Annotated in this window: 111 protein-coding genes and 1 pseudogene (1 of these 112 only partly in view); 61 read left to right on the forward strand and 51 right to left on the reverse strand. The window is 66.6% G+C overall.

Annotation, left to right across the window (positions count from 1 at the left end):
• The 5 genes from VGV41_RS11645 to VGV41_RS11665 form a co-directional block, all read left to right on the forward strand.
• Positions 1-3,779: the 3' portion of a HAMP domain-containing protein gene (locus VGV41_RS11645; RefSeq protein ID WP_326864109.1), read on the forward strand. Its footprint begins 2,395 nt before the window's first position; 3,779 of the gene's 6,174 nt are visible here — the last part of the coding sequence; its start codon lies off the left edge, out of view; it ends in the stop codon at positions 3,777-3,779.
• A 9-nt stretch (positions 3,780-3,788) separates the two neighbouring features.
• A complete protein-coding gene (locus tag VGV41_RS11650) occupies positions 3,789-5,699 on the forward strand; it encodes a response regulator (protein ID WP_326864001.1) in 1,911 nt (636 codons plus the stop codon).
• Positions 5,700-5,786: 87 nt separating this feature from the next.
• Positions 5,787-6,155, forward strand: a complete 369-nt coding sequence (locus VGV41_RS11655; protein ID WP_326864002.1) for a hypothetical protein — start codon at positions 5,787-5,789, stop codon at positions 6,153-6,155.
• Positions 6,152-6,424: a DUF5985 family protein gene (locus tag VGV41_RS11660; protein WP_326864003.1), complete on the forward strand. Its 273-nt coding sequence runs from the start codon at positions 6,152-6,154 to the stop codon at positions 6,422-6,424. Before VGV41_RS11655 ends, VGV41_RS11660 begins: the two co-directional genes overlap by 4 nt.
• 1 nt (position 6,425) lies before the next feature.
• Positions 6,426-6,692 carry a DUF5985 family protein gene (locus VGV41_RS11665; RefSeq protein ID WP_326864004.1) on the forward strand — a complete coding sequence of 89 codons (267 nt, stop codon included), beginning with the start codon at positions 6,426-6,428 and terminating at the stop codon, positions 6,690-6,692.
• 5 nt (positions 6,693-6,697) lie between these two features.
• Here the strand turns inward: VGV41_RS11665 and VGV41_RS11670 are convergent, their stop codons facing one another.
• The 7 genes from VGV41_RS11670 to VGV41_RS11700 form a co-directional block, all read right to left on the reverse strand.
• The gene (locus VGV41_RS11670; protein WP_326864005.1) at positions 6,698-7,090 is read right to left on the reverse strand and encodes an SET domain-containing protein; all 393 of its coding nucleotides are present in this window, start codon (positions 7,088-7,090) and stop codon (positions 6,698-6,700) included.
• Positions 7,091-7,180: 90 nt separating this feature from the next.
• Positions 7,181-8,125: a DMT family transporter gene (locus VGV41_RS11675; RefSeq protein WP_326864006.1), complete on the reverse strand. Its 945-nt coding sequence runs from the start codon at positions 8,123-8,125 to the stop codon at positions 7,181-7,183.
• Positions 8,126-8,199: 74 nt separating this feature from the next.
• Complete coding sequence (locus VGV41_RS11680; RefSeq protein WP_326864007.1) at positions 8,200-9,000, reverse strand: SDR family NAD(P)-dependent oxidoreductase; 801 nt, start codon at positions 8,998-9,000, stop codon at positions 8,200-8,202.
• A gap of 5 nt (positions 9,001-9,005) precedes the next feature.
• Positions 9,006-9,887: an amidohydrolase family protein gene (locus tag VGV41_RS11685; protein WP_326864008.1), complete on the reverse strand. Its 882-nt coding sequence runs from the start codon at positions 9,885-9,887 to the stop codon at positions 9,006-9,008.
• A 1-nt stretch (position 9,888) separates the two neighbouring features.
• Positions 9,889-10,512, reverse strand: coding sequence for a glutathione S-transferase family protein (locus VGV41_RS11690; protein WP_326864009.1), 624 nt, complete (start codon positions 10,510-10,512; stop codon positions 9,889-9,891).
• A 12-nt stretch (positions 10,513-10,524) separates the two neighbouring features.
• Positions 10,525-11,493, reverse strand: a complete 969-nt coding sequence (locus tag VGV41_RS11695) for a tripartite tricarboxylate transporter substrate binding protein (protein ID WP_326864010.1) — start codon at positions 11,491-11,493, stop codon at positions 10,525-10,527.
• A 165-nt stretch (positions 11,494-11,658) separates the two neighbouring features.
• Positions 11,659-12,591: a LysR family transcriptional regulator gene (locus tag VGV41_RS11700; RefSeq protein WP_326864011.1), complete on the reverse strand. Its 933-nt coding sequence runs from the start codon at positions 12,589-12,591 to the stop codon at positions 11,659-11,661.
• Between the two features lie 155 nt (positions 12,592-12,746).
• Here VGV41_RS11700 and VGV41_RS11705 point away from each other — a divergent pair, with 155 nt between their 5' ends.
• Positions 12,747-13,826 carry an isocitrate/isopropylmalate dehydrogenase family protein gene (locus tag VGV41_RS11705; RefSeq protein WP_326864012.1) on the forward strand — a complete coding sequence of 360 codons (1,080 nt, stop codon included), beginning with the start codon at positions 12,747-12,749 and terminating at the stop codon, positions 13,824-13,826.
• On the opposite strand, the gene VGV41_RS11710 is transcribed toward VGV41_RS11705, so the two are convergent.
• Together VGV41_RS11710 and VGV41_RS11715 are read right to left on the reverse strand one after the other, a co-directional pair.
• A complete protein-coding gene (locus VGV41_RS11710) occupies positions 13,816-14,679 on the reverse strand; it encodes an amidohydrolase family protein (protein ID WP_326864013.1) in 864 nt (287 codons plus the stop codon). The genes VGV41_RS11705 and VGV41_RS11710 overlap by 11 nt on opposite strands.
• Positions 14,679-15,575 carry an alpha/beta hydrolase gene (locus tag VGV41_RS11715; protein ID WP_326864014.1) on the reverse strand — a complete coding sequence of 299 codons (897 nt, stop codon included), beginning with the start codon at positions 15,573-15,575 and terminating at the stop codon, positions 14,679-14,681. The genes VGV41_RS11710 and VGV41_RS11715 overlap by 1 nt, the downstream gene beginning before the upstream one ends.
• A 147-nt stretch (positions 15,576-15,722) precedes the next feature.
• Here VGV41_RS11715 and VGV41_RS11720 point away from each other — a divergent pair, with 147 nt between their 5' ends.
• Positions 15,723-16,910 carry an alpha/beta hydrolase family protein gene (locus VGV41_RS11720; RefSeq protein ID WP_326864015.1) on the forward strand — a complete coding sequence of 396 codons (1,188 nt, stop codon included), beginning with the start codon at positions 15,723-15,725 and terminating at the stop codon, positions 16,908-16,910.
• Between the two features lie 57 nt (positions 16,911-16,967).
• On the opposite strand, the gene VGV41_RS11725 is transcribed toward VGV41_RS11720, so the two are convergent.
• Positions 16,968-17,945: a tripartite tricarboxylate transporter substrate binding protein gene (locus VGV41_RS11725; protein WP_326864016.1), complete on the reverse strand. Its 978-nt coding sequence runs from the start codon at positions 17,943-17,945 to the stop codon at positions 16,968-16,970.
• 35 nt (positions 17,946-17,980) lie between these two features.
• Positions 17,981-19,723, reverse strand: coding sequence for a CocE/NonD family hydrolase (locus tag VGV41_RS11730; protein WP_326864017.1), 1,743 nt, complete (start codon positions 19,721-19,723; stop codon positions 17,981-17,983).
• A 57-nt stretch (positions 19,724-19,780) separates the two neighbouring features.
• On the opposite strand from VGV41_RS11730, the gene VGV41_RS11735 reads away from it, so the two are divergent.
• The 3 genes from VGV41_RS11735 to hpxZ are packed head-to-tail and all read left to right on the forward strand — an operon-like array spanning position 19,781 to position 21,373.
• Positions 19,781-19,966 (forward strand): hypothetical protein, encoded by a 186-nt coding sequence (locus tag VGV41_RS11735; RefSeq protein ID WP_326864018.1) that lies wholly within the window; start codon positions 19,781-19,783, stop codon positions 19,964-19,966.
• A 13-nt stretch (positions 19,967-19,979) separates the two neighbouring features.
• Complete coding sequence (locus tag VGV41_RS11740) at positions 19,980-20,969, forward strand: EamA family transporter (RefSeq protein ID WP_326864019.1); 990 nt, start codon at positions 19,980-19,982, stop codon at positions 20,967-20,969.
• Positions 20,970-20,986: 17 nt separating this feature from the next.
• Entirely contained in the window at positions 20,987-21,373 is a 387-nt protein-coding gene (gene hpxZ, locus VGV41_RS11745) for an oxalurate catabolism protein HpxZ (protein ID WP_326864020.1), read from the forward strand.
• 9 nt (positions 21,374-21,382) lie between these two features.
• On the opposite strand, the gene VGV41_RS11750 is transcribed toward hpxZ, so the two are convergent.
• From VGV41_RS11750 to VGV41_RS11760, 3 genes are read right to left on the reverse strand one after another with little or no spacing between them, the layout of a single operon-like run.
• On the reverse strand, positions 21,383-21,790 hold the full coding sequence (locus tag VGV41_RS11750) for a RidA family protein (protein ID WP_326864021.1): 408 nt from the start codon (positions 21,788-21,790) through the stop codon (positions 21,383-21,385).
• A gap of 22 nt (positions 21,791-21,812) precedes the next feature.
• The gene (locus VGV41_RS11755) at positions 21,813-23,009 is read right to left on the reverse strand and encodes a M24 family metallopeptidase (protein ID WP_326864022.1); all 1,197 of its coding nucleotides are present in this window, start codon (positions 23,007-23,009) and stop codon (positions 21,813-21,815) included.
• A 1-nt stretch (position 23,010) separates the two neighbouring features.
• The gene (locus tag VGV41_RS11760; protein ID WP_326864023.1) at positions 23,011-23,985 is read right to left on the reverse strand and encodes a D-2-hydroxyacid dehydrogenase; all 975 of its coding nucleotides are present in this window, start codon (positions 23,983-23,985) and stop codon (positions 23,011-23,013) included.
• A 121-nt stretch (positions 23,986-24,106) separates the two neighbouring features.
• Between VGV41_RS11760 and VGV41_RS11765 the strand changes: the two genes are divergently transcribed.
• The 4 genes from VGV41_RS11765 (at position 24,107) to VGV41_RS11780 (ending at position 26,185) form a co-directional block, all read left to right on the forward strand.
• Positions 24,107-24,415: a hypothetical protein gene (locus VGV41_RS11765; RefSeq protein WP_326864024.1), complete on the forward strand. Its 309-nt coding sequence runs from the start codon at positions 24,107-24,109 to the stop codon at positions 24,413-24,415.
• Between the two features lie 95 nt (positions 24,416-24,510).
• Positions 24,511-25,239 carry a CoA transferase subunit A gene (locus VGV41_RS11770; protein WP_326864025.1) on the forward strand — a complete coding sequence of 243 codons (729 nt, stop codon included), beginning with the start codon at positions 24,511-24,513 and terminating at the stop codon, positions 25,237-25,239.
• 2 nt (positions 25,240-25,241) lie between these two features.
• Entirely contained in the window at positions 25,242-25,892 is a 651-nt protein-coding gene (locus VGV41_RS11775; RefSeq protein WP_326864026.1) for a CoA transferase subunit B, read from the forward strand.
• A gap of 74 nt (positions 25,893-25,966) precedes the next feature.
• Positions 25,967-26,185 carry a SlyX family protein gene (locus VGV41_RS11780; protein ID WP_326864027.1) on the forward strand — a complete coding sequence of 73 codons (219 nt, stop codon included), beginning with the start codon at positions 25,967-25,969 and terminating at the stop codon, positions 26,183-26,185.
• On the opposite strand, the gene VGV41_RS11785 is transcribed toward VGV41_RS11780, so the two are convergent.
• Positions 26,179-27,138, reverse strand: a complete 960-nt coding sequence (locus VGV41_RS11785) for an alpha/beta hydrolase (protein WP_326864028.1) — start codon at positions 27,136-27,138, stop codon at positions 26,179-26,181. The genes VGV41_RS11780 and VGV41_RS11785 overlap by 7 nt on opposite strands.
• 219 nt (positions 27,139-27,357) lie before the next feature.
• Here VGV41_RS11785 and VGV41_RS11790 point away from each other — a divergent pair, with 219 nt between their 5' ends.
• The 16 genes from VGV41_RS11790 (at position 27,358) to VGV41_RS11865 (ending at position 41,834) form a co-directional block, all read left to right on the forward strand.
• Positions 27,358-27,642 carry a hypothetical protein gene (locus VGV41_RS11790; protein WP_326864029.1) on the forward strand — a complete coding sequence of 95 codons (285 nt, stop codon included), beginning with the start codon at positions 27,358-27,360 and terminating at the stop codon, positions 27,640-27,642.
• Between the two features lie 141 nt (positions 27,643-27,783).
• Positions 27,784-28,566, forward strand: a complete 783-nt coding sequence (gene hpaH, locus VGV41_RS11795) for a 2-oxo-hept-4-ene-1,7-dioate hydratase (protein WP_326864030.1) — start codon at positions 27,784-27,786, stop codon at positions 28,564-28,566.
• Positions 28,567-28,581: 15 nt separating this feature from the next.
• Positions 28,582-29,352, forward strand: a complete 771-nt coding sequence (locus VGV41_RS11800; RefSeq protein ID WP_326864031.1) for an HpcH/HpaI aldolase/citrate lyase family protein — start codon at positions 28,582-28,584, stop codon at positions 29,350-29,352.
• A gap of 618 nt (positions 29,353-29,970) precedes the next feature.
• Positions 29,971-30,987: a VOC family protein gene (locus VGV41_RS11805; protein ID WP_326864032.1), complete on the forward strand. Its 1,017-nt coding sequence runs from the start codon at positions 29,971-29,973 to the stop codon at positions 30,985-30,987.
• A gap of 144 nt (positions 30,988-31,131) precedes the next feature.
• Positions 31,132-31,581 carry a carboxymuconolactone decarboxylase family protein gene (locus VGV41_RS11810; protein ID WP_326864033.1) on the forward strand — a complete coding sequence of 150 codons (450 nt, stop codon included), beginning with the start codon at positions 31,132-31,134 and terminating at the stop codon, positions 31,579-31,581.
• 120 nt (positions 31,582-31,701) lie between these two features.
• Positions 31,702-32,457, forward strand: coding sequence for an ABC transporter ATP-binding protein (locus VGV41_RS11815; RefSeq protein WP_326864034.1), 756 nt, complete (start codon positions 31,702-31,704; stop codon positions 32,455-32,457).
• A complete protein-coding gene (locus VGV41_RS11820) occupies positions 32,450-33,166 on the forward strand; it encodes an ABC transporter ATP-binding protein (protein ID WP_326864035.1) in 717 nt (238 codons plus the stop codon). The genes VGV41_RS11815 and VGV41_RS11820 overlap by 8 nt, the downstream gene beginning before the upstream one ends.
• Before the next feature lie 43 nt (positions 33,167-33,209).
• Complete coding sequence (locus VGV41_RS11825) at positions 33,210-34,427, forward strand: ABC transporter substrate-binding protein (RefSeq protein WP_326864036.1); 1,218 nt, start codon at positions 33,210-33,212, stop codon at positions 34,425-34,427.
• A 156-nt stretch (positions 34,428-34,583) separates the two neighbouring features.
• Complete coding sequence (locus tag VGV41_RS11830) at positions 34,584-35,471, forward strand: branched-chain amino acid ABC transporter permease (RefSeq protein WP_326864037.1); 888 nt, start codon at positions 34,584-34,586, stop codon at positions 35,469-35,471.
• Positions 35,471-36,436: a branched-chain amino acid ABC transporter permease gene (locus VGV41_RS11835; protein WP_326864038.1), complete on the forward strand. Its 966-nt coding sequence runs from the start codon at positions 35,471-35,473 to the stop codon at positions 36,434-36,436. Before VGV41_RS11830 ends, VGV41_RS11835 begins: the two co-directional genes overlap by 1 nt.
• Positions 36,437-36,663: 227 nt before the next feature.
• Positions 36,664-38,277: a hypothetical protein gene (locus VGV41_RS11840; RefSeq protein WP_326864039.1), complete on the forward strand. Its 1,614-nt coding sequence runs from the start codon at positions 36,664-36,666 to the stop codon at positions 38,275-38,277.
• A gap of 184 nt (positions 38,278-38,461) precedes the next feature.
• A complete protein-coding gene (locus tag VGV41_RS11845) occupies positions 38,462-38,707 on the forward strand; it encodes a hypothetical protein (protein WP_326864114.1) in 246 nt (81 codons plus the stop codon).
• A 50-nt stretch (positions 38,708-38,757) separates the two neighbouring features.
• Positions 38,758-39,027 (forward strand): cytochrome c, encoded by a 270-nt coding sequence (locus VGV41_RS11850; RefSeq protein ID WP_326864110.1) that lies wholly within the window; start codon positions 38,758-38,760, stop codon positions 39,025-39,027.
• A gap of 34 nt (positions 39,028-39,061) precedes the next feature.
• Positions 39,062-40,159: an NADH:flavin oxidoreductase/NADH oxidase gene (locus VGV41_RS11855; RefSeq protein WP_326864040.1), complete on the forward strand. Its 1,098-nt coding sequence runs from the start codon at positions 39,062-39,064 to the stop codon at positions 40,157-40,159.
• Between the two features lie 221 nt (positions 40,160-40,380).
• Complete coding sequence (locus VGV41_RS11860) at positions 40,381-41,163, forward strand: class I SAM-dependent methyltransferase (RefSeq protein ID WP_326864041.1); 783 nt, start codon at positions 40,381-40,383, stop codon at positions 41,161-41,163.
• A 272-nt stretch (positions 41,164-41,435) separates the two neighbouring features.
• Complete coding sequence (locus tag VGV41_RS11865) at positions 41,436-41,834, forward strand: hypothetical protein (protein ID WP_326864042.1); 399 nt, start codon at positions 41,436-41,438, stop codon at positions 41,832-41,834.
• Between the two features lie 35 nt (positions 41,835-41,869).
• Here VGV41_RS11865 and VGV41_RS11870 read toward each other — a convergent pair whose 3' ends face one another.
• From VGV41_RS11870 to VGV41_RS11945, 16 genes are all read right to left on the reverse strand, one after another.
• Positions 41,870-42,463: a TIGR04282 family arsenosugar biosynthesis glycosyltransferase gene (locus VGV41_RS11870; RefSeq protein ID WP_326864043.1), complete on the reverse strand. Its 594-nt coding sequence runs from the start codon at positions 42,461-42,463 to the stop codon at positions 41,870-41,872.
• Positions 42,450-43,130 (reverse strand): TIGR04283 family arsenosugar biosynthesis glycosyltransferase, encoded by a 681-nt coding sequence (locus VGV41_RS11875; RefSeq protein ID WP_326864044.1) that lies wholly within the window; start codon positions 43,128-43,130, stop codon positions 42,450-42,452. The genes VGV41_RS11870 and VGV41_RS11875 overlap by 14 nt, the downstream gene beginning before the upstream one ends.
• Positions 43,127-44,098: an arsenosugar biosynthesis radical SAM (seleno)protein ArsS gene (gene arsS / locus VGV41_RS11880; protein WP_326864045.1), complete on the reverse strand. Its 972-nt coding sequence runs from the start codon at positions 44,096-44,098 to the stop codon at positions 43,127-43,129. Before arsS ends, VGV41_RS11875 begins: the two co-directional genes overlap by 4 nt.
• 65 nt (positions 44,099-44,163) lie before the next feature.
• On the reverse strand, positions 44,164-44,943 hold the full coding sequence (locus VGV41_RS11885; protein ID WP_326864046.1) for a DUF3750 domain-containing protein: 780 nt from the start codon (positions 44,941-44,943) through the stop codon (positions 44,164-44,166).
• A gap of 225 nt (positions 44,944-45,168) precedes the next feature.
• Positions 45,169-46,503, reverse strand: coding sequence for a TIGR03808 family TAT-translocated repetitive protein (locus VGV41_RS11890; RefSeq protein WP_326864047.1), 1,335 nt, complete (start codon positions 46,501-46,503; stop codon positions 45,169-45,171).
• A gap of 24 nt (positions 46,504-46,527) precedes the next feature.
• On the reverse strand, positions 46,528-47,151 hold the full coding sequence (locus VGV41_RS11895; RefSeq protein WP_326864048.1) for a pyroglutamyl-peptidase I: 624 nt from the start codon (positions 47,149-47,151) through the stop codon (positions 46,528-46,530).
• A gap of 4 nt (positions 47,152-47,155) precedes the next feature.
• Positions 47,156-48,157 carry a methylmalonyl Co-A mutase-associated GTPase MeaB gene (meaB, locus tag VGV41_RS11900; RefSeq protein WP_326864049.1) on the reverse strand — a complete coding sequence of 334 codons (1,002 nt, stop codon included), beginning with the start codon at positions 48,155-48,157 and terminating at the stop codon, positions 47,156-47,158.
• A 6-nt stretch (positions 48,158-48,163) separates the two neighbouring features.
• On the reverse strand, positions 48,164-48,529 hold the full coding sequence (locus VGV41_RS11905; RefSeq protein WP_326864050.1) for a DUF86 domain-containing protein: 366 nt from the start codon (positions 48,527-48,529) through the stop codon (positions 48,164-48,166).
• Positions 48,529-48,843 carry a nucleotidyltransferase family protein gene (locus tag VGV41_RS11910; protein WP_326864051.1) on the reverse strand — a complete coding sequence of 105 codons (315 nt, stop codon included), beginning with the start codon at positions 48,841-48,843 and terminating at the stop codon, positions 48,529-48,531. The genes VGV41_RS11905 and VGV41_RS11910 overlap by 1 nt, the downstream gene beginning before the upstream one ends.
• A gap of 32 nt (positions 48,844-48,875) precedes the next feature.
• Entirely contained in the window at positions 48,876-51,038 is a 2,163-nt protein-coding gene (gene scpA / locus VGV41_RS11915) for a methylmalonyl-CoA mutase (protein WP_326864052.1), read from the reverse strand.
• A complete protein-coding gene (locus tag VGV41_RS11920; RefSeq protein WP_326864053.1) occupies positions 51,035-52,906 on the reverse strand; it encodes a methylmalonyl-CoA mutase subunit beta in 1,872 nt (623 codons plus the stop codon). The genes scpA and VGV41_RS11920 overlap by 4 nt, the downstream gene beginning before the upstream one ends.
• A gap of 93 nt (positions 52,907-52,999) precedes the next feature.
• Entirely contained in the window at positions 53,000-53,488 is a 489-nt protein-coding gene (gene folK, locus VGV41_RS11925) for a 2-amino-4-hydroxy-6-hydroxymethyldihydropteridine diphosphokinase (protein ID WP_326864054.1), read from the reverse strand.
• Positions 53,485-53,862: a dihydroneopterin aldolase gene (gene folB / locus VGV41_RS11930; RefSeq protein WP_326864055.1), complete on the reverse strand. Its 378-nt coding sequence runs from the start codon at positions 53,860-53,862 to the stop codon at positions 53,485-53,487. The genes folK and folB overlap by 4 nt, the downstream gene beginning before the upstream one ends.
• Positions 53,859-54,704, reverse strand: a complete 846-nt coding sequence (gene folP, locus VGV41_RS11935; protein ID WP_414705088.1) for a dihydropteroate synthase — start codon at positions 54,702-54,704, stop codon at positions 53,859-53,861. Before folP ends, folB begins: the two co-directional genes overlap by 4 nt.
• Positions 54,705-54,760: 56 nt before the next feature.
• On the reverse strand, positions 54,761-55,168 hold the full coding sequence (locus tag VGV41_RS11940; RefSeq protein WP_326864056.1) for a DUF4332 domain-containing protein: 408 nt from the start codon (positions 55,166-55,168) through the stop codon (positions 54,761-54,763).
• Between the two features lie 41 nt (positions 55,169-55,209).
• Complete coding sequence (locus VGV41_RS11945; RefSeq protein WP_326864057.1) at positions 55,210-55,581, reverse strand: DUF2267 domain-containing protein; 372 nt, start codon at positions 55,579-55,581, stop codon at positions 55,210-55,212.
• A gap of 311 nt (positions 55,582-55,892) precedes the next feature.
• Between VGV41_RS11945 and VGV41_RS11950 the strand changes: the two genes are divergently transcribed.
• Positions 55,893-57,278 (forward strand): M20/M25/M40 family metallo-hydrolase, encoded by a 1,386-nt coding sequence (locus tag VGV41_RS11950; RefSeq protein ID WP_326864058.1) that lies wholly within the window; start codon positions 55,893-55,895, stop codon positions 57,276-57,278.
• A 67-nt stretch (positions 57,279-57,345) separates the two neighbouring features.
• Here the strand turns inward: VGV41_RS11950 and VGV41_RS11955 are convergent, their stop codons facing one another.
• From VGV41_RS11955 to VGV41_RS11975, 5 genes are all read right to left on the reverse strand, one after another.
• On the reverse strand, positions 57,346-57,735 hold the full coding sequence (locus tag VGV41_RS11955) for a DUF6481 family protein (RefSeq protein ID WP_326864059.1): 390 nt from the start codon (positions 57,733-57,735) through the stop codon (positions 57,346-57,348).
• A gap of 124 nt (positions 57,736-57,859) precedes the next feature.
• Positions 57,860-58,621 (reverse strand): ABC transporter permease, encoded by a 762-nt coding sequence (locus VGV41_RS11960; RefSeq protein ID WP_326864060.1) that lies wholly within the window; start codon positions 58,619-58,621, stop codon positions 57,860-57,862.
• On the reverse strand, positions 58,618-59,553 hold the full coding sequence (locus VGV41_RS11965; protein ID WP_326864112.1) for an ABC transporter ATP-binding protein: 936 nt from the start codon (positions 59,551-59,553) through the stop codon (positions 58,618-58,620). The genes VGV41_RS11960 and VGV41_RS11965 overlap by 4 nt, the downstream gene beginning before the upstream one ends.
• Positions 59,554-59,662: 109 nt before the next feature.
• Positions 59,663-60,319 carry a haloacid dehalogenase type II gene (locus tag VGV41_RS11970; protein ID WP_326864061.1) on the reverse strand — a complete coding sequence of 219 codons (657 nt, stop codon included), beginning with the start codon at positions 60,317-60,319 and terminating at the stop codon, positions 59,663-59,665.
• A gap of 150 nt (positions 60,320-60,469) precedes the next feature.
• Complete coding sequence (locus VGV41_RS11975; RefSeq protein ID WP_326864062.1) at positions 60,470-61,072, reverse strand: superoxide dismutase; 603 nt, start codon at positions 61,070-61,072, stop codon at positions 60,470-60,472.
• Between the two features lie 332 nt (positions 61,073-61,404).
• Between VGV41_RS11975 and VGV41_RS11980 the strand changes: the two genes are divergently transcribed.
• The 3 genes from VGV41_RS11980 to VGV41_RS11990 all read left to right on the forward strand — a co-directional run bounded on the left by VGV41_RS11980 (position 61,405) and on the right by VGV41_RS11990 (position 63,595).
• Positions 61,405-62,247, forward strand: a complete 843-nt coding sequence (locus VGV41_RS11980) for a hypothetical protein (protein ID WP_326864063.1) — start codon at positions 61,405-61,407, stop codon at positions 62,245-62,247.
• Between the two features lie 181 nt (positions 62,248-62,428).
• Positions 62,429-62,854 (forward strand): MucR family transcriptional regulator, encoded by a 426-nt coding sequence (locus VGV41_RS11985; protein ID WP_326864064.1) that lies wholly within the window; start codon positions 62,429-62,431, stop codon positions 62,852-62,854.
• Positions 62,855-63,028: 174 nt separating this feature from the next.
• Positions 63,029-63,595 (forward strand): DUF6456 domain-containing protein, encoded by a 567-nt coding sequence (locus VGV41_RS11990; RefSeq protein WP_326864065.1) that lies wholly within the window; start codon positions 63,029-63,031, stop codon positions 63,593-63,595.
• 4 nt (positions 63,596-63,599) lie between these two features.
• On the opposite strand, the gene VGV41_RS11995 is transcribed toward VGV41_RS11990, so the two are convergent.
• Together VGV41_RS11995 and VGV41_RS12000 are read right to left on the reverse strand one after the other, a co-directional pair.
• Positions 63,600-64,028: a SufE family protein gene (locus tag VGV41_RS11995; RefSeq protein ID WP_326864066.1), complete on the reverse strand. Its 429-nt coding sequence runs from the start codon at positions 64,026-64,028 to the stop codon at positions 63,600-63,602.
• 131 nt (positions 64,029-64,159) lie between these two features.
• On the reverse strand, positions 64,160-64,606 hold the full coding sequence (locus tag VGV41_RS12000; RefSeq protein ID WP_326864067.1) for a DUF5330 domain-containing protein: 447 nt from the start codon (positions 64,604-64,606) through the stop codon (positions 64,160-64,162).
• Between the two features lie 440 nt (positions 64,607-65,046).
• Here VGV41_RS12000 and VGV41_RS12005 point away from each other — a divergent pair, with 440 nt between their 5' ends.
• From VGV41_RS12005 to VGV41_RS12015, 3 genes are read left to right on the forward strand one after another with little or no spacing between them, the layout of a single operon-like run.
• Complete coding sequence (locus VGV41_RS12005) at positions 65,047-66,867, forward strand: PAS domain-containing sensor histidine kinase (RefSeq protein WP_326864068.1); 1,821 nt, start codon at positions 65,047-65,049, stop codon at positions 66,865-66,867.
• Entirely contained in the window at positions 66,860-67,666 is an 807-nt protein-coding gene (locus tag VGV41_RS12010) for a peptidoglycan-binding domain-containing protein (RefSeq protein WP_326864069.1), read from the forward strand. The genes VGV41_RS12005 and VGV41_RS12010 overlap by 8 nt, the downstream gene beginning before the upstream one ends.
• Positions 67,667-67,697: 31 nt before the next feature.
• The gene (locus VGV41_RS12015) at positions 67,698-68,048 is read left to right on the forward strand and encodes a DUF1491 family protein (RefSeq protein ID WP_326864070.1); all 351 of its coding nucleotides are present in this window, start codon (positions 67,698-67,700) and stop codon (positions 68,046-68,048) included.
• On the opposite strand, the gene VGV41_RS12020 is transcribed toward VGV41_RS12015, so the two are convergent.
• Positions 68,049-68,927, reverse strand: coding sequence for a DUF2336 domain-containing protein (locus VGV41_RS12020; RefSeq protein ID WP_326864071.1), 879 nt, complete (start codon positions 68,925-68,927; stop codon positions 68,049-68,051).
• A 422-nt stretch (positions 68,928-69,349) separates the two neighbouring features.
• Between VGV41_RS12020 and VGV41_RS12025 the strand changes: the two genes are divergently transcribed.
• Entirely contained in the window at positions 69,350-70,054 is a 705-nt protein-coding gene (locus VGV41_RS12025; RefSeq protein ID WP_326864072.1) for a hypothetical protein, read from the forward strand.
• Here VGV41_RS12025 and VGV41_RS12030 read toward each other — a convergent pair whose 3' ends face one another.
• From VGV41_RS12030 to VGV41_RS12040, 3 genes are all read right to left on the reverse strand, one after another.
• Positions 70,055-70,618 (reverse strand): DUF1254 domain-containing protein, encoded by a 564-nt coding sequence (locus tag VGV41_RS12030; protein WP_326864073.1) that lies wholly within the window; start codon positions 70,616-70,618, stop codon positions 70,055-70,057. It lies immediately after the preceding gene.
• A complete protein-coding gene (locus VGV41_RS12035) occupies positions 70,615-71,190 on the reverse strand; it encodes a DUF1214 domain-containing protein (protein WP_326864074.1) in 576 nt (191 codons plus the stop codon). The genes VGV41_RS12030 and VGV41_RS12035 overlap by 4 nt, the downstream gene beginning before the upstream one ends.
• A gap of 70 nt (positions 71,191-71,260) precedes the next feature.
• Positions 71,261-73,498 carry a penicillin-binding protein 1A gene (locus VGV41_RS12040; protein WP_326864075.1) on the reverse strand — a complete coding sequence of 746 codons (2,238 nt, stop codon included), beginning with the start codon at positions 73,496-73,498 and terminating at the stop codon, positions 71,261-71,263.
• Between the two features lie 235 nt (positions 73,499-73,733).
• Between VGV41_RS12040 and VGV41_RS12045 the strand changes: the two genes are divergently transcribed.
• Positions 73,734-74,273, forward strand: coding sequence for a YcgN family cysteine cluster protein (locus VGV41_RS12045; RefSeq protein ID WP_326864076.1), 540 nt, complete (start codon positions 73,734-73,736; stop codon positions 74,271-74,273).
• 29 nt (positions 74,274-74,302) lie between these two features.
• On the opposite strand, the gene VGV41_RS12050 is transcribed toward VGV41_RS12045, so the two are convergent.
• Complete coding sequence (locus VGV41_RS12050) at positions 74,303-74,665, reverse strand: hypothetical protein (protein ID WP_326864077.1); 363 nt, start codon at positions 74,663-74,665, stop codon at positions 74,303-74,305.
• A 206-nt stretch (positions 74,666-74,871) separates the two neighbouring features.
• On the opposite strand from VGV41_RS12050, the gene VGV41_RS12055 reads away from it, so the two are divergent.
• The 3 genes from VGV41_RS12055 to VGV41_RS12065 all read left to right on the forward strand — a co-directional run bounded on the left by VGV41_RS12055 (position 74,872) and on the right by VGV41_RS12065 (position 77,673).
• Positions 74,872-74,994 (forward strand): hypothetical protein, encoded by a 123-nt coding sequence (locus VGV41_RS12055; RefSeq protein ID WP_326864078.1) that lies wholly within the window; start codon positions 74,872-74,874, stop codon positions 74,992-74,994.
• 263 nt (positions 74,995-75,257) lie between these two features.
• Complete coding sequence (locus tag VGV41_RS12060) at positions 75,258-75,863, forward strand: TetR family transcriptional regulator (RefSeq protein WP_326864079.1); 606 nt, start codon at positions 75,258-75,260, stop codon at positions 75,861-75,863.
• Between the two features lie 196 nt (positions 75,864-76,059).
• Positions 76,060-77,673, forward strand: coding sequence for an MDR family MFS transporter (locus VGV41_RS12065; RefSeq protein ID WP_326864080.1), 1,614 nt, complete (start codon positions 76,060-76,062; stop codon positions 77,671-77,673).
• A 74-nt stretch (positions 77,674-77,747) separates the two neighbouring features.
• Here the strand turns inward: VGV41_RS12065 and VGV41_RS12070 are convergent, their stop codons facing one another.
• On the reverse strand, positions 77,748-77,987 hold the full coding sequence (locus VGV41_RS12070; RefSeq protein ID WP_326864081.1) for a hypothetical protein: 240 nt from the start codon (positions 77,985-77,987) through the stop codon (positions 77,748-77,750).
• 263 nt (positions 77,988-78,250) lie between these two features.
• On the opposite strand from VGV41_RS12070, the gene VGV41_RS12075 reads away from it, so the two are divergent.
• Positions 78,251-78,739, forward strand: a complete 489-nt coding sequence (locus VGV41_RS12075) for an AraC family transcriptional regulator (RefSeq protein ID WP_326864082.1) — start codon at positions 78,251-78,253, stop codon at positions 78,737-78,739.
• Positions 78,740-78,754: 15 nt separating this feature from the next.
• On the opposite strand, the gene VGV41_RS12080 is transcribed toward VGV41_RS12075, so the two are convergent.
• Positions 78,755-81,184 (reverse strand): PAS domain S-box protein, encoded by a 2,430-nt coding sequence (locus VGV41_RS12080; protein ID WP_326864083.1) that lies wholly within the window; start codon positions 81,182-81,184, stop codon positions 78,755-78,757.
• 63 nt (positions 81,185-81,247) lie between these two features.
• Between VGV41_RS12080 and VGV41_RS12085 the strand changes: the two genes are divergently transcribed.
• Genes VGV41_RS12085 through VGV41_RS12095 form a run of 3 tightly spaced genes read left to right on the forward strand, consistent with a single transcriptional unit; the run spans position 81,248 to position 84,522 of the window.
• The gene (locus VGV41_RS12085; protein ID WP_326864084.1) at positions 81,248-82,621 is read left to right on the forward strand and encodes an efflux RND transporter periplasmic adaptor subunit; all 1,374 of its coding nucleotides are present in this window, start codon (positions 81,248-81,250) and stop codon (positions 82,619-82,621) included.
• Entirely contained in the window at positions 82,618-83,763 is a 1,146-nt protein-coding gene (locus VGV41_RS12090; RefSeq protein WP_326864085.1) for an ABC transporter permease, read from the forward strand. The genes VGV41_RS12085 and VGV41_RS12090 overlap by 4 nt, the downstream gene beginning before the upstream one ends.
• Positions 83,764-83,766: 3 nt before the next feature.
• Entirely contained in the window at positions 83,767-84,522 is a 756-nt protein-coding gene (locus VGV41_RS12095) for an ABC transporter ATP-binding protein (protein WP_326864086.1), read from the forward strand.
• Here the strand turns inward: VGV41_RS12095 and VGV41_RS12100 are convergent.
• Together VGV41_RS12100 and VGV41_RS12105 are read right to left on the reverse strand one after the other, a co-directional pair.
• A complete protein-coding gene (locus tag VGV41_RS12100; RefSeq protein ID WP_326864087.1) occupies positions 84,515-85,417 on the reverse strand; it encodes a pirin family protein in 903 nt (300 codons plus the stop codon). The two genes, VGV41_RS12095 and VGV41_RS12100, sit on opposite strands and share 8 nt — an antisense overlap.
• Positions 85,418-85,490: 73 nt before the next feature.
• Positions 85,491-86,063 carry an NADPH-dependent FMN reductase gene (locus VGV41_RS12105; RefSeq protein ID WP_326864088.1) on the reverse strand — a complete coding sequence of 191 codons (573 nt, stop codon included), beginning with the start codon at positions 86,061-86,063 and terminating at the stop codon, positions 85,491-85,493.
• A 56-nt stretch (positions 86,064-86,119) separates the two neighbouring features.
• On the opposite strand from VGV41_RS12105, the gene VGV41_RS12110 reads away from it, so the two are divergent.
• Both VGV41_RS12110 and VGV41_RS23015 read left to right on the forward strand, forming a co-directional pair.
• Positions 86,120-86,527: a winged helix-turn-helix transcriptional regulator gene (locus VGV41_RS12110; protein WP_414705091.1), complete on the forward strand. Its 408-nt coding sequence runs from the start codon at positions 86,120-86,122 to the stop codon at positions 86,525-86,527.
• A 307-nt stretch (positions 86,528-86,834) separates the two neighbouring features.
• Positions 86,835-87,032 (forward strand): annotated as a pseudogene (locus VGV41_RS23015) (DUF6894 family protein); the annotation flags it as partial.
• 46 nt (positions 87,033-87,078) lie between these two features.
• Here the strand turns inward: VGV41_RS23015 and VGV41_RS12115 are convergent.
• Entirely contained in the window at positions 87,079-88,293 is a 1,215-nt protein-coding gene (locus VGV41_RS12115; RefSeq protein ID WP_326864089.1) for an APC family permease, read from the reverse strand.
• Between the two features lie 98 nt (positions 88,294-88,391).
• Between VGV41_RS12115 and VGV41_RS12120 the strand changes: the two genes are divergently transcribed.
• From VGV41_RS12120 to VGV41_RS12150, 7 genes are all read left to right on the forward strand, one after another.
• Positions 88,392-88,514: a peptidylprolyl isomerase gene (locus VGV41_RS12120; RefSeq protein WP_326864090.1), complete on the forward strand. Its 123-nt coding sequence runs from the start codon at positions 88,392-88,394 to the stop codon at positions 88,512-88,514.
• A gap of 273 nt (positions 88,515-88,787) precedes the next feature.
• Positions 88,788-88,937: a hypothetical protein gene (locus VGV41_RS12125; RefSeq protein WP_326864091.1), complete on the forward strand. Its 150-nt coding sequence runs from the start codon at positions 88,788-88,790 to the stop codon at positions 88,935-88,937.
• Positions 88,938-89,012: 75 nt separating this feature from the next.
• Positions 89,013-89,606: a hypothetical protein gene (locus tag VGV41_RS12130; protein WP_326864092.1), complete on the forward strand. Its 594-nt coding sequence runs from the start codon at positions 89,013-89,015 to the stop codon at positions 89,604-89,606.
• Complete coding sequence (locus VGV41_RS12135) at positions 89,584-90,843, forward strand: DNA-packaging protein (protein ID WP_414705095.1); 1,260 nt, start codon at positions 89,584-89,586, stop codon at positions 90,841-90,843. Before VGV41_RS12130 ends, VGV41_RS12135 begins: the two co-directional genes overlap by 23 nt.
• A 416-nt stretch (positions 90,844-91,259) precedes the next feature.
• A complete protein-coding gene (locus tag VGV41_RS12140; protein ID WP_326864094.1) occupies positions 91,260-91,595 on the forward strand; it encodes a DUF6968 family protein in 336 nt (111 codons plus the stop codon).
• 204 nt (positions 91,596-91,799) lie between these two features.
• Positions 91,800-92,984 (forward strand): phage portal protein, encoded by a 1,185-nt coding sequence (locus VGV41_RS12145; protein ID WP_326864095.1) that lies wholly within the window; start codon positions 91,800-91,802, stop codon positions 92,982-92,984.
• A gap of 85 nt (positions 92,985-93,069) precedes the next feature.
• Positions 93,070-93,720 (forward strand): DUF4142 domain-containing protein, encoded by a 651-nt coding sequence (locus tag VGV41_RS12150; protein ID WP_326864096.1) that lies wholly within the window; start codon positions 93,070-93,072, stop codon positions 93,718-93,720.
• A 96-nt stretch (positions 93,721-93,816) separates the two neighbouring features.
• Here VGV41_RS12150 and VGV41_RS12155 read toward each other — a convergent pair whose 3' ends face one another.
• Positions 93,817-94,143: a hypothetical protein gene (locus VGV41_RS12155; protein ID WP_326864097.1), complete on the reverse strand. Its 327-nt coding sequence runs from the start codon at positions 94,141-94,143 to the stop codon at positions 93,817-93,819.
• A gap of 62 nt (positions 94,144-94,205) precedes the next feature.
• Between VGV41_RS12155 and VGV41_RS12160 the strand changes: the two genes are divergently transcribed.
• From VGV41_RS12160 to VGV41_RS12180, 5 genes are all read left to right on the forward strand, one after another.
• Positions 94,206-94,391 carry a hypothetical protein gene (locus tag VGV41_RS12160; protein ID WP_326864098.1) on the forward strand — a complete coding sequence of 62 codons (186 nt, stop codon included), beginning with the start codon at positions 94,206-94,208 and terminating at the stop codon, positions 94,389-94,391.
• A complete protein-coding gene (locus VGV41_RS12165) occupies positions 94,391-94,570 on the forward strand; it encodes a hypothetical protein (RefSeq protein WP_326864099.1) in 180 nt (59 codons plus the stop codon). The genes VGV41_RS12160 and VGV41_RS12165 overlap by 1 nt, the downstream gene beginning before the upstream one ends.
• A 164-nt stretch (positions 94,571-94,734) precedes the next feature.
• On the forward strand, positions 94,735-95,379 hold the full coding sequence (locus VGV41_RS12170) for an HK97 family phage prohead protease (protein ID WP_326864100.1): 645 nt from the start codon (positions 94,735-94,737) through the stop codon (positions 95,377-95,379).
• A 4-nt stretch (positions 95,380-95,383) separates the two neighbouring features.
• Complete coding sequence (locus VGV41_RS12175; protein WP_326864101.1) at positions 95,384-96,112, forward strand: hypothetical protein; 729 nt, start codon at positions 95,384-95,386, stop codon at positions 96,110-96,112.
• The gene (locus tag VGV41_RS12180) at positions 96,109-96,480 is read left to right on the forward strand and encodes a DUF2019 domain-containing protein (protein WP_326864102.1); all 372 of its coding nucleotides are present in this window, start codon (positions 96,109-96,111) and stop codon (positions 96,478-96,480) included. Before VGV41_RS12175 ends, VGV41_RS12180 begins: the two co-directional genes overlap by 4 nt.
• Before the next feature lie 130 nt (positions 96,481-96,610).
• Here VGV41_RS12180 and VGV41_RS12185 read toward each other — a convergent pair whose 3' ends face one another.
• A complete protein-coding gene (locus VGV41_RS12185) occupies positions 96,611-97,582 on the reverse strand; it encodes a Bug family tripartite tricarboxylate transporter substrate binding protein (RefSeq protein WP_326864103.1) in 972 nt (323 codons plus the stop codon).
• Between the two features lie 169 nt (positions 97,583-97,751).
• Here VGV41_RS12185 and VGV41_RS12190 point away from each other — a divergent pair, with 169 nt between their 5' ends.
• Complete coding sequence (locus VGV41_RS12190; RefSeq protein ID WP_326864104.1) at positions 97,752-98,990, forward strand: phage major capsid protein; 1,239 nt, start codon at positions 97,752-97,754, stop codon at positions 98,988-98,990.
• 48 nt (positions 98,991-99,038) lie between these two features.
• Here VGV41_RS12190 and VGV41_RS12195 read toward each other — a convergent pair whose 3' ends face one another.
• Positions 99,039-99,590, reverse strand: a complete 552-nt coding sequence (locus VGV41_RS12195) for a hypothetical protein (RefSeq protein ID WP_326864105.1) — start codon at positions 99,588-99,590, stop codon at positions 99,039-99,041.
• Positions 99,591-99,782 lie beyond the last annotated feature (192 nt).

Here is a 99,782-nt window from a genome sequence, read left to right on the forward strand (position 1 = left end):
TGCCCGGCGTCGCCGGCACCTGGAAGGACCTGACCGACAACGTCAACTTCATGGCGTCGAACCTGACGGCGCAGGTGCGCAACATCGCCGAAGTGGCCACCGCCATCGCCGGCGGCGACCTGTCGAAGAAAATCACCGTCGACGTGCGCGGCGAGATTCTGCTGCTTAAGGAAACGCTCAACACGATGGTGGAGCAGCTCCGCTCCTTCGCCGCCGAAGTGACGCGCGTCGCGCGCGAAGTCGGCACCGAAGGCCGCCTCGGCGGTCAGGCGGTCGTGCCCGGCGTCGGCGGCACATGGAAGGACCTGACCGACAACGTCAACCTGCTCGCGGCGAACCTCACCACGCAGGTCCGCAACATCGCCGAAGTGACCACCGCCGTGGCGCGCGGCGACTTGAGCCGCAAGATCACGGTGGACGTGAAGGGCGAAATTCTCGAGCTCAAGAACACCATCAATACGATGGTGGACCAGCTCAACGCCTTCGCCTCGGAAGTCACGCGCGTCGCGCGCGAGGTCGGCACCGAAGGCAGGCTCGGCGGCCAGGCCGAAGTGCCCGGTGTCGCCGGCACCTGGAAGGATCTGACCGACACCGTGAACGTGATGGCGGCAAACCTGACCGAACAGGTGCGCGGCATCGTGAAGGTGGTGACGGCGGTCGCCGACGGCGACCTGAAGCAGAGCCTCACGGTGAAGTCGAAGGGCGAAGTCGCGGCGCTGGCCGAGACCATCAACAATATGACCGCCACGCTCGCCACTTTCGCCGATCAGGTGACGACGGTGGCCCGCGAAGTGGGCGTCGAAGGCCGTCTCGGCGGCCAGGCCAACGTGCCCGGCGCCGCCGGCACCTGGAAGGATTTGACCGGCAACGTGAACCTCTTGGCCGCCAACCTGACCACGCAGGTGCGCGCCATCGCCGAGGTGGCGACCGCGGTGACCAAGGGCGACCTGACGCGGTCGATCCAGGTCGATGCCCGCGGCGAGGTGGCCGAGCTCAAAGACAACATCAACACGATGATCGGCAACCTGCGTCTGACGACCGATCGTAACACCGAGCAGGACTGGCTGAAGACCAACCTCGCCAAGTTCACCAACATGCTGCAGGGGCAGCGCGACCTCGGCACCGTCGGCCGGCTGCTGCTCAGCGAACTCACGCCGCTCGTCAACGCGCAGCAGAGCGTGATCTACCAGATGGAGGCGGAGAACGAGCCGCGGCTGCAGCTCCTCTCGTCCTATGCCGGCTCCGAGCCGGGCGGGCACCCGAACGTGCTCAGGCTCGGCGAGAGTCTCGTCGGTCAGTGCGCGCTCGACAAGCGGCGCTTGCTGATCACCGACGTCCCGGACGAGGCGATCCCGATCACCTCGGCGCTGTTCAAGGCCGCGCCGCGCAACATCATCGTGCTGCCGGTGCTGTTCGAAAGCCAGGTGAAGGCGGTGATCGAGCTCGCCTCGATCGACGTCTTCACGCCGCTGCAGATTACCTTCCTCGAACAGCTGACCGCCTCGATCGGCATCGTGCTCAACTCGATCGAAGCGACGATGCAGACCGAGGGCTTCCTCAAGCAGTCGCAGCAGCTCGCCGCCGAGCTGCAGACGCAACAGCGCGAACTGCAGCAGACCAATGAGCAGCTCGAGCAGAAGGCGCAGCAGCTCGCCGAACGCAACGTCGAAGTCGAGCGCAAGAACCAGGAGATCGAGCAGGCGCGTCGCGAACTGGAAGAGAAAGCGGCCGAGCTCGCGCTCACCTCGAAGTACAAGTCCGAGTTCCTCGCCAACATGTCGCACGAGCTGCGCACGCCGTTGAACTCGATCCTCATTCTCGGTCAGCAGCTGGGCGACAACCCCGAAGGCAACCTAAGCCCGAAGCAGGTCGAATTCGCGCGCACCATCCACGGCGCCGGCACGGATCTGTTGAACCTCATTAGCGACATCCTCGACCTGTCGAAGATCGAATCCGGCACGGTCACTGTCGAGGCGGAGGAGCTGCTCTTCTCCAACCTGCTCGACGCGGTGGGGCGGCCGTTCCGGCACGAGGCGGAGTCGAAGCAGCTCGGCTTCGAGGTCTCGGTCGACAGCGAGCTCGGCCGCAGCCTGACCACCGACTCAAAGCGCCTGCAGCAGGTGCTCAAGAACCTGCTTTCGAACGCGTTCAAGTTCACCTCGAGCGGCGGCGTCAGGCTCAAGGTGATGCCGGCGCAGTCGGGCTGGACCACGAACCATCCGGTGCTCAGTCAGGCCTCTGGCGTAGTGGCCTTCGAGGTGTCCGATACCGGCATCGGCATTCCGACCGAGAAGCAGAAGATCATCTTCGAGGCCTTCCAGCAGGCCGACGCCTCGACCAGCCGCAAATACGGCGGCACCGGTCTCGGCCTCGCCATCAGCCGCGAACTGGCGAGCCTGCTCGGCGGCGAAATTCAGCTGCGCTCGACGCCAGGTGTCGGCAGCACCTTCGTGCTCTACCTGCCGCTGCAATATGTCGGCTCGACGGTGACGGCGCGCGCGGGTGGCAACGCGCCGTCGACACAGGCGCCGGCCGGCGCAATGCTGTTGCCGGAGCGGGTGGCCGCGGAGGTGATCCCTGACGATCGCAGCGAGCTGATGCCCGGCGATCAGATCCTGCTCATCGTCGAGGACGACCCCCACTACGGCCGCGTGCTCGTCGATCTGGCACGCGAAAAGGGCTTCAAGGTGCTGCTCGCTTCGACCGGCGCGCAGGCGCTTGAGCTCGCCAAGCAGTATCAGCCGACGGCGGTCTCGCTCGACGTGTTCCTGCCCGACATGCTCGGCTGGAGCGTGCTCAGCCAGCTCAAGCAGAATCCGCTGACGCGCCATATCCCGGTGCAGATCATCACGCTCGATGAAGACCGCCAGCACGGACTGGCGCGCGGCGCCTTCTCCTTCGTCACCAAGCCGACGACGATGGAGGGCGTCGAGGAGGCGCTCGACCGCATCAAGGCCTATGCCGGCCGTCGCCGCAAGCGGCTGCTGGTGGTCGAGGACAACGCTGCCGAGCGCATGAGCATCTCGGAGTTGCTCGGCCACGACGACATCGAGATCGAGGCTGCCGAAACCGGGCAGCAGGCGCTCGATGCGATGCGCCGCGAGCTGTTCGATTGCGTCGTGCTCGATCTGCGCCTGCCGGACATGAGCGGCTTCGAGGTGCTGCAGGAGCTGAAACAGGAGAGCGCTCTGTCGGACGTGCCGGTGATCGTCTTCACCGGCCGCGAGCTCACCCCCGAAGAGGATGCGCAACTGCACACGATGGCGCGCAGCATCGTGGTGAAGGGCGTCGAGTCGCCCGAACGTCTGCTCGACGAGACGGCGCTGTTCCTGCACCGCGTGGTCGTGGATTTGCCGATCGAGAAGCAGCGCATGCTCGAACGGCTCAACAGTTCCGACGAGGACCTCGTCGGCAAGACCGTGCTGCTGGTCGACGATGACGCGCGTAACATATTTGCGCTGTCGAGCGTGCTCGAGCGCCACGGCATGCGCGTGCTGACGGCGACCACCGGGCGCGAGGCGATCGAGCTGATCGAGTCGAGCCCTGAAATTGCGCTGGTGCTGATGGACATCATGATGCCGGAAATGGACGGCTATCAGACCATCGAGCAGATCCGCGGCAAGGGAACTTTCGGACGCCTGCCGATCGTGGCACTCACCGCCAAGGCGATGAAGGGCGACCGTGAAAAATGTCTGGAGGCCGGCGCCTCCGACTACCTCGCCAAGCCGGTCAACACGGAGCAACTGCTCACAGTGCTGCGTATGTGGCTGCACCGCTGAGGTCAGTGCATGGAACAGAACGACAAAGTCAATATTCTGCTCGTCGACGATCAGCCGGCGAAGCTCTTAAGCTACGAGGTCGTGCTGCGCGATCTCGATGAGAATCTCATCCAGGCGAGCTCGGCGACCGAGGCGCTGGAAATCCTGCTGAAGAACGACGTCGCCGTCGTCCTCGTCGACGTCTGCATGCCCGACCTCGACGGCTTCGAACTGGCGGCGATGATCCGCGATCATCCACGCTTTCAGCGCACTGCGATCATCTTCATCTCGGCCATCCATCTCACCGACACCGACTATCTGCGCGGCTACGAGATGGGCGGCGTCGACTACGTGCCGGTGCCGGTCGTACCGGAGCTGCTGCGCGCCAAGGTCAAGGTCTTTGCCGAGCTCTATCGCAAGACCCGGCAGCTCGAGCAGCTCAATCGCGAACTGGAAAAGCGCGTGGCGGAGCGTACTGCCGAACTCGAGGCGTCCTCCGTCCTACTGCAGGAGAGCGAGCAGCAGCTGCGGCTGGCGACGGAAGCGGCCGAGATCGGTCTGTGGGATGTCGACAACGTCACCGGCGTCTTGTTCTGGCCGCCGCGCGTCAAGGCGATGTTCGGCATATCGCCGGACGTCCCGGTGAGCATGGCCGATTTTTATGCCGGGCTGCATCCAGACGATAGAGCAGTGACCGTGGCGGCCTTCACCGCCGCCTGCGACCCGGAGCAGCGCGCCCTCTACGATGTCGAATACCGTGCCCTCGGCAAGGAAGACGGTGTGGTCCGCTGGGTCGCCGCCAAGGGCCGGGCCCTGTTCGACGGCGACGGTCGCTGCGTGCGCGTCGTCGGCACTGCCGTGGACATCACCGAGCGCAAGCAGGCGGAGGAGCGCCAGCTCCTGCTCGCGCGCGAGGTCGATCACCGCGCGCGCAACGCGCTTGCGGTGGTGCAGGCGATCGTGCGGCTGACGCGCGCCGGTACGCAGCAGGGCTATATCGAGGCCGTGGAAGGCCGCATCCATGCGCTCGCGCAGGCCCATACGCTGCTGTCAGAATCGCGCTGGGAGGGCGCCGACGTGCGGACGCTTGTCGGCGAGGAACTGGCCCCGTATCGCGGCGGCGATGCCGCGCGCGTGAAGCTCGACGGGCCGGCGGTGATCCTGTCGCCGGAGAAGGCGCAGAATCTCGCGCTGGCGCTGCATGAGCTGGCGACCAACTCAGCGAAATACGGCGCCTTGTCGGCGGCGAAGGGCACTTTGGCCGTCGGCTGGCGGACCGACCGCAATATTCTCACGCTGTCCTGGCGAGAGGCCGGAGGGCCGCCTGTGCAGGCCCCGTCGGCACAGGGCTTCGGCACCAAGATTCTCAACGCCAGCATCAAGCATCAGATCGGCGGCAACGTCATCTGGGACTGGCGGCCGGGCGGGCTGCATTGCACCGTGCAGATACCGATCGAGCGCGAAGGCCGCCCGGCGGAGCAAGCCTCGCTCCACGGTGACGAGAACCTGGTGCAGCTGCCGACCAACGCCATGAAGCGCGTGCTCATCGTCGAGGATGACGCGATCATCGGTATGATGATGCGCGAAATCCTGTCCGACCATGGCCTGTTCGTGGTCGGCCCCTGCTGCAGCGTCGCCGAGGCGTTGGCCGCCGCAAGCGGCGAATTCGACTGCGCCATCCTCGATCTCAATCTCGGTGGCGAGTCCGTTTATCCCGTCGCGGCACAGCTCGTGGGGCGAAGTATCCCGTTCGCCTTCGTCACCGGCTACGGTCGTGAGAGCATCGATACGAAATTCGCTCATGTTCCGGTTCTGCAGAAGCCCATCACGCGCGAGGGCCTCGAAACATATTTGCGCACGACGCTCGGTGCGCAGCCGCCCGCCGATGTCCCAATCGGTAGCGGCAATTCGCCCGGTGCGGCATCGGCCCTCAGCGCGTAGTGTGGCTCTGTTGTGGCTGAATAGGGCTCTTGTCGAGGGGAGAGCCATTTGGATTGATCCGGTAATGCGACTTTTGCTCTTTTCATTATGATCGCCGAAGACGATGTCCTGCGCTTTGCCGCCGGGCTCTTCAAATCCGTCTGGGCTTTGGAGTTGCTGCTGGCGCTTCGGCGCGGCGGCGACCGGTCGTGGCTTGCCGAGGAGCTCATCAAGGAGCTCCGCAGCAGCCGGGTGGTGGTCGTGGAAGCGCTGAGCAATCTCGTCGTGGCCGGTCTCGTCGTCCAGGAAGAGGACGGGCGCTTCCGCTATCATGTCGGCAGCCCGGGTATCGACGAGATGATTGGCGAGCTCGAGGCGCTCTACGCCACGAAGCCGACGGTGGTCATGCGAGAGATCGTGACGACACCCAACCTGAAACTGAGAATTCTGTCGGATGCATTCAGGATCAAAGAATGAGCAACCCGGTCGCAACGATCGTCTATTTCCTGTGCTTCGCCACCAGCGCCGGCTGCGGCTGGCTGCTCGTGCGCAGCTACCGGCGCACGCGGTCCGCGCTGCTGCTGTGGACGGCTTCGTGTTTCGTGCTTCTCGGGCTGAACAATTTGCTGTTGGTGCTCGATCTCGTGTTCCTGCCCGACACCATCGATCTGCGGCCGGCCCGCCTGGCGACGGCTCTGGCGGCGCTCGCGACACTGCTCTACGGGTTCATCTGGGAGCTCGACTGAGATGTATAATTTCCTGTCAGGAATGGTGACCGCCGGCTATCTCGTCGCCGCGCTGTTTTTCTTCCGGTTCTGGCGCCGGACCAAGGACTCCTTGTTCGCCAATTTCTCAATCGCGTTTCTGCTGTTCGCCTCCGGCCAGTTCGGGTCGATCTGGTTCGACGGGCAACATGACGACAACACGTGGATATTCCTGTTGCGGCTCGCAGGGTTCGTCCTGCTCCTCGTGGCCATCGTGCGCAAGAACTTCACGCCGGCGGCGCCGAAGTAGCGCCGCTAACTGCGCCGCTTTGCCGGTTTCGCCTTGAGGAAAGCGGCGCAGAGCGCCGGATCGAACTCGCGATAATCGTTGGTGATCTCGCGTCCCTTCGGGATGTCGACCTTGGCGATGGCGTAGCCGTTGTGCAGGTACGTGTTCGGGTCGTCCGAATGATTGATGTAATGGTCGTTGTCAACGGTGAACAGGATCTCGCCGTCCACCCGGTAGGCATATGACTTGAGGAAATCGCGCGCCTGCTTCGGCAGCCGCGCGAATTGCTTTGGCGTATAGCATCGGTCGAAGCCCTCGACGAAGCGCCAGATCTTTGTGCCCTTGCGGATGCGCTCGGCGGCATAGACGCCGAGGCCATGGATCGGGCTCCTGTCGAGATAGGTCTTAACCAGCAGCATGTCGCCTTCGTCGGGGAATCGCGGGCAGGGATCGTTCCGCCACCGAAGGTCGGCGGTCGGCGCGTGTCAAGGACAACGGCCGCTTCGCGGTCAACTCGCAGTGGACGGCCGCACGGAGGCCAGCCACACGCCGGCGAGGATGAGGCCGAAGCCGGCGACGTGGAAAACAGCGAGACGCTCGCCGAGCAACGTGGTGCCGAAGACTGCCGTATAGATCGGAACCAGGTGCAGGAACGGCCCCGCCCGGTTCGCGCCGATCAGTTCGACGCCGCGATTCCAAGCCATGAAGGCGACGACGCTCGGAAAGATCGAGACGTATGCGATCGCCGCGAGCATCGGCCAGTCGATCTCGAAACGGGCGCCGCGCCAGAATTCCACCGCCGCGAATGGCGCGGTGAGCAGCGTCGACAACACGGCAAAGACGAAGATGAAGCTGAGGGCGTGCATCGGCGGCCGCAGCCGCAGGCAGGCGGCATAGACGGCGAACACCAGCATGTTGAAGACGATGATGAGGTCGCCGCCGTTGAATTGCAGCTGAAGCAGCGCCTGCGCGCTGCCGTGGCCGATGATGATCAGCACCCCAAGTGACGACACGGCGATGCCGGCGAACTGCAGCGGCGAGATGCGGTCACGGAAAAGCGTGGCGCTGGTGCCGACGATCAGCACCGGCACCAGCGAGTTCAGCACCGACACGTTGAGCGCGCTGGTGTACTGCAGGCCGATGTATTGCAGCGCCGTGAACAGCGCGCCGCCGGTCAGGCCGAGCCACAGCATTGCCGGCCAGTGGCGGCGGATGGCGGGCCAGTCGCGCTTGAGATGAGGGCGCGCCCATGGCCACAGCAGCACCGCCGGGACCAGCCAGCGGATCGTCGAGACGCCGATCGGCGGCACATGGCCGCCGATGGCGCGGCCGACGATGTGGTTGCCGGACCAGAATAGAGCGGCGGCCGCGAGCAGCAAGTAGGGATTGGCGAAACGCGGCCTCGTGCGCTCGCCGGGTTCGGGGGCGACCTCCCGGTCGACGCTGGCGCTCATGGGGCTCACCCGGCAAGAGAGAGCGAGGATCGTAGCACGAGCCGTGCAGCCAGTACCGAGACGTTGTCGGGCCGTCAGTCGCAGCGCACGCTCATGCCGCCGTCGACGACGAGCTCGGTGCCGGTGACGAAGCGGGCCTCGTCGGAGGCGAGGAACAGCGCGGCGTTGGCGGTGTCGCGGCCGTCGCCCATGAAGCCGATCGGAATGCGCTTCTGCCGCTGCGCCAGCAGGGACTCGACGTCGCCGCCGGCGCGCTGCTTGGCGAGCCGCGCCTCGACCATCGGCGTGTGCAATTGCCCCGGCACCACGGTGTTCACGCGGATGCCCTTGGCGGCATATTGCACGGCGACCACGCGCGAGAGCTGGATGACGCCGGCCTTGGTTGCCGCGTAGCCGACCTGGAAGGCACCGGTGAAGCGGATGCCGGAGGTCGAGGCGAGATTGACGATGCTGCCGCTCTTCTGCCGCTCCATCACCGGCAGCACGTATTTGAGCGTGAGGAAGACGCTCTTCAGGTTTAAGTCGATCTGCGCGTCCCACACCTCTTCCGACATCTCGACCGGCCCGCCGTGCGCCGAGCCCCCGACGTTGTTCACCAGCACGTCGATGCGGCCGTAGCGCGCGAGGCAGGCCGACACCATCGCCGCGACCGATTTGCTGTCGGTGACGTCGCAGGCGTGCACGGCGATCTCGCCGCCGATCGCCTTCACGCGCTCGACCGTCTCGGCGGTGGCGTCGAGATTGCGATCGACTGCGAAGATTTTCGCCCCTTCCTCGGCGAAACGAACGGCGGTGGCGCGGCCGTTGCCCCAGCCCGGACCGACACTGCCGGCGCCGGTGACGATCGCGACCTTGTCCTGCAGGCGTCCGGCCATGGCGCTCACTCTCTGGTGCTGAATCGGTAAAGCCGCTGCGGATTGTCGACGAGCAGCGCCCGCCGGGCACCGTCGCTCGGCGCCATTTCGGCGATGAGGTCGACGAGTTGGCCGTCGTCAGGGATGGGCCCCCGATGGTTCGGGTGCGGCCAGTCGAGGCCCCAGAGGGCGCGATCGCCGGCCTCGGCGACGAGCTTGCGTGCGAACGGCACGGCGTCGGCATAAGGCGGACCCTGCCGGGTGGCGCGGTCGCAGCCGCTCACCTTGACCCAGACATTGCGGTCGTCGAGCAGGCGCAGCAACGCCTGGAAATTCGGCTGGTCGAGGCCGAGCGAGGCGTCGATGCGGCCCATGTGGTCGATGACGACCGGCACCGGCGCGCGGTGGATCGCCGGCGCCAGCTCCGCGATGCGGTCCGCGTGCATATGGATCTGCAAATGCCAGCCGAGCGGTGCGAGCTGCCGGCCGAAGGCGATCACATCCTCGATGGACGCGCCCGTTTTCAGGTGCGGCATGTAATGGAACCGCACGCCGCAGAAGCCGGCAGCGTCGAGCGCCTTCAATTTGGCATCGGAGATCGTCGTCGGCGCCAGCGCGACGCCGCGATAGCTGCCGCGCCTGGCCGCGAGCGCATCCGCGGTGGCGGCGTTGTCGAAGCCGTGAGCGGCGGTGTGCACGACGACGCAGCGCTCGATGCCGAGGTAATCGTGCAGCGCGAACAGGGCTTCCTTCGGCGCATCGGCGGGGACCGTGGCGCGGCCCGGATCGTAGGGAAAGCGCGCCCCTGGCCCGAACACGTGCACGTGTGTGTCGCATGCCCCGCGCGGCAGTTTCAGCTTCGGCTTCGATGGCCGAGCCACGAAGGTGGGCGCTTCGGTCGTGGCCACCTCAGGCTCCCGGCGCCTTGGTTGCGTTGAACGCCGGCTCGGCCACGGCGAAGGCGGCGAGCCAGTCGGCGACACGTGGATAGGCGCCGCGCCAGTCGACCGGCTTGCGCCAGTCGAGATAGCCGAGCGCGCAGGAGAGCCCGATGGCGACGATGTCGGTGGGGGCCGGATCGGGCGGCGCGGCTTCGAAGGCGGCGAGGCCGCGCATGACCTTGCCGCGCTGATGCGCCAGCCAGCGCTCCGAATAGGTGCCCGGTTCGCGGAAGCGTCCTTCGTACACCATCAGCAGCCCGGCTTCGCAGGTGCCGTCGGCGAGCGCCGCGCGCGTCAGCGCCTTGTAGCGGGCGAGGCCGCTCTTCGGCAGCAGCCGCTCGGTGCCGGCCTGCTCCTGCAGGAATTCGATGATGACCCGGCTGTCATAGAGCGCGGTGCCGTCTTCCAGCAGCAGGCAGGGCATCTTGCCGAGCGGGTTCTGCGTGCGCAGCGTGTCGGCCTCGTTCAGCGTCTCGGCCGGTACGAGCCGGATGCGCTTCTCGAGGCCGAGGACGAGCATCGCCATCCGGACCTTGCGGCCGAACGGCGACGTCAGCGTCGAACGAAGGACCCAGGTCGGGTTGTCGGTCATGCGAACGATTACTTACTTCTGCGTCGGCACGCCGGCGTCCTTGATGACCTTGGCCCACTTCGCCGTCTCGCTGGCGATGAAGGCATGGAACTGCTCCGGCGTATTGCCGACCAGGATCGCGCCCTGGCTGGAGAGTTTGGACACGACGCCCGGATCCTTCATCGCCTCGACGGCTGCCTTGTTCAGCGTCGCGATCACGTCCTTCGGGGTGCCGGCCGGCGCCACCATGCCGTACCAGTTCTCGGTGAGAAGTTGCGGCATGCCAACTTCGGCGGTGGTCGGCACGTCCGGCGCGCTCGGCACGCGCTTCTCGGAGCCAACGGCGATCGGCTTGAGCTTGCCCGCCTTGATCTGCGGCAGCAGCACCGGCAGATCGAGGAACACCATCTGCACCTGGCCGCCGAGCAGGTCGTTCACCGCCGGCGCCGCGCCGCGGTACGGCACGTGCACGATGTTGATCTTGGCCGTGAGCTTGAACAGTTCGCCGGCGAGTTGCGGCAGGCTGCCCGGACCGGAGGAGGCGAAGTTGAGCTTGCCCGGCTCCTTCTTGGCCAGCGCAACCAGTTCCTTCATGTTGTTGGCCGGCACGTTGTTGGCGACCACCAGCATCTCCGGCACCTTGGCGACGAGCGTCACCGGCGCCAGATCCTTCAGCGTGTCGTAGGCGACCTTCTCCATGCTCGGGCTGATCGCCAGCGCGCCGGCGCTGACGACGCCGATCGTGTAGCCGTCGGGCTTGGCCTTGGCGACGACGTCCGTGCCGATCACGCCGCCCTGGCCGCCGCGATTGTCGATGATGATCGTCTGCTTGAGGATCTCCGACATCTTCTGGCTGACGACGCGCGCAATGATGTCGTTGGGCCCGCCGGGCGGGAAGGGGACGATCAGGCGGATCGTCTTGTTCGGGAAGCCCTGGGCCGCGGCGAGCGCGGGCGCAAGCAGCACGACGAAGGCGGCGGCGAGTGACCGGAATGCTTTCACGATGATCCTCCCTGAGGTACGGCGCGCGATCCGCGCCAAGCGCGGTCGAGCGATCTCGTTTCTCAGGGAAGATTACCGGGCGACCGGATTTGAGGGAAGTTCACTGCCGATACTCTTTCGGCATGGCATACGAATATGCGATTGGCGATATCAAGTGCCGCCCCGTCAGACAAGCCGCGCGCCCGCCCAGCGGCGGCTGCGCACGAGCGTTCGGCAGACGTCGCCCAGCATCTCGGCGGCGTCCTGCGTCAGCTTCGGCAGTTGGCCGCGCGGGGTGACGATGCAGACATGCGTCGAGAGGTGCGGCCGCACGATCGGATAGGCGACCAATTGACCGCGCGCGAGTTCTTCCTGCACGGCGGCATAGGTGAGGATGGTGTAGCCGAGGCCGCGTTCGACCATCGCCTTGGCGAAGGCGACGCTGTCGGCCTCGATCTGGACGCGCAGCCGCACGCCGTGCTCGAGCGCGGCATTGTCGACGAGGCGGCGGTTGGCGTGCGCGCCGTTCGGCAGGATCAGCGGCAGGGCGCCGAAATCGCGGATACGGAAGGTCTTCGGATGCGCCTTGTCCTTGAGGCGATGTCTGGGTGGGCCGATGACGAACATGCGCTCGCTCAGAAGCGGGCTGATTTCCAGCGCTTCCAGGTGCGGCGGGTTGTGCAGCAGCGCGAGATCAATGCGCTTCTCCACCAGCCATTCCTGCAGCGACGAGGCGACGCCTTCGCGCATGTGCAGCGCGGTTTCCGGCCACGCCGCCTGGAAGCGTTCGACGAAATAGGGCACCAGCAGGCGTCCCGCCGCCGGCGGAACGCCGAGGACGAGGCGGCCGCGCGCCGGCGCACGATCCTCGCGGATCTCCTCGCGCGTCTGATGCACGAGCTGAGCGATCGCCTCGGCGCGCTCGAGAAGACGCGAGCCGGCGGCTGAGAGCCGCATGCCGCGGCCATGGCGCGAGAACAGCGGCGTACCGAGCTCGTGTTCGAGCTTCTTGATCTGCCGGCTGAGCGCCGGCTGCGCCAGCCGCAGCTCCTGCGCGGCGCGGCTGACGCTGCCGGCCTGCGCGACGCGCATGAAGTTGCGCAGCTCCCGGAGCTCCATGTCTGCCTCTCGTTGCTCTATGCTTATTTGGCATAGCTTAACCGCAGCGATGCCGTGGTCAAGAAATCGGACTGAGGCGCTGATGCTGTGGCCGGGCCGCTGCCGGGCCGTTATAGTCGCGCGCGCGTCGACAGGCAGTGAGGAGAGAACGGACGATGACGACAGGTGCGTTGCAGTTTCTGGTGCTCGAGGGCGACGGTATTGGCCCGGAAATCACCGCGGCGACCCTCGACGCGCTGCACGCCGCGGCCGAGCGGTTCGCATTGCGCATCGCCTTCTCGCACGCGGACATCGGCTGGGCGGCGCATCGTGCGGTCGGCACGACCTTTCCGGACGCGGTGTTCGAAAAGGCGAAGGCGGCGGACGGCGTCATCCTCGGCCCGGTGTCGCACAACGAATATCCGCCGCGCGCCGAGGGCGGGCTCAATCCCTCCGGCGAATTGCGCAAGCGGCTCGACCTCTACGCCAACATCCGTCCGGCGCGGTCGCGCGAAGGCTTCCCGCCACGCTGCGGCGTGCCGGTCGATCTCATCGTGGTGCGCGAGAACACCGAAGGCTTCTACGCCGACCGCTCAATGCATGTCGGACCGGGCGAGTTCATGCCGACGCCGGACCTGGCGCTCGCCATGCGCAAGATCACGCGCAACGGCTCGACCCGCATCGCGGAGGCGGCCTTCAAGCTCGCGCGGCAGCGTCGGCGCAAAGTGACCTGCGTGCACAAGGCGAACGTGCTGCGCGTGTCGGATGGGCTCTATCTCGAATGCACACGCGCCGTGGCAGCGCGATATCCAGACGTTGCCTACGAAGAGCGCCTCATCGACGCGATGGCGGCCCTCCTGGTGCGCGACGCATCGCAGTTCGACGTGATCGTCACCACCAACATGTATGGCGACATTCTCTCGGACGAGGCCTCGGAAATCGCCGGCAGCCTCGGCCTCGCCGCCTCGCTCAACGCCGGCTCCGAGCATGGCGTGGCGCAGGCGCAGCACGGCTCGGCGCCGGACATCGCCGGCAGGAACATCGCCAATCCGTCGTCGCTGATCGGCTCGGCGGCCATGCTGCTCGCCTGGCTCGGCCAGCGCCGCAACCACAAGGCGCTCGAAGAGGCGGCGCAGGCGATCGAGGCCGCGCTCGACCGCGTCATCGCCGATCCGGCGACACGCACGCCCGACATGGGCGGCACCCTCGGTACCGATGCCTTCGCGGCGGCGGTGGCGAAGGCGATCAGTCGGTGAAGCCGTACAGCCGCTGCGGGTTCGTCACCAGCACGCGCGCGACCAGCGCGTCGTCCTGCAGCCAGCGCGGCACCAGCGCCAACAGTCCCTTGGTATCGATGTCCTGGAACGGCAGTTCGTCGGACTCGCCGGGTTTGCGCAGATCGTGCTTCGGCGTGTGCGGCCAGTCGGAACCCCAGACGACGCGCTCGGGATTGGCGGCGACGATGCGGCGCGCCAAAGGATCGATGCGCGGATCGAACGGATCGGCGGCGATGCGGTAGGCACCGGAGATCTTCACCCATATCTTGCCGCTCTCGAGCAGGCGGAGAAGCTCGCCCAGCGCGCTGCCGTCATCGGCGGGCGTGACCAGGCCGAAGTGGTCGATCACCGTCGGCACCGGTAGCGCAAGCAGCGTCGGCGCCAGCGGCGCGAGCACGGAGGACGGCACGAATATCTGTACGTGCCAGCCGTAGCGCGCGCACAGCGTCGCGGCGGCGGCGATGTCGCGGCGCATGACGTCGAGCGCGCCGGCGCCGCCGGTGGCGATGTTGACGCGCAGGCCGCGAATGCCGCGCCGGTGCAGGTCGTCGAGTTCGGCGCCGGGCACCTCCGCGGGCAGTACGGCGACGCCACGTGATCCCGGCAGCTCGGCCATGCAGTCGAGCATGCAGGTGTTGTCGGTGGCGTAGAAGCTCGGCTGCACCAGCACGACGCGGTCGAGCGACAGCCGTTTCAGCATCGCCGCCAGATCGGCGGTCGGCGCGTCCATCGGCGTGTAGCGGCGGTCTTTGGCGAGCGGATAGCGCGTCTTCGGCCCGATCACGTGCACGTGGCAGTCGGCGGCGCCGGCCGGCGGGAAACGCGCGGCCATCAGCGCAGTCCCATCAGCGTGAGCGCGGCGCGGCCGTTCGGGCCATACGGATTGCCGAGCGAGTAGCTGAGATCGAAGTGATTGTACTCGGGCGCCTCGACGAGCTCAGCCGGTTTGCCCGCGGCTTTAACCGCGGCGACGAAGTCGCGCGCCTGGCGGATGAACTCCGGGCTGTCCTTGCTCCCGACCGTGACGGTGATTGGCGTGTGCAGCCGGTCGAGATGGCGCTGCGGGCTCATCGCGTCTTCCATGGCGTCGCTGAATTTGACGTAGTCGCTGCGCTTCGATAACCGCACCGGCTTGAGGTCGTACATGCCGCTCATCAAGAGCGCGCCCTTGATGAAGTCGGGAGCCAGCCCGAACTCCGCCTGCCAGTCGATGGTCAGCGCCACGGCGGCAAGGTGCGCACCCGAGGAATGCCCGGCGAGATAAAGCCGTGATGCGTCGCCGCCGAACTGCGCCGCGTTCTGGTAGGCGAAGGCGATGGCGCGGCGCACCTGTGCCGCCATGGCGGAGAGGTCGCCGCCGAAGTTGTTCACCGGCGCGAAGTCGGCGACGACGTAATTGACGCCGGCATCGACGAACATCTCGGCGGGGAAAGCGAAGTTCTTCGCCTCGCCGCGCAGCCAGGCGCCGCCATGGATGAACACCATGACCGGCGCGTTCGGCTGCCGCGCCTTGAACACGTCGAGCCCCTCGATCGGCGACGGCCCGTAGGCAAGACGCAGCGGCTCGCCCAATCGCCGGCGCGCCGCCTCGCTGTTGGCGGCCTGCCGCATCTGGATGTCGGCCATATACGGCGCCCACACCGTCTGGTCATAGGCGCGGTCGAGACCTTCCTGGTCGTAATCGCGCCAGACGCGCGGCGCGGCGGTGTTCGAAGCGGCAATCGACATGAACTTTCAGGACCTCAAATCTGCACGCGCGAGCGATGCGCTGACGCAAGGCTAGCACAAAGTGTCATCCGAAACGCGAACTGGCCGCCCGCGCCCGGCCTGTCTAGAGTGCGTGTCGTCGATGGCAATGCAAGGGCCGGAGTTCGCATGGCGGACAAGCAGGAAGAACTGTCGTTCACCTATTTTCCAGAGAACTATCGCTGGTCGCACGGGCTCCTGATCGGGCTCAACTGTGCGCCCTGGGGCGGTGCCGAGATCGGCGAGGTCAATCGCATCGGGCTGCGGCTCAAGGGCTGCGTCGGCGACGACGACGCCTGGTTCCGCGAATGGGCGCGCGAAGGGCGCACCGTCGAGGACCGCGGCCGCGCCCTGATGGCGGAAGGCCGCACCACGAGCGGCGCGCAATACCTGCAGCGGGCCAGCATCTATTACCACGTCGGCGAGCGCTTCCTTCAGCCCAAAAGCAGGGAGGGCAACGACGCCTACATGCGCGGGGTCGCCTGCCTGCGCGATGCGGCGAAATACATCAAGCGGCCGAAGCTGGAGCACGTCGAAATCCCGTACGGCGATACCAGCCTGCCGGCGATCTACGTGCACGCCGAGCCGGCCAAGGCCGGCGGCAAGGTGCCGGCCGTGGTGTTCTTCGACGGCCTCGATGTCACCAAGGAGATCCAGTACTTCAAGGGCGTCGCCGATCTCGCCGCGCGCGGCATCGCCTGCCTGATCGTCGATGGTCCCGGCAACGGCGAGAGCATCCGCTTTCGCAATCTCTATCTGCGGCACGACACAGAGCACTACGCGACGCCGGTCTACGAGTATCTGGCGGCGCGACCGGAAGTCGATCCGAAGCGCATCGGCGTGATGGCGATCAGCCTCGGCGGCTATTACGCGCCGCGCGCGGCCGCGTTCGAGCCGCGCTACGCCGCCTGCATCGCCTGGGGCGCGCAGTGGGATTACCAGAAGATATGGAAGGACCGGTTTGACCGGCTCGCGCGGGCCGACACGCCGTCGCTGTCGGTCGCGTCGCAGCACATCGCCTGGGTGCTCAATGCGTCATCGCAGGAAGACGCGCTCAAGCGGCTGGGGCCGTTCAAGCTCGACGGCGTTGTGCAGAAAATCGCCTGTCCGTTCCTGATGCTGCACGGCGACGGCGACGAACAGATTCCGCTCCCCGAGGCGCAGAAATGCTTCGATGCGGTCGGCGCGAAGAACAAGACGATGAAGATCTTCACGCGCGAGGAAGGCGGTTACCACCACTGCCAGATCGACAACCAGAGCATCTGCTCCGCCTATATGTGGGACTGGCTGGAAGAAGTGCTGAAGCCCGCCGCCTGAGCGCCAAAAAAATCATGCCCGGCGGAGCCGCCGGGCATGATTTGAGCTTGTGTTTAATTACTGATCGAGGTGGATGTTGTTGTCCTTGATGACCTTGCCCCAGCGCGCGACCTCGCTGGCCATCATTTTGCGCGCCGCTGCCGTGGTCTGCTCGTCCTTCGGATAGGCGGACACGCCTTCCTTCTTCCAGATCGCGAGCAGCTTGGGATCCGACACCGCCACCTGCACGGCGTGGTTCAATTTGTCGATCACCGGCTGCGGCGTGCCGGCCGGCGCGAACAGCGCCTGCCAGAACTGGATCTTCAGTTTCGGCCCGAACACGTCGACAAAGCTTTTCACGTTCGGCAGTTCGGGCACCTTGTCGTTTGACGTGATGCCATAGGCCTTCATCTGGCCGACGGCGACCTGCTGCACGACCGATTGCGGCGTGGCGAAGAACAGGTCGACATGGCCGCCGAGAATGTCGGTGAGTGCCGGTGCCGCTCCCCGATAGGGAATCATGTCGACCTTGGCGCCGTCTTCCTGCGCCAGCAGCGCGGTGGCGAGATGGCCGGTCGCGCCGAAGCCGGGAATTGCCGCCTTCATCCGCGTCTTCTTCATATCGGCGAGCAGCGACTTCAGGTCGTTGGCTTCCAGCGTCTTGCGGCCGACCAGCACCAGCGGATTGCTGTTGACGAAAATGATCGGCGTCAGGTCCTTTTCGGTGTTGAACGGCAGGTTCTTGTAAAGCGTGACGTTGGCGGAGATCTGCAGATTGTGCAGCAGCAGCGTGTAGCCGTCGGGCGCCGACTTCGCGACCTTGTTGGTGGCGATGATGGTGCCGCCGCCGCTGACGTTCTCGACGATGACCGTCTGCTTGAGGGTTTGCGACATCGACTGCGCGATCTGCCGGGCCGTCTGATCGGTCGGGCCGCCGGCGGGGTAGGGCACGATCATGGTGATGGTGCGACTCGGATAATCAGCGGCCTGCGCCGGCAGGGCCGCAAACGTCAGCCCCGCGAGTGCGAGTGCCGCTACGACAGTACGCCTGATCATGATGTCCTCCCTTGTGTGTCTGTTTTTTGTGAAGCTTACCGCTGCGGAATGACCGGCAACAAGAGATATGGCTCCTTGCCGGGCGCGAAATGCAGCGTATTGCGGCGGGCAAAGATCGCCGCGGGGCGGTCGTCCTTGTCGATGTGCAGGAACGGACCGACGCCTTTCATGGGGTAGGGGGCGTTCGGTAACGCGATGTCGGTGCCGTCGACCTCGTAGTCCTTGCCGCCAATCGTGAGGGCCAAGGTGTAACCGGGCGGCACGACGATGGAGGTCGGCCAGATCTCGACGTCGACCTCGACCGCCTCGCCCGGTTTGAGCGGCCATTCCTCGTCGTGCGTGTGCCAGGGACGGTACGGCTTCGATTTTGCCGGATCGAGCTTGCGGTGCGAGGCGCGCAACCAGCCGAGACCGATCGGCGTGCGCGGGTCGTTGGAGCCGATGAAAGTGACCTCCTTGCCGGCGGGATCGAACAGCCGCAGCGCGAGGATCAGATCGGCGTCGGTCGTCTCAGAGGAAATCCAGAGCTTCGCGGCGACCGGGCCGGTGATCTCCAGCGGCTCTTTCGCCGGCGGCAGGCGGAAGGTGAGACCGTCGCCGGTGGTCTCGTAGCTCAGCGTCGTGCTCGCGCCGGGGGCGGCGGTCGACAACCGCTGGCCGTCGGCGACGAGGTAATGTTTGGCCCATTGCGTGCGCGCGAGCGGCCATTCGTTCTCGCCGCGCAGCACGAATTTTTCGTCCGGATGGCGGATGTTGAGCGACACCTTCGGCTGCTTGTCCCAGCCGGTGTCCTCGCCCTTGAGGAAATGGCCGAAGAAGCGCTTCTGCAGCGTCTCGCCATACGTGCTGTAGAAATGCGTGAAGTGCGTGTCGCCGTGCACCTCCAGCCATTTCTGCCGCGAGCCGGCGGCGAGATAGCCCTCGAAATTGCCGCGCGTGTGCAGGCCCATGCCGCCCCAGTTGCCGGCCGACAAAAGCGGCGCCTCGATCTGCGCGAAATCGGCAATGCGCGCGGCGTAATAGTCGTCGAACAGGCGACGGCGCTTCGGCTCGCCGGCCGTATCGACGCGGTTCTTCTTCAATTCCTCTTCGGGTAACGTCTCCGGTCCGGCCACCGGCTCGCCGGTGACGACGCTCTTGATGCCGCGCTCGCCAACGCCATGCTGCACGCTGATGACCTGCCGCGGGAACCAGGAGGCGAGGAAGTCGCTGTAGATGCCGCCGTGCCGGCAAAGCTCGCGGTAATAGTCGGCCGATCCCTCCCAGATGCAGAGCGCGGCCAGATGCGGCGGCCGCAACGCGCCGGCCGTCCATTGGTTCATGGCGTAATAAGATATACCGTGCATGCCGACCTTGCCGTTGCTCCACGGCTGGGTGCCGGCCCATTCGATGCACTCATAAATGTCCTGCGTCTCGCGCGCCGACCAGACGTCGAGCACGCCGGGCGAGCGGCCGGCGCCGCGGGAATCGATGCGGACGATGGCGTAACCCTCCGGAACCCATTTCTCCGGGTCGACCAGTTCCCAGTTCTGATATTTGTTGCTCGATCCTTGAAGCACCTCGGGTGCCGCCTTGGTGAGTCGCGCCCAGTTGCCTTTGTATTTTTCCTGGAAAGCGGCGCCCTTGGCATAGGGGCCGTAGCTCAGGATCACCGGGCAGCGACCTGCGCCGACAGGCCGGAACACGTCGGCGCGAAGCACGATGCCGTCGTCCATCTGAATCGGCGCGTCCCAGTCGATCTGCATGCCATCGCGGATCTCGGATTTCGTGTCGCTCATGTGCGGGTCTTCCGTGTGAACACGCTGGGGACGTGCAGTCGAAAGCAATCGCGCCGGGTGAGCAAGGATTTCGTGCGCCGGCGGCAAATTAAATTGCGGTATTTTCCCGCCGCGAAAATCCGTTATCGCAATGCCGACAAGCGGCCGCGTCGGCTTGCGCGTCTGCGCACCTTGATGACATTGATGCCCGTCACCGGAGCGCCCGCGTTGCGTCGTGCGTCGTCGTCGCCCGGACAGGAATGAGGCGCGGCGCTCAATGCTCGGTGGATTTCTGGCGCTGATCTCGGCGGTCAGCTTCGCCTGGTCGAACGCCACGGTGCGGCGCGGCGTCTTGTCCGGCACCGTACTGCAGGCCGTCGGTATCAGCCTGCCGATCGCGCTGCCGGTGTTCGTCGTGGCGATGCTCGTGAGCGGCGGCTTTACCGCGCTCGCCAGCTTCAACATGCGGAGCTGGGGGCTCCTGGCCGTCGCCGGCGTCATCCACTTCGCTTGGGGCCGCTACTGCAACTACCGCGCCACCAAGGCGATCGGCGCCAATCTCGTCGCACCGATCCAGCAGTGCAGCCTGATCATCACGCTAGCACTGGCGATCTTCTGGCTCGGCGAGCCGCTCACCGTGCTGCGGCTGATCGGCATCGCGCTTGTCATCGCCGGTCCGGCGATGACCCTCAAGCCGGCGAAGCGCCCGGTCGATCCGATGCCGCCGGAGTCCGCGGGCGAGACGACATTCATTCCGGAATATGCGGAAGGCTATCTGTATGCGAGTTTGTCCGCGATCGGCTTCGGCCTGAGCCCGGTCATCATCCGCATGGCCTTCGTCAAGAAAAGCATCGCCATCGGCATCGCCGGCGGCTTCGTGTCGTATCTGGCGGCGACCGTCGCGCTGATGCTGGTCTTGGCCTTGCCCGGCCGCTGGACCGACTTCCGACGGGTCGACCGCCGCACGGCGAAATGGTTTGTGGTTTCGGGGCTGCTCGCCTGCCTGTCACAGATGACGCGCTACATGGCGCTGGCGGTGGCGCCGGTGTCGGTGGTGTCGCCGATCCAGCGCCTCTCGCTGGTGTTCCGCGTCTATTTCGGCTGGCTGATCAATCCCAAGCACGAGGTGTTCGATGGCCGCGTCATCGCCGGCACCGTGGTGTCGCTCATCGGCGCGGTGGCGCTGTCGGTCAGCATCGGCGATGTTGCGCAATTCGTGTCGCTGCCGGCCGGCCTTGCGAACGTGCTGGGCTGGCATTGGCCGTGAGTAATCAGGGGGATGCTATGGACATCGATCTGCCGGAGGTGGTCGCCGAGGTGAGGGCGGCTTTCGACCGCTACGAGACCGCTTTGGTCAAGAACGACGTCAATGCGCTCGACGGCTTCTTCCGCGACGACCCGCGCACCGTCCGCTACGGCGTCAACGAGAACCTCTACGGCTACGGCGAGATCGCCGCGTTCCGCGCGGCGCGGTCGCCGGTCGCGCTCGGCCGCAAGCTCTCGCGCACGGTGATCACGACCTATGGCCGCGACGTCGCGGTCGCGTCGACCTTGTACGAGCGTCCGTCGGCGCCCAGGCGCGTCGGCCGGCAGATGCAGACCTGGGTGAAATTCCCGGAAGGCTGGCGCGTCGTCGCCGCGCATGTGAGCCTGATGGAAGAGAAGAAGTAGCGGCTTCGCTCACAAAGCCGCCACCGTCTGCACCTCGATCAGCGCCGGCTCGATCACCAGCCGGTCGATCATCAGCAGCGTGTTCGGCGGGTAGGCGCCGCCCGCGAACATGCGCGGGAACTCGCGCTTGCGGAAGGTCATGAAATTCGGGATGTCCTGCGAGTGCACGAGGTAGGTCGTGAACTGCGCGACATTGCCCCAGCCGGCGCCGGCGGATTTCAGCGCCGCCTCGATATTGGCGAAGGTCTGTTTGCACTGTTCGTCGAAATTGCCGTCGGCGGCGATCTTGCCGTCTTTGTCGACGCCGAGTTGCCCGGCGATGAACAGGAATTCCGACGCCTTCACCCGCGTCATCTGCGAGTACTGCCCGAGCGGCTGTCCGAGCGCGTCCGGGTTGACGATCTTGATCTCCGCCATGGTCGCCTCCGTGTGAAGGCGGTCAGCCCACTTCGACGACCTCCTCGGGGAACTGATGCAGCCGGTCGCCGGGGCCGTTGCCGCCGATCAGGTAATTGTCGCACAGCCAGTTGAGATAGCCGCCGTGCACGTAGGTCGGATGGACGACGATGTTCATGTCCTTCTCGATCGTCCACGGCTCGTCATTGCGCACCAGCGGTCGCTCGACGAGATCGTAGCCCTGGCCGTGGCAATAGAGCCGTGACTCGGTCGGGCGGCCGTTTTTCGCCATGAAGTCGTTGAACGCGTCCCAGATGTCCTTGCAGGGGGTGCCGGGCTTCAGGAGATCGAGCGTGAACTTGCGCGACGCCTTGCAGAAGGCAAGCTCGTCCTTCATCTGCTGCGGCACCGGCACGCCGACGACGCAGGACCGGCCGAGCTCGGTGTACATGCCGCCGGGGCCGTTGTCCTCGACCAGCAGCGCGATCTGGTCGCCCTTCTGGATGACGCGGTTCTGCAGATGCCGGTTGGCGAACTTCGACGGCTTGCCGAGCGGCATCGAGGCGCAGAGATAGATGCCGTTCTCGCTGCCGTGCGTGACGCTGTACTGCTGCGCGATCGCCGCGACCTCGACGTCGCGCATGCCGGGCTTCGCTGCGGCGAAGGCGGCGCGCATGGCGCCGTCCTGCATCAGCGCCGCGCGCTTGACCAGCTCCATCTCCTCGGCGCTCTTGATCACCTTGATGCGGTCGACCAGCTCGGTGGCGTCGACAAAGGTCGCCTGCGGCAATGCGCGCTTCACGTAATCGAGCAGCGCGTAGGACATCTGGTAGGTGCCGACGAAGCCGACGGTGGCCTTGGCGTAGGGCTTGAGCGCCTGCACCGCGAGTTCGGGGTCGTAATCTTTGGTGTAGTGCGCCGAGGCGTAGCTCGGCGTCGTCAGTAGCTGCTTGACGCCGCGCCAGGTCTGGTCGCCTTGCGCGGTCGGCTCGCTGCCGCCGAACGGGCCCTGGCAGACGACGCTCATGTCGTCGTCGCGCGGGAAGATCACCGTGTTCGGGTAGCCGTTGGTCGCCGGCATGTCGGTGAAGTAGCGGACGTAGCCGCCCATGTGGTCATTGTTGTTCTGCATCAGCAGAACGTCGATCTTGTCGCGCTGCATGGCGGCGCGGACCGCGGCCCAGCGCCGCTCCAGCTCGGCGGTGGAGACGGGGGTGTTCAGGCGGTCCGACAGGGCCATGTCATTTTCTCCAGGAGGCGGGTTCGCGCACGATGTTGATCATGCGCCTGGGCTCGCCGTTGAGGAAGCAGCGCATATTGTCTACGATCGTCGGCATGGCGCGGTCCTCGTAGCCTTGCGAATAGCCGCCGAGATGCGGGATGCACTGCAGGTTCTTGGTCTTCCACAACGGGCTATCCGGCGGCAGCGGCTCTTTGGCGTAGACGTCGAGCGCGGCGCCGGCGATCTGGCCGCTGTTGAGCGCCTCGATCAGCGCCGCCTCGTCGACCACGCCGCCGCGCGCGACGTTGACCAGATAAGCCGTCGGCTTCATGGCGGCGAGCACTTCGGCATTGATGATATGGCGTGTCTCGTTGCTCATTGGGATCAGCACGACGAGGTAATCGAGTTCGCGCACGACGTCGATGAGGTCGGCGCGGCTGGCCATGCGGTCAAAGCCGGGCGCCGGGCGCGGCGAGCCGCTGATGCCGACCACCGTCATGTTGAAGGCCTTCAGCATCGGCGCCAGATGCTCGGCGATGAGCCCGACACCGAGGATGCCGACGGTCTTGCCGTCGAGCAGGCCGACCGGCCAGCGCTCCCAGGCGTGCCGCGGCTGCGCCAGCGCCGTGCGCGGCATGTCGCGCGCGAGCGAAAGCATGTAGGCGATGGTCGCTTCCGACATCGGCGGCCCGTGGATGCCGCGCAGGTTGGTGACCAGCACCTCCGGATCGAGCGAAGGCAGATCGATGATGTTGTCGACGCCGGTGCCCAGCGCCTGGATCCATTTCAGCTTCTTGGCGTCGCGCACGACGTGGTCGGCCATCGGCGGCGAGAAGCAGAGCAGGATGTCGGTGTCGGCAATATAGGGGTCGACCAGGGTGTGATGGCCGACGACATTGACGGTCAATTGTTGCGGGAACCGCTCCAGCAGCATCTGCTTGTAGCGGGCGCGCATCGACTCTTGAACTTCGGTGAGGATAAGAAGGTTTGGCATGGGCACCCTGGGACGTGGCCGGGCAGGTATAGTGGCAAACGCGGCCGCGGCAAATGACGCGACGGCGTTGGCCCGTATCGCGGGACTGAGCTAGGATCGCTGCAAACGGGGAGGGCGGTAAATGCCGATCGATCTGGCGAGCGTGAACTGGCTGTACGTGGCGATCCTGGCGGTTTTCGTCTTCGTGGCCAGTCTGATCGGCAACTTCCTCAGTTTCGGCCGCCGGGGCTCGGGCGCCCTGCTGACGGCGATCCTGTTCGCCGCCGCCTTTGTGGCCTGGAGCTATTATCCGCACCACCTGCCGCTGCCGACGTCGCTCAATCCGCCGCCGGTGCCGGTCGCCGCCGCGCCGCCGCCGCCGCCGAAGCCGGCCGCGCCGGTGCGCCCGGCCAACCCGGTCACGGACATAACGCCGCCGAAGCCGCAGTAGGCTTGCATCCGCCCCGGCGGATGATGTTTTCTCCTTCTCGATGAGCCGCGCAGCCGGGGCGCTGCGTGCGTTCACTGTGACCAGGGCGGAAGTACATGAAAAAAGTCTATTCCGACGCGAAGGCCGCGCTTGCCGGTGTGCTCAAGGACGGCATGTTGATCTGCTGCGGCGGCTTCGGCCTCTGCGGCATCCCGGAGACGCTGATCAAGGCGATCCAGGAGTCCGGGGTGAAGAATCTCACCGTGGTCTCCAACAATGCCGGTGTCGACGGCGCGGGCTTGGGCCTGCTGCTCGAGACGCGTCAGGTCAAGAAGATGATCTCGTCTTACGTGGGCGAGAACAAGCTGTTCGCGCAGCAGTACCTCGCCGGCGAGTTGGAAATCGAATTCAACCCGCAGGGCACCTTGGCCGAGCGCATCCGCGCCGGCGGCGCCGGCATCCCGGCTTTCTACACCCGCACGGGCGCCGGCACCGACATCGCCAAGGGCAAGGAAGAGCGTGAGTTCGACGGCGACCGCTACATCATGGAGCGCGGCATCGTCGCCGATCTGTCCGTCGTGCACGCCTGGATGGGCGACCACGAGGGCAACCTCGTCTATCGGAAGACGGCGCGCAACTTCAATCCGATGATGGCGACCGCCGGCAAGGTGACCGTCGCCGAGGTCGAGCACCTGGTGCGCCCCGGCGAAATCGATCCCGACCACATCATCACCCCCGGCGTCTACGTGAAGCGCATCATTCACGTGCCGAACGCCGTCAAGCACATCGAGCAGCGCACGGTACGCAAGCGCGTCCCCGCCGCCGCTACCGGAGAGGAGGTCTAACAATGGCCTGGACCCGCGATCAAATGGCCGAACGCGCGGCCAAAGAATTGCGTGACGGCTTTTACGTCAATCTCGGCATCGGCATTCCGACGCTCGTGTCGAACTACATCCCCGAGGGCATGACCGTGCAGCTGCAGAGCGAGAACGGCATGCTCGGCTTCGGTCCGTTCCCCTATGAGGGCGATGAGGATCCGGACCTCATCAACGCCGGCAAGCAGACCGTGACCGAGCTGCCGACGACGAGCTTCTTCTCGTCGGCAGACAGTTTCGCGATGATCCGCGGCGGCCACATCGACATCGCGCTGCTCGGCGCCATGCAGGTGGCCGAGAACGGCGACCTCGCCAACTGGATGATCCCCGGCAAGATGGTGAAGGGCATGGGCGGCGCCATGGACCTCGTCGCCGGCGTCAAGAAGGTCGTCGTCATCATGGAGCACACGGCCAAGAACGAGCCGAAGCTGCTGCACAAGTGCAACCTGCCCCTGACCGGCGCCGGCGTCGTCGACATGGTGATCACCGATCTCGGCGTCTTCACCATCGACCGCAAGAAGGGCGGCATGACCTTGATTGAGCTCGCGACCGACGTCAGTCTCGACGAGATCACGCAGAAGACCGAGGCGAAGTTCAGCGTCGATCCGAAGCTGAAGCACTGAGGGTCGACCATCAAAGGCGCCGCCGCTCCGGAAAGCGGCGGCGCAAGTCGTTTCAGAGCAGGGGACGCATCCTTATGAGTGACCGCGACGCCCTGACCGAGCGGGTCGATGCGCTGGAGATGCGCGCGACCGAGCAGGAGCGCACGATCGAGGACCTGAACGCCACGATCCTCGCGCAGTGGAAGGAGATCGAAGACCTCAAGCGGCAGTTGGCCCGCCTCGGCGCGCAGATGCAGGAGCTTGAAGCGCATGCGCCGGCCGGCGAGCCGGAGCCGCCGCCGCCGCATTATTGAGCGGCGGTGGGGGGCCCGCTTGCTCGGTGCACCTTCGGGGTCGTCGCGGCGAGGAACCGGCGCATGTCGGCGGCAATCTCATCGGCTGCTTCGTCGAGTGCGAAGTGACCCGCCTCGAGGATATGGACCTCCGCCTTCGGCAAGTCGCGTTTGTAGGCGGCGACCTCCGGCAGCGCGAATGAGGCGTCGTACTTGCCCCACACGATCAGCATCGGCGGCTTGAATTTGCGGAAGTAGGCTTGCCACGCCGGATACTCAGCCAGATTGGTGCGGTAATCGTAGAAAAGCGCCACCTGGATGTCGGCGATCCCGGGCTTGCTCAGATAGGCGAACTCGTCGTCCCATAGATCGGGATTGTAGCGCTCGGGGTGGGGCGAGCCGCCGACGTGACGCGCCTTCGCGCCCTGCAAAGCGGTCAGGCGCTCCCGGAATACGGATTCGTATTTCGCGCGGTCGGCCCAGAACGCCCGCGGCGCTGCCCAGCGTTTCTCATCCAGTCCGTCGTCGTGGGCGACCGCATTCTGCACCACGATCGCCGTGATGCGTTCGGGGTGCGCGACAGCGAGACGAAAGCCGACGGGTCCGCCGTAGTCGTGAACGTAAAGCGCGTATTTCGTTAAGCCGGCGGTTTGCGTGAAGCCGTCGATGATCTGCGCCAGATGATCGAACGTGTAGTCGAATTTGTCGGGCGATGGCGCGTCGGAATGGCCGAAGCCGGGATAATCGGGGGCGATGACGTGATAACGATCCGCAAGCATCGGGATGAGGGTGTCGAACTCACGCGACGATGACGGCAATCCGTGCAGGAGGAGAAGCGTCGGCGCGTGCGCGGGCCCGGCCTCGCGATAGAAGATCTTGATGCCGTCGACCTGGGCGTACTTGTAGACGGTGGTCGAATGGATCGCCGGTACGGGCGATGCCGTGGCGGGTGTGGATGCCGGGAGCAAACTCATCAGAGCGGCAACAATCGCGGCTGCCGCCGTCATTCGTGCAAGCATGTTGGCAGGGTCTCCGAGGCTTCACCGTGCCGTCGGGCAGGGCGGTTGCCGAGGTCAGGAATGGCAACGCGGGATGAACACGCCCGGCTGCGAATTATTCCGAAGCCGGCGGCAGAGCGGCCATGCGGCGACGGCAGGCCGGAACGAACGCTTGCGCGCTCCGCTTGTCCGGGCATGCGCCGCAAGGAAGACCTCACCCGCGAGATCGACAGCCTCAAGGAGCATCTGCCGGATTGGGCGGCGCGGCTGCTCGACATTGTGCGCGCGCCGCACGCCGTCTGGGTGCGCGTTCCGTTGGCGATCGTGCTGATGGCAGGCGGCTTCGTCGGCTTCCTCCCGATCCTCGGCTTCTGGATGCTGCCGCTCGGTCTCGCACTGCTGGCAGTCGATCTGCCGTTCATGCGCCCGCCGATGGCGCGGCTGCTCGCTTTCATCAACGGAAAGCTCGCCAAGGCCTGAGCCGTGCCGTCCGGCCGATGACTTGGGCGCGCGAACCTGCTAGGTCGCTGGCGCGCGGCGGCAGCCTTGATGCGGTCAAGGCCTTCCGCGCCGACGCCCGCCTAGCCGGCCGACCGCTCTCAATTCCTTCGAGGATATCCCATGCTCACTCAAGCCGAACGCATGAAGGCCGCCGACATCCTGATGAACGCCCAGAAGGAGCGGAAGCAGGCGACGCAGCTGCACGTCACTTTCCCAAACATCACCATCGACGATAGCTACGCGATCTCGACGGAAGTCGCGCAGCGCAAGATCAAGGCCGGCGCCAAGCTCATCGGCCACAAGGTCGGGCTGACCTCGAAGGCGATGCAGCGCTCCTCGATGATCGATGAGCCGGACTACGGCTACATCCTCGACGACCAGATCATCGGCGACGGCGCCAAGGTGAAGCATTCCGACTACTGCAAGCCGCGCGTCGAAGTCGAACTCGCTTTCATCATGGGCAAGCGGCTGCAAGGACCCGGCGTCGGGCTGGCCGAGGTGCTGCGTGCCACCGAATACGTCGTGCCGGCGATCGAGATCGTCGATGCGCGCATCCAGGACCAGCGCAAGATCGTCGACACCGTCGCCGACAATGGCGCCGCCGCCGGCATCGCCATGGGCGGACGTCCGGTCGGGCCGATGGACGTCGACCTGCGCTGGGTCGGCGGCATCATGTATCGCAATTCCGAGATCGAGGAGACGGGCCTCGCCGCCGGCGTGCTCGGCCATCCGGCGCTCGGCGTCGCCTGGCTCGCCAACAAGATCGGTCCGCACGGGCACGCGCTCGAGCCCGGCCACATCGTGCTCGCCGGCTCGTTCACCCGCGTCGTCTTCGCGCAGAAAGGTGATACCTTGCACGCCGATTTCGGGCCGCTCGGCGGCCTCGCCATCCAGTTCGTGTGAGGGCAGGGAACAAGCATGACGACGGACTTCCAGCGCAACGCCTTCAAGCACGCGATCGCCGCCGGCAAACTGCAGATCGGCCTGTGGTCGAGCCTGTGCAGCAACATCGTCGCCGACATCATCGGTGACTCCGGTTTCGACTGGATCCTGCTCGACACCGAGCATTCGCCGAACGAGATCCCCGATCTCGTCGAACAGTTGCAGGCGGTGCGCGGCGGCACGGCGACGCCGATCATCCGCCCGGCGTGGAACGACGCGGTGCTGGCCAAGCGCGCGCTCGACATCGGCGCGCAGACGCTGCTGTTTCCCTACGTGCAGAACGTCGAGGAGGCCAAGCGCGCCGTCGCCTCGACGCGCTATCCGCCGCAAGGCATCCGCGGCGTCTCGGTCGCGGCGCGCGCCAGCCGCTACGGCCGTACGCCCGGTTATCTCGGCAAGGCCAACGCGGAGATCTGCGTGCTGGTGCAGGTCGAGACGCGCGAGGCAATGAAAGAGCTCGAGGCGATAGCCGGCGTGGATGGCGTGGATGGCGTGTTCATCGGTCCGTCCGATCTTGCGGCGTCGCTCGGTCATCTCGGCAATCCGGCGCATCCGGGCGTGCAGGAAGCGATCCACGACGCCGTGAAGCGGCTGAAGAAGGTCGGCAAGCCGGCCGGCATCCTCACCGGCAACGAAGAGGAAATCCGCCGCTACATCGAATGGGGCTACCTTTTCGTCGCGGTCGGCTCCGACGTCGGCCTGCTCGCCAAGAGCGCCGACACTCTGGCCAAGAAGTTCAAGGGCTGAGTTTCCATTGTCATTCCGGGGCGCGCCGAAAGCGCGAACCCGGAATCCAGAAGACCGATTCCGAGCGAGTGCCTGGATTCCGGGTTTGCTTGCTGCGCTCGCGCCCCGGAATGACCGAGTAGCCAACGCTCCGCCGCCCGTATTCTTTGTTCGGCCCCGGGGAGGCCGGTCCCTTTTTCCGTTTCCCCAAAAGGGGACTGGAGCGCCGGGAGGCGCCAGGGGGCTTGCGAGGCCCCCCTCATGGACCGCCCTTGCGATCGGGCGATCCGCACGCCGTTCGAGACGGGGAGATGAGTCCCGTCCCGGGCGCGCCACCCCCTTGCGATCGGGGGTGCTGCGCCTCCCGGCGCTCCATTTGCTGGCTCCGCGAGAGACGAAACCAGCCACGGCGCGCATTGTCGGCGCGCCGGGTCGGCCGCGGCGTCCGCCGCCTCATGAGAGCGGCGGGCACCGATGCCGACCATTCGTCAGAGTAGGGATGGTCTGGATTATAGTCAAGTAGATTAGGAAATTAATTGTCAATCCGCGACAGGCTCTGCGGCCCGCGTCTTTGCGCTAAATCAAGATCGGTCGCCGCGGCTCCGGCAGATTGTTGCGAAAGCAACAAAGGAAACGCCGATGGCCGCCGCGCCCGAACCGATCCATGACATCGCGCATCTCGGCAGCGTCGAACTGCTGACGCCGAAGCCGGAGCAGAGCCTCTGGTATTTCCGCGACCTGCTCGGCATGGAGCCGGTGCACGAAAGCGGCGCCTCGGTCTACCTGCGCGGTTACGGCGACTACGCCACCTCGACCCTGAAACTCACCGGCGCGAAAACCAATGGCGTCGGCTGCATCTCCTGGCGCGCGGCCTCGCCGCAGGCGCTCGAGCGGCGGGCGAAGGCGATCGAAGACGCGGGTCTCGGCATCGGCTGGAGTAACGGGGACTACGGCCGCGGCCGCTCGTATCGCTTCCGCGATCCGGACGGGCACGTGATGGAAATCTATTACGAGGAGCAGAAGTTCGTCGCGCCGCCGGAATTGCATTCGACGCTGAAGAACCTGCCGCAGAAATACACCGGCCGCGGCGTCTGCGTGCGCCGCGTCGATCACCTCGCGCTGCTCGCCAAGGATGTGGAAGCGAACCGCAAGTTCGCCACCGGCCTGCTCGGCTTCCAACTGCGCGAGCAGGTGCGTTACGACGACGGCAAGACCGAGATCGGCTCGTGGATGAGCCCGACGGCGATCCATCACCAGCTCGCTTACGTCGTCGACGTCAAAGCCGCGCACGGACGCCTGCATCATTTCTCGCTGTGGGTCGACAATCGCGACGACGTGCTGCGCGCCGCCGACATTCTCATCGAAAACGGCATCTTCATCGAGGCCGGCCCCTCGAAGCACAACAACTCTCAAGGGTTCTATCTCTACAGCTACGAGCCGGGCGGCAACCGCGTCGAGATCTATTCCGGCAGCTTCCTCGTCACCGCGCCGGACTGGGAGCCGGTAACCTGGGACGAGAAGGAGAGGGGCACCGGCACCTACTGGGGCGCGACGCTGCCGGACAGCTTCATCGAATACGCCACGCCTGACGTGCAGACGGATACGAAGGGTCCGCTGCCGGAGGTGCTCAAGGAGGCGATCGCGTCGCTGTCGTGAACGAGGCTCTCTATCCGTTCGTCCCCGCGAAAGCGGGGACCCAACGCGCCTTCTCCGGCGGCACGTCAGCGCTGGATTCCCGCTTTCGCGGGAATGAACGGAGTGGGGGATAGCTGCAGGCATAGCAACAGGAGCGAATGAACAATGTCTCTGCCGCCCCGGATCGACACCAAGGCCGTGCGCACCCGCATCGGTCCCTATAGCGACAAGAAGGCGACGCTCGACGAGCGCAACGCCATCTACCAGGAGCTGATCGGTTTCGTGCCGCCGCGCATCGAGGCGCGCATGGCGGTGACCGGCGCGCTCGATCCGCAATTGCTCGACATGCAGGAGCGGATGCGCGAGCATGCGATGTATCCGAAGTGCTTCGACACCAAGACGGCGCAACTGATGCTGTTCGGCATGCTCTTGATGGACATGAGCGACGCGGCGCAATTGCACGCCATCGCCGCCCGCCGCGCCGGCGCCTCCTGGGAGGAGATGCAGGCGGTGATCAGCCTCTGCTTCCTGTTCCGCGGCCTGCCGGCGGCCAACCGGGGCGCGGAAATCCTCGCCAATCTCGCCAAGCGCGAGGCCGAGGCGCAGGCGGCCTGATGGGCCGCCGCCCCGCGTCCTCCGGTCGCGGTCATAACCCTCCGGGCCCGCCGGCGCAGCCTTTGGTCGCGCTTGCCGGATGGCGAAAAGATCGGGATGATGGCCCCGACAGAGGGCCTTATGGCAGGCGACATCATCCTGGCGACCGAGGATCTGACGAAGGAGTTCGCCGGCTTCGTCGCAGTCAGCGGCGTCAGCCTCGAAGTCCGGCGCGGCTCCATCCACGCGCTGATCGGCCCCAACGGCGCCGGCAAGACGACGTGCTTCAATCTGCTCACCAAGTTCCTGCAGCCGACGCGCGGCCGCATCCTGTTCCGGGGCGACGACATTACCGGGCTGGACGCCGCCGACGTGGCGCGGCTCGGGCTGGCGCGCTCGTTCCAGATCTCGGCAGTATTTCCGCATATGACCGTGCTGGAGAATGTGCGAATCGCGCTGCAGAGGAAGCGCGGCGCCTCGTTCGACTTCTGGCGCCCGGCGGCGGTGCTCGAAGAATTCAACGCGCGCGCGCTCGAATTGATCGAGGATGTCGGCCTGTCGCCATTCGCCGACTGGATGGCGGTGGAACTGCCCTATGGGCGCAAGCGCGCGCTGGAGATCGCCACGACCTTGGCGCTCGACCCGGACATGCTGCTGCTCGACGAGCCGATGGCCGGCATGGGCCATGAGGACATCGCCCGCATCGCCGCGCTCATCCGCAAGGTCGCCGCCGATCGCACCGTGCTGATGGTGGAGCACAATCTCTCGGTGGTCGCCGACCTTTCCGACCGCATCACCGTGCTGACGCGCGGCCGCGTGCTGGCCGAGGGCGACTACGCAACGGTGTCGAACAACCCCGAGGTGCGCGAGGCCTACATGGGAGTGGGTCATGCTTGAGCGCGCGCCGCCGCTGCTCGCGGTCGAGAACCTGCAGGCCTGGTACGGCGAGTCGCACATCCTGCACGGTGTCACCTTCGACGTGCGCGAAGGCGAGGTGGTGACGCTGCTCGGCCGCAACGGCGCCGGCAAGACGACGACGCTGAAGTCGATCATGGGCATCGTCAGAAACCGCACCGGCTCGGTATGCTTCGAAGGGCGCGAGCTCATCGGCCTGTCGTCCGACCGCATCGCGCGCGCCGGCATTGCCTTCTGCCCCGAGGAGCGCGGCATCTTCGCCAGTCTCGGCGTCGAGGAGAACCTCCTGCTGCCGCCACAGGTGCGGCCGGGCGGCCTTTCGCTCGAGCAGATCTTCACGCTGTTCCCCAACCTCAAGGAGCGGCTCGGCTCCAGCCAGGGCACCAAGCTTTCCGGCGGCGAGCAGCAGATGCTGGCGATCGCCCGCATCCTGCGCACCGGCGCGCGGCTCCTGCTGCTCGACGAGCCGACTGAAGGCCTCGCGCCCGTGATCATCCAGCAAATCGGCCGCACCATCGGCAAGCTGAAGGAGCAGGGCTTCACCATTCTGCTCGTCGAACAGAATTTCCGCTTCGCCTCGACGGTGGCGGATCGATTCTACGTCATGGAGCACGGACGCATCATCGACCAGTTCGCCAACGCCGAGCTCGATGCCAACGTGGAGAAACTGCACGACTATCTGGGCGTATGACTGCACAACAATGGCCGCAAGGCCGCATAAACGGAGGAAACTGATGAAACGGACATTGGGACTTGTTGCGCTCGCTGCGAGCCTGGCCTGCGGTACGGCCTACGCGCAGCAGAAACAGATCGACGTCAAGGTCGGCGTGCTCACCGACATGGCGAGCCTCTATGCCGACGACACCGGCATCGGCTCGGTGATCGCCGCCAAGATGGCGGCGGAAGACTTCATGAAGAAGCATCCGAACGTGAAGGTGTCGGTGGTCAGCGCCGACCATCAGAACAAGGCCGACGTCGGCACCAACATCGCCAACCAGTGGTACGACGTCGACCACGTCGACATGATCGCCGACGTGCCGAATTCCGGCGTCGCGCTCGCCATCTCGCAGGTGGCGGCGGCCAAGAACAAGGTGTTCGTCGCCTCCGGTCCGGCCTCGTCCGATCTCACCGGGTCGAAGTGCACGGCCAACACCGTGCATTGGACCTACGACACCTGGATGCTGGCGAACGGCACCGGCAAGGCCATCGTCAAGACGGGCGGCGACACCTGGTTCTTCCTCGTCGCCGACTATGCCTTCGGTCACGCGCTCGAGCGCGACACCGCGGCGGTGGTCGAGAAGAACGGCGGCAAGGTGCTCGGCCAGGTCGCCGTCCCGATCAACAACAGCGATTTCTCGTCGTTCCTGCTGCAAGCGCAGCAATCGAAGGCGAAGATCATCGGCCTCGCCAATGCCGGCGGCGACACCATCAACTCCATCAAGCAGGGCGCCGAATTCGGCATCACTGCGGGCGGACAGAAATTTGCCGGCCTCCTCGTGTTCGCGCCGGACGTCGCCGCCCTCGGCCTGAAGACCGCGCAGGGCCTGACCTTCACCGAGACCTGGTACTGGGATCTCAATGACGGCAGCCGCGCCTGGACCAAGCGCTGGGACAAGCTGCGCAATGCCGCGGGCAAGATTCCGAGCATGAACATGGCCGGCGTCTATTCCGGCACGCTCGCTTATCTGCAGGCGGTCGCCGCGGTCGGCAGCGCCAAGGACGGCAAGGCGGTGGTCGACAAGATGAAGACCATGACCTTCGATGATCCGCTCTTCGGCAAGAGCACGGTGCGTCAGGACGGCCGCGCGCTGCACCCGGCGTATCTGTTCGAGGTCAAGAAGCCGGGAGAGTCGAAGTATCCCGGCGACCTGTACAAGCTGAAGGCCACGATCCCGGCCGATGAGGCCTTCCGTCCGCTCAAGGACGGCGGCTGCCCGCTGGTGAAGGGGTAAGGCTCTTGTCACCTCTCCCCGCGTGCGGGGAGAGGTCGACTTCCGAACGAAGTGAGGAAGTCGGGTGAGGGGACGTTGCCACGAGTCTGAGCTCGCGACATGCCCCTCACCCCAACCCTCTCCCCGCAAGCGGGGAGAGGGAGAAGAAAGCCAGCCATGACGACGATCTTCGGCGTTCCCACGATGGCGCTGTTCGGTCAGCTCCTGATCGGGCTGATCAACGGCTCGTTCTATGCGCTGCTGAGTCTCGGCCTCGCCGTGATCTTCGGCATGCTCAACATCATCAATTTCGCCCATGGCGCCCAGTACATGCTCGGCGCGGTGACGGCTTATCTGCTGCTCAATTATGCCGGGCTCGGTTACTGGCCGGCGCTCATCCTCGCGCCGCTCATCGTCGGCGTGTTCGGCATCCTCATCGAGCGGCTGTTCCTGCAGTGGCTGTACAGGCTCGATCATCTGTACGGCCTGTTGCTCACCTTCGGGCTGGCGCTGATCTTCGAAGGCATCGGCCGCAACTATCTCGGCTCCGCCGGCGTGCCCTATACGCTGCCAGACTCGCTGCAGGGCGGGCACAATCTCGGCTTCATGTTCCTGCCGAACTACCGCGCCTGGGTGATCGCCGCCTCGCTGGTCATTTGCTTTGGCACGTGGTTCGCCATCGAGCGCACGCGGCTCGGCGCTTATCTGCGCGCCGCGACCGAGAACCCGACTTTGGTGCGCGCCTTCGGCATCAACGTGCCGCGGATGATCACGCTCACCTACGGCTTCGGCGTCGCGCTCGCCGCCTTCGCCGGCGTGATGGCGGCGCCGATCTACAACGTCTCGCCGAACATGGGCTCCGAACTGATCATCGTCGTCTTCGCCGTGGTGGTGATCGGCGGCATGGGCTCGATCCTTGGCTCCATCTTGTCCGGCTTCGGCCTCGGCGTCGTCGAAGGGCTGACCAAGGTGTTCTATCCGGAGGCGTCGAACACGGTGATCTTTGTCGTGATGGCGATCGTGCTGCTGGTGCGGCCGGCGGGCCTGTTCGGGCGGAGAATATGATGGATCACGCCGCCGGCCCGCTCGCCAAGCGCTCGCCGCTCGCCGCGCAGAGCCAGACCATCGCCTTCGTCGTGCTGATCGTCGCGCTGATCGTCGCGCCGTTCTTCACCTATCCGCTGTTCCTGATGGAGTGCATGTGCTTCGCGCTGTTCGCGCTCGCGTTCAATCTGCTCATCGGCTACGTCGGCCTGCTGTCCTTCGGCCATGCCCTCTATTTCGGCTGGGCGAGCTACATGGCCGCGCATGCCGCGAAGGACTGGGGCCTGTCGCCTGAATTGTCGATCCTTGTCGGCACGGGGACGGCGGCGCTGTGCGGGCTGATCGCCGGGACGCTGGCGATCCGCAGCCAAGGCATCTATTTCGCCATGATCACCTTGGCGCTGGCGCAGATGATGTACTTCGTCGCGCTGCGGGCGAAGTTCACCGGCGGGGAGGACGGTATCCAGTCGGTGCCGCGCGGGCACCTGTTCGGAATTTTCGACCTGTCCAATACGACGGAGATGTACGTCTTCGTCTTCGTCATCTTCATCGCCGGATTTCTGTTCATCCGACGCATCATCCATTCGCCGTTCGGCGAGGTGCTCAAGGCGATCCGCGAGAACGACCTGCGCGCCACCTCGCTTGGCTACAAGATCGACCGCTACAAGCTAATGGCCTTCGTGCTGTCGGCGACGCTCGCCGGGCTCGCCGGCGCCACCAAGGCGCTGGTGGTGCAGATCGCCTCGCTGACCGACGTCTACTGGCCGATGTCGGGCGAGGTCGTGCTGATGACCCTGGTGGGCGGGCTCGGCACCGTCTACGGACCGATCGTCGGCGCCTTCGTCATCCTGGCGATGCAGTACAAGCTCGCCTTCATGGGGCAGTGGGTGCTGGTCATCCAGGGCGTGATTTTCGTGGTCTGCGTGCTCCTGTTCCGCCGCGGGATCGTCGGCGAGATCGCCCACCGGCTGCGCATCAGGCTCTAGGCGGCCGGCCGTCCCGGGCAGGCGGCGGTTCATCATGAATCGACGATTCCGCGCGCCGAACGGGCGGCGGATGCATAAGACTCCCTTAAAATACCGATTTTCCTCGATGAAAGCCCGTCCGCGGCTGCCTTGGGCACCGTCCGTTCATCGCAAAGTCAGGTTCGATCAGTAGGGTGGCCGCTTCACCCGGCGCCAGGCCGGGAACCTGGTGCCAAACGCGGTGCGCGATGAACGTCCATGATCCCAGCCTGACGTCGACCATGGCCCTGCCGAAGATGGCCCTGCCGCGCCGGCGTATCGGGGCCTTCAGCGGTGCCCACATCGCCGTGCTGACCGCGCTCCTGCTGCTGGTCGTCTCGATCCCGATCTGGACGAACCCGGTCCCGCCGCTGTCCGACTACGTCAATCACCTCGCGCGCATGCACGTGATCGCGGACATCGCGCACGATCCCAATCTCGCGCGCTTCTACGAGATCGATTGGGCGCCGGTGCCCAACCTGATGATGGACATCGTGGTGCCGATGCTGGCGCGCTTCATGAGCGTCTATCTTGCCGGCCAGATCTTTCTCCTGTCGATGCTGGCGCTGATGCTGTCGGGCGGGCTGGCGCTCAACCGCGCGCTGTTCGGCCGCTGGTCGGCGTTCCCGCTGATCGCGGCGCCGCTGCTCTTCAACCACGTCTTCCTGGTGGGGCTGACCAACTTCATCTTCGGCATCGGGCTGGCGCTGTGGGCGCTGGCGGCCTGGGTCGCGCTGCGCGAGCGTCACTGGTCGCTGCGCCTCGGCGTCTCGGCCGTGTTCGTCATCGCGCTCTATTTCTGCCACCTGTCGGCGCTCGGCGTTTACGGCGTCGGCCTGCTGGCGATCGAAGCGCACCGCCTGTGGTTGCGCCGCCGCGAGGCGCTGCCGATGCGGCTCGTCGATTTCTGCGCCACCGGCGTCCCGTTCCTGCCGACGGTCCCGCTGCTGCTCATGAGCCCGACCATGGGACTGGCCGGCCAGTATTACTGGGAGCGCCTCGGCAAGATCGACGGGCTCATCTACATCATCCAGTGCTACTCCGACATCGTCGCGCTGGCGCTGCTCGCGACCTTCATCGCCGGCGCGGTATGGGCGATCCGCCATCGCCTGATGCGCGTGCACCCGCTGTTCTGGGTGATGCTGGCGGTCAGCGCCGCTGTCTATCTGGCGATGCCGCGCGTGCTGTTCGCCACCTATATGGGCGACCAGCGGCTGCCGATCGCCTTCGTGTTCATCCTGATCGCCTGCATCGACATGGACCTGCGGCATCGGCTGGTGCGCCGCGGCTTCCTCACCGTGCTGGTGGCCTTGCTGCTGGTGCGGGTGATCGAGGTCGACACCGCCTGGGCGAGTCTCTCCACCTCGACCAGCGAATTCCGCGCCTCAATCAAGCGCGTCAAGCCCGGCTCGCGGGTGCTGGTCGCCTATGCCAAGGCCGACGCCGGCGACACGGTCGACGACTATGCTCTCGTGCACTTGGCCTGCCAGGCGATCATCGAGCGCTCGGCGCTGGTGACGACCGCCTTCACGGTCAAGGGCAAGCAGATCATGCACGTCCGCCCTGCCTATCGTTCGATTGTGGATACCGAGGATGGCACGCCGCCGAGCACCGCGCGGCTGCTGCTGGCCGCCGACAAGCCTGCGCCCAACGGTCCGCATTACTGGGACGACTGGTCGCAACACTATGATTATCTGTATCTTTTGTTCACCGACACGGACGCCGACAACCCCGATCCCAAGCACATGACCTTGGTTCAGGACGGCACCAACTTCCAGCTTTACCGAATCAACAAGCCGGCCGAGAACGCGATTCAGCACTGAATCCAGCACCTTGCCGGTGGGCGCGCGGACCGCTTTGCGGTCGGCTGCCGCTTTGCAATGCGCGCGAATCGTTCTACACAGAAAAATCAGTCCGAATTTGTGGTGGCGTCTGGAGTGCATTGCCGGCGTCCGCCGATCCCTCAGTGATCGACGCGTCTTGCCCGGCGCTCGCGACGGATCACGTATGCCGGCAGGCACGAACGCGCTGCGACTGGAGAGGGTCAACCGCAAATGGCTGGACCTGGCGGAGCGTCGGCTCGTTTATTACGAAGAGCTTTATCGCAGTGGCCGCTGGAGCCTGTACTTCCCGACGCAGGACCAGTTCGCGGTGCGTATGCTCGACGCGATCAAGGTGGTGAAAGTGCTGCGGCGGGTGGCGCAGCACATTCCGGAGAAGCCACGCAGAAGCCTGCTGCGCGCCGCCGCCTGAGGCTGGCCGCGCTCGCCGCCATCGTTCCGCTCATCGCCTGGTCGTGGCCGCTGCAGGCGGACGACGGCGACCTCAAGCTCGGCGAAGAGCTGTTGCAGAAGAACTGCGCCCGCTGCCATGCCGTCGGCCGCAGCGGCGCAAGCCCGAGCAAGGAGGCGCCGCCGTTTCGCGTGCTCGGCCAGCGCTATCCGGTGGAATCGCTCGAGGAGGCGTTGGGCGAGGGCATCCTCTCCGGCCATCCCGATATGCCGGAATTCCAGTTTGACGCCGACCAGGTCGGTGCCATCATCGCCTATCTGAAGTCCATCCAGCAGCGCTGACCGCCGCCCGGCGGCGCGCCTTCCGGGATTCCCCATGACCAGTGCTCTTTTCTCGCCGATCCGGCTTGCCGGCCTCGAGCTCGCGAACCGCATCGCCGTCTCGCCGATGTGCCAGTATTCGGCCGACGACGGCTCCGCCACCGACTGGCACCTGATGCATCTCGGCATGCTGGCCAACTCCGGCGCCGGTCTGGTGGTGGTCGAGGCGACGCATGTCGAGCGGCACGGCCGCATCACGCACGGCTGCCTCGGGCTTTATTCCGACGACAACGAGGCGGCGCTGGCGCGCGTGGTCTATCAGGCGCGCCGCGCCGGCCATGCCAGGTTCGGCATCCAGCTCGCGCATTCCGGCCGCAAGGGCTCGGCGCAAAAACCGTGGGAAGGCGGCGGCGCGCTGAAGGACAGCGAGGATCCGTGGCCGACCATCGCCGCCTCGGCGCTGCCGTTCGGCGAGGGCTGGCACACGCCGCGCGAGGCGACCGAAGCCGACATGGACCGCGTGCGCGACGCCTTCGTCAATTCCGCCAGGCGCGCGGTGCGCATCGGCTTCGACGCCATCGAGCTGCACATGGCGCACGGCTATCTCGCGCACGGCTTCATGTCGCCTTTGTCGAACAAGCGCACCGACCAGTACGGCGGCTCGTTCGAGAACCGCATGCGCTTTCCGCTGTCGGTCGCCAGGGCGGTGCGCGCCGCGGTGCCGAAGGAGGTGCCGCTCGGTGCGCGCATCACCGGCAGCGACTGGCGCGAGGACGGGCTGACGCCGGACGACGCGGTCAACATCGCGAAGGCGTTGAAGGCGGAAGGCTTCGACTTCCTCTGCGTGTCGTCGGGCGGCGTCGCGCTCGACATCCGCAACCCGTCGGAGCCCGGCTACAACGTCGCCATCGCGGCGCGGGTGAAGCGCGAGGCGGGCATCGCCGCGCGCGCGGTCGGGCTCATCGTCACGCCGGAGCAGGCGGAGGCGGTGGTCTCAAAGGGCGAGGCCGACATGGTCGCGCTCGGCCGCGGCTTCCTCGACGATCCGCATTGGGGCTGGCATGCCGCCAAGGCGCTCGGCGCCGAGGTGGCGCGGCCGCGCCAATATCTGCGCGCCGGCCCGAAGCTGTGGGCGCCGGCGGCGAAGGGGTAGGGGCGCCTCTTTAGTCTTGAGGCCGGGCCGCATGCCCGGCTTCACCTTCCCCGTGCTGGGAGTGTCGACCCGCCCGTGCGTCCACGAAGGCGCGGCGGGCGAGGGGGCGTCACCGCCGGTTCGGGTTGGGCAAGGAGACGACATCTCCGCCATTTCAGGTGGCGTCGATATGACGTAGGTTCTCACACGGTCCGTAACATCGCATTTGGGGGTTTGGTGCCATGGGGTCTGCACAGACACAAGGCGAGCTCTGGGGCGCCCGCGCCCGCGAATGGGCTGATCTGCAGGAGGTTTCGTTCGGGCCGCTCTACGACGCCGCGCTCAATGCGGCCAAGGCTGCCACTGGCTCTGCAGTGCTCGATGTCGGCTGTGGCGCTGGTCTGGCGCTCAAAATGGCGCAGGCACGGGGTGCGAAGGTTACCGGGCTCGACGCCGCGGCGGGACTTGTGGAAATCGCCAGGCGCCGTTGCCCTGGCGGCGACATCCGCCTCGGTGAGTGCGAAGAATTGCCATTCGCCGACAACAGCTTCGACGTCACCACCGGTTTCAACTCTTTTCAATACGCGACCGATCCGGTGCACGCGCTGTCGGAGGCCAAGCGCGTAACCAAACCAAACGGATATGTCGTTGTCGCGGTCTGGGGCGCCGCAGACCAATGTGAACTCGCGCCCTATCTTGCCGCAGTCGGCAAGTTGCTCCCGCCGCCGCCGCCCGGCGCGCCAGGGCCCTTTGCCCTGTCGGCGCCCGGCGCGCTTGAAGCTTTGGTCGGCAAAGCCGGCCTGACGCCCGGGGCTATCGCGAGCGTGATCACGACGATGCGCTTCCCCGACGAGGCAACGACCGTGCGAGGGCTATTGGCCTCGGGTGTAGCCGAGCGCGCCATCCGCAACTCTGGCGAGGACGCTGTGCGCAAGGGCGTAAGCGACGCCGTTCGTCCATCTCGCAAAGGCGATGGGTCCTACGAATTCAAAAACGAATGGCGGTTCCTGTTGTCCCGGGCTTAGCGTTCGCGCCTGTCCGAGTGGGGCTGGTAGCGGCGATCATCTGTCCTGCGCATTCGGTTCGTCTCGTTCCTTGATATCCTCGGCGCGTCGATCGCCTACGCGGCGGTTCGGTTTGACGCGGGGCCGCGCGCGGCGATGAGCGCGTGTGTCGGTGCGACGACTGGCGGCTGTAGGACCTTGATGATCGCACCCGCTCTTTTTATGCCAAATTGACGACCGTCGAAATTTCAGTAGCATCCCTCCGGGGGGAGGGCATCACTCTGGAGGCGACAATGATGAAGCTCTTCAGCCTGGTTCTCGGCTCCGCCATGCTTTTGGCTGTGACCTCTCAACACGCAGGCGCTCTTGAGGTCAAACGAACGACACGCGCGGTGGTCGAGGGGATGTGCGGTGGCGGCATCCAATCAGGCGGCGGCCACAGCGGCTGCACGATTTGCACGTCGAAAATGTGCACCGACTATGATTGCACGAAAAAGAGCTGCAAGCTCGTGAACTTCATCAAAGGCCGCCCCGGCTCGATCCGTACCGGCATCAATCAGGTCGGCGTCAAATCGACGACCGTGACAAAGAAACCGATCGACAACGGCTCCGGCTTGAAGCCGGTTTCGACGATCGGGCCGGTTGGCGGGAAGGGCGGCGGCATGAACCAGTCCAGCGGACACCACCGCTGACATGCAGTGATCGGGCGGTGCTTGAGCGGGAACCGCTACAGCGCCAGCTCCGGAAATTCGCGCTCCATGCGCGCGAGGTCGTCCTCGGTGTCGACGTCCCACAGCGGCGGCAGTTCGCGTGAGGTGAGGCCGAGCGCGGCGATGCGCGCGCGCGTCTCGGCGAGCACGGACGGCACGCTCCAGGTCATCTCGACGAAGAGTTCGGGATGCGGGGCGCGCGCGCCGATCAGCACATAGCCGCCGTCCTCGGCCGCGATCAGGACCACGTCGTGCGTTGCGAGCGCGTCTGCCGCGTCGCGCAGATGCGCCGCCGTGAGCGCGGGACAGTCGGTGCCGATGACGAGCGTCGGCCGCGCGCCGAACGCCGCCAGCATGCGCGCGCCGAGATCGCCCTCGGGCTGCGGGCGCAACGTGACGTCGAGATCGCGAAAGCTGCGGTGCCTGGTATCCGGCGCGCACCACACCGTCACGTCGCCAATGGTGGCGTCGCGCGCGGTGGCGACCGCGCGCTCGGTCAGCCGCTCCTGCAGCACGGCGGCGGCGTGCGCGCCGATCGCCGGTATCAGCCGCGTCTTGGCAAAGCCGGGGACCGGCGCCTTGGCGAGGATGGCGATGTCAGTCGGCGGCATAGCCGTAGGCGCGCGCCAGTCGCTGCGGGTCGGCGCCGAGGAAGAAGGCGAGCCGCAGCCGCCACATCAGCAGCACCGTGCGCACGATGCCGTGCGCCTGCCAGCGGCGCGGCGAGGTGGTGACGCGCGCGGCGAGGCAGAGCGGGCGCGACAGGCGCTTCAGCCGCGCCGAGAGCGTCACGTCCTCCATGAGCGCGATGTCGGGGAAGCCGCCGGCGCGGCCGAAGGCCTCGCGCGTGACGAACATCGCCTGGTCGCCGGTGGCGATGCCGGTCACCCGCGAGCGCAGGTTCATCATGGCTGCGACGACCGGCAACGCGTTGCCGGCGAAGCGCACGTCGAAGCGGCCCCAGACGCGCGGCGATCGCGCCAGCGCCTCGCGGATCAGGATGTCGGCATTGTCGGGCAGGCGCGTGTCGGCGTGCAGGAACAGGAGCACGTCGCCGCGCGCCGCCGCGGCGCCCACATTCATCTGCGCGGCGCGGCCGCGCGGGGCGGCCAGCACGCGGTCGGCGAGGGGCGCGGCAAGCGCCGCCGTGCCGTCGCGCGAACCGCCGTCGACGACGATCACCTCGGCGCCGCGCCTGCGGAGCGGCGCCAGCGCTTCGAGCGCCGCGGCGATGTGGGCTGCCTCGTTGAGCGCGGGCATGACGATCGACAGGGTCATTCGGCCGCTTCCTTGAGCGCGCCGCCGCAGCTCGATCCCTGGCCAGCGGTGCAGCCGAAACAGTGCCCGGCGACGCGGATCGGATTGCCGTCGATGGTGTCGTCAAGCAGATCGGAGAGGTGGACGCGCTCCTTTGCGCCGCGGGTCAGCGGCAGATCGAGCATCTGGTTGAAGTCGCAGTCGTAGAGAAACCCGCGCCAGTCGACCGAGACGAGATTGCGGCACATGACGCCGCCGAGATTGGCGTCGAGATGCGCGTCCTGCAGCAATTGCAGATAGCCTTCGAACTCGCCTTTGCTCACCAGCATCGAGCCGAAGCGCTGGATCGGCATGTTGGCGAGCACGAACAAATTGTTGAACACGATGCCGTGCTCACCTCCGAGGATGCGCCTGTAATCGGCCTCGAGCGCGTGTTGCGCCGGCGGCAGCGACGGTCCCTGCGGATTGTAGACGAGGTTGAGCGCGAGCGCGGGATCGCGGCCGCAGCCAAGCGCGTTGAGGCGCTTGAGGCCGTCGATCGAGCGATCGAACACCTCCTTGCCGCGCTGGCGCTCGACATTGTCGGCGAGATAGCAGGGCATCGAGGCGACGATCTCGACACCCTCGGTGGCGAGGAAGTCCGCGAGGTCCTCCTGGCCGGGCTCGGACAGAATGGTGAGATTACAGCGGTCCATCACCTTGACGCCGAGGTCGCGCGCGCCGCGCACCAGCCGGCGGAAATGCGGATTGAGCTCGGGCGCGCCGCCGGTGATGTCGAGCGTCGGAATGCTGCGGCGGGCGAGCACGGCGAGCACGAGATCGGCGATCTCGCCGCTCATCTCCTCGGTGCGGTTCGGCCCGGCATTGACGTGGCAGTGCACACAGGACTGGTTGCAGCGATAGCCGACATTGACCTGCAGCGTATCGAGGCGGCCGCGCGCGAGCGCGGGGAAGGGGATCGCTTCGAGCAGCGGCAGCGTGTCGCGCATGGTGGCGTCCTCGCGGGCGCCGCCATTGTGCCATGGCCGCGCGAGCGCCGAAACCGTGTGCGGCCTTAGCGCGCCAGCGCGGTCTGCACCGGCGCGGGCAGGCCGACGCGGCCGTAGCCGGGCAGCTTCACGGCCGGATGGCGCAGGTCGAGCCCGGCGACGAGGCCGAGCAGGTTGATTTCGATGCCCTCGACCCAGCCGATCTTCAGCGACACCAGCCCGCCGGCGTTGAGCTCGACGCCGGTGCGACTGTCGGTCAGGCCGGCGTAGAGGCCGGCGCGCCAGTCGCGGCCGACCGCGTTCGGCGGCAGCGCCACGCCGAGTTCCGGCACCGCGCGCAGCACAGCGGCGGTGAAGGAGTTGCTGTTCGGCCCTGGCCAGACGCGATAGTCGCCGGCCTGCGCGAACTTGTACGCGGTGACGGCACCCTCGACGCGCGGGATGAGCCGCTCGGCTTCCGCGCCGGAGACGTCGGCGATGGCCTTCGGCGTCGCGCCGTACCAGCGGCCGTCGACCGGCCAGTTGTTGGTGCGCACCGGCGCGCCCCAGCCGACCACGTCGTAGCGGGTCCAGCGCGTGTCGCCGGCGCGCTTGAACACCACCCAGCTGTGCACGGCGAAGACGCCCTTCCAGGCGCCGGCGGTGCCGGTGAAGATGATCAGCCGTGCCCGCTCGTCCTGCGTGGCGCGCGGCAGCAGGCCGGCGCTCGACCAGTCGGCGTCGCGCCACGAGCGCGGCGCGTCGCTGGCCAGGAACAGCGCAGCGCGGGCGAGGATCGGCACGAAGAAAACGAGCAGGATGAGGAGCATCAGGACGGTGCGGGCACGCGGGCGAGGGAGCGTCATGGGTGAGACGCTAACATAGGCGCTGTTTTCGCCGGAAACAGGGCAGGGACGGCGGTGCTTCCCAGGCTGAGGGCGTGCTCCCTCTCCCCGTTGGGGAGAGGGTTGGGGTGAGGGGGGTCATGACTCTCGAATGCTGTAACCCCTCACCCGGCGCACTGCGTGCGCCGACCTCTCCCTATGGGAGAGGTGAAGCGTATACGCGGCGGCACATCGGGTTCGATAACCTCAGCGCACCCGGTTGCTGGCGATGGTGATCTGCGGATAGCGCGCTGCGTCGCGGACAAGGTCGGCGCTCGCCACCTTGTCCCATTCCATGCCGACGATGCCGCCGCGGCATTCGGCGACGAGATTGCCGGTGACGACCGCGCTGCCGGCGCCGGGCGCGACCGAGACGCCGATGCCGAGGCCGGCGCGGCGCACGACGTTGCCGGTGACGCTGACGTCGCGCATGTACTTGCCGGCGCCGACGCTGATGCCCATCGACGGCGCATCCTCGATGACGTTGCCGGTGATCGCCGCGTCGGCTTCCACCGCGATGCCGACGCCGGCGGCATCGGGCCCGCCCTGCGGCCGCCGCGGGGTCAGGCGGCGGATGAGATTGCCCTGCACGACCGCGAGACGGCCGCCGTCGTTGAAATTGGTGCAGACGACGCCGAGCGCCGCGCCGTCGACCGTGTTCGCCGAGATGACGGCACCCTCGAAATCGAACTCGGCGTAGAGCGCGACCTCGCCGATGGCGCCGCAGGTGTTGCCAAGGATCTGCAGCCCGAAGGCGGCGTTGCCGCGCACGGCGGAGAAGGCGCAGCGGCGCATGACGTTGTTGCGCACGATGACGCTCGCCGCGCGGAAGACGTTGACGCCGTTGCCGTTCTGGCCGGTGCCGCCGGCGCGCGCGCCGATATCCTCGATGGTGTTGTCGGCGACGATGCTGCCGTCATGGCGCTTGGCGCTCTGCCAGATGCGGATGCCGCCGTTGCCGGCGCCACGCAAGGTGTTGCCGCGGATGACGAGGCCGCGGCTGTCGTTGCAGAAGAGCGAATTGTTGGCGGCGTTGGCGAGCGTGTTGCTCTCGACGATGCCGTCGCAGCTTTCGAGCGCGAGCGCGTTGCCGCCGGCATTGGCGATCGCGCAGTCGGCGATGCGCAGGCGCTTCACCTGCGCCAGATGCACGAGGCCGCGGTTCGGCGGCAGCGGCAGGTTCGCGCCGTCGATGACGAGGCCGGACAGCGTGATGTCCTCGCCACCGTCGGCGGACATGAGCGACTGGCCGTGCGTCAGCGTCAGATGCGTCGCGCCGCGCACGCCGAACATTTGTGCGCCATTTGGCAGGCGCAGGCCACCGGCGCGGTATTGGCCGGCGGCCAGCGTCAGGGGGCGACGGGCGCGCGCCGCCTCGTCGATGGCGCGCTGCAGCCGTGCCGTCTGGTCGTCGGGCGCGCCGGGGCGGACGCCGAACTGCACCGCGTCGACGCCGTGCACAGGCGGGGCGGCAGCGGTAGCCGCCGGCACAAGCGCGGCGACGGCGGAACCGGTGAGCAGAGCGCGGCGGTCGAGCGGCATAGGCGGCATTGTGCCGCCGCGAGGTTAACGCCGTGCTGCCGCGGCGACCGCCATCAGGATGGCCTCGCCGGCGCGGGCGAGATCGGCGGCATTCAGCCGCCGGCGTTCGCCCCTGCGCCGCGGTGTGCGGTTGAGCGGCGGCAGGTGCACAAAGGCGGCCAGCCGCAGGCCTTCCGCGGCCACCGCCTCGGCGCCGCGCCAGCAGATGTAATTGCAGAGGTAGCGGCCGGCGTCGCGCGACAGGTAGGAGGAGACGCGGGCGCCTTTTGCCGCCGCGAGCAGATGCGCCGCCGGCATCGGCATGGGCCGCGCGGCCGGGCCGACCGGAAGGATCGCGTGCCGGCGCAGCGAGGCGCCGGTTTCGTCCGGCAGGAGCGCGAGCGCGTTGCGTGCGCGCGTCTCGATGCGGATGCGTTTCTCGCGCGTCGCCACGCCGAACATCAGCAGCGCGTCGGGTTTGTGCCGCGCGATCAGCGCCGGCAAGTCGCGGTCGACCGCGGCATAGCTGGTGGTGAAGACGTGGCCGATCAGGCGTACATCGCCCAGGCCGGGACGGCGCAGGCGCGCCAGACGCTGAACCAGCGGCGTCGTCGGGTTGACCGGCGCGCCGGGGAACGGGCCGAAGCCGGTGATGAGGATGGTCGGCACAGAATTAGATTCCCAACAATCCCGCGATCTCCTCGACCGCGAGCGTCGGCGCGAGCGTGCCGGCGGCGACGGCGGCCTCCGCTGCTTTCAACTTCGCGCGCACCGCCGGATCGCTGCGCAGGCGCGCCGTGAGCCGCTCCTCGAGCATGGTCCACATCCATTTGACCTGCTGCGCGCGGCGGCGTTCGGCAAGTTCGCCGGTCGCGCCGAGCTTGTCTTTGTGTTGCAGCACCTGCGCCCATAACTCCGGGACGCCGTTGCCGGTGAGCGCCGAATAGGTGATGACCGGTGGCGACCAGCTTGCCGACGCCGGCGTGAGGATATTCAAAGCGCCGCGGAAATCGGCGGCGGCCAGCTTCGCGCGCTCGACATTGTCGCCGTCGGCCTTGTTGACGGCGATCATGTCGGCGATCTCGACCACGCCCTTCTTCAGCCCCTGCAATTCGTCGCCGGCGCCGGCGACCATCAACAACAGGAAGAAATCTGTCATGTCGGCGACCGCCGTCTCCGACTGGCCGACGCCGACCGTCTCGACGATGACGACGTCGTAGCCGGCCGCCTCGCACAGCAGCATGGTCTCGCGCGTCTTGGCGGCGACGCCGCCGAGCGTGCCGGAGGCGGGCGAGGGGCGGATGAAGGCGTGCGGATCGACAGCGAGCCGCGCCATGCGCGTCTTGTCGCCGAGGATCGAGCCGCCCGTGCGCGACGACGAGGGATCGACCGCCAGCACCGCGACCTTGTGGTCGCGCGCCGTGAGATAGGTGCCGAGCGCGTCGATGGTCGTGGACTTGCCGGCGCCGGGCGCGCCGGTGATGCCGAGCCGCACCGCCTTGCCGGTCGCCGGCAACAGCTCCTGCACCAGCCGGTGCGCGTCGGCACGGTGGTCGGCGCGCTTGCTCTCGATCAGGGTGATGGCGCGCGCGAGGCTGGCGCGGTCGCCGGCGCGGATGCCGGCGGCGTATTTCACGAGTTCGCCATATGAGTTTGGCTTGGGAGAATGAGACATCCGACACTATTGTTCGGAATCAGATTTATCGCCTTGGCATAGTGCCATCAACTTTTCGATCGCCGATTCCAAAGGCTCTAGATCGTTCTCGTAAATTGACCAGAGAATCTCGATATCGGTCTTGTGATAGGCGTGCCGCAGAAAATTTCCCAAATCCGCAACCTGCCTCCAAGGTATTTGAGTAAATTGCTCTTTCCAGTCTGCTGGAATGTGGCGGGACGCTTCGCTTAATATTTCCAGAAACCGTTCAAAGGCAGCCCGTGTGGGTGGGCTCGACGTCAAGACAGAGATCTGATGGCCATCGAGCAAGGAGCGGATTTGGTCAATTGCGCCTCGCATATCCGTCAGGCGCCAGTAAACGCGATCGACCATTAGAAGACCTCGACAATGTCGGGCTGGATCGTTGCAGCCATCGTCGGATCGAGACTGCGCTTCATAAACATATTGGCTGGAATTCCGATCTCGTCGCTAATGATGTGAGAAAGTCCAACGAGGTCGATCAGCGAAAATTTAATGTCTTTTTTCACAGTGACTAAAACGTCGAGGTCGCTGTTTGCGCGATAGTCGCCACGAGAGCGGGACCCGAATATGGCCAGACTCGTAACACCGCGCTCCCGCAGCGCCGGCTCAAGGCCGCGCAGGTGATTGAGAATTTCGTCCCGGTCAAGATCAGCAGCGGTGGTCATACGATCTATCGTATTCTAAACGAAGCCAGAAATCACTCCGCCGCCCTTTGGTCATGGCCAAGCCGGTGGTGCAGCGTCTTCAGGAGTTTTTCCGCCGCCTCCGAGATCACCGTGCCGGGCGGGAAGATCGCCTCGGCGCCGGACTTCATGAGCGCGTCGTAGTCCTGCGGCGGCACCACGCCGCCGACCACGATCATGATGTCGTCGCGGCCCTGACTCGCCAGTTCCTTCTTCAGCTCCGGCACCAAAGTCAGATGCGCGGCGGCCAGCGACGAGACGCCGAGCACGTGCACGTCGTTCTCGACCGCCTGGCGCGCGGCTTCCGCCGGCGTCGCGAACAACGGCCCGATGTCGACGTCGAAGCCGAGATCGGCGAACGCGGACGCGATCACCTTCTGGCCGCGATCGTGGCCGTCCTGGCCGATCTTGGCGACCAGCAGGCGCGGGCGGCGGCCTTCGGCGGCCTCGAAAGCCTCGATCAGCGTCTTCACCCGTTCGACCGCGCCGGTCATTTTGCCTCCTTTGCCGACCTCCCGCTTGTAGACGCCGGTGATCGCCTTGATCTCCGCACGATGGCGCCCGAACACCTTCTCCAGCGCCATCGAGATTTCGCCGACCGTTGCTTTCGCGCGCGCCGCCTCGATGGCGAGCTCCAAGAGATTGCCGTTGCCGGTGGCGGCGCGCGTGAGCGCGTCGAGCGCCTGCTGCAGCGCGGACGGATCGCGCTCGGCCTTCAGCCGCGCCAGCTTCTCGAGCTGGTTCGCGCGCACCGCGGCGTTGTCGACCTTGAGCACGTCGATGTGCTCGTGCTCTGTCGGCGGGTATTTGTTGACGCCGATCACCGACTGATGCCCGCTATCGATGCGCGCCTGCGTCTTGGCGGCGGCCTCCTCGATGCGCAGCTTCGGAATGCCGGCCTCGATTGCCTTGGTCATGCCGCCGAGGCCTTCGACTTCCTCGATGTGGCCCCAGGCCTTTTTCGCCAGTTCGTAAGTGAGCCGCTCGACGTAGTACGAGCCGCCCCATGGATCGACGATGCGGGTGGTGCCGCTTTCCTGCTGCAACACGATCTGCGTGTTGCGGGCGATGCGGGCGGAGAAGTCGGTCGGCAACGCCAGCGCCTCGTCGAGCGAGTTGGTGTGCAGCGACTGGGTGTGCCCTTGCGTGGCCGCCATGGCCTCGATCATGGTCCGTGCGACGTTGTTGAACACGTCCTGCGCGGCGAGCGACCAGCCGGAGGTCTGCGAATGCGTGCGCAACGACAGCGCGCGCGCGTCGTCCGGCTTGAACGGCTTCAACAGCTTCGCCCACAACATGCGCGCGGCGCGAAGCTTGGCGATCTCCATGAAGTAGTTCATGCCGATCGCCCAGAAGAACGAGATGCGCGGCGCGAACTGGTCGACGGTGAGGCCGGCCTTCATTCCGGCGCGCACGTATTCGACGCCGTCGGCCAGCGTATAGGCAAGCTCGAGGTCCTGCGTCGCGCCGGCCTCCTGCATGTGATAGCCGGAGACGGAGATCGAATTGAACTTCGGCATCTCCGCGGAGGTGTAGGCGAAAATGTCGGAGATGATGCGGAGCGACGGTCCGGGCGGATAGATGTAGGTGTTCCGCACCATGAATTCTTTGAGGATGTCGTTCTGGATCGTGCCGGACAGCTTGGCGTGCGGCACGCCCTGTTCTTCCGCAGCGACGATGTAGAGCGCGAGCACCGGCAGCACCGCGCCGTTCATGGTCATCGACACGCTCATCTGGTCGAGCGGGATGCCGGAAAACAGCGTGCGCATGTCGTAGATCGAGTCGATCGCCACGCCGGCCATGCCGACGTCGCCGGCGACGCGCGGATGATCCGAGTCGTAGCCGCGGTGCGTGGCGAGATCGAAGGCGATCGACAGGCCCTTCTGACCGGCGGCGAGATTGCGCCGGTAGAAGGCGTTGGAATCCTCCGCGGTGGAGAATCCGGCGTATTGACGGATGGTCCACGGCTGCGCCGCATACATCGCCGGGTAGGGGCCGCGCAGGTACGGCGGCTTGCCGGGATAAGTGTCGAGGAAATCGAGCCCGGCGACGTCGCTCTCGCCGTAGACCGGCTGCACCGGGATGCCCTCGGGCGTCAGCCAGGCGTGCGCTTGCGCGTCAGCACTCACGCGCGCGTCGGTAAAGTCGACCGTGGCGAAGTTCGGAATGCGGCTCATGGCTTACTCACGATAGCATGGGCGGCGGTGAGCGTCGCGAGAACGTCGCAGCCCACGTAGATATAGGCCTTCACCCCGGCGGCGTTCCAGGCCGCCTCGTGCTCGCCCGGACGGCCGGCGAGATGCACGACGGCGCCGGCCTCGGTCAGCGCCGTCGCTGCGTCGGCGGCGTCCGCCGCATAGACCTTGTCGCTCGAGCACAGGCAGGCGAGGCGCGCGCCCGACGCCTTGAACGCGGCGATCATGTCGTCGCGGTTCTTGAAACCGTCGTTGCCGACGGTCTCGATCCCGCCGGCCTCGTAAAAGTTTTTGGCGAAGGTGGCGCGGGCGGTGAAGTCCGACGCCTTGCCGAGATTGGCAAGGAACACCTTCGGCCTCGCGCCGGTCTTTTTGAGGATCGTGTCGGACCTGTCGCGCAAGCGCTCGAACGGTTCGGCGAGCCGCAGCGACGGCAGCGGTTCGAATTGGGTGGCCTGTTGCGCCGGCGCTACGCGCGCAATGTTGAGCACCTTTACCGGCCTTTCGCTCAAACCGGGATAGTCGCTGACGCCGGTGAGCGCGTCACGCCGTTTGGCGACCGCCGCCTGCCGCGCCGCGCGCGTGGTGGCGACCGTCTTCTGGATCAAGCCTTGTTCGAGCGCCGCGGCAACGCCGCCGGTGCGTTCGATATCCTGCACCAATGCCCAGGCCGCCTTTGTCAATTCCGAGGTCAGCGCCTCGATGCCGCCGGAGCCGGCCGCCGGATCGGCGACGCGGTAGAGATTTGATTCTTCGAGGAGGATGAGCTGCTGGTTGCGCGCAACGCGGCGCGCGAAGCGGTCGGGCAGGCCGAGCGCGGCGGTGAACGGCAGGACGGTGATGCTGTCGGCGCCGCCGACACCGGCAGCGGTGACCGCGATGGTGGTGCGCAGCATGTTCACGTAAGGGTCGGGCGCGCTCATCATGCGCCAGGCGGTTTCGGCCGCGACGTAGGCCGGATGCGGTGTCAGGCCGCACGCTTCCTCGACCCTCGCCCACAGTTTCCGCACGGCGCGGAATTTGGCCACAGTTAGGAACTCGTCGGCGTCGGCAGCGAGCATGAAGGTCATACGCTTGCGCGCGTCGTCGAGCGCAAAGCCGGCCACTTCCAGCAGGCGCAGATAGGCGATGCCGGTGGCGACCACGAAGGCGAGTTCCTGCGCCTCCGAGCCGCCGGCTTCGTGCACGGCGCGGCCGTCCGCGCGCAGGAAGCGTGCCTTGGCGTAGCCCTTGTCGGCGAGGCCTTTGGCGGTCTCGCCGGCGCGTTGCGATAAGTCCGGCCACGGCAGGGGCGCTCGTCCCGTGCGCGCCATGTCGCCCAACGGATCGAGGCCGAAGTCGATGGTCAGGCGCGCCGGGTCGAGCTTGCGCGCGGCGACGAGGCCCGTGACAAGTTCGGCTATCGGCCGCCCGGCGAAGGGCGCCGTCTCGACGCGCAGCGCGATCAGGTCGAGCATGACGCCGTCGAGCGCGCCGGCGAGTGCGGCGGTGTTGTCGGCCTTGACCCCGAAACCGTGCGCGGACGGTGCGCCGGCAAGGACGAGGGCGAGTGCATCGGCGCCGTTTGCCAGATCCTGCAGCGCCTCGGCATTGGCGGCGGCCGGATCGGGATGATCGACGCGCTGCATGATCCGCCAGGGCAGGCCCGGCGCGCGGCCCGCGACCGGAGCGACGCCGGCGGCGCGCCCGTAGAGCGGCTCGACCGCAATTCCATCGTAGGTGCGGGAGACGAGCTTCTCGAAAGGCCGGTCCTTCAACGCCTTCTCGACAAGGCGGCGCCACTCGGCACGGTCGGTGGCCGGGAATTCGGCGGCGAGGGGGAGGTCTTGGTGCACTGCGGGATCGGACATTCCGGCAAAATGCCACGGATGCCGGGCAGCGCCAATGCGGGGTGTTCCGGAGACTGGAACACGCCGGGCCGGGGCGGCTGGTCCCGCCCGGTGTCAGCGCGGCGGCAGCTTCTCGATGGCTTCGTGCGCGAAACGTGCGGCGGCATCGGCGATGCGGGTTCGGGCCACGATCAGGTCCGGCGCGATCTCGGCCAGCGGAACAAGCACGAAGGCGCGCTCGAACAGGCGCGGGTGCGGCAAAATCAAATCATCGTCGTGCAGCGAAATATCGTCGTAGGCGATGATGTCGATGTCGGCGGTGCGCGGACCCCAGCGCTGTTCCCGCGCGCGGTCGCGGCCGAGCGCGCGTTCAACCTCGTGGGCGCGCGCGAGCAGTTGCTGCGGCGTCAGCGCGGTTGCGACGGCGATGCAGAGGTTGATGAACGGCGCCTGTTCGGTCACGCCCCAGGGCGGCGTGCGGTAATCGGACGAACGCGCGAGGAGGCGGATCGTCTGCCCGTCACACAGCAGGCTGACGGCGCGATCGAGAATGGCACGGCTGTCGCCGACATTGCCGCCGAGCGCCAGCCACGCGGTGCTCATGGCCGCGCGGCAGGGCGCGTACGAACGAGCTTGACGCCGACATCGCTGAAGGTGGCGGCGATCGGCGCGTGCGGCTTGTGGATCGTCACCGTCACGGCCTTTACGCGCGGAAACGTGCCGAGCACGGCGTCGGCGACGCTACCCGCGGCGGCCTCGATCAGCTTGAATCGCTGCGACAGGAACGCCTCGGTCGCGCAGGTGACGACGGCGTCGTAGGACACGGTGTCGGCGACCTTGTCCGACTTCGCCGCGGCCGCGAGATCGATGTCGAACTCGATGTCGATACCGAAAGTCTGGCCGACCTTGGCCTCGTGCGCCATGACGCCGTGATAGGCGTGCAGCGTCAGCCCGGTGATGAAGATACGGTCGTTCATCGTGCGCCCTCGATAGCCGCCGTCACGCGCAGCGCCTGCACCGTCTCCTGCACATCGTGCACGCGCAGGATGGCGGCGCCCTCACGCGCGGCGATGAGATGCGTGGCGATGGAGCCGCCGATGCGCTCGGTCGGCTCGGACGGCGAGACCGAGGCGATGAAGCGCTTGCGCGAGGCGCCGACCAGCAGCGGCAGGCCGAAGCGCTTGAATTCGGCGAGGTGGTGCAAGCAGGTCAGGCTCTGCTCCGGCGTCTTGCCGAAGCCGATGCCGGGATCGAGCACGATCGTCGCGCGCGCAATGCCGGCCTGCGCGGCGATTTCCAGTGTGCGGGCAAAGAAGGCGACGACGTCGGCGACGATGTCGATGGCCGGGTCAGCCTTGTCGCGGTTGTGCATGACGATGACCGGCACGCCGTATTTCGCCACCAGCGACGCCATGGCGGGATCGCGCTGCAGCCCCCAGACGTCGTTGACGATGGCGGCGCCCTGATCGAGCGCCCAGGCGGCGGTCGAGGCCTTGATCGTGTCGATGGAGACGGGGAGGCCGAGCCCGATCACCTCGGGCAGCACCGGCCTCAGGCGTGCAAGCTCGTCGTCGGCGCTGACGCCCTGGTTGCCGCCGTAGGGGCGGGTCGATTCCGCGCCGACGTCGAGGATATCGGCGCCTTGCACAATCATCGTGCGTGCACGCGCGACCGCCACGGACGGATCGACGAAGCGGCCGCCGTCGGAAAAGGAATCCGGCGTGACGTTGAGGATGCCCATCACCAGTGGCCGCCCGGGCGCGAGGAGGGCGGCGAGCGATGCCGTCGCGGCAGCGGCGAGGGGACGGGCGAGGGCCATGCGGGTGGCTTTGCTCTGGCCGCCGAAAACTGTCAAGCGAGCGGGACGGCGCCCGCTCAGTAGCGGATCTTGAGCGGCAGGTCCTTGGCGTCGGCGATCCAGCGCGTCACCGCGCGTTCCGACGGCAGCAGCCGCACCAGCTTGCGCTTCTGGTTGGCCTCGGCCATCGCCCTGGCGAGGTTGGCCGGATTGCGGACCTTGAGCTCCTTGACCGTATGCACGCCGGCGGCGCTGAGGAGCTCGGCGTATTCCTTGCTGACGCCTTTGACCCGCATGCGGTCGGCGCCATTCGCCCAGCACAGGAGCTGCTTGGGGTCGAGGCCGGTCTTCTCGGCCAGCGTCAGCCGCTGCTTCAGCGTGCAGGTCTTGTCGAGCAGGGTGGCGGTCGACCGGATGCCATGCTTCTTGAGCACGGCGGCGACGTCGGCGTCGATATCGGCGATATCGGTGATCGGATACGGCATGTCTCGTTCCCGCCTCCCCGCGGGCCTCCGTTCCGATATCGTCAGATGAACTGCGACAGGCCGGGCACTGCGCCGACGATCTCGCCGACCGTGTCCTCGCCCGCCTGCTCGCGCGCGAAGGCCAGGGTCTCGCGTGCCACGCCCTGCACCTGCGCCATCGACAGGCCGGCCGCCATCATCTTGGTGCCGGCCCCCATGATGCCGCCAAGCGCGAACATGCCGCCGCCGCTTGCGTCGATGCCTTCCTGCGATTCCATGAGTTCTTCGGCGCCGGGCAAACGCTCGAACAGCGCCTTCACCTTGTCCGGTGGGCCTTCCTTGACGAGGAATTGAAAGATGATGCCGACGGCTTTCTCGGCGGCGTCCCGGTCGACACCGACAGTGGCGACGAGCCGCGAAATGAGTTCGTCCATAGTCCCCTCTCTCCCGCACTGGCGGCGGGTTCACGTCATATTGGACGGCCCGCCGCGCCCTGACAAGCGCATCACCTCAATGAAGCCGCAGGTGTTGCCGTCACGCACTATCGCCGCCGTGGCGATGACTTAGATCAAACTTGTAGCGAAGGCACGGCCGGCTGTGGTGGTGTCTGCGTGACGTGCTTACGGATCAGAGAAGCGCTTGCCGAGAATGCAGGGCAACCGCCTTGGGTTTCATGCGGTGCACGCGCCCTTTTCAGTCCGGGAATGCATTGCTAGTTTGCCCGATACCACACCGGAGAGCCCAAATGAGCACCCTCGACGCCGTCCTGAGCCAGATCGATCGGGATTTCGAGCAGAGCGTCGAGCGTCTGTTTGCGCTGCTGCGCATCGCCTCCGTCTCGACCGATCCGGCCTATAAGGAGCAATGCCGCACGGCCGCCGAGCACGTGGCCGCCGACCTCGACTCCATCGGCTTTACCTCCGAAGTGCGCCCGACGCTCGGGCATCCGGTCGTGGTCGCCAAGGCGAACGGCGTCGCCGGCCCGCATGTGCTGTTCTACGGACATTACGATGTCCAGCCGGTCGACCCGTTGAACCTCTGGAAGACGCCGCCGTTCGAGCCGTGCATCGAGACGCTGCCGGACGGCCGCAAGATCATCGTCGCGCGCGGCGCCTGCGATGACAAAGGCCAGGCGATGACCTTCATCGAGGCCTGCCGCGCCTACCACAAAGTCACCGGCAAGCTGCCTGTGCCGATCACCACGATGATCGAGGGCGAGGAGGAGTGCGGCTCCAAGAACCTGTTCGGTTTCGTCCGCGACAACGCCGACGAGTTCAAGCTCGACCTGGCGCTGGTCTGCGACACCGCGATGTGGGACCGGAAGACGCCGGCGATCACCACCTCGCTGCGCGGCCTCGTCTACGAGGACGTCAGGATCACCTGCGCCGATCGTGACCTGCATTCCGGCGTTTTCGGCGGCGCGGCGCAGAACCCGCTGCGGCTCCTGTCGAAGATCCTGTCGGCGCTGTGGGACGACAGCGGCCGCGTCACCATTCCCGGCTTCTATGACGGTGTGAAAGACCTGCCCGCCGACATCAAGACGGACCTCGCTGCGCTCGGCCTGACCGAGGAGAAGTTTCTCGGGCCGATCGGGCTCAAGCATTCGTCAGGCGAGAAAGGCCGGCTGCTGATCGAGCAGATCACCACGCGGCCGACTGCCGAGATCAACGGCATGGTCGGCGGCTATACCGGCGAGGGTGCCAAGACGGTCATCCCGGGCGAGGCGAGCGCCAAGGTGTCGTTCCGCCTGGTCGGGACGCAGGACCCGGAGAAGATCCGTGACGCGTTCCGCGCCTTCGTGCGCGCGCGCCTGCCGGACGACTGTAAGGTCGAGTTCGGCAATTTCGGCGTGGCGCCGCCGATCCAGCTCTCCTACGACAATCCGGCGCTCGGCAAGGCGCGCACGGCTTTGGCCGAAGAGTGGGGCAACAAGGCGGTGACGGTCGGCGCCGGCGGCTCGATCCCGATCGTCGCCGACTTCAAGAGCGTGCTCGGCATGGATTCGCTGCTGGTCGGCTTTGCGCTCGACGACGACCGCGTGCATTCGCCGAACGAGAAGTTCGACGTCACCTGCTACCACAAGGGCATCCGCTCCTGGGCGCGCATCCTCGACGCGCTGGCGAAAGGCTGAGGCGGCCGGCACAAACAAAAAAGGCCGGGCGTTTGCCCGGCCTTTTCGTTTCGGTGTCGCGAACGGCTTAGAAGCCGCGGCGGCGGACTTTCTTGGCCGCCTTGCGGGCGGCGTAGCGCGCGTCGCGCGCCGCCTTCTGCTCGGCCAGCAGCCGCTCTTCTGCCTCGGCCTTTTCGGCGGTGATCAGGCGCTCGAGCTCTTCCTGCTCCTTGCGCGCCTTTTCGGCGATTTCCGCCTGGCGGGCTGCTTCGGCGGCGAGTTCCGCCTCGCGGGCCTTGCGCGCGGCTTCACGCTCGGCATTGCGCTTGTCGCGCGCCTCGGCGACGGCGCGGCGCGCCGCCTCTTTCTCGGCGAGGCCAGGATCCTGGGCGGCGGTGCGGAACTTCTCCAGCAGCGCCTTCTTGGCGGCTGCAGCGGCACTCTGACGGTCACGCAGGTCGGGAGTCTGGAAGCTCATCTATTCTCCGGTGGGATGGGTTGATGCCGCGAAAACGGCGAATTAGTGGAGGGTATGTATCCAGCGGGCGGCGAATCCGCAAGCCATGCGGGGCGAGAAGGCGCCATGTGGAAAAATTGCCGGCTCAGTTCTTGAGCTTGTAACCAGTGCGGAAAATCCACCCGACGATGGCCAGGCAGATGAACAGGAACACAAACGTCATCACCAGGCTGATTGCCGGGCTGACGTCTGCCACCTCGAAGAAGCTCCAGCGGAAGCCGCTGACGAGGTAGACGACCGGGTTGATCAGCGCGATCTTCTGCCAGAGCGGCGGCAGCACGTGAATGGAATAGAAGGTCCCGCCGAGGAAGGTCAGCGGCTGGACGATCAGAAGCGGCACGATCTGCAGCTTCTCGAAGCCGTCGGCCCAGATGCCGATGATGAAGCCCAGCAGGCTGAAGGTGATCGCCGTCAGCACCATGAAGCCGACCATCCAGAACGGGTGCGCGATGTGCAGCGGCACGAACAGCACCGAGGTCGCCAGAATGATCAGTCCGAGGACGACCGACTTGGTCGCCGCCGCGCCGACGAAGCCGAGGGCGATCTCCACGTAGGAGATCGGCGCCGACAGAAGCTCGTAGATCGAGCCGATGAAGCGCGGGAAGTAGATGCCGAACGACGCGTTCATGACGCTTTGCGTCAGCAGCGTCAGCATGATCAGGCCGGGGACGATGAACGAGCCGTAATTCACCCCCTCGATCTCGGAGATGCGCCCGCCGATCGCGGCGCCGAAAACGACGAAATAGAGCGCGGTCGAGATGACCGGCGAGACGATGCTCTGCGCCAGCGTGCGGCCGGTGCGCATCATCTCGGTCGTGTAGATGGCAGCGACGGCGCGGAAATTCATGGCGCGCTCCGCGTGTCGTTGACGAGGCCGACGAAGATCTCCTCGAGCGAGGATTGATTGGTGTGCAGATCGCGGATGCGAACGCCGGCCTCGCTCAAGGCGGCGAGCAGCGTGGCGACACCGGTGCGCTCGGCGCGCGTGTCGTACTCGTAGATCAGCTCGTGGCCGTCCCCGCCGATCGCCAGGTTGAAGGCGGCAAGCACCGGAGGAACGGCCGCCAGCTTGTCGGCGACCTGGAGGACAAGGCGCTTCTTGCCGAGCTTGCGCATCAGCTCGGACTTCTTCTCGACCAGGATCATCTCGCCATTGTTGATGACGCCGATGCGGTCGGCCATCTCCTCGGCTTCTTCGAGGTAGTGCGTGGTGAGAATGATGGTGACGCCGGCATCGCGCAGCGCCCGCACGACGTCCCACATGTCCTTGCGCAGTTCGACGTCGACGCCCGCCGTCGGCTCGTCGAGGAACAGGATCGCGGGCTCGTGGCTCAGTGCCTTGGCGATGAGAACGCGCCGCTTCATGCCGCCGGACAGCTGCACGATCTTCGAGTGGCGCTTGTCCCAGAGCGACAGGTCCTTGAGCACCTTTTCGAGATAGGCGGGGTTCTTCGGCTTATTGAACAGTCCGCGCGACATGGTGACCGAGGCCCAGACGGTCTCGAACGGCGCCATCACGATCTCCTGCGGCACGAGGCCGATCAGCGCGCGCGTGGCGCGATAATCGGTGATGATGTCGTGGCCGCCGACGCTGACCGAGCCGCCGGTCGGCCGCAGGATGCCGCAGATGATGCCGATCAGCGTCGTCTTGCCGGCGCCGTTCGGGCCGAGCAGGGCGAAGATCTCGCCCTTGCGGATGTCGAGATCGATGCCCTTGAGCGCCGTGAAGCCGGAGTCGTAGCTCTTGGTCAGTTTCGATACGGAGATGATCGATTGCATGTGGGGACAGGCGCTGTGGGCGAGCAACCGCATGTAGGTCGCTCGCACGAGTCTCGCCAGCCCCGGCCGGTTCCCTCTCCGCGCAGCGTTGCCGAAATGCAACGCTTTCTCAGGCGGCCGCCGCCAGTTCAGTGAGGCTGTTCAGCACCCGCTCCGGCGGGAAGTCGGGATACTCGTCGGGGTATTTCGCGCGGTTGATCCACTGGCCGTGGAAGCCGACGGAGACGGACGCCATGACGTCCCAGCGGTTCGACGAGACGAAGGTCACATCGCCAGGTTTGCAATTGAAATGCTTGGTGACGAGGCCGTAGACCTCAGGCCGCGGCTTGAACATCTTGAGCACGTCGACCGAGAGCACGGCATCGAGATCGCCGCGCACGCCTGCGCCGTCGACCGCGCCGTCGAGCATTTCGGGTGAGCCGTTCGACAGGATGCCGGTTTTGTGGCCCTTCGATTTCAATGTGCGCAACGCGGCGCGCGCGTCCGGGAACGCATCGAGATTGAAGTAGGCCTGCAAGAGCTGCGGCTTCAGCGCCGTGTCGACAGACGGCACGCGCGCCAGCGCGAAATCGAGCGCGCGATCGGTCAGCGTCCAGAACGGCGCATAGCGGCCGGCCAGCGTCAGCGTCCAGGAGTATTCGAGCTGCTTGGTGCGCCAGATCTCCGACATGCGCTCGGCGTCCGGGCCGGCCTTGTCGCGGAAGCGGGCGATGGCGGCATGCACGTCGAACAAAGTGCCGTAGGCGTCGAATACGAAAATGGACATGGTCGCCTCAATGATCGGAGAAACCGCGCCCCGGGTAGCATGTGCGCGGGCCACGTGCAGGACACCATCGTGTGAAGGGCCCGCGCCTGCAAAACGAAACGGCCGGCGCAGGTGCGCCGGCCGTTCGGATTTTTATGCTTGCGCGCCGCTCTACTTGGTCGCCGCCGCGAACATCGCCTCGACGTGCTCCCAATTCACCAGGTGATCGAGGAACGCCTTGAGATAGTCGGCACGGCGGTTGCGGTAGTCGATGTAGTAGGAGTGCTCCCACACGTCGCAACCGAGGATCGGGGTGGCACCGTGCACCAGCGGGTTCTCGCCGTTTGGTGTCTTCATGATGGCAAGCTTGCCATCCTTGACGGCGATCCAGGCCCAGCCGGAGCCGAACTGGGTCATGCCGGCCTGCGAGAAGTCCTCTTTCACCTTGGCCAGACCGCCGAGATCCTTGTCGATTGCCGCCTGCAGCTTGCCCGGCAGCTTGTCGCCGCCGCCGTTCGGCTTCATCCACTGCCAAAAATGGAGGTGGTTGTAGTGCTGGCCGGCATTGTTGAAGAGGCCCTGGTTCTTGCCATAGGCGCCCTTGACCACCTCTTCGAGCGACTTGCCCTCGAGGCCCGAGCCTTCAAGAAGCTTGTTGCCGGTATCGACATAAGCCTTGTGGTGCTTGTCGTGGTGATATTCGAGCGTTTCGCGCGACATGTAGGGCGCAAGCGCGTCGTACGCATAAGGCAGATCCGGCAGCTTGAAAGACATCAGCTCCTCCTCGCGGCAAACTTTGTGTGAAATGGCCTTGACGGTTGAAACCCGAGCCCCGGGCGCGAGTTCCCTCGATGGAAATCTAATTAGGCGCTGGCGCGGCCCGCGGCAACGGCCCCGGCCAGTTCGGCCGGTCCGGGTGCGCGGTCGGGGGTTGTCCGCGGCCTGCCCGCAGCCTTAACAGAATATGCAGGTCCGTCGTGCTACTTTAGCGTTTGCCGTTGTAATGACTGCGAAATCGACGAAATCCTTCGTGAATTGAAGAGCCTAGCGTATTTGCGCCGTTTCCCTGGAAGCCGGCGCCGGAATTGAGGGAGGTGCCCGTGCGCATGTCAGCGATTCTCTATGGGATAGGCGGCCTCGCCTTCATCTTCGGCGTGGCGCTGGCCGGCTTCGGCATCCCGGTCTCCGAATTCAGCTTCGGCAACACTTTGATCATGTCGGGGGCCACGGTGGGCGCCTGCGGCCTCATCGTCATCGCGCTGGCGGCGGTCACCGCGCAGCTGCAGCGCCTCAACGACCTGCTCGGTCACGGGGCGTTGGTCGGCGCAGCGCACGAAACCTACGACGCGCAGCCGGCTGTATCCGAACCGCATCCGTTCGAGCCGCGCGGGCCGGCCGCGCCGCCCGAATTCCCGATGCCCGCGGCGCCAGCGCCGGCGCTGCGCAATCCAGAGGAGCCGCCGCAGGTCGAGGAGGAGGAGGCCTCGCTGTCGCCGGAACAGGCCGCGCCGATGGCGGCCGCCAACGAGCCGGCGAAGCCGGCGGAGAGAACGTTCGACACCGGTTGGCCGCGCCAGCGACCCGCTGCGGCCGCGGCCGAGCCGCCGAGCCAGCCGCGTCAGCGCTCGACCTTCTTCGACTCGATGTGGCCGCCGGAGAACAAGATGCTCGAGCGCCCGGCCGACGAGGCCGAGGCGAGCCGGCCGGCCGAGCCGGCCGAACCGGAAGCGCCGCCGGCGCCGGAGTTTTCCGAAGCCGCCCCGCCGCCGCCTGCCGCCCGGGCCGAAGAGCCGAAGCCGCGCGCGATCGCGATCCTCAAGTCCGGCGTCGTCGACGGCATGAGCTACACGCTTTACGTCGACGGCTCGATCGAGGCCGAATTGCCGCAGGGCACCCTGCGGTTTGCCTCCATCCACGAACTGCGCGCGCATCTGGAAAAGAACGGCTGACGCTTTTCCAGTCATCGGCGGCACCGGGCCAAGTCTAGGTTCGGTCTACGCCTATGTTCTTCTTGCCGGCGCATTCTCCGGACAGTAATCTTTAAATATTGGATTCTTCCCCGGGCTCGAGGCGGGCGAAGACGTCCGGCCAATTCTAGCGCGAAGACTTCATGACACGGGAATGACGCCGATGAGCGGGGATGGGGGCGTAGGCGGACCTAACTACATTGCGCTGACGGCGGAAATCGTCTCCGCCTATGTCAGCAATAACAGCGTTGCCGCGGGCGATATCCCGGCGCTGATCAACCAGGTGCACACGGCGCTTAGCCGGGTCTCCAACGGCAATGCGGACGCCGGCACGGAGAGCCCGAAGCCGGCGATTTCGCTCAAGCGGTCGGTGACGCCGGAATACATCGTCTGTCTCGAGGACGGAAAGAAATTCAAGTCGCTCAAGCGCCATCTGCGCTCGCAATATAACATGACGCCGGAGCAGTACCGCGAGAAGTGGAACCTGCCGCCGGATTATCCGATGGTGGCGCCAAGTTATGCGGCCGCCCGCTCCGAGCTCGCCAAGCAGATGGGCCTCGGCCAGCAGCGCCGCCGGCGCGGCAAATAGGGCGACAGGAAAGTCATCTTTTGCGTCTTGACGGAAGTCCTTCAAGGATTTAATCCTTGGCGATGGCTGCAAGTCCGTGGCCGTCAGAGGAGGTCGCCGTCGATGCCGCCCTTGCCCAAACCTCCGTCGGCCGTGCGGGCGAGGCCCTCGCGCCGCCGGCCGCGCCCCGTCGAGATGGCGGAGCCGACAGTCGATGCGTTTCGCGCCCGCCATCTGGCGCTCGGCCGCCGGCGGATCGCGACCGAACACCGCGCGGCCGCCGTCACGGTCGACGAACAGGAAAGCCCGCTCGCCTGGCTCGCGCGCCGGCGCGGTCGCGACGGCCGCGCGCTGATCGAGCCGCATCAGCTGCAGGCCGGCGAGCGGCTGCGGCGGGATTTCACCGTCGCCGATCTCATGCCACACGTCACCACCAATTGGGACAATCCGCTGGCCTCGGGCGGCGCCGCGGCGTCGGCCGCCAACGACACCATGACGGATGCCCGTCGCCGCGTACACGCGGCGCTGGAAGCGGTCGGCCCGGAGTTCGCCGGGCTGCTGCTCGACGTCTGCTGCTTCCTGAAAGGCCTCGAGGACGTCGAGCGCGAGCAGCGCTGGCCGTTGCGTTCGGGAAAGGTCGTGCTGCAGCTCGCGCTCGAGCGGCTGGCGCGCCATTACGGCTATGCGGGAGAGACTCGCGGCCGCGCGCGTGCGCCGGTGCGCACGTGGCTTGCCGAAGGGGCGGCGTTTTCGGTGAAGTGAGCGCTCAGGCGGTGGCGAGCGCCGCCTCGGCATCGGCGCGGATGCGCTCGACCATCGAGCGCAGCCCATTCGACCGCTGCGGGGTCAGGTTCTCGCGCAGGCCGAGCTTGTCGAACACGGCGATGGCATCGATATCGAGAATGGCCTTCGCGGCTTTGCCCGAATAGAGCGCGAACAGGATGGCCACCAGCCCGCGCACGATATGCGCGTCGCTGTCGCCCTCGAAGCTGAGCACGGGGCCGCCGGCACCATCCGCCTTCACGTGCGTGACCAGCCAGACCTGGCTGGTGCAGCCGCGCACCTTGTTCGTTTCGGTGCGTTCCGCCTCGGGCAAAGGCGCCAGTTCGCGCCCGAGCTCGATGACATAGCGATAGCGGTCATCCCACTCGTCGAGCAGGGCGAAGTTGTCGATGATCTCGTCGATTCCAGTCATTCAGCCGTCGCGCTTGCCGGGGCGAACGATGCTCCGTGGGCCCGATATATAGGCTCCCGTGCTGCGATGGCCAAAAATCTTGCGATCCGCCGGCGAGATCAATGCCGGCGGGCGGAACGGCGCGCCGGCGCTCAGACGGCTGGACGGCCCGGTCGCTCGCGCCTCGGCGGCAGCGGAACCGGCCCGTGCCAGGCCGGCTGCATGTCGTTCTTGGTCAGCGTGCCGTGCTGCGTCTGCTCGGACACATTGACCAGCCTGGCGGCAGACTTCTCGTTCCGGGCCGCGACCGTGCCCGTCTTGTCCGTCTCGGCCGGCTTGTCGACTCGCGCCATGATGAACTGGACGATCGTGCGCGCGCCCGCTTCCGCCTTCTCGCCGAGCGCCGCGGCGACCTTGCCGCCGGCGACGCAGGCCTCGGGCTGACGCCCGCAGAAGCCGCGCGCGTCCGACACCGCGGCGCTGGCGACGCTCATCGCCTGCGTCGGATCGATCTGCGCGTCCGAAGACTTCGGGCCGCTGCCCGGCAACAGCAGGCAGACGACGCCCAGCCAGAACGCCATTCGCAACAGGAAGAACATGACCCTACCCATATATCCCCGGCGGTTTCCCCTCCGCCTTGTCTCACAATCTAGCAAACAGGCCTGAAGCTGTCGTTCGCGTCTTTCCGATGTTTTGGCTCAAACTCGCCGCGAATTTTCGGACAATTCGAGACATCTCGTTTTGTCTCAAATTTTAAATGTCGTTTTCGTTCCCCGCGCGCGCCGCGTCGCGCGCGCAGCAAGGGCCATGGTTAGCGCCGATTAACTATGGGGATGCGGTGCGACACGAAAGCCGCGATCGCAACACAACGTTCACCATGGATCGCGAATCGAGCCGTTGCGGCGGTCGTATCGCACCTGTCGCCGGTGCATAGCGGGCAAGATCGCTCGACTTTTAGCGTTCGCTTAAGTCGGCCCTCCTAAGCTCGCCTCCAGCAATAAGGGGCGCGTCTTCTTCGTTTGGGACGTGGACAGGGACCGTGAGCTTCCTCACGCCAGTGTGGAACTATGTCGATGCCTTGGTGCATCCGGTGGCGCAGAACGATGCGCTGACCGCGGCGCGCCATCGCGCCTTCATTGCGCCGCGCCTGATCGGCAGCTTCGCGGCGCTCGCGAGCTTTCCCGTCTATCTCGCCTTCCGCGGCGTGCCGAGCCTGCTCGAGACCTTCGTCTTCGCCTGGCTCGTGGCGCCGATCCTGACCGCCTATTTCCTCTCGCGCACCGGCCGCTACGAGAGTGCGCATGTGCTCTCGTCGCTGGCGCTGACCGGCCTCGTCGCGGTGGTCGCCTGGTGCACCGGCGGCATCGGCTCGTTCGCCGCGATCTGGCTGGTGGTTGTGCCGCTGGAAGCTTCGCTCTCCGCGTCCCGCCGCGTCGTGGCGCTGGCCTCGAGCTTCGCGCTCGCCGCCGCCGGCCTGCTGCTGACGCTGAGTGTCGCGCACCTGCTGCCGCCGCCCTCGCTGATCGGCGATACTGATGGCGCGCTCGCTGCGCTCGGCATCGTCTCGGCCTCGCTCTACGCCACCGGGATCGCGCTCGGCGCGGAATCGCTGGCGCGCACAAGCGTCTGGATGCGCTACGCCGAAGAAGACCGCTACCGGTTGCTCGCGCGCAACATGACCGACGTGATCGCGCGTCATGGTAAGAACGGCGCCGTGCTGTTCGTGTCGCCCGCGGCCGAGGCCTTGTTCGGCGCGCGCGTCGGCGATCTCGCCGGCCATGGCCTGTTCGACCGCGTGCATGTGACCGATCGCCCGGCCTACCTCACCGCGCTCGCCGATGCGGCGTCACGCGGCGAAACGCGTTCGGTTGAATTCCGCATCCGTCGCGAAGGCGAGCGCGGCGCCGAGTTCGTCTGGGTGGAGATGCGCTGCCAGCCGCTCGACGATGCGGGCCAAGACGGGACCGCGGAGCGAGAGGTTGTCGCCGTGCTGCGCGACGTCAGCGAGCGCAAGACCAATGAGCGGGCGCTCGATATCGCGCGCGCCGAGCAGGAGCGCGCCAGCGCCGCCAAGAGCCGCTTCCTCGCGACAATGAGCCACGAGCTGCGCACGCCGCTCAACGCCATCATCGGCTTTTCCGAGATGCTCACCGATCCGTCGCTGGTGTTCGATCCGGCGCGCAAGCTCGAATACGCCAAGCTCATCAACGACTCCGGCCGGCACCTGCTCTCGGTGGTCAACGGCATCCTCGATATGTCGAAGATGGAGACCGGCAATTTCGAGATCACGCCGGAGCCGTTTGCGCCCGCCGCCGCCATCATGAGCTGCTGCGACCTCCTGGCGCTGAAGGCGCGCGATGCCGGCGTCGAGATCAAGACGCGCATCGCGCTCGACCTGCCGGAGCTCGTCGCCGACCGCCGCGCCTTCAACCAGATCCTGATCAATCTCGTCTCCAACGCGATCAAGTTCACGCCACGCGACGGCCGCGTCACGGTCGCCGCGCAATGCGAAGGCGCCAAGCTTGCGCTAGTGGTCGAGGATACCGGCGTCGGCATCGGCGAAGACGATCTGCCGCGCATCGGCGAAGCCTTTTTCCAGGCGCGCGCGTCCTACGACCGGCGGCACGACGGCACCGGCCTCGGCCTCTCGATCGTGAAGGGATTGGTGCGGCTGCATGATGGTGAGGTTGACATCGCAAGCCGTCTCGGCAAGGGAACGCGGGTGACCGTGCGGCTGCCGCTCGAGTGCGAAGGACAGCGCCCTGCGGTCGATCCCATCAAGCTCGTCACCGAGCGCGCCGACGATCTCGCCGCAGCCGCCAATACCGACGTTCATGCCCAGGTCAAAAAAAGTGCGTAAGCCTGCCGCCCGCGCCCACGCCGTTCCGGCCGGCCGCTTCGCCAGAGCAGGCGGCGCGATCGCGCGTTATCCGCGCGAATTCGTCGGCATCGTAATGGCGAGCGTGGCCTCGGTGTGGATTTTCACCAACGCGCTGTTCCTGCAGAAGGGGCCGCACCCGGCGCCGATCTTCGCCGCGCGTCCGGTGACGCATCAGACGGTGCCGCTGGCGCCGCCGCGCCCTGAGATCGTCGCGCCGGGCACGCCGATGCCGGTGCCCGCGCCGACCGTTGCGCCGGCGCCGGTTACGGCCGCGGCACCGATGAGCCGCACGCAGCTCATTTCCAGCATTCAGCGCGAACTCAATCGCCGCGGCTTCTACGATGGCGTGGTCGACGGCGTTTGGGGCGCGCATACCGACGCCGCCGTGCGCGATTTCATCCAGACGACGGGCGCCAAAGTCACGCCGGATGCGAACGAGGCGCTGCTGCGCGCGATCGCGGGTTCCAACGCACAGCGCAAGACGCAAGCTGCTCCGCACGCCGATCCGATCGCGGCGCTGCTGGCGCCGTCGAACCAGGCAAAGGCGCCGCCGCAGTCCGTTCCGGCGCCGCCCGCGCCATCGGCCCGGATCAAGGCGGTGCAGCGCGCGCTCGACGATTTCGCTTACGGCCCAGTCAGTGCGACCGGTGCCTACGACGCCGATACGCGCGCGGCGATCGAGCGGTTCGAGCGCTCGCGCGGGCTGCCGGTCACCGGACAGATTTCCGACCGTCTCGTGCGCGAGCTCGGCGGTATGGTCGGCCGACCGCTGGAGTGATGCGCCGCGCGCGTGCTATCAGCGCGGGACCATGCGCCTGAAATCGAGCATCTGGGTTTCCGCCTACCTACGCCGCTGCGACGTCGAAGGCGCTTTCGCCGCCGTGCGCCGGCGCGGGGCGGAAGAGGCGGGCGCCATCTTCATCAAGCTCAACCGGCTCGACGGGACGGGCACGCTCTACGGTCCGGCGCCGCAAACGATGTTCGACGACGCGCAGCCGGCGGACCGGCTGTTCACCGCGCTCGTCGGTGGCGCGACGCCGGCGGCAGACGCCGACATCGAGGCGCGGCTGGTGAGAGAGATCCGTTTCGATCCGGACGTGTGGATCGTCGAGATCGAGGACCGCCGGGGCCGCAACTTTCTCGACGACGCGCTGGTCTGATCAGCCCGTCCGGTCGGTCTTGCGCGCCGGCGGCGTCGCGCGCGTCGACCGCGCATGACGGCCAGGGCTCGCGAACGAGCGGGCGCTGCGACGTTCGTCGTCGTAGTGCGTGGGTTCGTAGGCGCGCGTCCTGCGCGCAAGCTGGCCGCGCCAGATCGTCGTCATCTGCGTGGCCGCCTGCGGCGTGATGTCGTCGAAGAGCTGCGCCAGGTCGTAGACGCGCTGCACCGACTGGCCGATGGCGGGATCGAGGAACAGGAGGACGCGCTGCAGGACCGCCGCGCTCATGCCGAGCGCCTTGGCGGCGACGACCAGCGGTTCGCCCGAAGCGTCCGTGGCGATGCGCTCGGCCAGCGCCGGCGCTACGCCCAGCGCGGCGGCCATCAAACGCGCGAACTGGGTTGGATTGCGCTGCAGCGCGGCGCTCTCGAGCCGCGCCAGCACGTCCGGCGCGGCGGGGCGCTGCGCCGTGCCGTCGGGGATGAGATTGCGCAGGATGAGCCGTCGCTCGTCCGACGGGACGGAGAAGAACAGCTCAGTGAGATCGTCGCGCCTCGGCGCCGCCGGCTGTGCCGCAGGGGTAGGCATCGGCATCGGCGTCGGCGCTGGCGCGGTGCCGAGCTTGTGCAGGACTGCCTTCGGCGCTCCCGGATAGCTGCGCAGCGTCGCGGTGACGACGGCACGGGTGGCGTCGTCGACCATGTCGATCAGGCCGCTCGCCAGCTCGAGGTATTGTGTCTCTTCCTCGGTCGTGTGGACCGGCTTCTGGACATAGAGATCGGTGAGGACGCGCAGCAACGTCGGCCGGATGTCGACGCCATCACGGCAGGCGAGATCGAGCAGGCCGTCGATGGGCGGAGATACCGGAGATTTCGCCATACGCAGAAGGTTTCACAGACACCGTGGATGCCCGCACATTAGCGGGGTGCCGTTAGCAGAGCGTTAACCTTGGACGCCCTTTAATCGCCCCGTGCGCCGAAGGTCCCAGGCGTCGTCGGCGCGGAAGAGGGGCTGCGATGGGCGAAGTGATTCGGTTTCCTGACGAGTCGGCGTGTGCGCGCGGCGGCAGATATATCGACGCCGCGTCTGAACCTGCCACTGTCATCATCCTTCCGGTGATCCGCATCGACCGCGGATCGGACGGAAGCAACGGACTTGAGCCGCATACCGGCAACAATTCAGGCCGCCGCCGCCGGCGTCCCCTGATACGCTGAGTTCCGGCTCATAAGAATTTGATGCGAACTGCGCTGCAACGGCCTCGGTGCGGCCCCGTTTGGGCACCGCGTCTTCTCGCGCTGGCTGTGCTGGCTGTTCTGGGGGGCTGTGCGACGCAGGGCGACTTCGGCGAGGTCAGACCCTCGCTCACGCGCGACGACATGCACGACTGGCTGTCGCTCGACGCTATTGCCGGCAAGCCGACCTGGCCCTCCGATTTTCCCCTGACCGAAGACGAGCGCGCGCTACGCGATCTCGCTTATCCGCTGATCGAGCAGCCCTACGACCGGCAGAAGTTCTACTCGGTCGCCGGCGAATACGGCGTCATCGGCGCCAATCACCGCGTGCCGTTCGACCGCACCGCCTATACCACCCACCTGTTCGGCGACGAGCAGCGCACGGCGACGTCGCGCTACGCAGCGCTCGGGGATGACATCGACAACGACATCACGCGGCTGCCGCAGTTCTTCGAGACGGCGGCGCGCGTACTCGACGTCGACGGCAAGCGGCGCAAGAGCATGTTCTACGTATCGGCGCTGAGCGAGCACGAGCGCACCAATGCGGTGCGCCGCATGGACGAGAACGCCGCGATCGTGGCGATGGTGCGCCGGTCGCTGGTGGAGCGCGCGTCGGCCTATCGTTATGCGCTGGAGCGGCTTGTCATCATCACGCCGGATGCACGCGCGGTGCAGGTCGAGCAGGCGCTCAACGTGCTGCAGTCGAAGATTGCGTACTACCGCAATCACCTGCCGCCGGGCTGGGTGCGCGAACAGAGCCTCGCCTCGAACTGATCACTGGCCCGTATCGGCTTGCTGTTCCGGCGCGCAGGTCGCGGCGTCGACGGCGGCCTGCGCCTTCGGCATCAAGCCGGGCTCCGTCGCCAGAGCGCGGATGGCAATAAGGCCGGTGTCGGTCGGCGAATCCACGATCAGGCGGTCCGCGGCGGTGACGTTTTCCTGTTCCGGCATCTGCTCGTGCTGCGCCTGCGTCATCAGGTCGAGCTCGATCACGCGGCGCCCGGCGGCGCGGTCATTGATTGCGTAATAGGCGACGTCGGTCCGCGTATAGAACGAGACCGAAGTGTAGGACGGACTGACCGGCACGGTGATCTTCAGCGGTCCCTTGCTGAGATCGTAGCGGCAGATGGAGCTGGCCATGGCCGGATCCATCAGCGGCATGATCGCGGCGCCGGGCTGTGGCGGGGGCAGGGGCGTCACCTTGTTGACGGGCGCCAGCGCGATGAGGCGCGAATAGGCGTCCTGCGTCGCGGTGCGCGGCAGGATGATCACGGTCGCGATGTGCACGATGCCGCCCAGCAGCGCACCGCCCAGCAGCATGAGCAGCCAGCGGATCATGGGCAGGTCCTCGTCGTCACCGTCGGCATCGGCAGTTCGCGCCCGGCCTTGGTCGCGACCCCGATGGCGGTATCGTAGAAGCGCAGCACCAGTTCGTAATGCTCGATGCCGCCGGTCGGCAGCCAGTTGCCGGCGCTCGCGCGGGGGCCCACCGTGATGGTGAAGCTGCCGTCCGAGCGCCTCACGACCTCCTCGCTGGTGAAGTCGTGGCGATGCACCGAATTGGAGACAAGCTCGCCGTTGTTGTAGAGCGTCAACGTCCAGAAGCGGGCTTGCGGCGTGATGCCGGACAATTGGACGTCGCAGCGGCCGTCGAGCGGGCGCCCGGCATCGTCGCTGGTCGCCGTGAAGGAGACGCCGTCGCCGAGGGCGATAGGCAGGCGGCCGCTGCGCGCAATCTCAGCCCGCGCGTAGGGGTCGGCGTCGACGGTGCCGGTCTTTGGCCACGCCGTCCAACTGCCAACGCGCAGCGCGTCAAAGGCGGCGCCGCGCGTGAGGGCGTAATAGGTCGCGCCGAGACCGACGGCGGCGGCGACCAGCAGGGTGAACAGCGTTCCGAACAGCAGCCGCACGAGATGACCGCGGGTGAGATCTCTTGATTCGTGGTGAGGAGACTACGCCGGAGCAGGGCGCGCGGCTAATTCAGTTGCGGACAAAGGCCCGCCCCTCAAGCGCATCGGTGAGGGCGTCGCCACGGCCCGGCAGCGTGGCCTCGCGTTTGACCTCGCTGGCGACGGTCGGCAGCGGTCCGAGCGCCTTGGCGGCGTCGTCCATCATGTGTTCGACGCGCACGAGAACCTCGGCGCCGCGCCTGGTCAGCATGCGCGGGCGTGGCGGCGGCGCTTCCGCCGTCTTGGATTTCGCGCTCGCGATCATGTCCGGCCGCGCCGGCGGCGCAGGAATGCCGGGCAGCGGTTTGATCTCGATGCCCTGATGCGCGTAGGTCATGATGTCGTGCCAGGCCATCGCCGGCAGGGCGCCGCCGGTCATGCGGTTCATCGGCTCGTAGTCGTCGTTGCCGAACCAGAGGCCGCAGACGAAGTTGCCGGTGTAGCCCATGAACCACGCGTCGCGCGACATGTTGGTGGTGCCGGTCTTGCCGGCGGCGGCGATGCCGTCGAGGCGCGCGCGGCGGCCGGTGCCGTTCTCGACAACCGAGTTCATCATCTTGATCATGTCGAGCGCCACGTGCTCGGGCAGCACGCGCTTGGGCTTCGGCCCGTCGCGGTCGTAGCGCCAGACCACCTTGCCGTCGCCGGTGCGCACTTCGAGGATGGCGTGGGGCGCAATCTTCATGCCGAGATTGGGGAAGGTGGCGTAGGCGCCGACGTGCTCGAGCAGGTTTACGGCGTCGGCGCCGATCGGTAGCGACGGCGTATCGGGCAGCGGCGTGGTGATGCCCATGTCGCGCGCTGTCTTGATGATGCGGGAGCGGCCGAGCTTGGCGTTGCCGTCGCCGACGATGATCGACAGCTTGACGGCGATGGTGTTGATCGAATGCGTGAGCGCAGTGATCAGCGGCATCGCGCCGCGGAAGCCGCCGCCGTAATTGTGCGGGCACCAGTTGCCGAGACACACCGGCGAGTCGACGACGATCGACGTCGGCTTGAGCCCGTGCTCGAGCGCGGTGGCATAGACGTAGGGCTTGAACGACGAGCCCGGCTGGCGCATCGCGTCGGTGGCGCGGTTGAACTGGCTGGCGCCGTAATCGCGGCCGCCGACCATCGCGCGCACCGAGCCGTCGGTGTCCATCAGCACCGCATCGGCCTGATGCGCGTTGTATTGATCGCCAAACTGCCGCAGCGCATTTTCCACGGCTGCATCCGCCGCGCGCTGCAGATTCATGTCCAGCGCGGTGCGCACGACGAACACGCGCTCGGTCATCGATTTGGGGAACGTCTCGACCAGCTTCTTCATGTCGTCGAAGGCGTAGTCGAGATAGTAGTTCGGCGCGTGATCGTCGCGTCGATCGACGGGGGTGGCGGGGTGGCGGCGGGCGCCGAACACCTGTCCCTCGGTCATGAATCCGGTATCGACCAGATTATCCAGCACGACGTTGGCGCGGGCGCGCGCCGCCGGCAGATTGACGTTGGGCGAGAACTTGGTCGGCGCCTTGAACAGGCCGGCGAGCATCGCCGCCTCGGCCAGATCGACGTCGCGCGCCGACTTGTTGAAGTAGTACTGCGCCGCCGCGTCGACGCCGAAGGCGCCGCCGCCCATATAGGCGCGGTCGAGGTAGAGCTTCAAAATCTCGTTCTTGGTCAGCCGCGACTCCAGCCACAGCGCCAGGAACGCCTCCTTGATCTTGCGGTCGAGCGTGCGCTCGTTCGACAAGAACAGGTTCTTGGCGAGCTGCTGCGTCAGCGTCGAGCCGCCCTGCACGACGCCGCCGGCGCGCGCATTGGTGGCCAGCGCGCGGAACGTGCCGGTGATGTCGACGCCGAAATGCTCGTAGAAGCGCCGGTCCTCGGTCGCCAGCACCGCCTTGATCAGGTGGTCGGGCATCTGGTCGAGCGGCACCGAGTCGTTGTGGCGCACGCCGCGCTGGCCGATGACGTTGCCGTAGCGGTCGAGGAAGGTGACGGACAGTTCCGACTTCTTCAGCCAGTCGTCGTCCGAGGTCATGCGGAAGGCGGGGATGGCGAGCGCCAGCATGACGATGAGGCCGGCGGTGCCGAGCGTGGCGCCTTCGCCGATGAATTCGACCAGCCAGCGCCGCCAGCCGGCGACGTGGAAGCGGTCCATGAAGGTGGAGAAGCGCTCGTAGCTCTCGCGCAGGCCGGCGAAGCTGCGGAACAGTCCGGAATCGACCCGCGAATCGAGGCCGAGGAACAGCCTTCGCAGATTCGGCCGCCAGTCCTCGGGAAACAGGTCGCGCACGGGTTTAATCGTCCGGTCAGTGGGTTAGGCCGCGGCCGGCGGGCTCGCGCCGGGGCCGGGCCTAATGTAGCGCAGGCGGGGGCCGGCGGGAATGCCGCAGGGGCCGCACCTGTTCCCAAGGTGAACGGGAAATACGCCCCTTTTTCGTCATTCCGGGCTCGCGGCCGAAAGGCTGCGCCTCGGAATGACGGACCAAAAGGTTGCCTAACCCGCCGCATCCCGGCACAAGGCGGCCATGGCAGACGAGACCGCCGACACCCCCTTCTGGAAGCGCAAGAAGTTCTCCGAGATGACCGACGCGGAGTGGGAGAGCCTGTGCGACGGCTGCGGCCGCTGCTGCCTCAACAAGCTGCTCGACGACGACACCCACGAGACGGTGTTCACCGACGTCGGCTGCGTGCTGCTCGACGGCGACACCTGCCGCTGCAAGGACTACACGCACCGGCAGAAGCAGGTGCCCGACTGCGTGCGGCTGACCTGGCGCAACGTGCGCCGGCTCACCTGGCTGCCGCCGACCTGCGGCTACCGGCTGGTCGCCAACGGCCAGGACCTCGCCTGGTGGCACCCGCTGGTCTCCGGCGATCCCGAGACGGTGCACAAAGCCGGCGTCTCGGTGCGCGGCCGCGTCACCGCCAGCGAAGCGGACGTGCCGGACGAGAAGCTCGAGGAGTACATCGTGGCGTGGCCGGGGAAGTGGCCGAAGGGGGCGCGGGGCAGTGCGACGCCGTTGGGACAAGAGCGGGCGAGGGGCAAGGTGGCGGGCAAGGGGAAGTAAGGGCGAGGGGGAGGCGAAGAAGGTCGCCCTCAACCTTTCGTCGTCGCCAGCCGCTTCTCCATCAAGCTTGCTAAATTCACGAGATGCCGGGCGAGCGCTGCGCCCTCCGTTCGCTCATCGAGCGTCCAATCTTTCTGACCCTTCAGGAAATATTCGGCTGAGAACCGGAAGTCCTCCGGCGATATCGGGTTCAATATCTTCACGACCTTCGGCTCATAGCCGCCGACGGACAACGCTTGAGTGATTCGCCGTTTGAGGTCGTGCGCCCGCGGAACCTTGCGGTGGCCAAGCTCGGCCAAGATCGATTTCAGGGTCTCGAGCTTGTCGCGCTTCTCATCAAAAAGCTTCTCCAACTGGATAATCGACAGATTGGCGAACTGGCGCGTCGGCATGGCGTCCCTCTACGCAGCGCGTTTGAGCTCGAATGTCTTGCCGTCCCGGGTCGACACATGGCCGAGGCGGGTGGCATAGCCGTGCTGTATGGTTTGTCGAGCCTGCAGTTCAACCGCGGTTTTGTGACAACCGTGCTGGTGGGTTGCCTGGTGTTCGGTGTGTCCATACATGTCGCGGCATGGAGACTTCTCGGGAGACTGCGCGAATGACATTCGAACAATTTGCGCTGCTCTGGCCGATGATCGCGATCCCACTGGTGGCGGCTTCGGCAGTTGTGCTGACCCGGCTTCTGGAGCGGCACGCGGAGCGTCATCATCCGGCTGAATGAAGGCCTATAATCGAGATAAAAGTCCTTGACGCGCTGACCTTCCTCCGCTATCCTTCCGGCATCCTCCACAACCCAATCAGGATGCCCCCATGACGCCCCGCAGGTCCGAGCGCGCAGCGGCGCAGCGTTTCTATCGGGAGATGGACGGGGAGGCAGCGCCAGCCTCCGGCACCGCGACCCCCACCCCCAACCCCTTCCCACAAGAGCCTGCGCCCGGGCGCGCGCAAGCGCGGCCCGGGTGGGGAGGGGAGAAGCAAGACCTCATGGCTCAGGTGCGGGCGCTGTACGAGGGCTCGGCCGTGCCGGTGCGCGAGATCGCGCGCCGCGCCGGCGTGTCCGAACGCACGCTTTATAAATACGCGCGCAAGAACAACTGGGCGCCGCGCTACGCCTGGATGCCGGACGGCTCGCGTCCGCCGGCGCGGCCGGGGCGGCGGCGCTGGAGCGAGGCGCAAGAGAAACATCATGCGCGCGCCGAGCAGTTCGCGCCGGGCCAGGGCGCCGGCGGCCGCTTCATCCGCCGCGAGGACGTCGGCCAGCCGTTCGCGCAGGGCATCAAGGCGCTCGATCCGGTTGGCCGCGCCGCCGCCGTGCGGGCGAGCGCCGACGCGGCGCGCGCCGCCAGACTGGCCCAGGCCAAAGCCGACGCCGAAGCCCAGCTCCAGAAGCACCTGCGCATCATCGAGAACGTCAGCCTCGCCTGCGCGGAGTACAGCCGCTTCAAGAGCGACCGCGCCGGGCGCGGCCGGGGGCCGCTCGATGACCGGATTGAGCGCCTTCATGTGCGCCTCATCGAGACTGCGGTGGAGAACTGGCACCGGTTTGTCGATCGGGAAGACCTCGGGATCGAGGCTGTCGAACGGCCGTGACGCGGCGGCCCGCACGCCGCAAGCGCCGGTCACATCCGCGTGTTCCATGCCGTCATGAGGCTGGACACGGGCGGCGCGTTGCCGGCGTGATCCGCTGCATAGCCGCGTCCCGCTCGTCGTTATTGCAATGCGGGAACGGTTGCGGCATTGAGCCGTTCCTCCGGCTCGCTCCTCCAATTCGGATACCGTCACGTTTATGTCGTCGCCCGCGCCCACAGCTCACGATGCGCCTCACGCCGCGCACACGCCGCACGCCGCGGCGCATGCGCATGGCCGCGCGCATCCGGCGGCGCACACCGAGGCGGAGCCGCGCGCGCTCGCCCATGCCGAGATCCGCACCATCATCTTCGGCATCATGCTGGCGATGTTCCTCGGCGCGCTCGACCAGACCATCGTCGCGACCGCGCTGCCGACCATCGGCGTGCATTTCGGCAATCTCGCCGAATTGTCCTGGGTGGTGACCGCCTATCTGCTCACCGCGACGACGGTGACGCCGCTCTACGGCAAGCTGTCCGACGTTCACGGCCGCCGCGGCATGATGATGGCGGCGATCGGCTTGTTCGTCGCCGGCTCGATCGCCTGCGCGCTGGCGCCGTCGATGACCGCGCTCATCCTCGGCCGCGGATTGCAGGGCCTCGGCGGCGGCGGCCTGATGGCGCTGTCGCAGACCATCATCGCCGACGTCATCTCGCCGCGCGAGCGCGGCCGCTATCAGGGTTACATCGGCGCGGTGTTCGCCTGCTCCTCGGTCGGCGGCCCGGTGCTCGGCGGCTTCCTGACCGAGAAGCTCGACTGGTCGCTGATCTTCTGGATCAATTTGCCGCTCGGGCTCGCCGCGCTGGCGATGACGGCGCGCACGCTCAAGCTGGTGCCGCATCACGCGCGCAAGCATCGCATCGACGTCATCGGCGCCGTGCTGATGATGCTGGCGGCGGTGGCGCTTTTGCTCGCGCTGTCGTGGGGCGGCCACGATTATCCCTGGCTGTCGGCGCCGATCCTCGGCTTGTTCGCGGCGTCGCTGGCGTTGTGGCTGCTGTTCGCCTGGCGGCTGATGCGCGCCGAGGAGCCGTTCCTGCCGCTCACCGTGCTCGGCAATCCGGTGGTGCGCAACGCGGCGATGGCCGGCGCCTGCAACATGGGCGTGCTCGTCGGCATGACCATCTACGTGCCGCTCTACTTCGAGACGGTGCTGCATCTCTCGGCCGGCGAGTCGGGCGTGGCGTTGATCCCGCTGATGGGCGCCTCGGTGCTGTGGTCGACGATCTGCGGCCGGCTGATGATGCACATGGTGCACTACAAGCGCGTGCCGGTGATCGGGCTCGTGACGGCGATCCTGGCCTGCGGCGTGCTGGCGGTGTGGCCGGCGACGCTGCCGATCTGGCTGTTGCTGACGTTGCTGTTCATCATCGGCTCGGGGCTCGGCACCGTGTTCCCGATCTCCACCGTGTGCATGCAGAACGCGGTCGTGCGCTCGCAAATGGGCATCGCCACCGGCGCGGCCAACTTCTTCCGCGCGCTGTTCTCGGCGCTGATCGTTGCGGCGCTCGGCGTCATCGTGCTCGGCCATCTCGGCGGCGGCGCCGGCACCGCGGTCGAGACGCTGGCGAAATCCGCCTCCGGGGCGAGCCTGGCCGTGGCATTCCGTTACGTGTTCATTGCCTGCGCGTTGGTGCTGGCCGCGGGTCTCGCGCTGATGATCGCGATGGAAGAGCGGCCGCTCAAGGGCCCGTCGCCGCCGTCGGAAGGCGCCACCGCGCCGTCGGGTCCGGCGACGCCGATCCCGGAGGAAGGACTGTCGATCGTGCACTGAGCGGCAGCGCCTCGCTCGAAATTAAAACCCCGGCCCTGCGGCCGGGGTTTGTCGTTCGGCGCTCGCGCGCCGCTTCAGTGGTTGTCGGGGAAGTCGCGCTGCAACTGCAGGCGCACGTTCGGATCCGGATCGGCGCCGGCATATTGGCCGTCCACGATCACGGTGTTGCTGCCGACCGACGGCAGCGCCTGCGCGCGGATGCCGGCGAGGCGATCCATGCCGACATGGCGCGGCGCAGTCGAGTACTGATACTGGGCGAGCGCCGGCGTGGCGACAAGCGTGGCCAGAGCGGCGGCAAGAACGAGCTTCTTCATTGTGTGTCTCCATTCGTCATGCGCGGGCTTCGCCCCGCGCGACGGCTGACATGGGTGCGCACCGCAGGCGCCGCTTGTCCGAAATTGCTGTTTCCTGCGTGGAGGACGCGCGCAGGGCACGCATGCACGCGTGTCATGCCACCTTCACACTTCGTTGAATTGCACGGCATCGCGGGCGGCGCGATATCTCGCGCAGCCCGGCATTACCAGATCGGGATTCGGGGAGGCGACGGTTCAAGCGAGGTCCAGCACAGGACCTTTGAATGCGACGCACTGAATTTTCTTTCGGCGGCTCGCTGCCTCGACACGCTGCGGACGATGTCCGCGTCACCATCGAAACATCCACAATCGTCGAGCGCGGCGGCGCGCTATGGCGGGAATTGGACACAGAGGTCATCTCTGTCACGCGCGGCAACAGCCGTGGCGGTCTTACCGGCTGGCAGCAAAAGCGGGTGGGCAACTACATCGACGCGCACCTCGGCGAGCCGCTGCGGTTGACGGCGCTGGCGCAGCTCGTGGGCTTGAGCCAGTTTCATTTCGCGCGCGCCTTCAAGCAGAGCTTCGGCGTGCCGCCGCATCGCTACCATGTCGGCCGGCGCATCGCGCGCGCCAAGGAGCTGCTCGACGAGCGCGCACATTCGGTGACGGCGATCGCGCGCAATCTCGGCTTCGCCGAATCCAGCTCGTTCTCGGCGACATTCCGCCGTGTCACCGGCGTGTCGCCGATGCGCTATCGCCGGGAGCGGCCATGAGGGCAGTGCACACCGTCAGTCGCGGGCGAGCGCCGCGCGCGTCGCTTCGGCGAGCGCCGCGAGCTGATACGGCTTGCGCAGGATCGGGAAACCGTGCTGGCGGGTGAGCGCCCGCGCATAGCCGCTCGTCAGCAGCACCGGCAGGCCGGGATAATCACGGCGCACGGCCTCGGCGAGTTGTAGGCCGTCGATATCGCCTGGCAGCATCACGTCGGTGAACACGAGATCGAACGGCCTGCCCGAAGAGAGCAGTTCGAGTGCGTCGCGTCCGGTGTCGACGGCGACGGTGCGGTAGTTGAGTTGCTCGAGCAGCGTGATCGCCACCGTCTGCACATCCGGATTGTCTTCGACCAACAGGATCGTCTCGCCGTGTCCGCGATGGTCGGACGTGCTCGGCGTCGGCACCGACGGCGCGACCGGTACGGTCGTGCGCGGCAGATACATCGTCACGGTGGTGCCACGGCCGACCTCGCTCGCCACGCTCAGTAACCCGCCGGACTGCTGCACAAAACCGTAGGCCTGTGACAGACCGAGGCCGGTTCCCTTGGTGGGCCCCTTGGTGGTGAAGAAGGGTTCGAAGATCTTGCCCAGGATTTCCGGCGCGATGCCGGTGCCGGTGTCGGTGACGGTGAGGGCCACGTAATCGCCCGCGAGCCGCTCGGCCGTTTCGGTGCCGGTCAGCGTGCGGTTGGCGCCTGAGACGGTGACGACGCCGCCCTTGGGCATGGCGTCGCGCGCATTGACCACCAGATTGACCAGCGCCAACTCGAACTCGGAGATGTCGATCGCGATCGGCCACAGGGTGGACGGCATGTCGACGCACAGGTCGACGTGGCCGCCCGTCGAGCTCGCCAGCACGTCATGGAAGGCGTCGACCGTCTCCGCTGGATTGACGCTACGCGGATTGAGCGGTTGCCGGCGTCCGAAGGTGAGCAGTTGCCGGGTCAGGTTCTCGCCGCGCGCGGCTGCCGCCTGGATGGCCTCGAGTGCACGGATATGTTTGGGATCGGAGATGCGGCGCATCAGGGTCTGCGCCTGGCCACTGACGACCATCAGCAGATTGTTGAAGTCGTGCGCCACGCCGCCGGTCAGCTGCCCGAGCGCCTCCAGCTTCTGCGCCTGCGCCAGCAGCTGTTGCGTGCGTTCCAACGCCGCCTGCGCCTCGCGCCGCTCGGTGACGTCGCGGGTGATCTTGGCGAAGCCGACCAGTTTGCCGTCGTCGTCGTGGATCGCGTCGATGACGACGTTCGCCCAGAAGATCGAACCGTCCTTGCGGACGCGCCGGCCCTCAGCCTCGAATTTTCCTGTCTCGGCGGCAACGGCGAGTGCGCGATCGGGGATTTTGAGTGCGCGGTCTTCCTCGGTGTAAAACTGCGAGAAATGACGACCGATGATCTCCGACGCGCGATAGCCCTTGATGCGCTCGGCGCCCGTGTTCCAGCTCGCAACAATGCCGTTCGGGTCGAGCATGAAGATCGCGTAGTCGGTGACGCCGGCGACCAGCGAGCGGAATTGCTGCTCGCTCGCGCGCAGGGCCTCGCGGGCCTCCTTCTCCTGCGTGAGGTGACGGCCGGCGATATAAATGAGCTTGTCGTCGACCGTCATGGTCCAGTCGATCCAGCACCATGAGCCGTCACGATGGCGGAGCCGGGTCTCGAGTCGCGCGGTCTGCCGCCCGCCCGCAAGTTGCGCGCGACAGGCCTCGACGGCGGCGGAATCGTCGGGATGGCGCAGCTTGCTGATATGCATGGCGGTGAGTTCGGCTTCGCTCCAGCCGAGCAGCGCGGTCCAAGCTGGATTGACGCTGAGCAGGTAGCCTTCGAACGTGGAGACGCCGAGCAAGTCCTGGGATACCTGCCAGATGCGGTCGCGCTCGCGTGTCCGCTGCGCGACCTCGCTCTCGAGCCGGTCGGTGAGATGCCGCAGCACTTCTTCCTTGCGTACCCGCACCGTGGTTTCGAATACGGTGACCAGTACCCCGCCGACACCGGCCGGGGCGCTCGCGTCGGCGATGGGGCTGTAGCTGATGGTGAAATAGGCCTCTTCCGGAACGCCGTAGCGCTGGATCAGCCAGGGATGATCTTCGGCAAAGAAGCCGGGACGTTCGCCGCGCAGGATCGATTCAGTGAGGGGGCCGAGGTCGTGCCATAGTTCCGGCCAGACCTCGCACGCCGGTCGCCCGAGCGCCCGCGGGTGGCGCTCGCCGAGCACTGGCGCATACGCGTCATTGTAAAGCGTGATGAAGTCGGGACCCCAGCGGACGGCCATCGGAAAGCCCGACGCGAGCATGAGATCGACGACCAGTTTGAGGCTGGCCGGCCACGCCCCTCGCACGCCGAGCGGCGTCGCCGCCCAGTCGAACACGGCGATGCGGCCGCGCATTTCGCCCGATGGCGCAAGAGCCACCGACAACGATTCAGTTGTCTCGCCGCGCCCTTGGCGCATCCCGCAATCCCGCTCGCCGCAACTACCCGTAACGTACGATAGGCTAAAGAGTTCCGTCGAGCGATGACCGCGGAATTCAACCTGGCTGCTGGTCTATCGAGCGGCCCGTCGCGAGGAAGACCACGAGCGCGGGCTGAACCCATCGGTGTCGGCGGACGGGCGCCATCGGGCTGGCAGGTCATAAAATTCGCTGCGATCGCGTTATTGACGCAAGTCAAGGTCGGCCGCTCGGCGACTATTATCAAGCATTCCAGACATCGACTGTCCGAGGGGGGCACCTTGAAACGTCTTATTGGCACAGGGGCTCTCGTCGCGGTCATTGCGGTTTTGGCGGTGGGTGTGTGGGGCGCCTTCCTGCGACCCGTAACCGTAAAGGTCGCGCCAGTCGTTCGTGATGTTCCTGTTCAGGTCTTCGGGCTTGGAACGGTCGAGGCGCGGGTCGCTTCGAAAGTGGGCTTCAAGGTCGCCGGCGTGCTGGTCGACTTGGGCGCCGATGTTGGCGACCGGGTGCCGAAGGGCGCAGTGCTCGCGCACCTCGATGACCGGGAGCAGAGCGCGCGGGTCGCACGCGCCCAGGCGGCGAGCCAACAAGCCGAAGCCAATCTCCAGCGCGCTTTGGCGAACGTGCAAAAGGCCGGGGCCAACTTTGCCAATGCCAAGACCATCAACGAGCGCCGACAGAAGCTGGTGCAAAGCGCGACCACCTCGGTGGAAACCGCGGAGACTGCCAGGACCGCGCAGGACGCCGCCGCCGCCGACGTGAGCCTCGCCACCAGCGATGTGGCGGTAGCCCGCGCGGCGATCGGTGACGCCAAGGCACAATGGCAGCAGGAAACGGCCACACTCGATTTCCACACGCTGGCGGCGCCCTACGATGCCATGGTGACGGCGCGGCTGAAGGAACTCGGTTCGGCGCTCGGCGCCGGCGAGCCAGTGTTTACGCTGATCGATCCGAAGACGGTGTGGGTGCTGGCCTTCATCGACGAGAGCAAGGCCGGCGAGATCAAGGTCGGCGAGTTGGCGGAGATCGTGCTGCGTTCGCGAGCCGGCCAGCGCGTTACCGGTCGCGTCGCGCGCATCGAGCCGGAGAGCGACCGCGTCAATGAAGAGCGCCGGGTTGAAATTGCGTTCGACGCCATTCCGGCGAACTTCAATCTGGGCGAACAGGCCGAGGTCTACATCACCACAGTGCGTCTGCCGCAAGCCGTGCTGGTGCCGGAGGCGGCGATTATCGGGCTTGGCAGGAACCAGGGTACGGTCTGGACGGTCGAGAACGGCGCCCTGCAACAGCATGTCGTGACACTCGGGCACCGGCTGCTCGATGGACGTTTCGAGATCACCGGTGGTGTGCCGGCGGGTGCTTCCGTCGTCACCGAGCGGGGCGGTGGCATGCGGGTCGGCCGCTCCGCCAAGATTGCGGATGGGTCGGCCAAATGAATCTCGCCTATCGCGACATCAAGCACAATCTCTTACGTTTCGTGCTGACCAATTTCGGGCTGAGCCTCTTGCTCGGCATCGTCATCATGATCACCGGCGTCTATGGCGGGCTGATCGACGATGCGCTCAAACAGGCGCGCGCGGCCAACGCCGATCTGTGGGTGGTCGAAGCCGGCACCAACGGGCCCTTCGCGGAAGCCTCGCGCATCCCGGGCGATACGCGCGAACTGGTCAGCCGCGTTTACGGCGTCGCGCGCGCGGGCTCGGTCACCTATCAGTCGGTGCAGACCGATGTGAACGGCCATCCGCTGCGCATGTATCTCATCGGCTACGAGCCGGGGCGGCCGGGTGGGCCGCGCCGCCTCGCCGCCGGGCGCGAGATCCTGCGCGGTCACTACGAAATGATCGCCGACCGGTCGACCGGGCTGAAACTCGGGCAAGAGGTGCCGCTCGGCACGCGCGGGCACCGGTTTACGGTGGTCGGTTTAATGCAGAACGAGGTCACCTCGGCCGGCGACCCGGTCGGCTATATTACCCTGCGCGACGCGCAGACGCTGCAGTTCGAGCTGGCGCCGCCGGCCTCGCGGCGCGAGCAGGCGCGCGGCGGCGTCGGCGAGACCAACGACCAGGTCAACGCCATCATCGCCAAGGTCACGCCCAACGTGAAGGTCGACGAGGTGGCCGCGGCGCTGTCGCGCTGGAAGCACCTTACGGCGCTGACGCAGGATCAGCAGGAGACGCTGCTCAGCAAGTTCGTGATTGAGCGCGCGCGCAAGCAGCAGGGACTGATCATGGTGCTCTTGGTGATCGTCTCGGCGGTGATCATCGCGCTGATCGTCTACACGCTGACCATGGACAAGGTGCGCTCGATCGCCACGCTCAAGTTCGTCGGCGCGCCTGATCGCACCATCATCGGTCTCATCGTGCAGCAGGCGCTGTCGATGGGCATCTTCGGCTATCTCGTCGGGCTCGCTCTCGTGCTCGTCTTCATGCCTTATTTCCCGCGGCGGCTGGTGCTTGATCCCGAGAGCGTCGCCATCGTGTTCTTCATCACCATCGGCATCTGTTTGGCCGCCAGCACGATGGGCATCCGCCTCGCGCTGAAGGTGGACCCGGCCGAAGCGCTGGCCTCGTCGGGGTAGCGCATGGCCGAGGTGACATCACAACCGGTCGTGCGCGTCGAGCACTTGTCCAAGCACTTCGGCGAGGGCGCGGCGCGCGTCGACGCGCTGGGCGACATCGATATGGACGTCTTTCCGGGTCAGGTGGTCGGGCTGATGGGTCCGAGCGGCTCGGGCAAGACGACGCTGCTGCACTGCATCGCCTGCATCCTGGAGCCGAGCAGCGGCCGCGTCACGCTCGACGGCGAGCTGGTCTACGAGGACCGCTGGCTCAAGGCCGACTTGCGGCGGCTCAGGCTCGACAAGATCGGCTTCATCTTCCAGTACCCGAACCTGCTGCCGTTTCTCGACGGCACCGACAACGTCGCGGTCGTGCTCGACCTTGCCGGCTATTCGTCCGCCACGTCGCGCAAGCGGGCGGTGGAGTTGCTCGAATATCTGGAAGTCGGCCACCGCAAGCACGCGATGCCGCGCCAGCTTTCCGGCGGCGAAGCGCAGCGGGTGGCGATCGCGCGCGCGCTCGCCAACAAGCCGCGCATCATCCTGGCCGACGAGCCGACGGCGCCGCTGGATTCGGTAAGGGCGCGAATCGTGATGGATCTTCTGCGCAGGATCGCCGTCGACCAGCAGGCCGCGATCATCGTTGTCACGCATGACGAAATGATCCTCGACCGTTTCGACCACATTTTCCGGTTGCGCGACGGACGGCTCGAGAAGGACACCGCACCGACGACTGCCGCGCTGTCCGAAGCGGCTGCGCGGCCACCTTCTGTTATTTGATGAACGTCCCGTTGCGCAGCTCGGTGACGGCCTGCTGCAGCTCGGCCTGTGTGTTCATCACGATCGGTCCGTGCCACGCGACCGGCTCCCTGATCGGCTTGCCGGAAACCAAAAGGAAGCGGATGCCGCGCTCGCCGGCCTGTACTGTGACCTCGTCGCCGCGGTCGAACAAGACGAGCGAGCGGTCTCCGACCGGTTCGCGGAAGAGGATTTCCTCGCCGTCCACCTGCTTCTCGGTCAGCACGCCGATCGGCTTCGAGGCGTAGGCGAAGGCGCCGTCGCCTTCGAACACGTAGGCGAAGGCATGCCGCTCCACTTCGACCTTCAGCGACTTGCGCTTGCCGGCCGGCACAAAGACGTCGAGATAGCGCGGATCGGCGGCAACGCCGTCGACCGGACCCTTTTTGCCCCAGAACTCACCGCAGACGACGCGCACGCGCGTGCCGTCGTCGTCGACGACCTCCGGAATGGCGGCGGCCTCGACGTCCTGATAGCGCGGCGCCGTCATCTTCAGCGACGAGGGCAAGTTGGCCCACAATTGGAATCCGTGCATGCGGCCCTGCGCGTCGCCCTGCGGCATCTCCTGATGCATGATGCCGCGGCCGGCGGTCATCCACTGCACGTCGCCGGCGCGCAAAGTGCCGCGATTGCCGAGCGAATCGCCGTGTTCGACCGTTCCGGCCAGCGTATAGGTTATCGTCTCAATGCCGCGATGCGGATGCCACGGGAAACCGGCGAGATAGTCGCTCGGCCGGTCGTTGCGGAAGTCGTCGAGCAGCAGGAACGGATCGGTTTCGCCGGTCTCGCCGAAGCCGAAGGCGCGGCGCAATCTGACGCCGGCGCCCTCGATGGTCGGCTTCGACTGCACGACGCGTTTGACGGGTCGGATGGACATGGGGAGTCACCTTTCTTGATCAGATTATCGCATCAGCGCCCACGCTTATCCTCCCCCTCCAGGGGGAGGGTAATTACGCCGCCGCCTGCTTGCGCGCGGGCGCGAGCCGGCCGGCGAAGTCGATGAAGCGATCGACAAAGGCTTTGAGGAAGCCGCGCACCGTCTCGTCCGGCACGCTCGCTTCGCCGTCGATCATCTCCGGCTTGAACTGGATGTAGGCCTCGCCGCCGAGCACATGCAGGCCCTGAGTGCCGAGCACGGCTTTGAGATGCTGCTGCGCGACCGCGGTCGAGATGACGCCGCCGGACGTGCCGATCACCGCCGCCGGCTTGTTCGGCCACGACGTCTTGCCCCACGGCCGCGCGCCCCAGTCGATGGCGTTCTTCAACACCGCCGGGATCGAGCGGCTGTGCTCCGGGGTGACGAACAGCAGCGCGTCCGAGCCCTCGACCTCGCTCTTGAAGCGCGCGACGGCCGACGGCACCGGCTGCTCGTTGTCCTGGTTGTACATCGGCAGGTCGTCGATCTGGATGAAGTTGGCGTCGACGGCGCCGCCACCGAGCTTCACCAGCGCCTCCGCCAGCTTGCGATTGATGGAGTCGCGGCGATTGGAACCGACGATCACGCCGAGCTTGAGTTTGGCCATGGCTGCCTCTATCTGTCCGTGGTAAGGAGTTACGCTTTGATACCAAGGCTACATAAATGACCATGCCAAAGACGCAAGAAGGCACAAGTCTGTTACCGGGTAACCTGCATGAGCCCGGCGACTGCCGCGCCATCAGCGCAGTGCTCTCCCGGGTCGGCGACAAGTGGACCGTGCTGGTGGTGTCGGCCCTGGGCGGCGGGCCGAAGCGCTTCAACGAATTGCGCAAGGCGCTCGGCTCGATCTCGCAGCGCATGCTGACGCTGACCTTGCGGGCGCTGGAACGGGACGGCCTCGTCACGCGCACCGTGTTCCCGACCGTGCCGCCGCGCGTCGACTACGAACTGACGCGGCTCGGCCGCTCGCTGCTCGAGCCCGTCAACGGCTTGAGCGCCTGGGCGCGCGCCAACCGCACGGCGATGGAAGCGGCGCGGGCGCGGTTCGACGCGAACGAACCGGCCAAATAGCCGGGTCGCGGCAGGCCCAAAATTATCGGCGTGGTGCCGCGGTACCTGCGATCGGCGCAATTTGCGGAGGAGTATGTCCTTTATCGAAGCCGGCGATTGCGTCGGCGAAGTTTACGTTCCGGAAACCGGGCTGGTCTCCAATCGGTGGAGATCGCGAGCGGCGACCGCATCGAGATCGCGATGGTGCGACACGACAGCGTCGCTCGGCCGCTCCTGATGACGGAGGCGCGATAATGTCGGGCTTTTGCCACGCTCCCGTCACGTGCCGTTGCTACGCCGATTGATCGCACGCCAGCGAAGGTATCCGGTGCCGCGTTTCTTTTTCCACTTCTCCGACGGGTCACGTCAGTTCACCGACGACGGCGGCATCGACCTTTCCGGTCTGCGCGATGCCCGCGCGCATGCGACCAGTCAGGTGCGCGAACTCAAAGCCGCAATGTGTGACCCGCACATCCAGGATTTGAGCGACTGGAGCATGAGCGTGGCGGACGGGCGCGGCCGCACGGTGTTCGTGCTCGGCTTCGATCTCAAGCCGCGTGCGATCGTGCCGCTCACGCCAGCAACGCCGCGGCGAGCATCGCCAGACACGTCGCCAGCCCCGCCGCTGGCACCCAGAGCGGCACCCGCACGTGCGGGTGCGGCGAAGCCGCCTTCCGGGCGCGCAGGCGCAACAGCGAAAAATTGACCGTCGCGAAGACGACGAGCGTCGCGAGCGAGGTGCCTTCGGCCAGCCGCTCGAACGGCACCGTCAGCGCCAGCGCGAGCGTCGCCGCCACGATGAAGCCGGTGGCGACGAGCGGCGTCGCCGTCTTCGGATGCACGTGGCCGAAGAGCGCCGGCAGGTCGCCCTGGCGGGCCATGCCGTAGATCACGCGCGCGGCCATCGTCAGTTGCGCCAGGATGGTGTTGAGCGTGGCGACGATGGCGATGGCGCTGATCACCAGCGGGCTGGCGCCGGTCAGCGTGCGCAACACCAGCGCCAAAGGCGCCGGCGAACGGGCGAGGTCGGCCGCCGGCACGGCGGCGACGGCGATCGCCGCCACCGCGAGATAAAGAACGGTGGTGACGATCAACGTCAGCACCATCGCGCGCGGGATGTCGCGATGCGGCACCTTCGCCTCCTCGACGACGTTGGCGAGGTCCTCGAAACCGATGAAGGCGAAGAAGGCGAGCAGCGCCGCGTAGCCGATGCCGGCGAGGGCGTGCGCCTCGAGCGGCGGCGGCGCCAGCACCGGCGCCAGCGACACACCGGACGCGACGCCGGCGGCGATGATGTAGACGAGCCCGCCGACCTCGATGAGCGTGAACAGGCTGGCGAGCAGCACCGATTCGAGAATGCCCCAGGCGGCGACAAGGCCGAGCCCGATCAGCACGCCGGCGACGATCAGCGGCGTCGGCCAGGCGACGAACTGGCCGATATAGCCGGCGCTGCCGAGCGCCACCGTCGCCGAGGCGACGATGCCGATGACCATGGTGAGAAGGCCGATCGCCGTCGAGGCGAGGCGCGAATTGAGCGCGGCGCGCACGTAGGCGGCTTCGCCGGCGCTTACCGGGAAGCGCGTGGAAAGTTCGGCATAGGAGCCGACGGTGAGCGCCATCGCCGCCGCGGCGAGCGCGAAGGCCCACGGCGCGGCCGTTCCGGCGTGACCGGCGACGGCGCCGATCAGCACATAGATGCCGGCGCCGACGGTGATGCCGACGCCGTAGAGGAACAGCAGCGGCAGGCCGAGGCGGCGGCGCAGTGCGGGGGTGAGGGCGGAGTCCATAAAAAATTTTTAGCGCATGGCGGCCGCAGGCGGCTTGCGCACGGTCAAAACCGCGCTTTGCGCTCGCCTGAGGCCCGCTATATCGCTAAGCTACGGAAATGCGGACAGCTTTCCTGATTCTGAGCCTCGTCGTCGCGGCGCTTTCGGTCTCCGGCTGCACCCATTGCGGCTGGATCTGGGACCAGGGCCCGCACGCCTGCCAATCCGACGACGTGCATTAAGCGCCGGACGCGGCTGGTCTTTTTCGGCCGGCGGCCACCTACAGGACTGTTGTCCAAAAATTCTTCCAAAAAAGTCCTAGGACTGCATTGACAGCGTAACGCTCCTCAGGTACATATTCGGCACGCTCTAGAGCTGCGCCGGAGACGATCGGCAGGACGCGGCGGACGGATCGCCCTCTTCAACATAGGCTTCACGGAACAGCGGCGGCGCATCGGGCGTTGCCCTTTCGACCATTCGCCGCATCTGCGGCACGTGGAAGAAGGGGCCTCGTCATGCCGACCGTCGAGAACAATCGCATCGTCGAAACGCCGACCGAAGCGCGCGCCGGCGAAACCGGGCAGGGCGTCCGTTATGTGCTGGGCATCGGCGTCGTCGCGGTGATCGTCGCTTTCGCCATCGTCTATCTCGTCTATTTCGGCTGACGCCGCAGAGGCGGGCTTACGAATTTCCGACGCGCCGGCTTCGCAGCCGGCGCGTTTTGCGTTTGGGGGGACATCATGGGCGTGCCGATCAAGATCGCACCGGAGCGCATCGCCGAAGGCAAGCGCCTGTACGAGCTGACCGCGACTCCGCTGGAGGACATCGCCGCCTTGATGGGCGTGTCGCGCTGGACGGTGCAACGCCGCATCTACGAATGGGGCTGGACGCCGCGCACCGCGCTGAGGCGCCGGGCCGACGGCAGCATCGTCGCGCCCGCGCCCGCCAATATCGATGGCGAGGCGCCGCCGACGCCGCCCACGCATGAGGAGCGCGTCGCGCTCGCCGCCCACTTTCATCGCACGGCCGCGCGCGGCCTCGATACCGTCAACCGCATTCTGGACAAGTGCGGACCGAGCGACGAGGCGGGCACCGAGAGCGCCGCCCGCGCGCTGGCCGCGACGTTTCGTGCCCTGCGCGAAATGACGGCGTTGATGCCGTCCGACATCACGGCGCCCCGACATGAAGCCGACGACCAGCCCATACCCCGCAGCATTGACGAGTTCCGCGAAGCGCTTGCGGTTCGCATTGAAAGGATTGTCAGAGCTCACCGGAGCGGAGCAGGCGCAGGCGGAGGCCGTGGCGGCGATCATGGAGGAGAGCCGGCGCAATGAGCGTGAATGGTTCGCCGCCGATTTCCCGGTTCTCGGCCTGGATCACCAGCTAGCACCCGCATTTGCCAATTCCGGCGAGCCCTGGAGCACCTGGCTGATCCTGGGCGGCCGCGGCGCGGGCAAGACGCGCGCCGGTGCCGAATGGGTCCGCAGCGTCGCGCTTGAAGACGCGAAGGCGCGCATCGCCCTCATCGGCGACAATAAACAAGACGTGCGCGACGTGATGGTCGAGGGCGTTTCCGGCCTGCTCGCCGTGCACCGCGACGACGAGCGGCCGCAATGGTTGCCCGCGCTCAAGCGATTGAAATGGCCGAACGGCGCGGTCGCACAATTGTTCTCGGCGGAGGATCCGGAAGGCCTGCGCGGGCCGCAGTTCTCCGCCGCCTGGCTCGACGAACTCGCCAAGTGGCGTCATGCCGAAGCAACCTTCAACATGCTGCAATTCGGGCTGCGCCTTGGCGACCGGCCGCGGCAGGTCATCACGACCACGCCGCGGCCGATCCCTTTACTGAAGCAACTGATCGGCGATCCGCGCACGGCGGTGACGCATGCCGGCACGCGCGCCAATGCCTTCAACCTGGCGCCGACGTTTCTCGAGACGGTGCTGGCGCGCTATCGCGGCACGGAATTGGGACGGCAGGAGATCGACGGCGAGATCGTCGAGCAGCGCTCGGACGCGCTGTGGTCGCGCGCGGCGCTGGCGCAGTGCCGCGTGACGGCGGCGCCGCCGCTCGTGCGCATCGTGGTGGCGGTCGATCCGCCCGGCTCGGCGCGCGCGGGCTCCGACGCCTGCGGCCTGGTCGCCGCCGGCAAGGCGGCGGACGGCACGCTCTATGTGCTGGCCGACGAGAGCGCTGCGGGGCTCACGCCGCAGGTGTGGGCGACGCGCGCCATCGCACTGTGGCGCAGGCTCAGGGCCGACGTGCTGGTGGCCGAGGCGAATTTCGGCGGCGACATGGTGCGCGCGGTGATCCGCGCGGCGGACGCCAGCGTGCCGGTGACGACGGTGCATGCGACGCGCGGCAAATACGTGCGCGCCGAGCCGGTGGCGCAATTGTACGAGCAGGGGCGGGTGCGCCACGCCGGGGCGTTCGCGGCGCTGGAGGACGAGATGTGCGACTTCGGCCTCGATGGGCTGTCGTCGGGCCGCTCGCCCGACCGTTTGGACGCGCTGGTCTGGGCGCTCACGGCGCTGACGTTCGGGATGCGAGCGGAGCCGCGGGTGAGGAGTTTGTAGATGGCGCAGACCAGACAGGAAGCGCGGGACTATGAGCTGTGGCGCTGGATGCGTCCGGACTAGCGCCGCTACTGGAAGCCGGGCTGCGAGAGTGATCCGCTTTATACGGAATTCGAGCGGGTTGAGCGGAAGTTTAGTCCGGAACAGCCGCGGGTGCCGGCGGGTGTTTCGGAGGGAGGGCGTTGGACCAACGGTTCGGATGGAGTCGGTGCGGGAACGAGGCCGTCAACGTCTGTAAGTCGGCCCAGTGGCCAGGATTCCGCGCCAGATCGCCTTGGATTGTGAAATGATGCATAGGCAGGACCTGTTCATTTGCAGAAGCGTTCGGATGCGGACTTGCTATGAACAAGCGTATTTGCGCTTATCGAACTGTCAGAACGGAAGGCCAATACCTCCGCTGAACTTCTGAGGAGCCCATGGAGATAGCAAAGCGTACGCTAACACTACGTGGTCGCAGCGGTACAATTGATATTCCGATCAGGATTTATGCGCCCGAGTGCGAGAAGCCGGGCGTCTGGCGATGCCGGTACGAAATTGGCTGGCCGGAAGGGCACCATTCGCTTGCAGGTTATGGAGTTGATTCGATGCAAGCGATTATCATTGCCCTCGGCATGATCGGCGCAGAAATCTATTCGAGCAGTTACCATAAGTCGGGTGATTTGTGGTGGGATGCGCCAGGGAACGGTTACGGATTCCCCGTCGTGCCGGCATTGCGCGATCTGCTTCAAGGCGACGACGCGAAGTATCTCTGAGTGTCTCGTGTCCCAGGTGCTGCGCAACGCTAGCATTTCACCGTCGTCCTGAGGTGCCCGCGCGAAAGCGCGGCCTCGAAGGACCTGTGAGTCCTCAATATGCGATTCGAGAGCCAGAGACCCTTCGAGGCTCGGCGGCTACGCCGCCTCGCTCCTCAGGGTGACGTGAGAGGCTGGGTCGATGCCTGGGCACGAGGATAGAGCATGTTCGATCTTCTGAGAAAACTCCTTCCCCCCGAGCGCAAGGCGTCGCGCACGGCGCGCGTCATCGCGGTCGAAGGCGGCGGCCGCGCGCGCTGGACGCCGCGCGACTATGCGGCGCTGGCGCGCGAGGGCTACACGAAGAATGCCATCGTGCATCGCGCGGTGCGGCTGATCGCCGAGAGTATCGGCGGCCTCACCTTGCTGCTCTACGAGGGCGCGATCGAGCACGACACGCATCCGCTGCTCGATCTCGTGCGCCGGCCGAACCCGCGCCAGGACGGCGCCTCGTTCCTCGAGAGCGTCGCGTCGTATCTGCTGCTGTCCGGCAACGTCTATATCGAGGCGGTCGGCTTGACCGGCGAGGCGACGTCGGTGCGCGAGCTCTACGCGCTGCGGCCGGACCGCATGAAGGTGGTGCCGGGGCCGGACGGCTGGCCGCAAGCCTACGACTACACGGTGTGCGGCCAGACCGTGCGCTTCGACCAGACGGCGGCGCAGCCGCCGATCCTGCAGCTCACTTTGTTCAATCCGCTCGACGACTATTACGGCTTCTCGCCGCTCGAGGCGGCGGCGAGCGCCGTCGATCTGCACAATGCCGCGGCGCGCTGGAACAAGGCGCTGCTCGACAACGCGGCGCGGCCGTCCGGCGCGCTGGTCTATGACGGCGCCGACGGCGCGCCTTTGTCGGAGCCGCAGTTCGAACGGCTCAAGAGCGAGTTGGAGCGGCAATATCAGGGCACGGCCAATGCAGGGCGGCCTCTGGTGCTGGAAGGCGGGCTCGACTGGAAGCAGATGGCGCTGTCGCCGAAGGACATGGACTTCCTCGAGGCCAAGCACGCCGCCGCGCGCGAGATCGCTCTGGCCTTCGGCGTGCCGCCGATGCTGCTGGCGATCCCCGGCGACAACACCTATTCCAATTACCAGGAAGCCAATCGCGTGTTCTGGCGGCAGACGGTGCTGCCCTTGGCGAACCGCATCGCCGGCGCGCTGACGCAGTGGCTTTCACCGAGCTTCGGTGTGGATCTGACGCTGGCGCCGGATATCGACAGGATCGAGGCCTTGAGCCCCGATCGCGCCGCATTGTGGGACCGCGTCAGCAAGGCGCCGTTCCTCACTGTCAACGAAAAGCGCGCGGCGACCGGCTACGGCGCGCTCGATGGCGGCGATACCGTGTCGCCGCAATAGCCGACGGAACGAGTCGTTCCGCCTGTCGTTTCTGGTGTGAGCCCCGCGTGTGCCCGGCTCGCAAATACCAAACACAGGAGGAACTATGAGCAGGAAAACGATGCTTGCCGTCGGTCTGACCGCGGCCATGGTGCTCGGCGTCACCGCCGCGCAGGCGCAGACCTCGACGGCGCCGAACACGATGTCGCCGAATTCCACGTCGCAGCCGTCCAAGATGAGCCCGTCATCGTCCGGCGGCGCCATGAACGGCGGCGCGATGGCCGGCGCCAAGACGGCGAAGGCGACCAGGGCGCAAAAGAAGTTCCTCGACGAGGCGATCGAAGGCGATCGGTCCGAAGTGGAGATGGGCAAGCTCGCGCAGAAGAACGGCGCGGCCGACGACGTCAAGCAATTCGGCCAGACGCTCGAGCAGGATCACAGCCAGCATCTGCAGCAGGTGGTGCAGATGGCGGAGCAGATGGGCGTGACGCCGCCGAAGCAGCCTAACGCCAAACAGAAGACACTGTACGAGCGGCTGAGCCGGGAGCACGGCGCGCGTTTCGACACGGCCTTCGCGCGGGCGATGGTCAGCGACCACAAGCAGGACATCGCCAAGTACGACCGCGAGGCCAAGGCGAAGGGGCCGCTCGCCTCGCTCGCCGAGCAGACGATCCCGACCTTGCGCAAGCATCTGCAGATGGCGGAAGCGATCGCCAACAAGGGCGCGGCGACCGGCTCCGGCGGTATGAGCAAGTAAGTCCAGTTATTGCGCCGGGCTTTGCGCCCGGCGTCCGATGGATGACGTCCGTTGCGCGGCTGAGGCCGCCGGCGGGCGTCATTTTTTATGGAGCGCTCAGGAGGAGAGGCGGCGCGTCTTCTGCCACAGGTGCAGCGCGACCACCGCGGCGGCGATCGTCAGGACGAGCGCAATGAGCGCGCCCCAGACCGGGCCGTCGCGGGTGAGCGCGACGGCGAGCATCAGGAATGCCGCGTTGCCCCAGATCAGGTGCAGGACGTAGTGCCGGCGCGCGGCGGGCGGCAGCGCCGCGGTCCAGGCGAGGGCGTTGACGACGCTGCGCGCGGCCGGCCGCGCCGCCTGCGGCAGGGCGGCCAGCGCCGCGGCATAATGATAGCCGGCGAGAACGATCGCCAGCAGGGCGAGGGCGACGAGCGCAGCCATGGGGGCGAGTCTCCTCCGGTGCGCTTTAGAAACGCTTAACGGCGTTATTCGAGTTCCAATTCATGAACGACGTGATCGCCACCTTCGCCGAGCGTGGCGATCTCGCGCATCTGGCGCTGCTCTTGTGGGCGCTGTCGGCGACGGGCCTTGCCTGGTTCGCGCTGCGCGAATTGGCCGCCGCCAGCCGCCGCTTCGACGATTTCGTGCGCGAGCTGGCGCGCTTCAACGACCTGTTCGGAGGCAAATGATGGACACGCTGCATACCGTGCTGCGCTCGCTGCGCGGCGAGACCAAATCGCGCCGCGACACGCATCTCGACGTGTTCCGTGAGTTCCTCGATCACCTCGACCGCGCCGCCCGCCGCCGGAGTGCGCCGCCGCCGCGCGCGCTCAAGACGAAATTGAAAGAGCGCGGGCGCAAGCGCTGACGCTTTCTTCCCTCTCCCCGCACCGCGGGGAGAGGGTGGCGAGCAGCTTCGCTGCGAGCCGGGTGAGGGGCCTCGTCGGACCTCACCGCCCCCTCACCCGTCATCCTCGCTTTCGCTCGGATGTCGACCTCTCCCCGCAAGCGGGGAGAGGTGAAGGACATGCCATGCTCGCTCCGCTCACCGATCCTACGCTTGCCGACGTGTTCGCGCCGAAGACGCGCATCGCCGCCGACGGCACCGTCGAGGGCTATGCCAGCCTGTTCGGCCAAATCGACGCCGCACGCGACATGGTGCTCAAAGGCGCCTTCCGCGACTCGCTTGCCGTGCGCGGTCCGCGCCGCGTGCCGATGCTGTTCCAGCACGATCCGGCTGAGCCCATCGGCATCTGGCTCGAGCTTCGCGAGGACAGCCACGGCCTCTATGCGCGCGGCCGCCTCATCCCCGAGGTGGCGCGGGCGCGAGAATTGCTGTCGCTGCTGCGTGCCGGCGCCATCGACGGCCTGTCGATCGGCTTTCGCGCGGCGCGTGCGCGCATCGATTCGAAGACGCGCGTGCGCAGCCTTGTCGCGGTGGATCTCTGGGAAATCTCGATCGTCACCTTCCCGCTGCTCGCGGGTGCGCGCGTCACCGCGGTGAAAGGGGAGTCCCCTCGGCCTCGCTCGTCCGCGCGGGCGCGCGCCGAGCGGGCGTGGGCGGAGGTGGCGGGCGCCGGCGGTGCCGCGGACGCACCGGCACGGCGGCGTCCGCGCCTCCTGGCGCCGCAGGCGCGCAGGGCGGGGCGCATCCGCGCCTGGCGGGCGGGGCTGTGACGCGATGCTGGCCGAAGATTTCGAGCTGCAACGCGCGCTGGCGCTGCGCGCGGTCACGGGCGGCTTGCTGCGCCTGAGGTGGCTCGCCGCGGTAACGCGCTTCGAGCTTGCCATGCACCGGCACATGCGGGCCCTGAAATACAACCCCGACCAACCGCGCGTACCGCGCGGCAATCCGGACGGCGGGCAGTGGACGGAGACGGACGCCAACGGCAATCCGGTTGCGCAGCGGCGCGTGCGTCTGGCGGGCGACGCCCCGACGAACGACCCGCCGGAGGTGCCGAAGGAGCGACCGAAGACATCCAGTGAACGGGTCGGATGGTTGAAAGCCACCGCACGCACGGCCGCTGAACAAGGAATTGCCGCCGTCGAAGTCGCGAAACTGTACCCGTGGATGGCTTATTACGCTGCCGGCATGCAGTCGTACAGCGATCCGCCACGCTCATTGGACGAGTTGCAATCGGCGACGCCGGGGCCGGGATATGATATACATCACATCGTCGAGCAAGGTCAGGCGGAAGATGAGGGGTACCCTCGCGAAGCAATAGACAGTCTCGACAATCTGGTTGTCATTCCAAGGATGAAGCACTGGGAGATCAATCAGTGGTATCAAACACGGAGTCCGGAATTCGGCTGGCAAACGCCTCGAGACTATCTGGAAGGCAGAAACTGGGCGGTCAAGCGGTCGGTGGGTCTAGAGGCGCTTAAGATTGTCGGAGTACCGAAGCCGTGAGCCCCCAACTCCTGAAAGATATGCCCGTCGTCGAATTGGTGAATCAATTTACAGAGATTACATCGCGCCAGTACGACGCCGCGCTGTTCGGTAATATTACAAAGTATAATTCCCTGGTCGATCAGATGCTCGCCGTCGCAGACGAACTTAAGTCGAGACCCGGTGACCAGCGCAGCGCCCTAGTGCCGCTTCTGGTCCATCCCAATCGGCAGGTACGGTTGATGGCGGCCGAATTTACTTTGGGCCTGGCGCCGGTGGCTTCGCGGCAGACGTTGCAGGAGCTTTCCGACGCGAAGGTGTACCCACAATCGGCCTACGCGATGGGAACCCTTCGCGCGCTTCAGCGCGGCGACCGCAAGCCGACGTAGTACGTCAACAGTCCGCGCCCCATGAATCGAGATGGCCGGGACATAAGGGCGTTCACGCCCGTCTTCGACGTGTTGTGCTCGGCCATAACGATTTGTTGGCGCCGCTCAGACGGAACGGCGCCATCTCACATCACTGCTTCGCCCGTGCCGCCGCGACGATCGGCTTCAGCCGTGCGATCTCCTTGTGCACCAGCGCGGCGAGCGCCTTCGGGCCGCGCTCGTCCGGCTCGGGGATGACGGCGCCGAGATCGTTCAGGCGTTTCTTGACCGCCGGCTCGTCGAGCCCCTTGTTGAGCGCAGCGGCGAGTCTGTCGATCACCGCCTTCGGCGTGCCCTTCGGCGCGAACACCGCGTAGAACGGCGCGCAGTCGAACTCGGGCATGCCTTGCTCATATGAAGTGGGCACGTCCGGCAGCAGCGGGCTGCGCTTCTTGGCTGCGATGGCCAGCGCTTTCACGGTACCGGCGCGGATGTGCGGCAGCGGCCCGAGGATCGGGTCGCAGTCGTAATCGACGTTGCCGGCGAGGATGGCGTTCATCACCGGCGCCGTGCCGGTGAAAGGCACCAGGGTCGGATGGATGCCGATCGCGGAATTGAGCAACAGGCAGCCGAGATAGGAGACCGAGCCGACGCCGGCGTGGCCCATGTTCAATGTCTTCTCGTGCGCCTTGGCGTAGGCGGCGAACTCCTTGAGGTTGTTCGCCGGGAAGTCCTTGCGCACGGCCAGCAGCTCCGGCTGCACGGCGATGACGCCGACCGGCTCGAAGTCCTTCTCCGGATCGTAGCCGAGGTTCGGATAGAACATCGGCGCCGCCGCGTGCGTGCCCATGTGACCGGAGATCAAAGTGTAGCCGTCCGCCCTGGCGCGCGCGGCGCGCAGCGAGCCCACCGTGCCGCCGGCGCCGCCGACATTCTCGACCACGAAGGACTGGCCGAGATGGCGCGAGAAGATGTCCGCCACGATGCGGCCGGAAATGTCCGCCGGGCCGCCGGCCGCGAACGGCACGATCACCGTGACCGAGCGCGTCGGATAGTCGTCTGCCTGTGACGTCGTCACACCGGCGAGCAGCACAAAAGCTGCCGCCATCCATTTGAGTGTCATCGTCCCCTCCCTGAGATGTCGTTCTTTTTGTTGCCGGCAAGCTTGCCAGTTCGCGGGCCGGCTGGGGAGGGGGATTCTGAGCTGGCCGCCGGATTGCTGTTTTCGCCATGCGACACAGCCGGCGCGGCCGACCTGAAATTGCAAGATCCATCGCACAAGGAGAACCCGAATGGATATCGACACCGGTACCGGCCTCGAAACGAAGGCCGGCATTCCGCACGACGCCGTGGTGACGCACGGCGACATGATGCGCGCCTTCGAGGCGTTCAAGGAGACCAACGACGAACGGCTGGCCAGGCGCGACGGCGACGTCGTGCTTGAGCAGAAGTTGGCGCGCATCGGCGACGCCGTCGACGCCCAGGCGCGGCGGCTCGACGAGATCACGCTGAAGGCGGCGCGGCCGGCGCTCGGCAACGAACGTGTCAGGAGCGGTGCGCCGGAGCACAAGGCGGCGTTCGAGGCCTATGTGCGCACCGGCGAGAGCGGCAATCTGCGCGCGCTGGAAGTCAAGGCGATGTCGTTCGGCTCCAATCCGGACGGCGGCTATCTGGTGCCGCCGGAGATCGAGGCGACGATCGGCGAGCGGCTGATGGCGATCTCGCCGATCCGCAACATCGCCGGGCAGCGCACGATCTCGAGCAACATCTACAAGAAGCCGTTCATGACCACCGGGCCGGCGGTCGGCTGGGTCGGCGAAACCGACGCGCGCACGCAGACGGCCTCGCCCGTGCTCGACGAACTCGTCTATCCGGCGATGGAGCTCTACGCCCAACCGGCAGCGACGGCGACCTTGCTCGAGGATTCGGCGGTCAACATCGACCAGTGGATCGCGCAGGAGGTCGAGCAGGTTTTCGCGCAGCAGGAGGGCGCGGCCTTCGTCGCCGGCGACGGCAACAACAAGCCGAAGGGCTTCCTGTCGTACACGACCGTCGACAACGGCGCGTGGAGCTGGGGCAACATCGGCTACGTTGCCTCGGGCGCGGCCGGCGCCTTCGCCGCGACCAGTCCGTCCGACGAGCTGGTCGATCTCGTCTACGCGGTGAAGGCTGGCTACCGGCAGAACGGCGTCTTCGTCATGAACCGCAGGACGCAGGCCGCCGTGCGCAAGTTCAAGGACTCGACCGGGCATTATCTGTGGCAGCCGCCGGCGGTGGCGGGCGGCAAGGCCTCGCTGATGACCTTCCCGGTGATCGAGGCCGAGGACATGCCCGATATCGCCGCCAATTCGCTGTCGATCGCCTTCGGCGACTTCAACCGCGGCTACCTGGTGGTCGACCGCGCCGGCGTCTCGGTGCTGCGCGATCCCTATACGGCGAAGCCGTATGTGCTGTTCTACACGACCAAGCGCGTCGGCGGCGGCGTGCAGGACTTCGACGCCATCAAGGTGTTGAAGTTCGCGGCGTCGTAACGACGTATCTTCAGACCGCGGCGCGGCCTTCCCGGCCGTGCCGCGGTTTCAGTCCGCGCTTGCGGAGCGCGACCCATGCGGATCGACGATGACGTAGCCCGCGATCGAACGGACGTGCTCACGGGTCAGGTGATTGCCGGAGTTGCCGTCGTGCCCGCGCCAGTCCTTGCCGTCGACGTGGCTCATGAGGATCATCACGTGATGATTGCGTACCGCCGCCATGCCGGCGGCCGGCTGGGTCCGCGGAAACTTCTTCGCCCAGGCGGAGGCGAGATTGAGCTCGCGGCGGATCTCGCCGAACACGTAGCGCGAGGCCTCGCAGCCGCAGAATTCGTAAGGGCAGCCGGCGGGCCGGCCGCCGACGACAACCGTGTTGCCGTTGGCATCGACCGGGCTCACCGCGGCGTACGCATCGTGTGCGGCGGCTTGATGCCGCGGCGCGGCGGCGGCGCGGTCGGAACAGCCGCGCAGGTCGCAGACGATCGGATTATGCGTTGTGGCGCCGCGATGGTGATGTGCGGAGCGGGGCGTGGCATTGCCTGGCGTTGTGATCAGGCAGACAAAGATCGCCGTGATGAAAACGGATGCGGATTTTATCAATTCAACCTCGCAGCTCTGGAGCGGCTTGCGGCCGCGGAAACGGCTCCTTCGGGTGGCGTGGCAATCCACGCGCAACGCTGAGCATTTATCGGGGCGAGGGGGGCGTGACGAGCGCCGACGGCCGGTAACCTGACCGCGTAACCTTAATGCGTCGGGGAATTGTGACAGATCAGGCGGTTACGCCAGCATGTC

Origin of the sequence: Pseudolabrys sp. (genome assembly GCF_035943735.1) — a bacterium.
Taxonomy (GTDB): Bacteria; Pseudomonadota; Alphaproteobacteria; order Rhizobiales; family Xanthobacteraceae; genus Pseudolabrys.

What these genes read in the sequence shown, in the direction of transcription:
- VGV41_RS11720 (WP_326864015.1), top strand. Translation starts at nt 15,723, where the DNA reads ATGGCGGACAAGCAGGAAGAACTGTCGTTCACCTATTTTCCAGAGAAC.
- VGV41_RS12115 (WP_326864089.1), bottom strand. Translation starts at nt 88,293, where the DNA reads ATGGACTCCGCCCTCACCCCCGCACTGCGCCGCCGCCTCGGCCTGCCG.
- VGV41_RS12045 (WP_326864076.1), top strand. Translation starts at nt 73,734, where the DNA reads ATGGCAGACGAGACCGCCGACACCCCCTTCTGGAAGCGCAAGAAGTTC.
- VGV41_RS11780 (WP_326864027.1), top strand. Translation starts at nt 25,967, where the DNA reads ATGAGTGACCGCGACGCCCTGACCGAGCGGGTCGATGCGCTGGAGATG.
- VGV41_RS11910 (WP_326864051.1), bottom strand. Translation starts at nt 48,843, where the DNA reads ATGACCACCGCTGCTGATCTTGACCGGGACGAAATTCTCAATCACCTG.
- VGV41_RS11875 (WP_326864044.1), bottom strand. Translation starts at nt 43,130, where the DNA reads ATGACCCTGTCGATCGTCATGCCCGCGCTCAACGAGGCAGCCCACATC.
- VGV41_RS11750 (WP_326864021.1), bottom strand. Translation starts at nt 21,790, where the DNA reads ATGGCGGAGATCAAGATCGTCAACCCGGACGCGCTCGGACAGCCGCTC.
- VGV41_RS12155 (WP_326864097.1), bottom strand. Translation starts at nt 94,143, where the DNA reads ATGGCTGCGCTCGTCGCCCTCGCCCTGCTGGCGATCGTTCTCGCCGGC.
- VGV41_RS11760 (WP_326864023.1), bottom strand. Translation starts at nt 23,985, where the DNA reads ATGCCAAACCTTCTTATCCTCACCGAAGTTCAAGAGTCGATGCGCGCC.
- VGV41_RS12170 (WP_326864100.1), top strand. Translation starts at nt 94,735, where the DNA reads ATGCTCGCTCCGCTCACCGATCCTACGCTTGCCGACGTGTTCGCGCCG.
- VGV41_RS11885 (WP_326864046.1), bottom strand. Translation starts at nt 44,943, where the DNA reads ATGACGCTCCCTCGCCCGCGTGCCCGCACCGTCCTGATGCTCCTCATC.
- VGV41_RS12050 (WP_326864077.1), bottom strand. Translation starts at nt 74,665, where the DNA reads ATGCCGACGCGCCAGTTCGCCAATCTGTCGATTATCCAGTTGGAGAAG.
- VGV41_RS11855 (WP_326864040.1), top strand. Translation starts at nt 39,062, where the DNA reads ATGACCAGTGCTCTTTTCTCGCCGATCCGGCTTGCCGGCCTCGAGCTC.
- VGV41_RS12055 (WP_326864078.1), top strand. Translation starts at nt 74,872, where the DNA reads ATGACATTCGAACAATTTGCGCTGCTCTGGCCGATGATCGCGATCCCA.
- VGV41_RS12100 (WP_326864087.1), bottom strand. Translation starts at nt 85,417, where the DNA reads ATGTCCATCCGACCCGTCAAACGCGTCGTGCAGTCGAAGCCGACCATC.
- VGV41_RS11970 (WP_326864061.1), bottom strand. Translation starts at nt 60,319, where the DNA reads ATGTCCATTTTCGTATTCGACGCCTACGGCACTTTGTTCGACGTGCAT.
- VGV41_RS11655 (WP_326864002.1), top strand. Translation starts at nt 5,787, where the DNA reads ATGATCGCCGAAGACGATGTCCTGCGCTTTGCCGCCGGGCTCTTCAAA.
- VGV41_RS11975 (WP_326864062.1), bottom strand. Translation starts at nt 61,072, where the DNA reads ATGTCTTTCAAGCTGCCGGATCTGCCTTATGCGTACGACGCGCTTGCG.
- VGV41_RS11770 (WP_326864025.1), top strand. Translation starts at nt 24,511, where the DNA reads ATGAAAAAAGTCTATTCCGACGCGAAGGCCGCGCTTGCCGGTGTGCTC.
- VGV41_RS11985 (WP_326864064.1), top strand. Translation starts at nt 62,429, where the DNA reads ATGAGCGGGGATGGGGGCGTAGGCGGACCTAACTACATTGCGCTGACG.
- VGV41_RS11740 (WP_326864019.1), top strand. Translation starts at nt 19,980, where the DNA reads ATGCTCGGTGGATTTCTGGCGCTGATCTCGGCGGTCAGCTTCGCCTGG.
- VGV41_RS12080 (WP_326864083.1), bottom strand. Translation starts at nt 81,184, where the DNA reads ATGCGCCAAGGGCGCGGCGAGACAACTGAATCGTTGTCGGTGGCTCTT.
- VGV41_RS11955 (WP_326864059.1), bottom strand. Translation starts at nt 57,735, where the DNA reads ATGAGCTTCCAGACTCCCGACCTGCGTGACCGTCAGAGTGCCGCTGCA.
- VGV41_RS11890 (WP_326864047.1), bottom strand. Translation starts at nt 46,503, where the DNA reads ATGCCGCTCGACCGCCGCGCTCTGCTCACCGGTTCCGCCGTCGCCGCG.
- VGV41_RS11815 (WP_326864034.1), top strand. Translation starts at nt 31,702, where the DNA reads ATGGCAGGCGACATCATCCTGGCGACCGAGGATCTGACGAAGGAGTTC.
- VGV41_RS12030 (WP_326864073.1), bottom strand. Translation starts at nt 70,618, where the DNA reads ATGATCCGCTGGCTGCTCATGCTGCTGGGCGGTGCGCTGCTGGGCGGC.
- VGV41_RS11960 (WP_326864060.1), bottom strand. Translation starts at nt 58,621, where the DNA reads ATGAATTTCCGCGCCGTCGCTGCCATCTACACGACCGAGATGATGCGC.
- VGV41_RS11710 (WP_326864013.1), bottom strand. Translation starts at nt 14,679, where the DNA reads ATGGCCGCGCGTTTCCCGCCGGCCGGCGCCGCCGACTGCCACGTGCAC.
- VGV41_RS12075 (WP_326864082.1), top strand. Translation starts at nt 78,251, where the DNA reads ATGCGACGCACTGAATTTTCTTTCGGCGGCTCGCTGCCTCGACACGCT.
- VGV41_RS12070 (WP_326864081.1), bottom strand. Translation starts at nt 77,987, where the DNA reads ATGAAGAAGCTCGTTCTTGCCGCCGCTCTGGCCACGCTTGTCGCCACG.
- VGV41_RS11810 (WP_326864033.1), top strand. Translation starts at nt 31,132, where the DNA reads ATGTCTCTGCCGCCCCGGATCGACACCAAGGCCGTGCGCACCCGCATC.
- VGV41_RS12000 (WP_326864067.1), bottom strand. Translation starts at nt 64,606, where the DNA reads ATGTTCTTCCTGTTGCGAATGGCGTTCTGGCTGGGCGTCGTCTGCCTG.
- VGV41_RS11665 (WP_326864004.1), top strand. Translation starts at nt 6,426, where the DNA reads ATGTATAATTTCCTGTCAGGAATGGTGACCGCCGGCTATCTCGTCGCC.
- VGV41_RS11675 (WP_326864006.1), bottom strand. Translation starts at nt 8,125, where the DNA reads ATGAGCGCCAGCGTCGACCGGGAGGTCGCCCCCGAACCCGGCGAGCGC.
- meaB (WP_326864049.1), bottom strand. Translation starts at nt 48,157, where the DNA reads ATGTCTCATTCTCCCAAGCCAAACTCATATGGCGAACTCGTGAAATAC.
- VGV41_RS12145 (WP_326864095.1), top strand. Translation starts at nt 91,800, where the DNA reads ATGTTCGATCTTCTGAGAAAACTCCTTCCCCCCGAGCGCAAGGCGTCG.
- VGV41_RS11835 (WP_326864038.1), top strand. Translation starts at nt 35,471, where the DNA reads ATGGATCACGCCGCCGGCCCGCTCGCCAAGCGCTCGCCGCTCGCCGCG.
- VGV41_RS12175 (WP_326864101.1), top strand. Translation starts at nt 95,384, where the DNA reads ATGCTGGCCGAAGATTTCGAGCTGCAACGCGCGCTGGCGCTGCGCGCG.
- hpxZ (WP_326864020.1), top strand. Translation starts at nt 20,987, where the DNA reads ATGGACATCGATCTGCCGGAGGTGGTCGCCGAGGTGAGGGCGGCTTTC.
- VGV41_RS12190 (WP_326864104.1), top strand. Translation starts at nt 97,752, where the DNA reads ATGGATATCGACACCGGTACCGGCCTCGAAACGAAGGCCGGCATTCCG.
- hpaH (WP_326864030.1), top strand. Translation starts at nt 27,784, where the DNA reads ATGCTCACTCAAGCCGAACGCATGAAGGCCGCCGACATCCTGATGAAC.
- VGV41_RS11730 (WP_326864017.1), bottom strand. Translation starts at nt 19,723, where the DNA reads ATGAGCGACACGAAATCCGAGATCCGCGATGGCATGCAGATCGACTGG.
- VGV41_RS12090 (WP_326864085.1), top strand. Translation starts at nt 82,618, where the DNA reads ATGAATCTCGCCTATCGCGACATCAAGCACAATCTCTTACGTTTCGTG.
- VGV41_RS11670 (WP_326864005.1), bottom strand. Translation starts at nt 7,090, where the DNA reads ATGCTGCTGGTTAAGACCTATCTCGACAGGAGCCCGATCCATGGCCTC.
- VGV41_RS11830 (WP_326864037.1), top strand. Translation starts at nt 34,584, where the DNA reads ATGACGACGATCTTCGGCGTTCCCACGATGGCGCTGTTCGGTCAGCTC.
- VGV41_RS11945 (WP_326864057.1), bottom strand. Translation starts at nt 55,581, where the DNA reads ATGGACGAACTCATTTCGCGGCTCGTCGCCACTGTCGGTGTCGACCGG.
- folP (WP_414705088.1), bottom strand. Translation starts at nt 54,704, where the DNA reads ATGGCCCTCGCCCGTCCCCTCGCCGCTGCCGCGACGGCATCGCTCGCC.
- VGV41_RS12160 (WP_326864098.1), top strand. Translation starts at nt 94,206, where the DNA reads ATGAACGACGTGATCGCCACCTTCGCCGAGCGTGGCGATCTCGCGCAT.
- VGV41_RS11845 (WP_326864114.1), top strand. Translation starts at nt 38,462, where the DNA reads ATGCCGGCAGGCACGAACGCGCTGCGACTGGAGAGGGTCAACCGCAAA.
- VGV41_RS12130 (WP_326864092.1), top strand. Translation starts at nt 89,013, where the DNA reads ATGGGCGTGCCGATCAAGATCGCACCGGAGCGCATCGCCGAAGGCAAG.
- VGV41_RS11920 (WP_326864053.1), bottom strand. Translation starts at nt 52,906, where the DNA reads ATGTCCGATCCCGCAGTGCACCAAGACCTCCCCCTCGCCGCCGAATTC.
- VGV41_RS11990 (WP_326864065.1), top strand. Translation starts at nt 63,029, where the DNA reads ATGGCGGAGCCGACAGTCGATGCGTTTCGCGCCCGCCATCTGGCGCTC.
- VGV41_RS12020 (WP_326864071.1), bottom strand. Translation starts at nt 68,927, where the DNA reads ATGGCGAAATCTCCGGTATCTCCGCCCATCGACGGCCTGCTCGATCTC.
- VGV41_RS11800 (WP_326864031.1), top strand. Translation starts at nt 28,582, where the DNA reads ATGACGACGGACTTCCAGCGCAACGCCTTCAAGCACGCGATCGCCGCC.
- VGV41_RS11995 (WP_326864066.1), bottom strand. Translation starts at nt 64,028, where the DNA reads ATGACTGGAATCGACGAGATCATCGACAACTTCGCCCTGCTCGACGAG.
- VGV41_RS11775 (WP_326864026.1), top strand. Translation starts at nt 25,242, where the DNA reads ATGGCCTGGACCCGCGATCAAATGGCCGAACGCGCGGCCAAAGAATTG.
- VGV41_RS12060 (WP_326864079.1), top strand. Translation starts at nt 75,258, where the DNA reads ATGGCTCAGGTGCGGGCGCTGTACGAGGGCTCGGCCGTGCCGGTGCGC.
- VGV41_RS11790 (WP_326864029.1), top strand. Translation starts at nt 27,358, where the DNA reads ATGCGCCGCAAGGAAGACCTCACCCGCGAGATCGACAGCCTCAAGGAG.
- VGV41_RS12125 (WP_326864091.1), top strand. Translation starts at nt 88,788, where the DNA reads ATGCCGACCGTCGAGAACAATCGCATCGTCGAAACGCCGACCGAAGCG.
- folB (WP_326864055.1), bottom strand. Translation starts at nt 53,862, where the DNA reads ATGAACGACCGTATCTTCATCACCGGGCTGACGCTGCACGCCTATCAC.
- VGV41_RS11690 (WP_326864009.1), bottom strand. Translation starts at nt 10,512, where the DNA reads ATGACCGACAACCCGACCTGGGTCCTTCGTTCGACGCTGACGTCGCCG.
- VGV41_RS12065 (WP_326864080.1), top strand. Translation starts at nt 76,060, where the DNA reads ATGTCGTCGCCCGCGCCCACAGCTCACGATGCGCCTCACGCCGCGCAC.
- VGV41_RS12015 (WP_326864070.1), top strand. Translation starts at nt 67,698, where the DNA reads ATGCGCCTGAAATCGAGCATCTGGGTTTCCGCCTACCTACGCCGCTGC.
- VGV41_RS12095 (WP_326864086.1), top strand. Translation starts at nt 83,767, where the DNA reads ATGGCCGAGGTGACATCACAACCGGTCGTGCGCGTCGAGCACTTGTCC.
- VGV41_RS11870 (WP_326864043.1), bottom strand. Translation starts at nt 42,463, where the DNA reads ATGCCGCCGACTGACATCGCCATCCTCGCCAAGGCGCCGGTCCCCGGC.
- VGV41_RS11860 (WP_326864041.1), top strand. Translation starts at nt 40,381, where the DNA reads ATGGGGTCTGCACAGACACAAGGCGAGCTCTGGGGCGCCCGCGCCCGC.
- VGV41_RS11805 (WP_326864032.1), top strand. Translation starts at nt 29,971, where the DNA reads ATGGCCGCCGCGCCCGAACCGATCCATGACATCGCGCATCTCGGCAGC.
- VGV41_RS12185 (WP_326864103.1), bottom strand. Translation starts at nt 97,582, where the DNA reads ATGACACTCAAATGGATGGCGGCAGCTTTTGTGCTGCTCGCCGGTGTG.
- VGV41_RS12150 (WP_326864096.1), top strand. Translation starts at nt 93,070, where the DNA reads ATGAGCAGGAAAACGATGCTTGCCGTCGGTCTGACCGCGGCCATGGTG.
- VGV41_RS11680 (WP_326864007.1), bottom strand. Translation starts at nt 9,000, where the DNA reads ATGGCCGGACGCCTGCAGGACAAGGTCGCGATCGTCACCGGCGCCGGC.
- VGV41_RS11650 (WP_326864001.1), top strand. Translation starts at nt 3,789, where the DNA reads ATGGAACAGAACGACAAAGTCAATATTCTGCTCGTCGACGATCAGCCG.
- VGV41_RS11765 (WP_326864024.1), top strand. Translation starts at nt 24,107, where the DNA reads ATGCCGATCGATCTGGCGAGCGTGAACTGGCTGTACGTGGCGATCCTG.
- VGV41_RS12120 (WP_326864090.1), top strand. Translation starts at nt 88,392, where the DNA reads ATGCGGACAGCTTTCCTGATTCTGAGCCTCGTCGTCGCGGCGCTTTCG.
- VGV41_RS11950 (WP_326864058.1), top strand. Translation starts at nt 55,893, where the DNA reads ATGAGCACCCTCGACGCCGTCCTGAGCCAGATCGATCGGGATTTCGAG.
- VGV41_RS11755 (WP_326864022.1), bottom strand. Translation starts at nt 23,009, where the DNA reads ATGGCCCTGTCGGACCGCCTGAACACCCCCGTCTCCACCGCCGAGCTG.
- VGV41_RS12135 (WP_414705095.1), top strand. Translation starts at nt 89,584, where the DNA reads ATGGAGGAGAGCCGGCGCAATGAGCGTGAATGGTTCGCCGCCGATTTC.
- VGV41_RS11940 (WP_326864056.1), bottom strand. Translation starts at nt 55,168, where the DNA reads ATGCCGTATCCGATCACCGATATCGCCGATATCGACGCCGACGTCGCC.
- VGV41_RS11965 (WP_326864112.1), bottom strand. Translation starts at nt 59,553, where the DNA reads ATGCAATCGATCATCTCCGTATCGAAACTGACCAAGAGCTACGACTCC.
- VGV41_RS12105 (WP_326864088.1), bottom strand. Translation starts at nt 86,063, where the DNA reads ATGGCCAAACTCAAGCTCGGCGTGATCGTCGGTTCCAATCGCCGCGAC.
- VGV41_RS11865 (WP_326864042.1), top strand. Translation starts at nt 41,436, where the DNA reads ATGATGAAGCTCTTCAGCCTGGTTCTCGGCTCCGCCATGCTTTTGGCT.
- VGV41_RS11840 (WP_326864039.1), top strand. Translation starts at nt 36,664, where the DNA reads ATGAACGTCCATGATCCCAGCCTGACGTCGACCATGGCCCTGCCGAAG.
- VGV41_RS11820 (WP_326864035.1), top strand. Translation starts at nt 32,450, where the DNA reads ATGCTTGAGCGCGCGCCGCCGCTGCTCGCGGTCGAGAACCTGCAGGCC.
- VGV41_RS12140 (WP_326864094.1), top strand. Translation starts at nt 91,260, where the DNA reads ATGGAGATAGCAAAGCGTACGCTAACACTACGTGGTCGCAGCGGTACA.
- VGV41_RS11660 (WP_326864003.1), top strand. Translation starts at nt 6,152, where the DNA reads ATGAGCAACCCGGTCGCAACGATCGTCTATTTCCTGTGCTTCGCCACC.
- VGV41_RS12110 (WP_414705091.1), top strand. Translation starts at nt 86,120, where the DNA reads ATGACCATGCCAAAGACGCAAGAAGGCACAAGTCTGTTACCGGGTAAC.
- arsS (WP_326864045.1), bottom strand. Translation starts at nt 44,098, where the DNA reads ATGCGCGACACGCTGCCGCTGCTCGAAGCGATCCCCTTCCCCGCGCTC.
- VGV41_RS11725 (WP_326864016.1), bottom strand. Translation starts at nt 17,945, where the DNA reads ATGATCAGGCGTACTGTCGTAGCGGCACTCGCACTCGCGGGGCTGACG.
- VGV41_RS11825 (WP_326864036.1), top strand. Translation starts at nt 33,210, where the DNA reads ATGAAACGGACATTGGGACTTGTTGCGCTCGCTGCGAGCCTGGCCTGC.
- VGV41_RS12085 (WP_326864084.1), top strand. Translation starts at nt 81,248, where the DNA reads ATGACCGCGGAATTCAACCTGGCTGCTGGTCTATCGAGCGGCCCGTCG.
- VGV41_RS11700 (WP_326864011.1), bottom strand. Translation starts at nt 12,591, where the DNA reads ATGGAGCTCCGGGAGCTGCGCAACTTCATGCGCGTCGCGCAGGCCGGC.
- folK (WP_326864054.1), bottom strand. Translation starts at nt 53,488, where the DNA reads ATGAGCACCGCGTGGCTGGCGCTCGGCGGCAATGTCGGCGACAGCCGT.
- scpA (WP_326864052.1), bottom strand. Translation starts at nt 51,038, where the DNA reads ATGAGCCGCATTCCGAACTTCGCCACGGTCGACTTTACCGACGCGCGC.
- VGV41_RS11715 (WP_326864014.1), bottom strand. Translation starts at nt 15,575, where the DNA reads ATGTCGATTGCCGCTTCGAACACCGCCGCGCCGCGCGTCTGGCGCGAT.
- VGV41_RS12165 (WP_326864099.1), top strand. Translation starts at nt 94,391, where the DNA reads ATGGACACGCTGCATACCGTGCTGCGCTCGCTGCGCGGCGAGACCAAA.
- VGV41_RS11980 (WP_326864063.1), top strand. Translation starts at nt 61,405, where the DNA reads ATGTCAGCGATTCTCTATGGGATAGGCGGCCTCGCCTTCATCTTCGGC.
- VGV41_RS11785 (WP_326864028.1), bottom strand. Translation starts at nt 27,138, where the DNA reads ATGAGTTTGCTCCCGGCATCCACACCCGCCACGGCATCGCCCGTACCG.
- VGV41_RS11905 (WP_326864050.1), bottom strand. Translation starts at nt 48,529, where the DNA reads ATGGTCGATCGCGTTTACTGGCGCCTGACGGATATGCGAGGCGCAATT.
- VGV41_RS11705 (WP_326864012.1), top strand. Translation starts at nt 12,747, where the DNA reads ATGACGACAGGTGCGTTGCAGTTTCTGGTGCTCGAGGGCGACGGTATT.